This window comes from Nonomuraea fuscirosea (assembly GCF_003001935.1).
Lineage (GTDB): Bacteria > Actinomycetota > Actinomycetes > Streptosporangiales > Streptosporangiaceae > Nonomuraea > Nonomuraea fuscirosea.
Map to the genome: position 1 here is coordinate 173,015 of NZ_PVNG01000004.1, position 114,968 is coordinate 287,982.

95 protein-coding genes and 1 pseudogene (2 of these 96 running past the window's edge) are annotated in these 114,968 nt (G+C 72.9%); 52 read left to right on the plus strand and 44 right to left on the minus strand.

Annotated features, from left to right (window positions below):
• The 5 genes from B0I32_RS10920 to def all read right to left on the minus strand — a co-directional run.
• A protein-coding gene (locus B0I32_RS10920; RefSeq protein ID WP_106237397.1) for an MmcQ/YjbR family DNA-binding protein crosses the window boundary here: on the minus strand, positions 1 to 25 show its start. 332 nt of this gene lie to the left of the window's left edge; only the first 25 of its 357 coding nucleotides appear in the window; the start codon lies at positions 23 to 25; its stop codon lies beyond the left edge, outside the window.
• A gap of 69 nt (positions 26 to 94) precedes the next feature.
• Positions 95 to 511, minus strand: coding sequence for a CBS domain-containing protein (locus tag B0I32_RS10925; protein ID WP_106237399.1), 417 nt, complete (start codon positions 509 to 511; stop codon positions 95 to 97).
• Positions 512 to 631: 120 nt separating this feature from the next.
• Positions 632 to 2,035: a pyridoxal phosphate-dependent decarboxylase family protein gene (locus B0I32_RS10930; RefSeq protein ID WP_106237401.1), complete on the minus strand. Its 1,404-nt coding sequence runs from the start codon at positions 2,033 to 2,035 to the stop codon at positions 632 to 634.
• On the minus strand, positions 2,028 to 2,666 hold the full coding sequence (locus tag B0I32_RS10935) for a helix-turn-helix domain-containing protein (RefSeq protein WP_106237403.1): 639 nt from the start codon (positions 2,664 to 2,666) through the stop codon (positions 2,028 to 2,030). The genes B0I32_RS10930 and B0I32_RS10935 overlap by 8 nt, the downstream gene beginning before the upstream one ends.
• 7 nt (positions 2,667 to 2,673) lie before the next feature.
• Complete coding sequence (gene def, locus B0I32_RS10940; RefSeq protein ID WP_425438089.1) at positions 2,674 to 3,207, minus strand: peptide deformylase; 534 nt, start codon at positions 3,205 to 3,207, stop codon at positions 2,674 to 2,676.
• A gap of 144 nt (positions 3,208 to 3,351) precedes the next feature.
• On the opposite strand from def, the gene B0I32_RS10945 reads away from it, so the two are divergent.
• Entirely contained in the window at positions 3,352 to 4,158 is an 807-nt protein-coding gene (locus B0I32_RS10945) for a methyltransferase domain-containing protein (RefSeq protein WP_106237408.1), read from the plus strand.
• A 143-nt stretch (positions 4,159 to 4,301) separates the two neighbouring features.
• Here the strand turns inward: B0I32_RS10945 and B0I32_RS10950 are convergent, their stop codons facing one another.
• Both B0I32_RS10950 and B0I32_RS10955 read right to left on the minus strand, forming a co-directional pair.
• Positions 4,302 to 4,817 carry a hypothetical protein gene (locus B0I32_RS10950; protein ID WP_106237410.1) on the minus strand — a complete coding sequence of 172 codons (516 nt, stop codon included), beginning with the start codon at positions 4,815 to 4,817 and terminating at the stop codon, positions 4,302 to 4,304.
• A 92-nt stretch (positions 4,818 to 4,909) separates the two neighbouring features.
• On the minus strand, positions 4,910 to 5,839 hold the full coding sequence (locus B0I32_RS10955; protein ID WP_106237412.1) for a hypothetical protein: 930 nt from the start codon (positions 5,837 to 5,839) through the stop codon (positions 4,910 to 4,912).
• Positions 5,840 to 5,968: 129 nt separating this feature from the next.
• Here B0I32_RS10955 and B0I32_RS10960 point away from each other — a divergent pair, with 129 nt between their 5' ends.
• A complete protein-coding gene (locus B0I32_RS10960; protein WP_106237414.1) occupies positions 5,969 to 6,907 on the plus strand; it encodes a GNAT family N-acetyltransferase in 939 nt (312 codons plus the stop codon).
• 141 nt (positions 6,908 to 7,048) lie between these two features.
• On the opposite strand, the gene B0I32_RS10965 is transcribed toward B0I32_RS10960, so the two are convergent.
• The gene (locus tag B0I32_RS10965; protein ID WP_106237416.1) at positions 7,049 to 7,711 is read right to left on the minus strand and encodes a nucleotidyltransferase domain-containing protein; all 663 of its coding nucleotides are present in this window, start codon (positions 7,709 to 7,711) and stop codon (positions 7,049 to 7,051) included.
• A gap of 106 nt (positions 7,712 to 7,817) precedes the next feature.
• On the opposite strand from B0I32_RS10965, the gene B0I32_RS10970 reads away from it, so the two are divergent.
• The 3 genes from B0I32_RS10970 to B0I32_RS10980 all read left to right on the plus strand — a co-directional run bounded on the left by B0I32_RS10970 (position 7,818) and on the right by B0I32_RS10980 (position 13,915).
• The gene (locus B0I32_RS10970; RefSeq protein ID WP_219911730.1) at positions 7,818 to 8,987 is read left to right on the plus strand and encodes an RNA-guided endonuclease InsQ/TnpB family protein; all 1,170 of its coding nucleotides are present in this window, start codon (positions 7,818 to 7,820) and stop codon (positions 8,985 to 8,987) included.
• A gap of 106 nt (positions 8,988 to 9,093) precedes the next feature.
• The gene (locus B0I32_RS10975) at positions 9,094 to 10,968 is read left to right on the plus strand and encodes a propionyl-CoA synthetase (RefSeq protein WP_106237418.1); all 1,875 of its coding nucleotides are present in this window, start codon (positions 9,094 to 9,096) and stop codon (positions 10,966 to 10,968) included.
• 115 nt (positions 10,969 to 11,083) lie between these two features.
• The gene (locus B0I32_RS10980; protein ID WP_106237420.1) at positions 11,084 to 13,915 is read left to right on the plus strand and encodes an NACHT domain-containing protein; all 2,832 of its coding nucleotides are present in this window, start codon (positions 11,084 to 11,086) and stop codon (positions 13,913 to 13,915) included.
• Positions 13,916 to 14,029: 114 nt separating this feature from the next.
• Here the strand turns inward: B0I32_RS10980 and B0I32_RS10985 are convergent, their stop codons facing one another.
• The 4 genes from B0I32_RS10985 to B0I32_RS11000 are packed head-to-tail and all read right to left on the minus strand — an operon-like array spanning position 14,030 to position 17,593.
• The gene (locus tag B0I32_RS10985; RefSeq protein WP_106237423.1) at positions 14,030 to 14,623 is read right to left on the minus strand and encodes a response regulator transcription factor; all 594 of its coding nucleotides are present in this window, start codon (positions 14,621 to 14,623) and stop codon (positions 14,030 to 14,032) included.
• The gene (locus B0I32_RS10990) at positions 14,620 to 15,984 is read right to left on the minus strand and encodes a sensor histidine kinase (RefSeq protein WP_146178124.1); all 1,365 of its coding nucleotides are present in this window, start codon (positions 15,982 to 15,984) and stop codon (positions 14,620 to 14,622) included. The genes B0I32_RS10985 and B0I32_RS10990 overlap by 4 nt, the downstream gene beginning before the upstream one ends.
• Positions 15,981 to 16,703, minus strand: a complete 723-nt coding sequence (locus B0I32_RS10995; protein ID WP_106237428.1) for an ABC transporter permease — start codon at positions 16,701 to 16,703, stop codon at positions 15,981 to 15,983. Before B0I32_RS10995 ends, B0I32_RS10990 begins: the two co-directional genes overlap by 4 nt.
• Positions 16,700 to 17,593 carry an ABC transporter ATP-binding protein gene (locus B0I32_RS11000; RefSeq protein WP_106237431.1) on the minus strand — a complete coding sequence of 298 codons (894 nt, stop codon included), beginning with the start codon at positions 17,591 to 17,593 and terminating at the stop codon, positions 16,700 to 16,702. The genes B0I32_RS10995 and B0I32_RS11000 overlap by 4 nt, the downstream gene beginning before the upstream one ends.
• A 217-nt stretch (positions 17,594 to 17,810) precedes the next feature.
• Here B0I32_RS11000 and B0I32_RS11005 point away from each other — a divergent pair, with 217 nt between their 5' ends.
• The 3 genes from B0I32_RS11005 to B0I32_RS11015 are packed head-to-tail and all read left to right on the plus strand — an operon-like array spanning position 17,811 to position 20,576.
• A complete protein-coding gene (locus B0I32_RS11005) occupies positions 17,811 to 18,698 on the plus strand; it encodes a hypothetical protein (protein WP_245955750.1) in 888 nt (295 codons plus the stop codon).
• A gap of 33 nt (positions 18,699 to 18,731) precedes the next feature.
• Positions 18,732 to 19,664, plus strand: coding sequence for a hypothetical protein (locus B0I32_RS11010; RefSeq protein ID WP_245955751.1), 933 nt, complete (start codon positions 18,732 to 18,734; stop codon positions 19,662 to 19,664).
• Between the two features lie 21 nt (positions 19,665 to 19,685).
• Entirely contained in the window at positions 19,686 to 20,576 is an 891-nt protein-coding gene (locus B0I32_RS11015; RefSeq protein WP_245955752.1) for a hypothetical protein, read from the plus strand.
• Here the strand turns inward: B0I32_RS11015 and B0I32_RS11020 are convergent.
• Together B0I32_RS11020 and B0I32_RS11025 are read right to left on the minus strand one after the other, a co-directional pair.
• Positions 20,561 to 21,718, minus strand: a complete 1,158-nt coding sequence (locus tag B0I32_RS11020; protein WP_106237440.1) for a UDP-N-acetylglucosamine--N-acetylmuramyl-(pentapeptide) pyrophosphoryl-undecaprenol N-acetylglucosamine transferase — start codon at positions 21,716 to 21,718, stop codon at positions 20,561 to 20,563. The genes B0I32_RS11015 and B0I32_RS11020 overlap by 16 nt on opposite strands.
• 4 nt (positions 21,719 to 21,722) lie before the next feature.
• Positions 21,723 to 22,538, minus strand: a complete 816-nt coding sequence (locus B0I32_RS11025) for a formylglycine-generating enzyme family protein (protein ID WP_106238215.1) — start codon at positions 22,536 to 22,538, stop codon at positions 21,723 to 21,725.
• 141 nt (positions 22,539 to 22,679) lie between these two features.
• Between B0I32_RS11025 and B0I32_RS11030 the strand changes: the two genes are divergently transcribed.
• The 3 genes from B0I32_RS11030 to B0I32_RS11040 are packed head-to-tail and all read left to right on the plus strand — an operon-like array spanning position 22,680 to position 25,339.
• Complete coding sequence (locus B0I32_RS11030; RefSeq protein ID WP_106237442.1) at positions 22,680 to 23,954, plus strand: cytochrome P450 family protein; 1,275 nt, start codon at positions 22,680 to 22,682, stop codon at positions 23,952 to 23,954.
• A gap of 10 nt (positions 23,955 to 23,964) precedes the next feature.
• Entirely contained in the window at positions 23,965 to 24,924 is a 960-nt protein-coding gene (locus B0I32_RS11035; RefSeq protein WP_106237444.1) for a Ppx/GppA family phosphatase, read from the plus strand.
• Between the two features lie 58 nt (positions 24,925 to 24,982).
• A complete protein-coding gene (locus B0I32_RS11040) occupies positions 24,983 to 25,339 on the plus strand; it encodes a hypothetical protein (RefSeq protein ID WP_106237447.1) in 357 nt (118 codons plus the stop codon).
• A 186-nt stretch (positions 25,340 to 25,525) separates the two neighbouring features.
• Here the strand turns inward: B0I32_RS11040 and B0I32_RS11045 are convergent, their stop codons facing one another.
• Both B0I32_RS11045 and B0I32_RS11050 read right to left on the minus strand, forming a co-directional pair.
• Complete coding sequence (locus B0I32_RS11045) at positions 25,526 to 25,945, minus strand: ATP-binding protein (RefSeq protein WP_245955753.1); 420 nt, start codon at positions 25,943 to 25,945, stop codon at positions 25,526 to 25,528.
• 75 nt (positions 25,946 to 26,020) lie between these two features.
• On the minus strand, positions 26,021 to 26,590 hold the full coding sequence (locus B0I32_RS11050; RefSeq protein WP_106237452.1) for a TetR/AcrR family transcriptional regulator: 570 nt from the start codon (positions 26,588 to 26,590) through the stop codon (positions 26,021 to 26,023).
• 92 nt (positions 26,591 to 26,682) lie between these two features.
• On the opposite strand from B0I32_RS11050, the gene B0I32_RS11055 reads away from it, so the two are divergent.
• A complete protein-coding gene (locus B0I32_RS11055; protein WP_245955754.1) occupies positions 26,683 to 28,257 on the plus strand; it encodes an MDR family MFS transporter in 1,575 nt (524 codons plus the stop codon).
• Between the two features lie 110 nt (positions 28,258 to 28,367).
• Positions 28,368 to 29,297 carry a GNAT family N-acetyltransferase gene (locus B0I32_RS11060; RefSeq protein WP_106237456.1) on the plus strand — a complete coding sequence of 310 codons (930 nt, stop codon included), beginning with the start codon at positions 28,368 to 28,370 and terminating at the stop codon, positions 29,295 to 29,297.
• A 26-nt stretch (positions 29,298 to 29,323) separates the two neighbouring features.
• Here the strand turns inward: B0I32_RS11060 and B0I32_RS11065 are convergent, their stop codons facing one another.
• From B0I32_RS11065 to B0I32_RS11085, 5 genes are all read right to left on the minus strand, one after another.
• Positions 29,324 to 30,613, minus strand: coding sequence for an AAA family ATPase (locus B0I32_RS11065; protein ID WP_245955755.1), 1,290 nt, complete (start codon positions 30,611 to 30,613; stop codon positions 29,324 to 29,326).
• The gene (locus B0I32_RS11070; protein ID WP_106237458.1) at positions 30,610 to 32,037 is read right to left on the minus strand and encodes a hypothetical protein; all 1,428 of its coding nucleotides are present in this window, start codon (positions 32,035 to 32,037) and stop codon (positions 30,610 to 30,612) included. Before B0I32_RS11070 ends, B0I32_RS11065 begins: the two co-directional genes overlap by 4 nt.
• On the minus strand, positions 32,034 to 33,164 hold the full coding sequence (locus tag B0I32_RS11075) for a hypothetical protein (RefSeq protein ID WP_106237460.1): 1,131 nt from the start codon (positions 33,162 to 33,164) through the stop codon (positions 32,034 to 32,036). Before B0I32_RS11075 ends, B0I32_RS11070 begins: the two co-directional genes overlap by 4 nt.
• Complete coding sequence (locus B0I32_RS11080; RefSeq protein ID WP_106237462.1) at positions 33,161 to 33,943, minus strand: hypothetical protein; 783 nt, start codon at positions 33,941 to 33,943, stop codon at positions 33,161 to 33,163. The genes B0I32_RS11075 and B0I32_RS11080 overlap by 4 nt, the downstream gene beginning before the upstream one ends.
• 67 nt (positions 33,944 to 34,010) lie before the next feature.
• Entirely contained in the window at positions 34,011 to 34,469 is a 459-nt protein-coding gene (locus B0I32_RS11085; protein WP_106237464.1) for an ATP-binding protein, read from the minus strand.
• A 180-nt stretch (positions 34,470 to 34,649) separates the two neighbouring features.
• Here B0I32_RS11085 and B0I32_RS11090 point away from each other — a divergent pair, with 180 nt between their 5' ends.
• The gene (locus B0I32_RS11090) at positions 34,650 to 36,458 is read left to right on the plus strand and encodes a glycoside hydrolase family 15 protein (RefSeq protein WP_106237467.1); all 1,809 of its coding nucleotides are present in this window, start codon (positions 34,650 to 34,652) and stop codon (positions 36,456 to 36,458) included.
• Positions 36,459 to 36,530: 72 nt separating this feature from the next.
• Entirely contained in the window at positions 36,531 to 38,585 is a 2,055-nt protein-coding gene (locus tag B0I32_RS11095) for a SpoIIE family protein phosphatase (RefSeq protein WP_106237469.1), read from the plus strand.
• A gap of 56 nt (positions 38,586 to 38,641) precedes the next feature.
• Here B0I32_RS11095 and B0I32_RS11100 read toward each other — a convergent pair whose 3' ends face one another.
• Genes B0I32_RS11100 through B0I32_RS11110 form a run of 3 tightly spaced genes read right to left on the minus strand, consistent with a single transcriptional unit; the run spans position 38,642 to position 42,595 of the window.
• Positions 38,642 to 39,421 (minus strand): alpha/beta fold hydrolase, encoded by a 780-nt coding sequence (locus B0I32_RS11100; protein ID WP_181307262.1) that lies wholly within the window; start codon positions 39,419 to 39,421, stop codon positions 38,642 to 38,644.
• A gap of 34 nt (positions 39,422 to 39,455) precedes the next feature.
• Positions 39,456 to 41,387 (minus strand): cellulase family glycosylhydrolase, encoded by a 1,932-nt coding sequence (locus tag B0I32_RS11105; RefSeq protein ID WP_106237473.1) that lies wholly within the window; start codon positions 41,385 to 41,387, stop codon positions 39,456 to 39,458.
• A gap of 23 nt (positions 41,388 to 41,410) precedes the next feature.
• Positions 41,411 to 42,595 carry an ROK family transcriptional regulator gene (locus B0I32_RS11110; protein WP_106237476.1) on the minus strand — a complete coding sequence of 395 codons (1,185 nt, stop codon included), beginning with the start codon at positions 42,593 to 42,595 and terminating at the stop codon, positions 41,411 to 41,413.
• 197 nt (positions 42,596 to 42,792) lie between these two features.
• Between B0I32_RS11110 and B0I32_RS11115 the strand changes: the two genes are divergently transcribed.
• The 10 genes from B0I32_RS11115 to B0I32_RS11160 all read left to right on the plus strand — a co-directional run bounded on the left by B0I32_RS11115 (position 42,793) and on the right by B0I32_RS11160 (position 53,921).
• A complete protein-coding gene (locus B0I32_RS11115) occupies positions 42,793 to 44,112 on the plus strand; it encodes an ABC transporter substrate-binding protein (RefSeq protein ID WP_106237479.1) in 1,320 nt (439 codons plus the stop codon).
• Positions 44,109 to 45,023 carry a carbohydrate ABC transporter permease gene (locus tag B0I32_RS11120; RefSeq protein ID WP_106237481.1) on the plus strand — a complete coding sequence of 305 codons (915 nt, stop codon included), beginning with the start codon at positions 44,109 to 44,111 and terminating at the stop codon, positions 45,021 to 45,023. Before B0I32_RS11115 ends, B0I32_RS11120 begins: the two co-directional genes overlap by 4 nt.
• Complete coding sequence (locus B0I32_RS11125) at positions 45,020 to 45,871, plus strand: carbohydrate ABC transporter permease (RefSeq protein ID WP_106237482.1); 852 nt, start codon at positions 45,020 to 45,022, stop codon at positions 45,869 to 45,871. Before B0I32_RS11120 ends, B0I32_RS11125 begins: the two co-directional genes overlap by 4 nt.
• A 174-nt stretch (positions 45,872 to 46,045) precedes the next feature.
• Complete coding sequence (locus B0I32_RS11130; protein WP_106237485.1) at positions 46,046 to 47,194, plus strand: inositol-3-phosphate synthase; 1,149 nt, start codon at positions 46,046 to 46,048, stop codon at positions 47,192 to 47,194.
• A 654-nt stretch (positions 47,195 to 47,848) separates the two neighbouring features.
• Positions 47,849 to 49,000: an SCO3242 family prenyltransferase gene (locus tag B0I32_RS61380; protein ID WP_106237486.1), complete on the plus strand. Its 1,152-nt coding sequence runs from the start codon at positions 47,849 to 47,851 to the stop codon at positions 48,998 to 49,000.
• The gene (locus tag B0I32_RS11140; RefSeq protein ID WP_245955756.1) at positions 48,997 to 49,878 is read left to right on the plus strand and encodes a sugar phosphate isomerase/epimerase family protein; all 882 of its coding nucleotides are present in this window, start codon (positions 48,997 to 48,999) and stop codon (positions 49,876 to 49,878) included. Before B0I32_RS61380 ends, B0I32_RS11140 begins: the two co-directional genes overlap by 4 nt.
• Positions 49,875 to 50,552: an EboA domain-containing protein gene (locus tag B0I32_RS11145; RefSeq protein WP_245955757.1), complete on the plus strand. Its 678-nt coding sequence runs from the start codon at positions 49,875 to 49,877 to the stop codon at positions 50,550 to 50,552. Before B0I32_RS11140 ends, B0I32_RS11145 begins: the two co-directional genes overlap by 4 nt.
• Positions 50,552 to 51,418 (plus strand): TatD family hydrolase, encoded by an 867-nt coding sequence (locus B0I32_RS11150; protein WP_106237492.1) that lies wholly within the window; start codon positions 50,552 to 50,554, stop codon positions 51,416 to 51,418. Before B0I32_RS11145 ends, B0I32_RS11150 begins: the two co-directional genes overlap by 1 nt.
• Positions 51,418 to 52,545 carry a metabolite traffic protein EboE gene (gene eboE / locus B0I32_RS11155; protein ID WP_106237494.1) on the plus strand — a complete coding sequence of 376 codons (1,128 nt, stop codon included), beginning with the start codon at positions 51,418 to 51,420 and terminating at the stop codon, positions 52,543 to 52,545. The genes B0I32_RS11150 and eboE overlap by 1 nt, the downstream gene beginning before the upstream one ends.
• On the plus strand, positions 52,542 to 53,921 hold the full coding sequence (locus B0I32_RS11160; protein ID WP_106237496.1) for an alkaline phosphatase family protein: 1,380 nt from the start codon (positions 52,542 to 52,544) through the stop codon (positions 53,919 to 53,921). The genes eboE and B0I32_RS11160 overlap by 4 nt, the downstream gene beginning before the upstream one ends.
• Here the strand turns inward: B0I32_RS11160 and B0I32_RS11165 are convergent.
• Complete coding sequence (locus tag B0I32_RS11165; protein WP_181307263.1) at positions 53,916 to 55,958, minus strand: serine/threonine protein kinase; 2,043 nt, start codon at positions 55,956 to 55,958, stop codon at positions 53,916 to 53,918. The genes B0I32_RS11160 and B0I32_RS11165 overlap by 6 nt on opposite strands.
• Positions 55,959 to 56,178: 220 nt before the next feature.
• Between B0I32_RS11165 and B0I32_RS11170 the strand changes: the two genes are divergently transcribed.
• Positions 56,179 to 58,230 (plus strand): SpoIIE family protein phosphatase, encoded by a 2,052-nt coding sequence (locus B0I32_RS11170; protein ID WP_106237501.1) that lies wholly within the window; start codon positions 56,179 to 56,181, stop codon positions 58,228 to 58,230.
• 5 nt (positions 58,231 to 58,235) lie between these two features.
• Here the strand turns inward: B0I32_RS11170 and B0I32_RS11175 are convergent, their stop codons facing one another.
• Together B0I32_RS11175 and B0I32_RS11180 are read right to left on the minus strand one after the other, a co-directional pair.
• Positions 58,236 to 58,901, minus strand: coding sequence for a response regulator (locus B0I32_RS11175; protein ID WP_106238222.1), 666 nt, complete (start codon positions 58,899 to 58,901; stop codon positions 58,236 to 58,238).
• Positions 58,898 to 60,163 (minus strand): sensor histidine kinase, encoded by a 1,266-nt coding sequence (locus tag B0I32_RS11180; protein ID WP_245955758.1) that lies wholly within the window; start codon positions 60,161 to 60,163, stop codon positions 58,898 to 58,900. The genes B0I32_RS11175 and B0I32_RS11180 overlap by 4 nt, the downstream gene beginning before the upstream one ends.
• A 215-nt stretch (positions 60,164 to 60,378) precedes the next feature.
• Here B0I32_RS11180 and B0I32_RS11185 point away from each other — a divergent pair, with 215 nt between their 5' ends.
• The 7 genes and pseudogenes from B0I32_RS11185 (at position 60,379) to B0I32_RS60895 (ending at position 66,676) form a co-directional block, all read left to right on the plus strand.
• Positions 60,379 to 60,864, plus strand: a complete 486-nt coding sequence (locus B0I32_RS11185) for a hypothetical protein (protein ID WP_106237505.1) — start codon at positions 60,379 to 60,381, stop codon at positions 60,862 to 60,864.
• Positions 60,865 to 60,877: 13 nt separating this feature from the next.
• Positions 60,878 to 61,858: pseudogene (locus tag B0I32_RS62060) on the plus strand (DUF2804 domain-containing protein).
• A 36-nt stretch (positions 61,859 to 61,894) separates the two neighbouring features.
• Entirely contained in the window at positions 61,895 to 62,470 is a 576-nt protein-coding gene (locus tag B0I32_RS11195) for a GNAT family N-acetyltransferase (RefSeq protein WP_106237507.1), read from the plus strand.
• 176 nt (positions 62,471 to 62,646) lie between these two features.
• Positions 62,647 to 62,967: a hypothetical protein gene (locus B0I32_RS11200; protein WP_106237509.1), complete on the plus strand. Its 321-nt coding sequence runs from the start codon at positions 62,647 to 62,649 to the stop codon at positions 62,965 to 62,967.
• A 176-nt stretch (positions 62,968 to 63,143) separates the two neighbouring features.
• The gene (locus tag B0I32_RS11205; RefSeq protein ID WP_106237512.1) at positions 63,144 to 63,359 is read left to right on the plus strand and encodes a hypothetical protein; all 216 of its coding nucleotides are present in this window, start codon (positions 63,144 to 63,146) and stop codon (positions 63,357 to 63,359) included.
• Positions 63,360 to 63,465: 106 nt separating this feature from the next.
• Complete coding sequence (locus B0I32_RS11210) at positions 63,466 to 65,124, plus strand: AMP-binding protein (protein WP_106238225.1); 1,659 nt, start codon at positions 63,466 to 63,468, stop codon at positions 65,122 to 65,124.
• Between the two features lie 316 nt (positions 65,125 to 65,440).
• Complete coding sequence (locus B0I32_RS60895; protein ID WP_106237514.1) at positions 65,441 to 66,676, plus strand: substrate-binding domain-containing protein; 1,236 nt, start codon at positions 65,441 to 65,443, stop codon at positions 66,674 to 66,676.
• Between the two features lie 164 nt (positions 66,677 to 66,840).
• Here the strand turns inward: B0I32_RS60895 and B0I32_RS11220 are convergent, their stop codons facing one another.
• Positions 66,841 to 68,814, minus strand: coding sequence for a DUF2264 domain-containing protein (locus B0I32_RS11220; RefSeq protein ID WP_106237516.1), 1,974 nt, complete (start codon positions 68,812 to 68,814; stop codon positions 66,841 to 66,843).
• 341 nt (positions 68,815 to 69,155) lie between these two features.
• Between B0I32_RS11220 and B0I32_RS11225 the strand changes: the two genes are divergently transcribed.
• The 5 genes from B0I32_RS11225 (at position 69,156) to B0I32_RS11245 (ending at position 74,136) form a co-directional block, all read left to right on the plus strand.
• Positions 69,156 to 70,166 carry a hydroxyacid dehydrogenase gene (locus B0I32_RS11225; protein ID WP_245955759.1) on the plus strand — a complete coding sequence of 337 codons (1,011 nt, stop codon included), beginning with the start codon at positions 69,156 to 69,158 and terminating at the stop codon, positions 70,164 to 70,166.
• 36 nt (positions 70,167 to 70,202) lie between these two features.
• Positions 70,203 to 71,498 carry an ABC transporter substrate-binding protein gene (locus B0I32_RS11230; RefSeq protein WP_106237519.1) on the plus strand — a complete coding sequence of 432 codons (1,296 nt, stop codon included), beginning with the start codon at positions 70,203 to 70,205 and terminating at the stop codon, positions 71,496 to 71,498.
• A 63-nt stretch (positions 71,499 to 71,561) separates the two neighbouring features.
• Positions 71,562 to 72,479, plus strand: a complete 918-nt coding sequence (locus B0I32_RS11235) for a carbohydrate ABC transporter permease (protein ID WP_106237522.1) — start codon at positions 71,562 to 71,564, stop codon at positions 72,477 to 72,479.
• Complete coding sequence (locus B0I32_RS11240) at positions 72,476 to 73,372, plus strand: carbohydrate ABC transporter permease (protein ID WP_106237524.1); 897 nt, start codon at positions 72,476 to 72,478, stop codon at positions 73,370 to 73,372. The genes B0I32_RS11235 and B0I32_RS11240 overlap by 4 nt, the downstream gene beginning before the upstream one ends.
• On the plus strand, positions 73,372 to 74,136 hold the full coding sequence (locus B0I32_RS11245; protein WP_106237526.1) for a ferredoxin-NADPH reductase: 765 nt from the start codon (positions 73,372 to 73,374) through the stop codon (positions 74,134 to 74,136). The genes B0I32_RS11240 and B0I32_RS11245 overlap by 1 nt, the downstream gene beginning before the upstream one ends.
• Here the strand turns inward: B0I32_RS11245 and B0I32_RS11250 are convergent.
• Positions 74,117 to 75,469 carry a cytochrome P450 gene (locus B0I32_RS11250; RefSeq protein WP_106237528.1) on the minus strand — a complete coding sequence of 451 codons (1,353 nt, stop codon included), beginning with the start codon at positions 75,467 to 75,469 and terminating at the stop codon, positions 74,117 to 74,119. The two genes, B0I32_RS11245 and B0I32_RS11250, sit on opposite strands and share 20 nt — an antisense overlap.
• 246 nt (positions 75,470 to 75,715) lie before the next feature.
• On the opposite strand from B0I32_RS11250, the gene B0I32_RS11255 reads away from it, so the two are divergent.
• Positions 75,716 to 76,735 (plus strand): NAD-dependent epimerase/dehydratase family protein, encoded by a 1,020-nt coding sequence (locus B0I32_RS11255; protein WP_106238229.1) that lies wholly within the window; start codon positions 75,716 to 75,718, stop codon positions 76,733 to 76,735.
• Here the strand turns inward: B0I32_RS11255 and B0I32_RS11260 are convergent.
• From B0I32_RS11260 to B0I32_RS11275, 4 genes are all read right to left on the minus strand, one after another.
• On the minus strand, positions 76,716 to 78,233 hold the full coding sequence (locus tag B0I32_RS11260; RefSeq protein WP_245955760.1) for an L-fucose/L-arabinose isomerase family protein: 1,518 nt from the start codon (positions 78,231 to 78,233) through the stop codon (positions 76,716 to 76,718). The two genes, B0I32_RS11255 and B0I32_RS11260, sit on opposite strands and share 20 nt — an antisense overlap.
• A 46-nt stretch (positions 78,234 to 78,279) precedes the next feature.
• On the minus strand, positions 78,280 to 79,176 hold the full coding sequence (locus tag B0I32_RS11265; protein ID WP_106237530.1) for a discoidin domain-containing protein: 897 nt from the start codon (positions 79,174 to 79,176) through the stop codon (positions 78,280 to 78,282).
• Positions 79,177 to 79,189: 13 nt separating this feature from the next.
• Complete coding sequence (locus B0I32_RS11270; protein WP_106237533.1) at positions 79,190 to 80,761, minus strand: alkaline phosphatase D family protein; 1,572 nt, start codon at positions 80,759 to 80,761, stop codon at positions 79,190 to 79,192.
• 94 nt (positions 80,762 to 80,855) lie between these two features.
• Complete coding sequence (locus B0I32_RS11275) at positions 80,856 to 81,641, minus strand: DeoR/GlpR family DNA-binding transcription regulator (RefSeq protein ID WP_245955761.1); 786 nt, start codon at positions 81,639 to 81,641, stop codon at positions 80,856 to 80,858.
• Between the two features lie 194 nt (positions 81,642 to 81,835).
• On the opposite strand from B0I32_RS11275, the gene B0I32_RS11280 reads away from it, so the two are divergent.
• The 7 genes from B0I32_RS11280 to B0I32_RS59780 all read left to right on the plus strand — a co-directional run bounded on the left by B0I32_RS11280 (position 81,836) and on the right by B0I32_RS59780 (position 91,287).
• Positions 81,836 to 83,137, plus strand: a complete 1,302-nt coding sequence (locus B0I32_RS11280) for an extracellular solute-binding protein (RefSeq protein ID WP_106237536.1) — start codon at positions 81,836 to 81,838, stop codon at positions 83,135 to 83,137.
• The gene (locus B0I32_RS11285) at positions 83,134 to 84,045 is read left to right on the plus strand and encodes a carbohydrate ABC transporter permease (RefSeq protein WP_106237538.1); all 912 of its coding nucleotides are present in this window, start codon (positions 83,134 to 83,136) and stop codon (positions 84,043 to 84,045) included. The genes B0I32_RS11280 and B0I32_RS11285 overlap by 4 nt, the downstream gene beginning before the upstream one ends.
• A complete protein-coding gene (locus B0I32_RS11290) occupies positions 84,042 to 84,854 on the plus strand; it encodes a carbohydrate ABC transporter permease (RefSeq protein WP_245955762.1) in 813 nt (270 codons plus the stop codon). Before B0I32_RS11285 ends, B0I32_RS11290 begins: the two co-directional genes overlap by 4 nt.
• A complete protein-coding gene (locus tag B0I32_RS58780) occupies positions 84,851 to 88,873 on the plus strand; it encodes a hypothetical protein (protein WP_219911731.1) in 4,023 nt (1,340 codons plus the stop codon). Before B0I32_RS11290 ends, B0I32_RS58780 begins: the two co-directional genes overlap by 4 nt.
• A gap of 58 nt (positions 88,874 to 88,931) precedes the next feature.
• A complete protein-coding gene (locus B0I32_RS11300; RefSeq protein ID WP_245955763.1) occupies positions 88,932 to 90,044 on the plus strand; it encodes an FAD-dependent oxidoreductase in 1,113 nt (370 codons plus the stop codon).
• Between the two features lie 167 nt (positions 90,045 to 90,211).
• Positions 90,212 to 90,682, plus strand: a complete 471-nt coding sequence (locus B0I32_RS59775; protein ID WP_181307264.1) for a hypothetical protein — start codon at positions 90,212 to 90,214, stop codon at positions 90,680 to 90,682.
• Positions 90,679 to 91,287 (plus strand): TetR/AcrR family transcriptional regulator, encoded by a 609-nt coding sequence (locus B0I32_RS59780; RefSeq protein WP_181307265.1) that lies wholly within the window; start codon positions 90,679 to 90,681, stop codon positions 91,285 to 91,287. Before B0I32_RS59775 ends, B0I32_RS59780 begins: the two co-directional genes overlap by 4 nt.
• On the opposite strand, the gene B0I32_RS11310 is transcribed toward B0I32_RS59780, so the two are convergent.
• From B0I32_RS11310 to B0I32_RS11325, 4 genes are all read right to left on the minus strand, one after another.
• Entirely contained in the window at positions 91,271 to 92,242 is a 972-nt protein-coding gene (locus B0I32_RS11310) for a phosphotransferase family protein (RefSeq protein ID WP_106237546.1), read from the minus strand. The genes B0I32_RS59780 and B0I32_RS11310 overlap by 17 nt on opposite strands.
• Positions 92,239 to 93,435 carry an acyl-CoA dehydrogenase family protein gene (locus B0I32_RS11315; RefSeq protein WP_106237549.1) on the minus strand — a complete coding sequence of 399 codons (1,197 nt, stop codon included), beginning with the start codon at positions 93,433 to 93,435 and terminating at the stop codon, positions 92,239 to 92,241. Before B0I32_RS11315 ends, B0I32_RS11310 begins: the two co-directional genes overlap by 4 nt.
• A gap of 40 nt (positions 93,436 to 93,475) precedes the next feature.
• A complete protein-coding gene (locus B0I32_RS11320; protein ID WP_106237551.1) occupies positions 93,476 to 94,258 on the minus strand; it encodes a CPBP family intramembrane glutamic endopeptidase in 783 nt (260 codons plus the stop codon).
• A gap of 159 nt (positions 94,259 to 94,417) precedes the next feature.
• Positions 94,418 to 96,388: an alpha/beta fold hydrolase gene (locus B0I32_RS11325; protein ID WP_106237554.1), complete on the minus strand. Its 1,971-nt coding sequence runs from the start codon at positions 96,386 to 96,388 to the stop codon at positions 94,418 to 94,420.
• 93 nt (positions 96,389 to 96,481) lie between these two features.
• On the opposite strand from B0I32_RS11325, the gene B0I32_RS11330 reads away from it, so the two are divergent.
• Complete coding sequence (locus tag B0I32_RS11330; RefSeq protein ID WP_106237556.1) at positions 96,482 to 96,829, plus strand: DUF6285 domain-containing protein; 348 nt, start codon at positions 96,482 to 96,484, stop codon at positions 96,827 to 96,829.
• A 58-nt stretch (positions 96,830 to 96,887) separates the two neighbouring features.
• On the opposite strand, the gene mctP is transcribed toward B0I32_RS11330, so the two are convergent.
• From mctP to B0I32_RS11345, 3 genes are all read right to left on the minus strand, one after another.
• Positions 96,888 to 98,495: a monocarboxylate uptake permease MctP gene (gene mctP / locus B0I32_RS11335; protein ID WP_106237559.1), complete on the minus strand. Its 1,608-nt coding sequence runs from the start codon at positions 98,493 to 98,495 to the stop codon at positions 96,888 to 96,890.
• Positions 98,492 to 98,701, minus strand: a complete 210-nt coding sequence (locus tag B0I32_RS11340; protein WP_106237561.1) for a DUF3311 domain-containing protein — start codon at positions 98,699 to 98,701, stop codon at positions 98,492 to 98,494. Before B0I32_RS11340 ends, mctP begins: the two co-directional genes overlap by 4 nt.
• A gap of 246 nt (positions 98,702 to 98,947) precedes the next feature.
• On the minus strand, positions 98,948 to 99,496 hold the full coding sequence (locus B0I32_RS11345; protein WP_106237563.1) for a VOC family protein: 549 nt from the start codon (positions 99,494 to 99,496) through the stop codon (positions 98,948 to 98,950).
• A 78-nt stretch (positions 99,497 to 99,574) separates the two neighbouring features.
• Between B0I32_RS11345 and B0I32_RS11350 the strand changes: the two genes are divergently transcribed.
• Positions 99,575 to 100,486, plus strand: coding sequence for an SDR family oxidoreductase (locus tag B0I32_RS11350; RefSeq protein WP_106238239.1), 912 nt, complete (start codon positions 99,575 to 99,577; stop codon positions 100,484 to 100,486).
• On the opposite strand, the gene B0I32_RS11355 is transcribed toward B0I32_RS11350, so the two are convergent.
• The 4 genes from B0I32_RS11355 to B0I32_RS11370 all read right to left on the minus strand — a co-directional run bounded on the left by B0I32_RS11355 (position 100,477) and on the right by B0I32_RS11370 (position 107,412).
• On the minus strand, positions 100,477 to 101,418 hold the full coding sequence (locus tag B0I32_RS11355) for a helix-turn-helix transcriptional regulator (RefSeq protein ID WP_106237566.1): 942 nt from the start codon (positions 101,416 to 101,418) through the stop codon (positions 100,477 to 100,479). The two genes, B0I32_RS11350 and B0I32_RS11355, sit on opposite strands and share 10 nt — an antisense overlap.
• The gene (locus B0I32_RS11360) at positions 101,400 to 102,980 is read right to left on the minus strand and encodes a CocE/NonD family hydrolase (protein WP_181307266.1); all 1,581 of its coding nucleotides are present in this window, start codon (positions 102,978 to 102,980) and stop codon (positions 101,400 to 101,402) included. Before B0I32_RS11360 ends, B0I32_RS11355 begins: the two co-directional genes overlap by 19 nt.
• A gap of 111 nt (positions 102,981 to 103,091) precedes the next feature.
• A complete protein-coding gene (locus B0I32_RS11365) occupies positions 103,092 to 106,613 on the minus strand; it encodes a S8 family serine peptidase (protein ID WP_106237568.1) in 3,522 nt (1,173 codons plus the stop codon).
• 193 nt (positions 106,614 to 106,806) lie between these two features.
• On the minus strand, positions 106,807 to 107,412 hold the full coding sequence (locus tag B0I32_RS11370) for a TetR/AcrR family transcriptional regulator (RefSeq protein ID WP_106237571.1): 606 nt from the start codon (positions 107,410 to 107,412) through the stop codon (positions 106,807 to 106,809).
• Between the two features lie 278 nt (positions 107,413 to 107,690).
• Here B0I32_RS11370 and B0I32_RS11375 point away from each other — a divergent pair, with 278 nt between their 5' ends.
• The 4 genes from B0I32_RS11375 to thyX all read left to right on the plus strand — a co-directional run.
• Entirely contained in the window at positions 107,691 to 109,817 is a 2,127-nt protein-coding gene (locus tag B0I32_RS11375; RefSeq protein ID WP_106237574.1) for an anthranilate synthase component I, read from the plus strand.
• Positions 109,818 to 109,862: 45 nt separating this feature from the next.
• Positions 109,863 to 111,254: an amidohydrolase gene (locus B0I32_RS11380; RefSeq protein ID WP_106237575.1), complete on the plus strand. Its 1,392-nt coding sequence runs from the start codon at positions 109,863 to 109,865 to the stop codon at positions 111,252 to 111,254.
• Between the two features lie 350 nt (positions 111,255 to 111,604).
• Complete coding sequence (locus B0I32_RS11385; protein WP_181307267.1) at positions 111,605 to 114,253, plus strand: M4 family metallopeptidase; 2,649 nt, start codon at positions 111,605 to 111,607, stop codon at positions 114,251 to 114,253.
• Positions 114,254 to 114,412: 159 nt separating this feature from the next.
• Positions 114,413 to 114,968, plus strand: partial view of an FAD-dependent thymidylate synthase gene (gene thyX / locus B0I32_RS11390; RefSeq protein WP_106237579.1) — the 5' portion only. Its footprint extends 179 nt past the window's final position; 556 of the gene's 735 nt are visible here — the first part of the coding sequence; it begins with the start codon at positions 114,413 to 114,415; the stop codon falls past the right edge of the window.

Sequence of the window (114,968 nt, forward strand, 5' to 3'; positions counted from 1 at the left end):
GGCGTACGTCGTCGACTGTGATCACGGCCGCAACGCTACCGCCGGGGTCCGACATTTTCCGCGCTCGCCCGCGCTCGCCTTCAGGGGACCGCCCTCAGCGGTTGCCCTCGGCGGCGGAGATGTCGGCCAGGGCGGAGCTCGGGTCGCGCTCGACCGCCAGGTCGCCCAGGCTCACCACGCCGACCGCGCGCCCGTCCTCGACCACCGGCAGCCGGCGTACGGCATGCGTGCGCATGAGCCGGACGGCCTGCTCGATGCTGGTGTCGGGCCCGATCGCCTCGACGGAGGCGCTGCACGCCTCGCGTACCGGCGTGTCCGGGCCGCGCTCGTCGGCGACCACGCGCACGGTGATGTCGCGGTCGGTGACGATGCCCTTCATCCGGCCCTTGTCGTTGACGATGAGCGCCCCCGTGTCGTGGTCGCGCATGAGCGAGGCCGCGACGGACACTGGCTGGTCCGCCTCGACCGTCGCCGGGTGGGACGTCATCACATCTGCCACGGTCTTCGCCATGGGATCCTCCGCGTGAACGGGTACGGGACGGCCCTCTACCCGGGCGACCGGGCCCATCACGACACTTTGTCGCTTCTCTGCGAATTCCAGGTGATGTGCGGAGGGGGTTTTCCGGGTGCGCTACAGGGACTTGGCCGCCACGCGGATCTCGTCGAGCAGCACCTCCAGGTCCGCCCGCGTCGTCTCCGGGTGCAGGAAGCAGGCGCGCAGCGCGTCCCGCCCGCCGAGCCGGGTGCCGGTGAGGAAGGCGTTGCCGCGGGACTGGACCGCGCCGGGGATCGCCCGGTTGAGCGCGTCCAGCCCGCCGGCCCGGGGGAGGTGGCGGAAGGCCGTGATCGAGGTGGTGACCGGCGCGAGCAGCTCGAAGTCGGGCGCCCGCTCGACCATGGCGCCGAGCTCGCGGGCCAGCGCGGCCGTGTGCTCCACCAGTTCCTTGACCCCGGCCCGGCCCAGGTGGGACAGGGTGGCCCAGGTCTTCAGCGCGCGGAAGGGACGGGTCTGCTCGGGGCCGTACTCGGCGAACCAGCCGAGCTCGCCGGCGTTCTCGTCCACCAGGTACGACGGCACCAGGCTGAACGCCGCCCGCGCCGCGCCAGGATCGCGCAGCAGCGCGCAGCCGCAGCCCACCGGCACCCCGAGCCACTTGTGCGGATCGAGCGCCAGGGAGTCGGCCCGCTCCATCCCCGCGTAGTGCGGCGCGGCCCCGTCCGCCAGGACGCCGAGCGCGCCGTAGGCGCCGTCCACGTGAAACCACAGGCCGTGCGCGGCGGCCACGTCCGCGATCTCGTCGAGGGGGTCCACCGCGCCGGAGTTGACGGTCCCGGCGCTGCCCGCCACGCAGAACGGCCGCAGCCCCGCCGCCACGTCCTCGCCGATCATGGTGCGCAGCGCGCCCACGTCCATCCGGTACGCCGCGTCCACCGGCACCGTACGCACGTACCGCGCCCCGAGACCGAGCAGCTGGGCGGCCTTGTGCAGGCAGCTGTGCCCCTCTCCGGTGACGTACATGACCAGGGGCGCCCGCCCGGACAGCCCCTCCTCGCGCACGTCCCAGCCGTCGGCCAGCGCCGCCCGCTGCCGGGCGGCGGCCAGGCAGATCACCGTGGCCATGGACGCGCCGCTGGTCAGCAGGCCGCCGCCGGGCGGGTGCGGGAAGCCGACGAGCCCGGCCAGCCAGCGCACCACCGTGCGCTCCAGGTGCGGCCCGGCGTGGTCGCCTCCGGCGCAGCTCGGGTTCAGCGCCGCGGCCAGCGGCTCGACGAGGACGCCGGCCGGGTTCGGCGGTGAGTTGACCCAGCCGAAGAAGCGCGGATGCCCGTTGCCCATCGGGTACGGCAGCAAGTGCGCCCGCGTGTCCTCCAGCAGGTCGTCCAGCGCCCGCCCGGTCTCCGGCAGCTCCTGCCCCGTGAGCCAGGCCAGCTCGCCGTCCGGCACCGGCCGCCAGACCGGCCGCTCGGCGACGCCGCCGAGGTGGTCGGCCCAGATCCCGGCCGCCTTCGCTCCCGCCAGGCGCAGCTCATCCATGGGGCGTGTCCTTCCGTGTTCCGTGGTGCCCGGCCGCTCCCTCCCGCGCCCGCGGGCCCAGCTCCATGGCCAGGTAGAAGACGCAGTCGGCGGGGCCGTCGTTGGCGAAGGCGTGGCGGCGGTCGCCCGGGTAGTAGGCCGAGTCGCCGGGCCCCAGCTCGTACGGCCGCCCGTCGATCGTCAGCCGCAGGCTGCCGTGCTCGACGGCGAGGTACTCCCGCGAGCCGGGTGCGTGCGGCACGAACTCGCCCGCGTCCACCCCCGGCCCGATCGTGGTCCGCATGAACTCGAACTCGACCTCGCCCAGCACGGGCGACAGCACCCGCCGCTCCCACCCCGACGGGTCGCGCAGCACGCGCTGCTCGTCGTGGCGCAGCACCCGCATCGTCCCGTGGGCGGGCTCGTCGAGCAGCCGGGAGATCGACGTGCCCAGCGCGGTGGCCAGCCGGTCGAGCACCAGCACGCTGGGCGTCTTCGCGCCCCGCTCGACCTCGGAGACCATGCTCCTGCTGATGCCGCTCAGCTCGGCCAGCCGCTCGATGGACAGCCCGCGCGCCCGCCGTTCACTCCGGATCCGCTGCCCCAGCTCGGCCATGGACAGCCCGCTGGACAGGACCCCTTCGCCTGTCATTCCTCCACTATAGCGGTGCTTTGTCCGCTTTAGTGGATTCCTCGTACGCCGCCAGCACCTGCTTGCGGCGCTTGGCCGGGAGCCGGTCGATGTAGAGATGACCGTCGAGGTGATCGGTCTCGTGCTGCAGGCAGCGCGCCAGCAGCCCGGTGCCCTCGACCACGACCGGCTCGCCTTCGGCGTCGAAGCCGCGCACGGTGGCGCGGTCGGCGCGGGGGAGGGGCGCGTACTGGCCGGGGACCGACAGGCAGCCCTCGTCGCCGGCGTCGAGCCGGCGCTCGCCGAGGCCGGGCAGCTCCAGCGCCGGGTTGACGACGACGCCCTTGTGCGGCCGCCCATCGGCGTCCTGGCAGTCGTAGACGAAGACGCGCAGCGGCACGCCGATCTGGTTGGCGGCCAGGCCCACGCCCTCCGCCGCGTACATGCTCGCGAACATGTCCGCCACCAGCGCCGCCAGCTCGCCGTCGAAGCCGGTCACCGGCTCGCACGGCCGGTGCAGCACCGGATCGCCCACGCGCACGATCGGCCGAACCTCTCCCACGATCCCCGCCTCTCCTGATATGTCGCCATATGTAAGCCCAAGTGTACGAGCGCCGGAGCGTGTCTCGAATATCAAGACAAAGTTTCTTGGATAGTGAGATGTAGTTAGAGTGGCGAGCGACGCCGAAACGCAGGGAGTTCGCCGATGAACGCCGTCTACACCCATGGTCACCACGAGTCCGTGCTGCGCTCGCACCGCTGGCGCACCGCCGCGAACTCGGCCGCGTACCTGCTGCCCCACCTCAAAACGCACATGAGACTGCTCGACATCGGCAGCGGCCCCGGCACGATCACCGCCGACCTGGCCGGCCTGGTCGGGCACGTGACGGCGTCCGAGGTGGACGAGGAGACGCTCGGCCTGGCCAGGACCGAGGTGGCCGCCCGAGGGCTGACGAACGTGGACTTCGCCGTCGCCGACGTGCACGCGCTCGAATTCCCCGACGACACCTTCTGCGTCGTGCACGCGCACCAGGTGCTCCAGCACGTCGGCGATCCGGTGCGGGCGCTACGGGAGATGGGCCGGGTGACCAAGCCGCGCGGCTACGTGGCGGCCCGCGACAGCGACTACACGGCGTTCACCTGGTGGCCGCGGGTGCCGGCGCTGGACGAGTGGATGGCCCTCTACCAGCGGATCGCCCGCGGCAACGGCGGAGAGCCCGACGCGGGGCGGCGACTGCTGTCGTGGGCCCGGCAGGCGGGTTTCGAGGACGTCACCGCCACCTCCTCCACCTGGTGCTTCGCCGACCAGGAAGACCGCGGCTGGTGGGCCGGGATGTGGGCGGAGCGCGTCCTGAACTCGGCGATGGCCGAACGCGCCCTGGCCACCGGCGCCGCCACGCAGGCCGACCTGCGGCGCATGTCGGAGGGATGGCTGGAGTGGGCACGGGCGCGGGACGGCTGGCTGTCGATCCTGCACGGCGAGATCATCTGCCGCGTCCCCGCCCGGGACTGACCCGACTCGAGCCGCCAGGGGCACGGCGACCGGCGCTGGGGGCGCTGCGCTCAGGGCGCTGGGCCCGGGACGCTGGGGCCAAGGCGGTGCGGGCGGGGCCGGTGTGCCTGGGGCGGTGGGCCTGGGGCGGTGCGGGCGGGCGGTCAGAGGCCGAGGGTGCGGGCGCGCTGCCACTGCGGGTCGCGGTAGAGCACCATGTCGGTGCCCACCATCTCGTCGGGCGCCGACAACATGGTGATCTCGCCCGCCGCCTGCAACTGCAGCAGCAGGTCACGCACCCGGGGCCCCACCGGCAGCCGCCCGGTGGGCAGCCCCAGCCCGCTCCTGACCGTGTCGGCGATCTCCGACAGGCGGAACGGGCCGTCGAACCCGGCGACCACGCCGCGGACGACGGTCATCGTGATCAGATGCTCGGCCTCGGCGTACGCGAGCTGCCAGTGCACCTGCTCCTTGCGCCGGCCGCTGCCGGCGCACGACGTGCACGGGCGGGTCAGGCCGGGGGCCGGCTCCTCCCTGGTGGTGCCGAGGCAGGCCGAGCAGAGCCCGTTGTCGGCGGCGTGCAGCTCGGCGACCATCCGGCCGCCCAGGATCACGCCGCAGTCGCAGGCGAACGCGTCACCCAGGATGCCGGTCTGAGGAGAGATCGCATGCTCGTTCACCGATCCGACTCTACCGGCGCCCCGCCGCCCCACGCGCACCACTCTTCACACGGGTCCCACCCCGGCCCGGGGCCGCCCGGTGCCCGCGGGCCTCAGCCTCGTACGTCGGCCAGGCCGCGCAGGCGGCGCAGGGCCTTGCGGGCCGCGGCCGAGACGCGCTCGTCCGGATGATGCTCGATGAAGACGCGCAGCACCTGCCCGGTCCACGGATGGTCCCCGAACGCGAGGATCGCGATCGTCCCCGCCTGCTCCTCGGCGTCCATCCCCAGCGCGATCGACTCGATCACCTCGCCGGTCTCGCCGCCGAACTCCAGCAGCGCCGCCGCCATGTCCACCAGCACCCAGGCGATCTCCTCCGGCGACGGCTGCCGCTCGTCCCGCCCGGTCCTGGCCGCGATCACCGCGCCCAGCTTCGGCTCCTCCAGCCGCCTGGCCAGCGCCCGCCGACCCTCGTCGCCGAGGTTCGCCGACAGCACCTCGACGCCGACCGCCCTGCTCAGCGGGCTCACCGCGCCCAGCACCGAGCCGATCTCGGCCGCCGCCTCCGCCGGGTCCCTGTCCTTCAGCCAGCCGGCCAGCTCCTCGCCGCGCTCGGACTCCGGATACGCCCGCAGCCCGTGCAGCAGCGCCGTCGCGTCGGCGTCCGCGAGTGACCCCATGACCGGGATGTCCTGCCCAGTCGTCTCGGCGATGATCTGCCGCGCCACCCACAGCCCGAGCCAGCTCAGCGTGTACGGCTCCGCATGCCGGACCAGCCCGAGGCCCGTCAGCGTCTCGGGAGCCTCGCCCTTGAGCGGCTCCCTGGACAGGAACATCCTGATCAGCTCCAGCAGCAGCCCCTCGTCCTCGGCCAGCCGCTCGCGGCAGTGCCCGGACCAGGCGGCCAGCACCTCCGCGTCGTCGCCTTCCGGCTTCAGCTCGGCCGCCAGCGGAGCGGCGCGCACGGCGGCCGCGAGCGTGGACTCACCGGGCAGCCGGATCGGGGGCTGCAGGGGCAGCGTGTCGTCGTCGTAGGAGCTCACTAGCCCATCCTGTCGCGATATTTCGGTAGAGTGCCAGCCGACGTCCGAAAAGTCGGAAGAAAGGAGGCGCTCAGTGTTCCGCACCGTTATGGGCGCTCGCCGCCCCCGCTTCCGATTCTCGGAGGAATCATGCTTTTCCGCACCGCCGTCGAGGACGACCTAGACCGCCTGCTCGGTTGCGTCGTCGACGAGTCCATCAGCTGGTCCCATCCCGACCGGCTGCTGTCGTTCCTGGAGAGCGGCGCCTACCGCTTCGATCGCATCTGGCTGGCCGAGGACGAGCCCGGCGGCGAGATCGCGGCCCGCGCCGTGTGGTGGGGCTTCCCCGGTCAGGACCGGCCGCTCGCGCTCGACTGCCTGTACGCCGCCCCCTCGGTCCCCGACCGCGTCGGCCTGACCGCCGAGCTGCTGCGCCGGGCCCACGCCGCGTACGGGACGGCGCCCGCGTACCACGTGTTCGTCACCAACGGCTGGCGCGAGGCGCCGAGGACCGCTGACGCCCTGGCCTGGCGATGGGAGGCCGCCGGGCGCGCCGGCCTGACCGAGGAGCTGGAACGCCTGCGGTACGAGTGGGCGGACGGGCCCGTCCCCGAGCCGTCGCCGCGGCTCGTCTTCCGCGGGGACGACGACGACGAGGTGTTCGCCGCGGCCTTCGCCAGGGTGGCGCGGGGCACCCTCGACGCGCACACCCGCCAGGCGCTGGCCGTCATGGACCCGATGGAGCAGGCGCGCGAGGACGTGCGCGACTACCGGTCCATGGAGGGGGAGCGGGAGTGGTGGCGGCTCGCCTACGACCTGGACGGCGAGCTCGTCGGGGTCGCCCTGCCGTCGGCCAACGCCGCCGGGCCCGTGGTGGGCTACCTCGGGGTGGTGCCGGAACGGCGCGGCCAGGGCTACGTGGACGACCTCCTCGCCGAGATCACCCGCGGTCACGCCCTGCGTGGCGTACGCCGGATCGTCGCCGACACGGACGCCGGCAACCTGCCGATGGCCAGAGCCTTCGAACGGGCCGGCTACCGCAACTTCGCCGTGCGCCTGGTCCTCTCGGCCGACTCCGCGAACACGTGAGGCACGGGTGATTCGGTGACCGCGTGAGGCACAGGTGATCCCGTGACCACGTGAAGTGGGGGTGGTCCCACGACCACGTGAGGTAGGCGCGATCCCGTGCCACCTCGGCGGCCCGCGACGCGTCGCGCCTTCCCGCGCGGCTCACGTCGCGGGCCGTCCGCACGCCGGCAGATTCTCCTGGCGCACCCCCACCAGGAACTCCTCCACCCGCTCGCGGTCCGGCCGTTCGGGCAGGACGCTCGGCGTCGCGGCCAGCTCCGCCGCGAGCGCGGCCCGCCAGGCGTCCACCTCCGGCCAGGGCACCCGCCCGTTCCTGATCGCCAGCAACCGCTCCCGGTGGGCCTCCACACGGACCAGGGGCTCCCCGTGCCGCACCAGGTGCAGGCCGCTGAGCAGCAGCCGCACCATGTGCATGGCCTGCTTCCAGTTGGGCCGGCCGGGGTCGAGGCGGCGGAACTGCGCCTCGGCGTACCCGGCGAACGACCGGTGCGCCCGCTGCGACAGGAACGCCTCGCGCAGCTCGCGCAGCCGCCGCCCGGCGGGCGTGGCCACCTCCACCAGCGGCGACCACAGGCATTCGAGCACCGTCGGGTTGGCGTCGAGGGCCAGGCCGCAGAAGCGCTCGACCTCCCAGGAGAACTGCTCGGGCAGCGGCCCGTCCCGGTGGGTTGGTGGTTTGTCCAGCCGCCAGAACGCCGAGGTCGGCGCCACGAACACGCCGCGGCGGTCGGTGTCGGAAGCGTCGGTCTCCAGCCCGTACGCCCTCGACCCCACCACGACGGTAAGGATCACGTCATCGCTCATCGGATACCTCCGAGGAGACCCCGCCTTTAGGCGATTCGCCGCCAGGAGAACCGACATATCGAACAAGCGCGCGAGTTTTTCTTGATCTTTCGGTAGGATTCGAGGCGTGGCGCAGACCGTGAAGCGGGCTTTCAAGTACCGCTTCTACCCGACCCCCGAGCAGGCCGAAGAGCTTGCCCGGACGCTCGGCTGCGTCCGCCTCGTCTACAACAAAGCCCTGGAAGAACGGACCCGCGCCTACACACGGGAAGGCAAGCGCGTCTCCTACGTGGAGTCGTCGGCGATGCTCACGCGGTGGAAGCGCAGCGGCGAGTTCGGCTTCCTGTCCGAGGTGTCGTCGGTTCCTCTTCAGCAGGCGCTTCGCCATCTTCAGGCCGCGTTCGCGAACTTCTTCGCCAAGCGGGCCAACTACCCGGCCTTGAAGTCCCGTAAGAAGTCGCGGGCGTCGGCCGAGTACACCCGGTCGGCGTTCCGCTGGTGGGACGGCCAACTGACCCTGGCGAAGATGAACGCGCCTTTGGCGATCGTGTGGTCGCGTCCGCTGCCCGAGGGGGCGCAGCCGTCCACGATCACTGTCTCCAAAGACGCGGCCGGGCGTTGGTTCGTGTCCATCCTGGTAGAAGAGTTGATCAGCCCGCTTCCTGCCATCGCATCGAAGGTGGGGGTCGACGCCGGGATCACCGCGCTGGCCACCCTGTCCAGCGGCGAGAAGATCGTCAGTCCTTGTCACGAGCGCCGCGATCGGCGCAGACTCGCCAAGGCTCAGCGGGCGCTGGCCCGCAAGGAGAAGGGGTCGAACAACCGGGCCAAGGCCCGCCTGAAGGTGGCCCGCGCTCACGCCCGGATAGCCGACCGCAGAAGGGATCACCTGCACAAGGTCACCACACGGCTTGTTCGCGAGAACCAAGTGATCGCCGTGGAAGACCTGACCGTCCGTAACCTGGTCAAGAACCGCCGCCTGGCCCGCGCCATCTCCGACGCCGCATGGCGGGAACTCCGCTTCATGCTGGAGTACAAAGCGCGCTGGAACGGGCGGACGCTGGTGGCGGTGGACCGCTGGTTTCCCTCCAGCAAGCTGTGCTCGGCGTGCGGGGCCGTGCAGGAGAAGATGCCGCTGAACGTCCGGGAATGGAGCTGCGCGTGCGGCGCGATCCACGACCGGGACGTCAACGCGGCCATGAACGTGCTCGCCGCCGGGCTGGCGGAGAGCCGAAACGCCTGTGGAGCTGGTGTAAGACCTCAACGAGAGTCCTCTCGGGCGGGCAAGCGGCGATGAAGCAGGAACCCTCACGGGCGACCGTGGGAATCCCTTTCCTGTGGGAAGGGGAGGATGTCAACCGTCCTATCTTGCGCCATGGGCCGACGGCTGTTCTGATCGACAAGTGAGCGCTTATGACGAGGCATACCGGCGGAGCATCGAGCGGCCCGAGGAGTTCTGGGGCGAGGCCGCGCTCGGGATCCAGTGGGATCTCGCGCCCGCCACCGTCCACGCCGGCGGCCGCTGGTTCCCCGACGGCCGGCTCAACACCTGCCACAACGCCGTCGACCGGCACGTCGCGGCCGGTCGCGGCGCGCAGGCGGCGCTGATCTACGACAGCCCCGTCACCGGCACCACGCGCTCCTACACCTACCTGGAGCTGCTGGACGAGGTGAGCAAGGCCGCGGGCATGCTGCGCGACCTGGGCGTGGCGGCCGGCGACACCGTGGTGATCTACATGCCCATGGTGCCGGAGGCGGTGGTCGCGATGCTGGCCTGCGCCCGGCTCGGGGCGGTGCACTCGGTGGTGTTCGGCGGGTTCGCGGCCCGTGAGCTGGCCGTGCGGATCGACCACGCCAGGCCCAAGGTGGTGCTGTCGGCCTCCTGCGGGATCGAGCCGGCCCGCGTGGTGGCGTACAAACCGCTGCTGGACGCCGCGCTGGAGCAGGCCGGGCACCGGCCGGACCACTGCGTGATCCTGCAGCGGCCCGAGAGCCCGGCCGAGCTGACGCCGGGCCGCGACCTGGACTGGGTGGCGGCCGTGGGCGGCGCCGAGCCGGCCGGGTGCGTGAGCGTGGCCGCGACCGACCCGCTGTACATCCTCTACACCTCCGGCACCACCGGCACGCCGAAGGGCGTCGTGCGCGACAACGGCGGCCACGCGGTGGCGCTGCAGTGGAGCATGTCCCACGTGTACGGCGCCGCCCCCGGCGAGGTCTTCTGGGCCGCCTCCGACGTCGGCTGGGTGGTCGGCCACTCCTACATCGTCTACGCGCCGCTGCTGGCGGGCTGCACGACCGTCCTGTACGAGGGCAAACCCGTCGGCACCCCCGACCCGGGCGCGTTCTGGCGGGTGGTGTCCACGTACGGGGTGCGCACGCTGTTCACCGCCCCGACCGCCTTCCGCGCCATCAAAAAAGAGGACCCATCCGGCAATTTCGCGAAAAAGTATGACCTGTCGGCGCTGCGGTACCTCTTCCTGGCCGGCGAACGGCTCGACCCCGACACCTACCACTGGGCCTCCGACCTGCTCGGCGTCCCCGTCATCGACCACTGGTGGCAGACCGAGACCGGCTGGCCCATCGCCGCCAACAGCGTCGGCATCGAACGGCTGCCGATCAAGCCGGGCTCGCCGACCAAGGCCGTGCCCGGCTGGGACGTGCACATCCTCGACGCCGACGGCAACGACTGCCCGCCCGGCGCGGAGGGCGCGGTCACCGTCAAGCTGCCGCTCCCGCCCGGCGCGCTGCCCACCCTCTACCGCGACGACGACCGCTTCGCCCGCTCCTACCTCGACCGCTACCCGGGCCACTACCTGACGGGCGACGGCGGCCACCTGGACGACGACGGCTACCTGTACGTCATGGGCCGCATCGACGACGTGATCAACGTGGCCGGCCACCGCCTGTCCACCGGCTCGATGGAGGAGGTCATCGCCGCCCACCCCGACGTGGCCGAATGCGCCGTGATCGGCGTCGCCGACGAGGTGAAGGGCCAGCTCCCGATGGGGTTCGTGGTGCTGAAGGCCGGGTCGGAGCGCGGTCAGGAGGAGATGGAACGGGAGCTGGCCGCCCTCGTCCGCGAGCGCATCGGCCCCGTCGCCGCCTTCCGCCGCGCCGTCGTGGTGAGCAGGCTGCCGAAGACGCGCTCGGGCAAGATCCTGCGCGCCACGATGCGCGACATCGCCGACGGCAATCCGTACACCACGCCCTCCACCATCGAGGATCCCGCGGCCCTGCCCGAGATCGCCCGGGTACTGAGCGACACGGGCGGGCACTGACAAGGCACTGAAGGAACATGACAGGCAGGTAACGTTCGGATCGTCCTGGTTCAAGATCCTGCGCTGATCGGGGCGTTCAGCGCATGATGGGACATCCCCCTCCCCGGGAGAAGGCATGATCGAGACCCCGAGCTACGCCGACGCCCTGCGGATCCTCGGGTGCAAGGACGGCAGGCTCGTCAAGGTGATCGGACTGGCCTCGGCCGCCGAGCGCACCGGCTGGGCCCTGGCGGGCGGACCACGGCTGACGATGAACCTGCGCGACCTGCGCGACGGCGTCATCGCGTACGGCGAGGACGTCGTCCGCCGCATGCCGGAGCTCAAGACCGGCGTCGACCGCTTCACCCGCACCCAGCGGCTGGCCGCGGCGCACGCCGCGGTCGTCGTGGCGGCCTACTTCGAGGCGCTCGGCGAGGCGCAGCTGCCGTTCACCCTCGACCAGCTCGACCGCGGCGAGCGGATCTCCCACGGCGTGCCGACGGCCGAGCGCTTCGCCGGGCTGGTCGCCGCGCTGCTGCTGGAGCGGCTGCCCACGCCCGAGCCGCACGTGCCCTACGCCGAGACCCGTCAGGCCGTGGAACGTGCCTACCTGCGTATGTCGGACGCCTTGGGCGCTTACGTGCGCGGACTCGCCGTCTGGGATGAGTTGTCCACCGACGACCGGCTGCTGCTGCCCCGTCTGCTCGAAGAGGGGCCGCCCGCGCACGCGCTGCGCATCTACGACGAGGACTACCGGTCGCTGGCGCTCGAGAGCCACGAGTTCGGGGTGCGCAGCCTGGTCACCGAGACGCCGCCGCCCGCCACGGCGCTGTCGAGGGTGGCCTGGCTGCTGGCCGAGCTGGCGCCGCCCCGGGTGGGCGACCGTCCCCTGATCCACCAGGTGCGGATGGCCGCCAACGCGCTCGACCGGCCGCTCCTGCTGGCCGGCAAACATCCGGAGGACGTCTCGCTGCCGCTGCTCGGCGAGGGTTACCTGAGCCCGCGCTGCCGGGTGGCCGAGCTGACCCGCGACTCCCTGCCCGCCCTGCGGAGCTGGTGGGACGACCAGCGGCTGCTCGCCGACACCGAGGCGTTCCTGGCCGGGCACCTCACCTCGCTGCGCGCCACCCAGGCGCCGCTGCTCGTGCTCGGGGAGCCGGGCTCGGGCAAGACCAAGCTGGCCGAGGTGCTCGGCGCGCGGCTGGCCAGGTCGGAGTTCCTGCCGATCAGGGTGGAGCTGCGCGCCGTACGGGCCCGCGCCGGCGTGGTCGAGCAGGTCGAGCAGGCCGTCGCGGAGGTGCTGGGGGAGGAGGTCTCCTACGCCGACCTGGTCGCGGCCGGGGACGGCGCGATGCCGGTGATCCTGCTGGACGGGTTCGACGAGCTGGTGCAGGGCGAGCTCAGCCGCTACGACTACCTGGAGCGCCTGCGCGAGTTCCAGGCCAGGGAGGCGGCGCAGGGCAGGCCCGTCGCGGTCATCGTGACCGGCCGCACGGTGGTGGCCGACAGGGTCCGCTTCCCCGCCGGGCTGCTCGCGCTGCAGCTGCAGCCGTTCGGCGACGATCAGGTACGCCAGTGGCTCGACATCTGGGACCAGGCCAACCGCGCTCTGCTCGCCCGGCGCGACCTGAAGCCGCTGCCCGCAGAGGCGGCGCTCGCGCACGGCGAGATGGCCCGCCACCCGCTGCTCCTGCTGCTGCTCGCCCTCTACGACGCCGGCGGCAACGCGCTCCAGCGCGAGCACGGGCCGCTCCAGCGGGCCCGGCTGTACGAGGTCCTGCTGCGCGACTACACCGAACGCGAGACCGGCGGCGCCCACCGCGTCGAGATCGACCAGGAGCTGGTCCTGCTCGGCGCCGCCGCCCTGTCCATGCTGGCCAGAGGCAGCCAGGTCATCACCGACGAGGCGCTCCAGCGCGACCTGCCCGCCCTGTGCCACGGCGGCGAGGAGGAGCCGGGCGAGGAGGAGGAGCGGATCGACTGGGCCCGCAAGGCCACCGAGCGCTTCTTCTTCGTCCGCAGGAAGGGTCACGCGTTCCTGCACTCCACGTTCGGCGAGTTCCTGGTGGCCTGGCTGACCATGTACGCGCTGCGCGACCTCGACCGGCGCAGCCGCCTGGCCGGGGACGAGCCGCTGGTCCTGGCCCAGGCCGTGGACGACGACCTGCTGTACGCCGTCACCTCCCACTCGTGCCTGGCCGAACGGGGGCCGACGGTCGGCTTCATCCTGGAGCTGCTGGACCAGGTGCCCTCGGAGGTGCGGGCCCGCTGCGTGGACCTGCTGGCCGGGTTGCTGCGCCGCTCCCTGTACGAACGGCCCAGGCGGCACTTCACCGGGTTCCGCCCGGTACGCCACACGATGACCCGGCGGCTGGCCGCGTACTCGGCGAACCTCACCCTGCTCGTCGTCGCCGCCTCTGAGGAGCCCGTCCGGGTCTCCGCGATCCTGCCGGGACCCGACCCCATGGAGCGCTGGTCCTCGCTCACCCACCTGTGGAAGGGCCAGCTAGGGCAGGAGGGCTGGACCGGGCTGGTCGCCGCCCTGTCGGCGCACCGGGTGTGGGAGGGCGGGCAGGAGGACGTCGTGCTCGGCGGCGGCACCGAGCCGACCGGCATGGGGGACGTCGTCGTCGCGGTCGCCACCGGGCACGCGCCCCGCCACCGCCGGCTGCTCGACCTGCTGCTGCGGGCGCTGGGGGAGGGGCGGGCGCTGCCGTACGCCGACCGGGTCGGCATCCTGGAGGAGCTGCTGCGTACGGTCGCGGTCCGGTCGCCGGCCATGCACCAGGCCCTGGGCGCCATGTGGAACGAGGAGGGCGCCGACCGCGCCGGGCTGCGGCCCCTGCTCCAGGCCCTGCTCGCCGATCCGGCCGGGCGGATGGAGACGTGGGAGCAGCTGGTCAAGGCCGGCATCCCGGAGACGGCCCTGTGGGAGATCCACCAGAACGCCCTCATGCCCGGCGACTGACGGGTCCCTCCCGGCCCGCCCCTAAACGGCCTGCCCCGAAACGGCCCGCCCCGAGCCGGCCCGCCTCGTCGCGGCGGGTCTCCCGTGACGATCACATCAGCGCGCCCCGGCGGGTCAGAGCCAGCCGCGTGACTCCGCCACCCGTACCGCCTCGGCGCGGTTGCGGGCGCCCGTCTTGCCGATCGCCGCGGACAGGTAGTTGCGCACGGTGCCCTCCGTGAGGAACAGCCGCCTGGCGATGTCCGCCACGGTGGCCTCGCCCGCCGCCACCCGCAGCACCTCCGCCTCCCGCTGGGTGAGCGGGCTGGGGCCGGTGGTGAGCGCGGTCACGGCCAGCCGGGGATCGATGACCCGCTCGCCGGCCAGCACCCGCCGCACGGTGGCCGCCAGCTCGGCGGCCGGGGCGTCCTTGACCACGTAACCGGCCACGCCGGCGTCGAGCGCCCTGCTGAGGTAGCCGGGGCGGCCGAATGTGGTGACGATGACCACGCGGTGGCCGCGGAGCTGCTCGGCGACCGCCAGGCCGGACATCCCGGGCATCTCGATGTCGAGGAGGATCACGTCGGGCGCGTGCTCCCGCGTCGCGGCCGCCACCTCGTCGCCCCGGCCGACCTCGGCCACGACCTCGATGTCGTCCTCCAGCGAGAGGAGCGCGGCCAGGCCGCCCCTGACGAGGTCCTGGTCGTCGGCGATCAGCACCCGGATCACGGCCCACCCGCCCGCGTCGCGTTCGCCTGCGTCGCGTTCGCCTGCGTCGCGTTCGCCTGCGCCGCGTTCGCCTGCGCCGCATTCGTGGGCGTCGGGTTCGCCTGCGTCGTATCCACCCGCGCCACATCCGCCTGGTGTGCCTCCAGCGGGACGCGCACCCGCAGCAGATAGCCGCCCTCGGGCCGCGGCCCCGCCTCCAGCCGCCCGCCGGCGGCCCCGACCCGCTCGGCCAGCCCGGCCAGCCCGCTCCCCGCCCGCGCACCCCTCCGGGCGGGCACGCCGTCGCCGTCTCCGACCGCGGTGGCGAGGTCGTCGTCGCCGGGCGGGGTGCGTGCGGCGGCGGTCTGGTGGCCGTGGTCTCCGGGCGCGGTGGCCGGGGCGGGGTGGCCGTCGTCGACCACCTCCAGGGCGGCCGAGGTCTCGTCCAGGCGCAGGGCGATGCGGCAGTGGCGGGCGCGGCTGTGGCGCAGGACGTTCGTGGCGGCCTCCCGTACGGACCAGGCGAGCAGGGCTTCGGCGGCGGCGGGAATGGGCCCGTCGGCGGGGGACACCGTCACCTCGATCCCGGCCACCCCCAGATTACGGCTCGCCCCCTCCAGCTCCTCCGACAACGACGGCGCCCGGTACCCCGTGATCGTCCGCCGCACCTCGTCGAGCGCCCGCCGGGCGGCCCCTTCCACCTCGGTCATCTCGGCGGCGGCCCGCCCGGGGTCGGCGGGCGCCAGCCGGGCGGCGAGCTGGCTCCTGATCGTGATCGAGGTGAGCGTGTGCCCCAGGGTGTCGTGCAGGTCCCTGGCGAAGCGCAGCCGCTCGTTCTCCACGGCCAGCCGGGCGACCTCCGCCCTGGCCGCGTCCAGCCGGGCCACCAGCAGGCCCATGTGCCGCAGGCTGTGCACGGCGCCGGCCTGCGCGGCGATGACGAGCGGCACCCACCAGACCTGGGCCGGCGGCGCCCCCGAGACCAGCAGCGCGGTCACCTCCACGGCGGCGGTGGCGGCCGTCGCCGCGGCGAAGGCCCCGGTGGGCAGGGTGGCGGCGAAGGCGCTGACCGCGTACACGAACGACGTGTACGCCCACGGCGGCCCGAACAGCGGCAGCAGCGCCAGCCCCGACCCCGCCAGCCCGGCCACCGCCCACGGGTTCGACGTCGTGGCCCGGGAGCTCAGCATCCGCCACATGATCGCCACCCAGCAGGCCGCGAACACCGCGACCCCGCCCAGCGCCGCGATCACCGCGAGCGGTTCCGGCCCCCGTTCCATGAAGGCCCACAGCGGCCAGCCGATCAGCAGCAGCCAGGCGCACGCCCCGGCCCTGGCCGCCGTCCGTCCCTTGGCGAAGTCGAACTCCCGCACCGGCGTCACAACGCCCGACGGTAACGCCAGACGGCCAGCGCGCAGAAGAGCAGCGTCCAGGCGGCCAGCACGGTGAGCGAGGTCCCCGTGGGCGGCAGGCCGTCCAGCGCCCGCCAGCCGAGCGACCCAGCCTGGTAGGCCGGGCTGAGCTCGGCCAGCGCCCGCATCCCGGCCGGCATGGCCTGGACCGGCAGCCACAGCCCGCCGAGCACCGACATGGCGAAGTAGACGATCATCATGGCCAGGTTCGCGACCTGCCCCTTCAGCGTGTAGCCGAAGGCGACGCCGAGCGCCGCGAACGGCAGCACGCCGGCCCAGATCAGCACCACCAGGACGGGCCAGGTGCCGGCCGGCAGCCGGACGCCGGACAGCAGCGCCCCCGCGCCGAGCACCACGACGATGCTCGGCAGCACCGTCACCGCGCCGCTGACCAGCTTGGCCGTCACGTAGCCGTGCGCGGGCAGCGGCGTCACCGCGAGCTGGCCGAGCCAGCCCTTGCTCCGCTCCATCGCGATGGCGCCCCCGATGAACAGCGCGCCGCCCATCGCGCCGTACGTGGCCATCGACACCATGGAGTAGGCCGCGAAGTCGTCCATCTGCCCGCGCGGCACCACGTCGAGCACCTTCGTCCACAGCAGGTAGAGCCCCAGCGGGAAGAACGTCAGCATGACCAGCCCCACCGGATTGCGTAACCCGCGCACCAGCTCCAGCCTCAGATACGACCTCATCGGCTCCGCCGTCCCGTCAGGCTCACGAACGCGCTCTCCAGGTCCACGCCCTCGATCCGCACGTCCTTGACGTCGTCGTAGCCGCGGAAGAGCGCGCGCAGCGTCGCGTCCGGGTCACCGGTCCGCAGCCGCACCGCCCGGCCCTCCACGCTCACGTGCCGCACGCCCGGCAGGAGCTCCAGCTCCGCGGGGTCGGCGTGCTCCAGCACGCAGCGCACCTCGTCGCCGCCGACCAGGGACTTCAGCTCGGCCACCGAGCCGTCCGCGACAACCCGCCCGCCGGCGAGCAGCACGATCCGGTCGGCGTAGTCGTCGGCCTCGGTCAGGTAGTGGGTGGCGAAGACGGCCGTGCGGCCCTGTCCGGTCCTGGTCCTGATCTCCCGCCACAGCGCCCGGCGGCCCTCCACGTCCAGCCCGACGGTCGGCTCGTCCAGCACGAGCAGCTCCGGGTCCCCGGCCACGCACAGCGCGAACCTGACCCGCTGCCGCTGCCCGCCGGACAGCCGCCCGACGGGCCGGCGGGCCAGCTCCTCGATGCCCGCCGCCCGCAGCGCCCGCTCAGGCGGCGGCGGGTCCGGGTACATCCCGGCCACCGCGGCCACCAGCTCGCCCACCCGTACGTCCTCCAGCAGCCCCGACTCCTGCGGCAGCACCCCGACCCGGCCCGCCCGCAGCGCCTCGGCCGGCGGGCGGCCGAGGACCCTCGCGGTGCCCGAGGCGGGGGCGCGCAGGCCCAGCGCGATGGACAGCAGCGTGCTCTTGCCGGCCCCGTTCGGGCCCAGCACCGCCACCGTCTCTCCCCGGCCGACGTCCAGGTCGACGCCGCCGAGCGCGGTGATGGGGCCGTAGGTCTTGGTCACGGCCCGCAGTTCCAGCGCGTTTCCCTTCATGCGCCCAAGCCTGACCGGGCAGGTGGGGGCGGGTGTAGTGCCGTATGTCAGCCGGGCCCGTATGACGGACGTCATGCGCTCGCCCGCGCGGCGGGGCCCCCGCCGCGCCGGCCGCGGTTTCATCGGACTGTCCTTTCGGAGGCTGACACTCCGCCGAAATGGCACGTAATATCCACACATCACGAGCGTTGGGGGCGCCAGGGTGCCAGGACAGAACGTGGGTGTGGTCGTCGATCCGGGTGTGCCGCCGGAGATCGCCGGGCTGTTGCGGTCCAACGTCTCCTTACTGTCCAGGATCAGGGCCGGATGGGTGCCGCCCGCCGTGGCGGCGCCGCAGCGGCGCCGTGGTCCCTCCAGCGCGCTGCTGCTGGCCGCCACTCCCGTCGTGATCGCCCTCATGGCCGTCCTGCTCGCCTCGCCGGTCGCGCCCGCCGGGTTCGTGCTGCTCGGCACGTACGTCTTCATCGTCCTGGTGAAGATCGCCTCCATGAGCGAGGTGCCCGAGGACGACCGCCCGCACGAGCGCGGCGTCTACGAGCAGGCCCGCTGGTACGACGGCCGCTACCTGCTGCCGGAGGACTTCGACCACGACGCCAGGATGGTCCTGACCAGGGCCCAGCGCGCCATCGGATCGGTCCTGCGCTCCCACGTCAACGCCGAGGGCATGCTCGACGACGCCCGCAACGCCGTCATGCTGCCCGCCCAGGAGTGGGAGATCGCCCGCCTGCTGGCCAAGCTGTCGGCGCTGCGCCTGGAGCACAGGGAGCTGCTGGCCAGGGGCATCGCCCCCGAGGTGGCCGCGGTGATCGAGCCGCTCGAACGCGCCCTGGTCAACAGCGAGGCCGCCGTGGTCGCCCGGGTCGAGGCGCTGGAACGCTACGCCGGGCACGTCGCGGAGGCCGAGCGCGCCTACCACGCCCGCGGCCAGATCGAGGAGCTGCGCGCCCGGCTGCCCCGCTACGAGGAACTGCTCGCCGAGTCCGGCGCGGACAAGCTGGCCGTGCCGGAGATCGAACGGCTGGCGGAGGACGCCGACGTCCTGGAACGCACGTTGCGGCGCAGCGTCGACTCCGCGCACGAGGCGTTCCGCTACCTGGAGAGCTGACACCCGGACAGAAGGGCACATAGGATCGGTAACGTGGCCGGACGTCCTGCGAAGGTGATCGTCGATCCGGCGGTGCCCGACGACGCCGCGGGCCTTCTCCGCGACAATCGCAAGATCCTGCTGCGGGTCCACGCCGGCTGGGAGCCCGCGCACAAGCGCCACCTGCCCGTGGCGGGGCCCATGTCCAGCCGCACGTTCCGGCTCGCGATCACCCTGGCGGCCGTCGTGACGGCGCTCGGCGCGGCCGTGTACGGGCTCGTGCTCTTCGTCGCCGAGCGCTACACCCCCTTTGCGGTGATCATGACGGGGGCGGCGCTGCTGTTCGTCAGCGTGCTGCTGCGGCCCAGGACGGACGTCGAGGCGGAGCGGCGGCGGGCGCGCGAGCACGAGGTCTACGAGGCCGCCCGCCGGCACGAGGGCCGCTACGTGCTGCGCGAGCGGCTCGACGACCCCGCCAGGGCGCTCATGTCCCGCGCCCAGGCCGCCATCGACCAGGTCATGGCGTCCCACGTGAACGCCGAGGGCCTGCTCGACGACGTACGCAACGGCGTGATGCTGCCCGCGCAGGAGTGGGAGATCGCCCGGCTGCTGGCCAAGCTGTCGGAGCTGCGCGCCGAGCACCAGGAGGTCGTCTCCGAGGGCGTCACCCCCGAGGTGGCCGCCGTGGCCGAGCCGCTCGCCCACGCGCTGGACAGCAGCCAGCGGGCGGTGCTGGCCCGCGTGGAGGCCCTGGAACGCTACGCGGGCCACGTCGCCGACGCCGAGCGCGCCTACCGGGCCAGGCACCAGATCGAACGTCTCAGCTCCAAGCTGCACCAGTACGAGGAGCTGGTCGCGGAGTCGGGGGCGGACGGGTTCGCCGTGCCGGAGCTGGACCGGCTGACCGACGAAGCCGGCCGGCTCGAGCAGGCGCTGCGCGACAGCGTCAGCTCGGCACACGAAGCATTTCGACACCTCAACGACTGATTTACCTTAGGATCCGGATTCGTGGCGGATGTGGTGGTAGACCCCGGAGTGCCGCCGGAGGACGCCCGACTGCTCAGGGAGAGCCGGCGTGTACTGATCAAGATGCGCCACGGCTGGGTCCCCGAGCCGCGGCGATCGGTCTCCGGCCTGCGCGCCCGCAGGATCGCCTCGCTCGGCGGCGTGGCCTTCTTCGGCCTGCTCATGGGAGTGGGCTTCCTCGGCCGCGGCCTCGGCCTGCTGCTGCTCGTGCTGCTCGGCATCCCGCTGATGATCGTGCTGTTCATCCGCAGCGACCTGGCGGAGGAGGACGACGACGAGGAGGACTACGAGCGGGAGGTCTACGAGCAGCTGCGCTGGTACGAGGGCCGCTACGTGCTCCCCGACGACCTCGACGAGTCCTCCGCCCGCATCCTGGGCCGCGCCCAGCGCGCCATCGCCGCCGTCACCGGCTCCCGGGTCAACGCCGAAGGGCTGCTCGACGACGTGCGCAACGCGGTCATGCTGCCCGCGCAGGAGTGGGAGATCGCCCGCCTGCTGGCCAAGCTGTCGGCCCTGCGCACCAAGCACAGGGAGACCGTCTCGCAGGGGCTCACGCCCAAGGTCGAGGCCGTGGCCGCACCCCTCGCCCGGGCGCTGGACAGCAGCGAGGACGCCGTACTGGCCCGGGTCGAGGCGCTGGAACGGTACGCCGCCAACGTGGCGGACGCCGAGCGGGCGTACCTGGCCCAGCACCAGATCGAGGAGCTGCGCGGGCGGCTGCACCAGTACGAGGAACTGGTCGCCGAGACGGGGGCGGACGGGTTCGCCGTACCGGAGCTGGAACGCCTGGCCGAGGACGCCGACCGGCTGGAGCAGGCACTCCGGCGGAGCGTGAGCTCCGCCCAGGAGGCCTTCCGCTACCTCGACCCGTGAGCTCCCGCCGCGGCCGGGTGGTTGGCGGCGTCCAGCAGCACGTCGCACAGGGCGTCGGCCGCGTCCAGGCGCCCCAGCCCGGCCGCCGCCTGCCCCATCGCCTGCCGCAGCCCGGGATCGGCCAGCAGCGGCATCAGCTCGGCCAGCAGCATGTCGCCCGTGGGCCGCGGTTCGAGCAGCGCCCGCGCCGCGCCCGCCGAGGCCAGGTAGCCGGCGTTCTTGCGCTGCTCGTCACCCCCGGTCGGGATGAGCGGCACCAGCACGGAGGGCTTGCCGATCGCGGTCAGCTCCGACACCGTGCCGGCCCCGCTGCGCGAGATCACCACGTCGGCCGCGGCGAACAGGTCGGCCAGCTCCTCGCCCACGTAGGGCACCGGATGGTAGCGGTCGGCCAGGTCAGGCGGCAGCGGCACCGCCCGCATCTCGTCGATCAGCGCGGGCCCGCACTGGTGCACGATCTGCGCGTGCTGCAGCAGCCGGGGCAGGATCTCCGCGATCAGCGTGTTGATCTGCCTGCTGCCCTGCGCGCCGCCCGTCACGTAGATCAGCGGCACCTCGAACGTCAGCCCGAACAGGTCGTAGGCCGCCGCCCGGTTGCCCTGCAGCAGCGCGGGCCTGATCGGGTTTCCGGTCACCACGGCCTTCGGCCGGGCCGAGGCGGGCAGGTAGTCGAGCGACGACTCGTGGGACAGCGCGATCCTGGTCGCCAGCCTGGCCAGGATGCGGTTGGCCAGCCCCACCACCGTGGTCTGCTCGTGCATCACCAGCGGCCGGCGGATCAGCTTGGCCGCCACCCCGATGGGGACCGCCACGTAGCCCCCCGTCGACAGCACCACGTCGGGCAGGTAGCGGGCGGCGTGCCCGACCGCCTGGAACACCCCCACCGGGATGCGGAAGACGTCGGCGATGTTGGTGCCCAGCTCTTTCAGGTTGGGGCGGCGGCGCAGCTTTCCCGTGGTGATCGCCTTGAACGGGATGCCGTGCTCGGCGGTGATCCGCGCCTCCAGGCCGCTGGCCGTGCCCACCCAGAGCACGTCGTGCGGCACCTGACGTCGCTGGACGGCCGACAGGGTCGTCAGGGCCGGATAGGTGTGACCACCGGTGCCGCCGCCGGTGATCAGCAGTCGCAGGGTTCGTGACATGCGATCAGAGTATGGCCGCACAGCGGAACCCCGTGTGCCCGGTCGAGGAGTCCGGCGTGTTCGAGGTGCGCGCGGCCACCCGGTAGCGGTTGCAGTAGGAGTCGTGGCACATGTACGAGCCGCCGCGGATCACCTTCCCCGGCCCCTGCCCGGGCCCCGTGGGATTGTCGGCGTACGGCTCCCACTCCGTGCCCCACCAGTCGGCGGTCCACTCCCAGACGTTGCCCGAGACGTTGTAGAGCCCGTAGCCGTTCGGCTGGAACGACTTGACCGGCATCGTCCCCTTGCTCGGCGCGGACGGGAAGGGGCCCTCCCAGATGTTGCAGCGGCGGCGGCCCTTCGGCGCCAGCTCGTCGCCCCACGGGTAACGCCTGCGTTCGAGCCCGCCCCTGGCCGCCGCCTCCCACTCGGCCTCGGTCGGCAGCCGCTTGCCCGCCCAGGTGGCGTACGCGGTGGCGTCGTTCCAGGAGACGTGGACGACCGGATGGTTCTGGCGGTCGCCGTTGGAGGAGCCGGGGCCCTCCGGCGTCCGCCAGGTGGCCCCCTCCACGCCCGCCCACCAGGGCGCGCCCGGCACGGTCGCGTCGATCACGCCCGCCCTGGCGAACTGGCGGAACACGAACGACCAGCCGATCCGCTCGGCCTCGGTGACGTAACCGGTGTCCTTCACGAACGTGGCGAACTGCGCGTTCGTCACGCACGCCGGATCGATCATGAAGGGGTCGAGCCTGACCTGCCGCACCGGCCCCTCGCCGTCCTCGGGCCGCCCGTCAGGATCGTCCCCGCCCACGAGGTACGTCCCGCCGGGAACGCGCACCATCCCGCGCGGCGCGGCCCGCCGCGCGGTGATCGTCACGGTCTCCTCGTACGGCCCGCCGGAGTCCTCCCTGCTCGGGCCACAACAAGCGCTCACCCAACCCCCCAACGTGTCACGACACCAAGGAAGGGTAGTCCCTGTACCATGCCCACGATCACACGGCCGGCGCGGGTGACGGCGGCCGAGTCGCTGGCCGTGGCCGCCACGCTGGTTCTGCCGGCCCTGGCGCAGGGGGCCGTGGTGCGGCGGCCCTCCATGGTGCGCCTGGCCGCCCTGAGCCGCGCCGAGGACCGCGCGATCAGGCTCCTGCGCCGGCTGCGCGCCGCGCACGGCGACGACCCGCTGCTGGTGCCCGTGCCGGGGCGCGGGTGGGCGATGCTGCCGCTGTCCTCGCGCGACGTGCGCGCGGTGCTGGAAGACCGGGCGTTCAGCCCGGCGAGCGTGGACAAACGGGGCGCGCTCGCGCACTTCCAGCCCGACGGCGTGCTGATCACCACCGAACGCGACCTGCGCGACCGCCGCCGCGCCCTGAACGAACAGGTCCTGCACACCGGCGGGGTCCCCGTCGCCGGGATCGCCGCCGAGGAGGCCGCCACGCTGCCCCGGCAGGGGACGCTGACCTGGCCGCTCTTCCACGCCGCCCACTGGCGGCTGGCGCGGCGGGTGGTGCTCGGCGACGGGGCCCGCCGCGACGTGACCCTCACCAGGCAGCTCGACCGGCTGCGCCGCGACGCCAACTGGGCCTGGCTGCGCGGGCAGCGCACCGACGTGCGCAACGCGTTCCAGCGGCGGCTGGCCGCCCACCTCGCCAGGGCCGAGCCCGGCAGCCTGGCCGGGGAGCTGGCCCGTACGGAGGCGGCGGCGGACGTGCACGCCGAGGGGCAGGTGCCGCACTGGCTGTTCGCCTACGACGCCGGCGCCATGGCCGCCTACCGCGCCCTTGCCCTCCTGACCACGCCCACGGGCCGCCGGGATCAGGGCTCCCATGATCGCGGCGCGGAGGGGGAGGCGGGGGTGCCGGGGCCCGATCTGCTGCGGGCGGCCGTGCTGGAGTCCGTGCGGCTCTGGCCCACCACGCTCGCCATCCTGCGCGAGGTCACCGGCCCCAACCCCTGGGACCTCCCGGCGGGCACGACGGTGGTGATCCACAGCCCGTACGTCAACAGGGAGGAGCCCGGCGGCTCCTACCGGCCCGAGCTGTGGCTCGGCGGCGGCCGGGACACCTGGGCGGGGGTGCCCTTCAGCGGCGGGTTCGCCCGCTGCCCGGGGGAGGACCTGGTGGTGTCCACCTCGGCCGCGCTGCTGGGCGCGTTCCTGCGCGAGCGCGAGGTCAGGCCGTCGGTCACCCTGGAGAACCCGATGCCCGTCACGTTCGATCACTTCCGACTGCGTTTCACGATAAAAGCCGCAAAACGGTAGCGTTTTCCGCATGCGACTCGGCGTGCTGGACATCGGCTCGAACACCGTCCACTTACTGGTGGTCGACGCCCACCGGGGCGCCCGGCCCATGCCCGCCTACTCCCACAAGGTGGACCTGCGCCTGACCGAGCACCTCGACGAGGAGCACCGGCTGGGCGAGCAGGGCGTCGAACGGCTCGGCCGCTTCGTCGAGGAGGCCGTGCACCTCGCCGAGGACAAGGGCGTGGAGGAGCTGCTGGCCTTCGCCACCTCAGCCGTGCGCGAGGCGGCCAACGGCGAGCAGGTCCTCGCCCGGATCGACGAGCGCTGCGGCGTGCACATCGAGGTGCTGTCCGGGCGCGACGAGGCCCGGCTGACGTTCCTGGCCGTGCGGCGCTGGTTCGGCTGGTCGTCGGGGCGGCTGCTCGCCTTCGACATCGGCGGCGGCTCGCTGGAGATCGCCGCCGGCGTGGACGAGGAGCCCGACGCGGCGGTGTCGCTGCCGCTGGGCGCGGGACGCCTCACCCGCGACTGGTTCACCGGCGACCCGCCGCCCGCGGACGAGGTGCGCAAGCTGCGCAGGCACGTACGCGCCGAGATCGCCCGCAACGTCGGCGACATCGCGAGATACGGCGTGCCCGACCGCGCGGTCGCCACCTCCAAGACCTTCAAGCAGCTGGCCAGGATCGCCGGCGCGGCGCCCTCCAGCGACGGCCCGTACGTCTCCCGCTCGCTGTCCCGCCAGGACATGGCCGACTGGGCCGGCAAGCTCACCACGATGGGCTCCGCCGAGCGGGCCCGGCTGTCGGGCGTGTCGGAGGGGCGGGCGGCGCAACTGGCCGCGGGGGCGCTGGTCGCGGACGCGGCCATGGACCTGTTCGAGGTGGACCGGCTGGAGGTGTGCCCGTGGGCGCTGCGCGAGGGAGTCATCCTGCGCCGGCTCGACGTGCTGCCCGGCCGGCTCGACCAGCGCGACGGCGGGACGGAGTAAGCCCGATCTATCCCTCTTCGCTGGCATGAACTACTGGTGAGTGGGCATTTCACGCCGAATGATGACACTGCTCGGCGCGCTCGGGACCCTGGCGGTCGTCCTCCTCCTCATCGTCCTCGCGGTGCTGCTCATCGCGGGCGTCTCGATGGTCGTCCTGCTGGTGATGGCGGCCTCGCTGACCCGCTGGAAGGGGTGGTGGAACCGGCTGACCCGGCGCGACCCGGCCACAGGGGAGGCGGAGCCGGAGCCCGAGACGGCCGCCGGGGAGGCGGAGCCCGAGACGGCCGCCGGGGAGGAGGAGCCCGAGACGGCCGCCGGGGAGGCGGAGCGGGAGCCCGGAACGAGGCCCGGCGAGGAGACGGCACCCACAGGGCTGCGGATGGAGCTGAGCGGAGCCCGGAACTCCCGGTCATGAGGCGGTCATGAGGGTGGTGCGGGTCTCCGCACCACCACGGGGCGGTGCGGCGTCCCGGGGCCGGCACGGCCGTGGGGGCGCGGGCCGGCGGGGCTTACGCAGTCCGGGCGCCGGACGCTCGTGCGGCCTGAGCCCGGATGCCGCCCGCCAAGGGCCTGAAGTGGTCGCCTGATGCCTAGGAGGCGCCTAGGTGGTCATCAGCTGCTGCCCGGCCGCCCCCGGCGCGTACCGCAGGCGTTTCTCCAGGCAGACCACCGCTCCGTGTTCTCTTCTGTTGGTGAATCGGATGTCGTCGGCGAGCGCGCGCATGATCTGCAGCCCGCGTCCGTGCTCGGAGCCGGGCTCGGGCGCGGACACCTTCTCGGCGTCGAACCCGTCGCCGGTGTCGACCACCCTGATCACGCACAGGTGGTCGTGCACCGACGCGCTGACCGTGTAGTCGTCGCTCGGCGCCGCGTGCTTGATCACGTTCGAGCACGCCTCGGTGAGCATGAGTTCGATGTCGTCGCGGACCTGTGGCTCGACGCCGAGCGACCGCAGCGTGCCGTCCAGCATCTGCCTGATGAGCGGGACGCTCGCCGCATCCCTGGGCAGTCGGAGCGCCATCGTAGCCTCCACCGCACCTCCTTACGTCCGGATGCGTGCGGTGCTCCTGCCCTCAAACCCCTGCGGCAATCGTCCTCAGCGATCGGGGGCCCCGGAGCCGGCGGGCTCCAGCAGGCGGAAGGCCACCTCCAGGCAGGCTTTGTGGATCTCGTCCTCGGACAGCTCGCCCTCCTTCAGCAGCCACTTGCCCGCGTGCATGGCGAACAGCGCCAGCGAGTGGCTGACCCGCTCGGCGGGGGTGGCGTCCGGCTCGCTGATCTGCGAGGTCAGCTCGATCATCCGCTCGCGGATCCTGATCAGCGTGGGATGGTCGCGCAGCGCGGTCTGGTTGCGCTCCATGAATCTGGAGATCCCGAGGTGCCGCTCGCTCCTGACGCTCTCCGCGTAGCGCGTGACCAGCTCACGGCGCATCTCCGGCGTCCGCGGCCGGCTCCTGACCCACTCGAGCAGCTCCTCCAGCTCCTCCAGGCGCTTGTCGACCAGGCTCGCCACGATGTCGTCCTTGGTCTTGAAGTGGTAGTAGAGCGCGGCCTTCGTCACCCCGAGCTCCTCGGCGATCTCCCGCAGCGAGGTCGCCTCGTATCCCTGCTCGGTGAAGAGCCTCAGTGCGATCTCCTGGATCCGGGTTCGCGTGTCTTCCCGCACTTCGCACCTTTTCGACTTGACGGCCGGCAAGTAAGTATCTACATTCTACGCTTGCCGGTCGGCAAGTAAGTACAGGGACACGGGGGTGTGTGGTGGCGGAAACAGTCGGACGACGCCGCGAGGTCATGGTCGTCCTGCCCGGCTTAATGCTGGCGATGGTCCTGGCCATGCTGGACAACATGATCGTGGGCACGGCCATGCCGCGCATCGTGGGCGAGCTCGGCGGGCTGACCCACCTGTCCTGGGTCGTGACCGCGTACGTGCTCGGCACCACCGTCTCGACCCCGATCTGGGGCAAGATCGGCGACCTGTACGGGCGCAAGAACATCTTCATCATCTCGGTCGTCATCTTCATGGCCGGCTCCGCCCTCTGCGGCATGGCCGGCTCGGACCTGCTCGGCGGCCCCGACGGCGGCATGGCCGAGCTCATCGCCTTCCGCGCCGTGCAGGGCCTGGGCGCCGGCGGCCTGATGGTCAACGTCATGGCCATCATCGGCGACCTCGTCCCGCCCCGCGAGCGCGGCCAGTACCAGGGCATCATGGCCGGCGTCATGTCGCTGGCGATGTTCGCCGGCCCCCTGGTCGGCGGCTTCATCACCGACCACCTCGACTGGCGCTGGGCCTTCTACGTGAACCTCCCGGTCGGCGCGGTCGCGCTCGTCCTGCTGGTGCTGACGCTGCGCCTGCCGCGGGTGGAGCGCGGCGACGTGCGCATCGACTGGGCGGGCGCGGGCCTGCTCTCGGTGAGCATCACCGCGATGGTGCTCATCACCACCTGGGGCGGCAACGAGTACGCCTGGAGCTCCTGGCAGATCCTCGGCCTGGCGGCGCTCGCGGTCCTCACACTCGTGCTCTTCATCATGGTCGAGCGCAAGGTCGCCGAGCCGATCATGCCGCTGCAGCTGTTCCGCAACCGCAACTTCACCCTCATCTCGGCCATCGGCTTCCTGCTCGGCTTCGCCATGTTCGGCGCGATCAACTTCCTGCCGCTGTTCCAGCAGATGGTGCAGGGCGCCACGGCCACCAACTCCGGCCTGCTGCTGCTGCCCATGATGGGCGCGGCCATGGTCGTGTCGCTCTTCGTGGGCAGGGCCATCACCAGCACGGGGAAGTACAAGATCTACCCGGTGATCGGCGGCGTGGGCATGGCCGCAGGCATGGGGCTGCTGTCCACCATGGGCGTCACCACCCCGTCCTGGACGACCGGCGTGTTCATCGCGGTGCTCGGGATCGGCATGGGCTTCCTCATGCAGACCACGATGCTCATCGCGCAGAACAGCGTCGAGCAGCGGGACCTGGGCGTCGCCAGCAGCGCCTCCACGTTCTTCCGGTCGATCGGCGGCTCGTTCGGCGTCTCGCTGTTCGGGGCGATCTTCAACAACCACCTGCTGTCGGAGCTGACCGGGCGGTTCGGCCCCGAGGCGGCGGAGCGCATGGCGACGGCGGGCGCCCGGATGGACCCGGCGGCCGTCGCGCAGATGCCGGCCCAGACGCGCACGGGGCTGCTGGAGTCGCTGGCCGCCTCGATCTCCGGGGTGTTCTGGTGGGCCATCGCGTTCGCGGTCGTCGTGCCGGTGCTGGCGGCGTTCATCAAGGAGATCCCGCTGCGCGGCGCCGTCCCGGTGGACGCCTCGGAGGACAGGACGGTCGCCCCCGCGGCGGGCTGACGGCGGTCGGACGGCCCGTCGGGCAGGCGGGCTGACCTCGCCCCGTACAGGAGGAAAGGCCGGCGGAAAACGGGAGGCGCGCGGCGGCGGGGGCGGGGACAATCCCTCCCATGCACACCATCAGCCGGCCGCGGCCCGACGACGCCGGGGCCATCCACGAGCTCGTCGCCGCCAGCGACACCGCGGTGATCGGGGCATCGGACTCGACGCTCGAGGACATCGCGGACGACCTCGTCGAGCCCGGCTTCGACCTCGACCGGGACGCCTGGCTGGCCCGCGACCCCGGCGGCCGGCTCGACGGCTGGGCCTGGGTGGTCCGCAACGGCGAGAGCGACCTGGTCGACGTCGAGGTGATCGTCCGGCCCGGCGTGAGCGGGCTGGAGGAGCGGCTGTGGGAGGCCGTGCTGGCCCGCGCGGCCGAGCACCGGACGGACGGCGGTCTCGACGCCGTCACCCTGCACGTCGGCGTCTACCGCGCCGACGAGGCCAAGCGGGCGCGGATGCGGGAGCGGGGCTTCGAGCCGGGCACCAGCTACCACCGCATGCGCATCGACCATGACGGGCCGCTGGAGCCGCCCGCCGCGCCGCCCGGGCTGACGCTGCACTCGGGGCTGGACGAGCAGGTGCGCCGCGAAGGGCACCGCGTCTACCAGGAGGGCTTCGCCGAGCACTTCGGCTTCGTGGCGACGCCCTACGAGCGGTGGCACGAGCGCAGGGAGGCCATGAGCGTCACCGACTGGAGCCGGCTGGCGCTCGCCCGGATCGACGGCCGCCCGGCCGGGGTGGTGATCGGCAACGACGCGTTCCTGAGCGACGAGGGCTGCGGCTACGTGGCCACGCTGGCCGTCCTGCCCGAGTTCAGGGGCAGGGGCCTCGGCAGGTTCCTGCTGCGGCACGCCTTCGCCGCCGACGCCGCCGCCGGCCGCAAGGGCACGATCCTGCACGTCGACTCCAACAACACCACCCCGGCGCTGGGTCTGTACGAGTCGGCGGGCATGCGCCGGATCATGGCCATCGACGTCTGGCGCCGCCGCCTGTGACCTGGCCCCGATGCCGGGCCCGGAGATCAGACCCGGTGCCGGGACAGGTGGTCCAGCACCGACTGGTTGGCCTCCCACCCGTCGGGGAACTTCACCGGCACCCCGAGTTGCACCGGCTCCGCCGACGGGTGCGCGTCCAGCAGTTCGGCGATGCCCGCCCTGGCCACCACCACGCACGCGTGCCGGTGCCGTGAGGCCAGCACGCACAGCCGCCCGGACTCCAGGTGGAAGGCGGTGGCGTCCCTGCGCCCCGACAGCGGGTGCAGCACGATCGTGACGTCGTACTCGCGGCCCTGCAGCCGGTTCGCGGTGTCCACGGTGATCTCGGCCGGCAGGCCCGCGGCGCGGATCGCGGCCACCTGGTCGCGGTGGGCGGCGCCGACGGCGATCCGGTCCGCCGTCACCGGCCGCTCGCCCTGCTCCGAGCCCGACACCGCGCCCCGCTGCAGCAGCCGCTCGGCCAGCAGCGCCACCGCCCGCACGGCCTCGCCGTCGGTGCGCACGGTGTGCCGGTTCGGCAGCTCCAGCAGCGCCCAGCCGGACCTGGCCGCCTCCTCCAGCGCCCGGTCGTGCACGGTGCCCATGCCGCCGGTCGACAGCTCCAGCCACCGGTCCCCGTGCTCGGTCCCGGACCTGAACCCGGTGAACGGGTAGAACGCCCGCGACACCACGGGCGCCGCCGACGCCGGCAGCCGCCACGAGACCGGCAGCCGGTGCACGGGCAGATCGGGATTGTGCCGCAGCAGCACCGAGACGGCGCTCTGCAGCGGGTCCCACGACAGCCCCGACCACCGGTCGCCGTCCACGATCGAGAACGGGTCGAGCTGCCCCGGGTCGCCGACGAACAGCGCCCGCTCGAACAGCCCCGCGATGCGCAGCAGCTTGTCCGAGCGCATCTGGTACGCCTCGTCCACGATCGCCCACGGCCACACCCGGTCGCCGATCCAGGCCCACTTGTCCGCCGTGGCGATGACGATGTCGGGGTCGCCCAGGTCCTGGATCCGGGTGCCGACGCGGACGCCGGGCAGCTCCAGCAGGCGCAGCGGCGGGACGTAGCCGCCGGCCGACAGCCGGCCCACGGTCAGGTGCGGATGCTTGTCACTGATCCTGGACACCAGGTCGTCGACCTGCTCGTTGGTCTGGGCCACGATCATCAGCGGCTCGCCGGTGGCCGCGATGTGGGCGGCGGCGCGCACCACGAGGGTGGACTTGCCCGCCCCGGGCGGGGAGTCGACCACCACGCCGCGGTGCCGGGGCAGGTCGGCGAGCACGTTCCTGATGACCTGCTCGGGGCCGATCGTCGGCTCGGCGGTCACGACCACTCCTCCTGCGCGTCCTCGTCGTCGGGCACGTACTCCTGCGGCGGGCCTCCGTGCGTCCACGGCGTGGCCTCGGCGTCGGGCAGGGCGGGCGAGCCCTGGAAGTCGTCGGTCAGCGAGGTGTAGCAGACCCGCTCGCCGACCTCGGGGACCGCGCCGGGCGCGGGCGTCTTGCCCCGGCCCATCCCCTTGGTGATCTTGATGGTGACCAGGCCCTGGCCCGCGTCCACCAGTTCGGCGCCCTGGCCGCGGCGCTGCGGGGTGCCGAGCGAGGCGCCGGGCGGCAGGCGTACCGGATCGTCGGTCTTGATCACCACGAGCGGGCGCAGCTTGCGCGAGCGGCCCTCGCCCTCGGTGTTGTCGGGCACCGTCTCGGCCACCTCGCCCGCGAACGCCTCGCCGGTCAGCCGGTATTCGGCCATGACCAGGGGATCGTCATAGGCGCGCTGCACGTCGTAGGCGGCCTGGGCGCGCTCCATCCGGGCCAGCTTCGCGGCGGCGGTGATCGCGCCGTCGCGGCGGGGCTGCGGCGGCGCGCCCTCGGCGATGTGCACGGCCATGGCGCTGAACGAGCCGCGGTCGTGCTCCCACCGCTGTGCCACGCTCGGCCCCTCCGGCAGGGCGGCGAGCAGGTCGATCGCCTGCCACATCAGCCGCCAGGTGGGCTCCAGCTGGGTGCGCAGCGCCTCGGTGATGCGCTCGGGCTTCTCGCTCTCGATGGCGGGGGCGAGCACCTCGGCGTCGAAGCCGGGGTCGGTCGCGGGCCCGGCGGGCGGCCAGACGAGCGGGTCCTCGGCCTCGTCGCTCGGCCCGGTCGTGATCCAGGCGGTCAGCGCGGCCAGGTTGGCGTCCTCCAGCCCGCTCTGCCCGCTGGCCCAGTGGCGGCCCAGCTCCTCGGTGGCGGCCGTCATCAGCGACGAGCCCGGATAGGCGGCCCGCTCCCCGAAGTACGTCAGCCACCGCCCGAGCAGCGGCACCACGTCCGGCACCGGATAGGGCCCGTCGGGGCGGCGGAAGCGGGTCGAGCGCCCGAGCAGCCGGGTGAAGGCGACACCGGCCAGGTTGGGGACGATCAGCTGCGGCGCGTCGAGCGCCCGCTCGTAGGGATCGGCGTTCCTGCGCTCCACCGTCTCGGTGTCGTTGAGAAAGCTCTCCACGTACGGCAGCAGCACGCCGGCCAGCTCGGCCGCCCAGGCGAAGCGCAGGTCACGGTTGCGCGGCTGGGTCACCACGAGCAGCCGCGGCGCATCGCGGTCGGTGCCGAGCATGGCCGCGAGCGGCGCGGCGGCCTCTCCCGACAGCTTGAGCGGGATGAACACCATCGGCCGCTCCGACAGGTGGCAGTGCCGGACGGTCGCGACGGGCTGGGCGATGCCCTCGTCGAGGGCGCGCAGCCGGGCGAGCGAGGTCAGCAGGCTCAAGTCAGGCACTCCCGGCGCAGGCGTTCGGCGTTGCGGAGCAGCCGGGCGATCTCCTCCTGGCCCTCGGCGGGGTCGCGGGTGCCGTCGGCCAGGCCCAGCGCCTCGGCCACCGAGGCGACACCGCCGAGCTCGTCGCGCACCTGCCGGCCGAGCAGGTCGGAGGCGCCCTCCTGGCGGGCCTCGTCGCGGCAGAAGAAGCACAGGTCGCAGGCGGACAGGCAGTCGGGCGCGTAGCGGGCGGTGGTCCTGCGCAGCGCGTCGGCCAGCTCGGCCACCGGCCTGGTGGGCCGGCCGTCCTCGCCGGGCAGCAGGTCGAAGTTGAGGCCGTCGGGCAGCGCTTCGAGCAGCCGGTCGAGGGTGGTCATCCGGGTGAGCTGGCGGCGCAGCACGGCGAGCTGCTTGCGGACGTCGACCAGGGTCGCGGCCGGCCGGTTGGCGAAGTTCTCCGGGCAGACCAGCACCACGTCGTGGGAGACCTTCAGCGGGTCGTGGCCCAGCTCCTCCAGCAGAGTGCGCAGCGCCAGCACGTACACCGCCGCCTGCCGCGCGGCCGCGGCCACCGCCGCCGGGTCGGCCTGCCCGTCGATCACCGCGAACGACTTGATCTCCACGATGTGGAAGCGCCCGCCGAGCTGGAAGGCCACCACGTCCGGCTCCAGGTAGGCGGTGTGGCCGGCGATCTCCAGGCTGAGCAGGGGATGGTCGTAGAGCGTGCCCGCGTCGTGGCCCTCGGCCGCGGCCCGGTCGATCAGCGACCTGGTGTGGGCGTGGCGCAGGTGGGCGCCGACGTTCTCCACGTCGTGGTAGGCCACCTCGGCGACGGGCAGATCCAGCAGCTCGCGCAGCATGCGCAGCAGCTCCGCGCACCCGTCGGCCTTCACCAGCGCCTCGAACATGTTGCCGCGCGTGATCGCGAACGGCGACTGCCCGAACGGCGCGGGGAAGCCGAGATGCCGGGCCGCGGCGTCCTTGTCGATGCCGGCCCCGTCCATCAGGGCCCGGCGGGTGCAGCCGGGGTTCGCCGCCAGGGCCGCGATCGCGCGGGCGTCATGCGGCTGCTGCGGCGTGGTGCCCCGCAGGGCCTCCAGCCGGTGCACGGGGTCGCCTTCGCGCTTCAAGCCGCTCACTTGGCCTTCTCCTTCTTGATCGTGCTCAGCGTAGCGGCGCCGAACAGGCGAGTGACGTCATCCAGCTGCGCGGCGGCGCGTTCCGCCAGCTCGGCGCGGTCCCGCGTGTCGCGATCCGCGTGCACGCGCAGCTCCGCGCGGGCCGCCTCGATCACCCGTACGGGGTCCGGCGGGCCCAGCACGGACTCGCCGGCGCCGGGGATGTTCCTGGCCATCCGCGCCAATAACCGCTCGGCCCGTTCACCGTCGGCGGGCGGCTCCATCGACTGCCCGGCCACCGCGATGGCCGCGGTCAGGAAGTCCACCCGGGGGCTCAGCGGGCCGACCACCCGCCGCTCCAGCGGCCAGGCGCTGAGCGCGAGCAGGCCGCGGGCGGGGGAGAGGCGGTCGGTGAGCGCGGCGCACAGGTAGTAGGGGCGGCCGAAGGGCGAGGACCTGAACGAGCGCTCCTCGTCCCTGCGCAGGCTGGTGAGCTGGCCGCTGCGGATCGTGCCGCCGAAGAACGCCTCGCTGACGGCCACGACCAGCCGGGGCTGAGCGGAGGCCCCGAGCAGGCGCAGCCCCTGGTGCACCTGCTCGCGCACGGTGACCAGGCCGGGCGGACGCTCCTTGGTCTTCGGCGGCTCGCCGGTGACCAGGGCGTCCCAGGCGCGCTCGGCGCTGCGCAGCTCAGCGCGCAGAGCCCGGGCGCCGCCGCCGTCCCTGGCCCGCATCGCCGTGCGCACGGCGGCTCGCAGCTCGTCGATCCGCCGTTCGAGATCGTCCAGCCGGTCACTCATGGCGCGAGCGTACCAACAGTCCCAGTATTTTCCAGTAATTCAGGGACATCTGACGCCATGATGAGATCTACAGCGTAAAGGCGAGCTCACTGCGCGGGCGAACGAAAGGGCCGGGCTCGTTCCGGCGCGGCGCGGGCGCGCGGTGGCGCACGAACAGGGTCAGCAGCGAGCCTCGCTCGGTCTGCCGCAGCGTGACCTCGTCACACAGGTGCTGGATCACCCACAGCCCGTACCCCCGGGCCGCGGTGGGATCGACGGTGGCGCGGGCCAGGTGGTCGGGGGTGAGCCCGCCCGCGAGGTCGAGGACCTCCACCATGATCAGGTCGCCGGCCTGCCGCGCGGTCACGGTGCCGGCCCCGCCGCCGTGGTCGAGCACGTTGGTGACCGCCTCGTTGACGGCCAGCACCAGGTCCTCCAGCCGGTGCCCGGGCAGCCCGCAGTGGCGTGCGTGCATGCCGACCAGGTCCCGGATCAGGGCCAGGTCGGCCGTGATGGGACACCGAAGTTCGAACTCGTCAATCATCATCGCCTCGCCCGACGGGGGCCGGGAGGTTCCGCGGGGCCCTTCCGAGCTTTCCCCGCTGGAGATCGTCAAACAGGGTGATTCGTTCCGGTGGCGGACGATGGGTGAGACGAGCCGGGAAGATTGCGGGCTCTTGACGGCCGACGGGTGCTCTGCAGGCGGCTTTCTGCGTACTTTGGGGATATGCGGGGAGACACCAGATACCTGCCGATCGGTGAGCACGGCCTGATCGGTGACCTGCGGACCGTCGCCCTCGTGGGCACCGACGGCACCATCGACTGGTACTGCTGCCCGCGGTTCGACGCCCCCAGCGTCTTCGCCTCGATCCTGGACGCCGGCCGGGGCGGCTCGTTCGAGCTGTGCGCCGACGTCCCCGCGACGACCAAGCAGTTCTACTTCCCCGACACCAATGTGCTGATCACCCGCTTCTTCGCCGAGGACGGCGTGGGCGAGATCCAGGACTTCATGCCGCTCACGGACGACGGCCGCGAGGCCGACCGGCACCGGGTGATCCGCCGGGTCACCTGCGTGCGCGGCACGCTCCCGTTCCGCGCCAGGGTGGCGCCGCGCTTCGACTACGCCAGGCAGCCCCACACGGTCCGCACGGAAGGCGGCCGCACGCTGTTCGAGTCGGAGGCCCTGTCCCTCGCGCTGTCGGCGAGCGTGCCCGTCGAGAACGACGGCAGGGACGCCTGGAGCGCCTTCGAGCTGAAGGAGGGTGAGCAGGCCGTGCTCGCCCTCGACCGGATCGACGACCGGATCGCCCCGGCCGACTGCCCGATCGAGGAGGCGGAGCGGGAGTTCGACGCCACCGTGCGGTACTGGCGCCGCTGGCTGTCCGCCTCCCGCTACCGGGGCAGGTGGCGGGAGGTCGTGCACCGCTCCGCCCTGACGCTGAAGCTGCTCACCTTCGCCCCGACGGGCGGGATCGTCGCCGCCCCCACGACCAGCCTGCCCGAGCAGCTCGGCGGCGGCCGCAACTGGGACTACCGGTACGTGTGGGTGCGCGACGCCGCGTTCTGCGTCTACGCCCTGCTCAGGCTCGGCTTCACCGAGGAGGCCGAGGCGTTCATGGGCTTCCTGTCCAAGCACGTCGCCCGCGACGGCGGGAGCGCCGCCGGCCCCATGCAGATCATGTACGGCATCGACGGCCGCGCCGACCTGCCGGAGGAGGAGCTCACCCACCTGGAGGGGCACAGGGGATCGGCTCCCGTGCGGATCGGCAACGCCGCCGCCGAACAGCTCCAGCTCGACATCTACGGGGCGCTCATCGACTCCATCTACCTCTACAACAAGTGGGGCGACCCGATCTCCAGCGAACGCTGGGACGAGGTGTGCACGCTGGTCGACTGGGTCGCCGACAACTGGGACCAGCCCGACGAGGGCATCTGGGAGACCCGCGGCGGGCGCAAGAACTTCGTCTACTCGCGGCTGATGTGCTGGGTGGCGATCGAGCGCGCCATGCGCATGGCCGGCCAGCGCGGCCTGCCCGCCGACATCCCCCGCTGGCGGCGGGCGCGCGACACGATCTACCGCGACATCATGCGGCGCGGCTGGTCGGAGCAGCTGAACGCGTTCGTCCAGCACTACGACGAGGACGTGCTGGACGCCTCGATCCTGATGATGCCGCTGGCCAAGTTCGTCTCGCCGACCGATCCCCGGTGGCTGTCCACCCTCGACGCGCTGGGCGACGGGCTGGTCTCCGACTCGCTGGTCTACCGCTACGACCCCGAGGTCAGCCCCGACGGCCTGGAGGGGCCCGAGGGCACGTTCTCGATCTGCTCGTTCTGGTACGTCGAGGCGCTGGCCCGCGCAGGCCGCGTCGACGAGGCCCGCCTGGCCTTCGAGAAGATGCTCACCTACGCCAACCACCTCGGCCTGTACGCCGAGGAGATCGGGCACACCGGCGAGCAACTGGGCAACTTCCCGCAGGCCATCACGCACCTCGCGCTCATCAGCGCCGCGTTCAACCTGGACCAGGCACTGGGCTGAAGATGTGCATATAGCACCACAAGCCTTGGTCAAGGGAGAATCATCCCAGGTCAGGGTCAATATCCTGGGTTGATGAGACCGTTCGAGCCCAGGTTGAACGACGGCATGACGGCGGCCGAGCTGGTCCCGGCGTTCCTCGTGGTCAACACGGCGGGCACGATCATCGGATGGACCGCGGCCACCGAACGGCTGACCGGCTACACCGCCGACGAGGTGCTCGGCCGCCCGGGCACGCGCCTCCTCCCGCCGGCCGACCGGAGCGGCTGGCTCAGACGGCTGAAGGAGGAGGAGCGGCTGTCCGGTCTGAGCGAGATCCTGTGCCGCGACGGGCACTCCGTCCTGGTCCGCGCCGAGGGCGCCAAGATGCTGACCGCGCTGGCGGGCGACGCCTGGCTCGTGTCGCTGGTCCCGGCGATCGGCGATCTGTTCGGCGGCGCGGGTTCGCTGCTGGAGCGGCTGCTCACCCACTTCCCCGTGGCCATGGCCTTCTGGGATCGCGATCTGCGCTGCGTGTGGCGCAACGCGGCGGCCGAGAGCCTGGAGCCGGCCTTCCCGCACTACCGGATCGGGGCCTCGCTGCACGACCCCATCGCCGGGTACGACACCACGACCATACGGGAGACGATGCGCGGCGTGCTGGAGACCGGCAAGCCCGCGGTCGACCGCGAGGCACGGGCTTTCCCGGCCGACGGACGGGGGGAGCTCACCCTGTCCATCTCGCTGTTCCGGCTGGACGGCGTGGAGGGGCAGCCGCTCGGCATCTGCTCGCTGGCGCTCGACATCAGCAGGAGCCAGGCCCGCGACCGCCTGACGCTGCTGCGTGAGGCCGGCATCAGGATCGGCAGCACGCTCGACGTGAAACGGACCGCGCAGGAGCTGGCGGACCTGGCGGTGCCGATCCTGGCCGACTACGTCACGGTCGATCTGGGCGAAGAGGTCATGCCCGGCTCCGAGCCCCTGCAACGGCTGACCGCCACGTCGTCGGGCATCCCCGTCTTCCGCCGGGCGGGGGTGGCCTCGGTCCACGACGACGCCCCCGAATCGCTCTGGCCGCGCGGGCACGCGGTCTTCGTCCCGCCGTCGTCACCCTTCACCAAGGTGCTCGACAGCGGGGAGAGTTATTTCGAGCCCGTGATGAACACCCGCCCCGGCAGTTGGCTCGACGAGGATCCGGACCGGGCACGGATGATCCACCACACCGGCATGCACTCACTGATCATCGTGCCGCTGAAGGCCCGCGGCGAGCTCCTGGGCGTCGCCGTGTTCGTCCGGCACGAGAACGCGCAGCCGTTCACCACCGACGACCTGCTTCTCGCCGAGGAACTGGTCGCCCGCGCCGCGCTGAGCCTGGACAACGCCCGCCGGTACACCCGCGAGCGCAACGCCGCCCTGGCCCTGCAGCGCAACCTGCTGCCGAGCAATCTGGACGGCGGCGGCACGCTGGAGGTGGCCTCCCACTACCTGCCCTCCGACATGCACGAAGGCGTCGGCGGCGACTGGTTCGACGCGATCAGGCTGGACGACTCCCGGCTGGCCCTGGTCGTCGGCGACGTGACCGGCCACGGCATCGACGCCGCGGCGACGATGGGCCGCCTGCGCACCGCCGTGCGCACCCTGGCCTATCTGGGCCTGCGACCGCACGAGCTGCTCGCCCGCCTCGACGACCTGGTCGCGCGCCTGTCCGACGAGGAGGCCGCCGACGGCGAGCCCCGTGACGCCACGGGCGCCACCTGCCTGTACGCGGTCTACGACCCCGCCACCCGGCGCTGCACCATGGCCACGGCCGGGCATCCGCCGCCGGCCGTGATGGCGCCGTCGGGGGAGGTGCACTTCCCGAACCTGCCCAGCGGCACCCCGATCGGCCTGGGCGTGGGCTCCTTCGAATCGCTCGAACTGGAGCTGGCCCCCGGGACCGTGCTCGCCCTCTACACCGACGGCCTGATCGAGACCCGGCAGGCCGACCTGGACGCGGGCATGGACCGGCTGGGCACCGCCCTGGCCGGGGCCGCGCTGCCGCTGAACGACCTGTGCGCCCACGTGATCGACACCATCGTGGGCGACACCCCGGCCGAGGACGACATCGCCCTGCTCATGGCCCGGGTGCCGCACAAGGACCCGCCGTCCTGAACCCGCCTGAACCCGCCTGGGCCCGCCGTCGTGGGCCCGCGCGGGCCGCGGCGCCGTCAGCCGAGGGGCCGCAGCTCCTCCGGCAGGGGACCGCCGGACACCCGCGCCCTGATCATGGCCGTGAACAGCTCCGGCTTCTCGCCGCTCCACCCGTGGCCCACGCCCGGCACCAGGCGGGCCTCGCCGTGCGGGAACACGGCGGCGATCTCGGCCAGCGAGCCCCTGGTCAGCTCGTGCTCCTCGCCGCCGGCCACGGCCAGGACCGGGCACGGGGACGTCCCGGCCGCGCCGGGCAGCCGGAACCCCACCGCCTCGTCGCTGACCCGGCGGAACGACTGCCGGGTGGTGGCCCGCGCGGCCTCCTCGTAGCCGGCGACGTCCTCCTCGGGAACCCTGAGCGCGCGGGCGTTGGCCCGCAGCACCGGCCCCCACTTCATCACCGGCGCGATGAGCGCGCCCATGAGCCGCAACCGGCCGGGGTGCGGGAACGGCAGCACGTTGATGCCGCTCACGATCGCGCCGCCGACGGCTTCGGGAGAGGTCGCGGCGAGGTGCGCGGCCACGTACCCGCCCATGGACAGCCCCACGACGTGCGCCGCGCCCCCGGGCGCCCGCCCGGCGATCACCTCGGCGACCAGGCGGGCGGTGTCGGCGAACGAGACCCACTCACGGGTGTTGCTGCGCCCGTGCCCGGGCAGGTCGGGCACCAGGACGCGCAGATCCGCGGAGAGGGCGGCCACCTGCTTCTCCCACATCCAGCCGCTGGTGCCCGCGGCATGCAGCAGCACCACCGCGGGCGCGCCTGCCGGTCCTGCCTCATGGACAAAGATCGTCATACCGGCCATGCTGGCACATCCGCCGCCCCGGCGATCACGCGAGTTCGAGCACGCTCACGCCGTACGGGGGCAACTCCACCACGCTCACCGGAGAGCCGTCCGCGTTCCTGAGGCTTCCGCCGCGGACGACGGGCGCCGCCTTGATATCCGCGTCCGACTGGCTGACGCACCACACGAAGACGCGGCCGTCCTCATGCCGCATCAGGGCGGCGCTCACGAGGGGCGTGTCGAACGAGACCGCCGGCTCCACGCCCGCCTGCGCGGCCAGCGCGCGGTAGAGCCGCCAGGTGTCCTCCGGGTTGGCGTGCGGCGTGATCGCCGCCATGTACTCCAGCGGGTAGGTGGCCAGCACCATCCAGCCGTCGCCCACCGTGTGCCGCAGCAGCGCCGGCCGTCCTTCCGCGTCACGGGCCAGCACCTGCGCCCCGTCGGGCTCGACCGGCAGGTACGAGCGCGAGTTCGCCGTCCCCGCCACCGGGAAGACCAGCTCGTCCCCGGCCTTGAGATCGCCCAGATCCGCGGTCATGGTCAACGTCAGCCGATCGCCGTGGATCGGCTCGACCAGGCCGTACCTGGACCGCTTGCGCACCCCGAACATGCCGTCCAGGTCCGGCCACCAGGAGCCGCGCTGGTTGGTGTGCTCGCCGGCGAAGTAGGAGGCGTACACGGTGGCGCCCGCGCGGGCCCGCTCCAGCAGCGCGCGCCAGCCGGGCGCGGTGAGCTGCTTGGCCGACGGCAGCAGGTACAGCCTGCAGTCGCCGGGCACGCCGTCCCGCTCCCTGGCCACGCCGACCGCCAGGTCCGCCTCGCGGGCCGCCACGTACGCCTGCCGGCACACGTCGAAGACGATCGTCGCGTCGCCCGGCTGGGTGAACGGGTAACGGCTCTCCAGGTAGGAGGAGACGACCAGCGCCGCCTCGGCGTCCGGGCGGGAGCAGCGCGCCAGGTCCACGCGGTCGAGCACGCGGGCGAAGTCGCGCACCTCGCGGGCCTGGGCCTTGGGCCGCCCGGCCGCGTCCACCAGCCCGAAGTGCATCTCGAACGGGTGGTGGCTGTACGGCTCCTGCCGCCACAGGTCGTCGTAGTCGGTGTTGTTCCAGGCCAGCCAGCCGGTCGCGCCGGCCAGCAGGGTGTTGTGCAGGACCTGGCGGTAGTAGTGGGCGGCGTGCTCCTCACCGGCGTAGTCGCTGGTGAGGCCGAACTCCTCCATGATCACCGGCTTGCCGCCGAGGTCGAGCAGCTCGCAGACGAAGGCCGCGCCCAGGTGCTGGCGCACCGGGTCGGTCTCCATCCGGTAGACGTGCGGGCCGAGGAAGTCGACCAGCCCGGCCAGCTCCCGTACGCGGAAGCCGTTGTCGGCGCCGGTGACCTCCACGCCCCAGGCGCCGTCGCCGACGGAGACCGGCTGGGTGCCGCCGCCGGCCCTGACGGCGTCGATGAGGATCTGGGCCCAGCTCGTCACCTGCTCGTGGTCGAGGGTGCCGATGCCGCGTGAGCGCCAGTCGCCGTAGATGGGGATCTCGTTGGTCAGCAGCCAGGCGGCGACGGCGGGGTGGTCCTTGAAGCGGGCCGTCAGCTCGCGGACGTACCAGGCCTGGCGGGCCACGAACCACACGTCGCCGAACAGGTCGCGGCCCTGCCGCCAGGCGGGGTCCCAGTTCTGGCCGGACATGTGGCCGACGATGAAGGTCGGGATCGTGCGCATGCCGAGCTCCTGATGCCGGTCGAGGAAGTCGGCGTAGCGGGACACCAGCTCCTCGTCCAGCGCGTCCGGGGCCGGCATGAAGTCGGGCCAGTAGAAGAAACTCCTGGTGACGGTCATGCCGTGCTCGCGCATGACCGCCAGCTCCGCCGAGACGATCTCCGGCTCGTACGAGCGCCACATGAGCGGCCCGCCCGCCCGCGACCAGAAGTTGACCCCCACCCAGATGCCGGCGTCCGAGAGCTTGGCCGATTGCCGTTTCACGCGCGTCCGTCCTCCTGATCGTGCTAGTCGCTGCCGGTGACGAAACTCTGGATGGCGACGACCGCGCCGCCGCGGGCCCACTCGCGGAAGTCGTCGGCCTCGACGACCACGTCGACCGAGCCGGGCACGCCGCGCCGGTCGGCGGTCAGGGCCCGGTCGAGGTCGGCCGCGGCCAGGCGGGCCAGCTCCACGCCCTCGCCCGCGAGGACGACGGTCTTGACCATGGAGACGGTGGCGACGTGGGCGATGAGCCGGCCCAGGGCGCCCGCCGCCTCACGGACGACGCTGCGGCAGACCCGGTCGCCGGCCGCGGCCAGCCGCAGGACCTCGTCGTACGTGACCGCCCGGCGCAGCCCCTGCCCCGCGGTGGCCTCGACGGACCAGCTCGACAGGTACGCCGCCGCGCAGCCGCGATGACCTTCCGGGCACATGGGGCCGCTGGCGTCGAGCACCAGGTGGCCGAACATGCCGAGGTCCGCCTCGGTGGCGGCGACCAGGTGGTCGTGCACGATGAGCGCGTACCCGATGCCGGCGCCGATCGTGATCAGCGCGAAGTCGCGCAGGCCGCGTCCCGGCCCGAACCAGTGGTGCTGGTGGGCCAGGGCCGCCACGTCGTTCTTGACCACGCACGGTACGCCCAGCGCCCGCTCCATGAGCGGCGCCAGCTCCACCTGCGACCAGCCCAGGAAGGGGGCGTCGACCAGGGGCTCGCCGCCGACCTGCGCGGAGGCGCGGGCGTTGCCGCCGACCGTGACCCCGGCGCCGACGGTCGCCCCCGCGCGACCCCCGTCAGACCGCCCGTCTTTTCGCCCGTCCGGTCGCTCGCCCGACAGGTCGTCGAGCAGGCGCTTGGCCTGCCGGCACACGGCCTCGGGGTCGTGGTCGGCGATCGGCTCGTCACGGGCGGCGATGACCTCCGCGCGCAGGTCGGTGACGACGGCGTGCACCCGGTCGGACGTCAGCTTGATCCCGAAAAAGCGGTGCTCGGCGGCGGCCACGTCGAGGGGACGGGTGGGCCGGCCGTTCACCGGGTCGTGCACCACCTCGCCCTCGACGAGCAGCCCGGCGTCCACCATCGGCTTGGTCAGCCGGGTCAGGCTGCCGGTCGACAGATGCAGGGTCTTGGCCAGCGCGGTCCTGGACTGCGGACCGTGAATGATCAGCTCCTTGACGATGGAGCGCGCGGCGTCGGGTAGGGCGTCCCACATGCCGCCCCATCTTCGGGGCCTGACCGCCATCAACGCCAGCCTCCCTCGCTTTGGCTTTGTGGCAAAGCTAACATGACGGCCGGGTGAAGACGTCCTCACATAGCCGTCCTGAAATATCTGCACAAGTAGTGACACGAAGCACATCTGTTCCCTAGGTTGGCTTTTCTGCAAAGCCAACTCTCGGGAGGAGACGCGGGATGCGTATCAGAGGGGCCTCCGGCTCGATCGCGGCGCTCGGCATGGCGGCTCTCCTGGCCGCCTGCTCGTCGGGCGCAGGCGGCGGCGACTCGGCCGCCACCACGCCGGCCGCCGAGTCGGGGCCGGTCACGCTGCAGTTCTGGTGCTGGGGCTCGGGGCAGAAGGACAAGGTCGCGGCGTTCAACAAGGCGCACCCGGACATCCAGGTCCAGCACACCGACGTCGGCGGCGGCACCGACACGGCGGCCAAGCTGCTCACCGCCGGCCGCGCGGGCAACGGCCCCGACGCCGCCTGCCTGGAGTACGAGTCGCTGCCCGCCATGATCGTGGCCGGCGCGCTGGCCGACATCTCCGCCCACACCGGCCCGATCAAGGACGCGTTCAGCCCCGACGTGTGGACCCTCACCAGCTTCGACGGCGCCGTCTACGGCGTACCGCAGGACCTCGGCCCGATGGTCTTCGTCTACAACAGGAAGCGCTTCGACGAGCTGAAGATCGAGGTCCCCGTCACCTGGCAGGACTTCGCCGACGTGGCCGCCCAGGTGCGGAAGAAGGACCCCGAGGCCTACCTGGCCACGTTCGCCCCCGCCGAGTTCGGCAACTTCGCCGGTCTCGCCCAGCAGGCCGGCGCGTCCTGGTGGAAGGTCCAGGGCACCACGTGGAGCGTGGGCATCGCCGACGCGCCCTCCCTGGAGGTGGCCGGCTTCTGGCAGGGACTCATCGACAAGGACCTGATCAAGGCCCAGCCGCTGCTCACCCCCGAGTGGAACAACCAGCTGAACAAGGGCAAGATCCTCAGCTGGCCGAGCGCCCTGTGGGCCCCCGGCGTGCTGTACGGCATCGCCGAGAAGCAGGCCGGCGACTGGGCCATCGCGCCGCTGCCGCAGTGGACCGCCGGCGACGCCCGCGTCGCCTTCCAGGGCGGCAGCGCCCTCGCCGTCACCAAGAACTCGAAGCACGTCCAGGCCGCCGCCACGTTCGCCGCCTGGATGAACACCGACAAGACGGCCAACGACCTCCAGATCGCCGCCGGCGAGTACCCGGCCTCGCTGGCCGGCCAGCGGGCCACCAGCACCAGCGAGCCGCCCAAGCTGGTCGGCGGGCAGAAGGATTACTGGCAGGTCGCCGCCAAGGCGGCCCAGAACACCATTCCGCACATCAGCTGGGGCCCGAACGTCGGCACCGCCTCCAGCGCCTACCAGGACGCCGTGGCCGCCGCCGTCCGCGACAAGACCCCGCTGGCCGACGCGCTGAAGAAGACCCAGCAGGTTGTGGTCGACGACATGAAGGCCACGGGCTTCCAGGTCGCCGGCTCATGACCGCTCCCGCCGGCGCCCGCCGCGGGTCGCGGGCGCCGTACCTGTTCGTCGCGCCCGCGGTGGTGCTGTTCGTGGCCTTCCTGGCCGTGCCGATCGGCTACGCCGTCTACCTCAGCGTCCGCGGCCTGCGGCTGACCGGCACGGGCATCTTCGGCACCCGCCAGGAGGTCTTCGTCGGGCTGGACAACTACGCCAGGACGCTGACCGACCCCGAGTTCTGGGCCGGTTTCGGGCGGCTCGCCCTCTACGGGCTGATCAGCGTGCCGCTGACGCTCGGGCTGGCGCTGCTGTTCGCGCTGCTGCTCGACTACGCCGGCTCGCGCGGCCGCCGGTTCTCGCGTACGGCGATCTTCCTGCCGTACGCGATCCCCGGCGTGACCGCCTCGCTCCTGTGGGGCTTCATGTACCTGCCCTCGACCAGCCCCTTCAGCTTCCTCACCCGGGAGCTGGGGCTGGGCGAGATCCCGTTCCTCGGCGCGGGCGGCATCTACCCGTCGCTGGCCAACGTCGCGATCTGGGGCGGCGTCGGCTTCAACATGATCATCATCTACACGTCGCTGCGCGGCATCCCCGCCGAGCTGTCGGACGCCGCCCGCATCGACGGCGCCTCAGAGTGGCGGATCGCCTGGCACGTCAAGATCCCCCTGGTCGCGCCCGCGCTCGTGCTCACCGGCCTGTTCGCGCTCATCGGCACGCTGCAGGTGTACGGCGAGCCGACCACGCTCAAACCGATGACCACCGAGATCTCCCAGACCTGGGTGCCCCTGATGCTGATCTACCGCAACGCCTTCCTCCGCGACGACCTGCCGCTGGCCTCGGCCGCCTCCGTCGTCCTGGCCGCCGGCACCCTCGCCGTCTCCGTCGTGCTGCTCAAGCTCACCCAGCGGCGGGCGTTGGGGGGCATGCGATGAAGGCGCAGCTCCTGCCGCACCAGCGGGCCAAGATCCTGCCCACCGTCGTCCTGCTCGTCGGCGCGCTCTACTGCCTGGTGCCGGTCGCCTGGGTGATCGTGGCCTCGACCAAGTCCGGCGCCGAGCTCTTCTCCACCTTCACCTTCGCCCCCGGCACGGGCCTGCTGGACAACCTGCGCGACCTGTTCGCCTACGGCGACGGCCAGTTCGTGCGCTGGGCGGCCAACAGCGCCCTGTACGCCGGCGCCGGCTCCGCCGCCTCCACCCTCATCTCGACGCTGGCCGGCTACGGCATGGCCAAGTACGAGTTCAGGGGCCGCGGCGTGCTGTTCTACGCCATCCTGGCCGGCGTGCTCGTGCCCGGCATGACCCTGGCCATCCCGCAGTACCTGATCATGTCGGAGCTGAACCTGGTCGGCGGCTACTGGTCGGTCCTGCTGCCCAGCCTCATCTCGCCGTTCGGCATCTACCTGGCCCGCGTGTACGCGCTGTCCTCGGTGCCGGACGCCACCCTGGAGGCGGCCAGGATCGACGGGGCGAGCGAATATCGCATCCTCGGCTCCATCGGGCTGCCCATGATGGTCCCCGGCATGGTGACGATCTTCATGCTGCACTTCGTGGGCACGTGGAACAACTTCCTGCTGCCGTACATCATGCTGTCGGACCAGTCCAAGTTCCCGATCACCGTGGGCCTCTACACGCTGCTGTCCCAGGGATCGTCGGAGCCCGCACTCTACGGCATCGCCATCGTGGGCGCCGCCGTGTCGGTCGTCCCGCTCATCGCGTTGCTGCTGTTCCTGCAGCGCTTCTGGCGGCTGGACCTGCTCAGCGGCGGCCTGAAGGGCTGACCGGCGCGCGGCACCAGACACGAACAAGATTCGTGTCCTCCTTGAACGACGGCCGTTTCGGGCGGATCCTGGTCACTAGTCCGATCATTCCTTCGTCTCCGTACCTACCTACGACCGCCACGGGAGCAGCGCCCGCGGGGGCGGCCAGCACCGCCCGCGCGCGAAGGAGACTGTATGAGAACGGGAGCATGGCTGATCGGAGCCCGAGGCTCGGTCGCCGTCACGAGCATGATCGGGGCGCTGGCCGTCCGGGCGGGCCTGACCGGGCCCACCGGCTGCGTCCTGGAGTCACCCGCCCTGCGCGACCGCGTCCGGCCCGGCATCGGCGACCTCGTCTTCGGAGGCCACGACGTCACCTCCGTCCCCCTGGAGAAGAAGGCCGCCCAGCTCGCCGAGGCCGGGGTGGTGCCGGCCGCCCTGGCCCGGGCCGTCCAGGGCGATCTGGCCGTCATCGAACGGGACCTGCGGCCGGTGCCCGCCGCCCCGACCCAGGCGGCGACCGCCGCCGCCGTCGCCGCCGACCTGGACCGCTTCCGCCGCGAACACGGCCTGGACCGCGTCGTCGTCGTCAACGTCTCGTCCACCGAACCCGTCCCGCCCCCGCATCCCGCCCACGCCACCCTCACCGCGCTGCGGGCCGCCCTCGACGGGCCCGGCCCGGTGCTGCCACCCAGCGCCCTCACGGCCTTCGCCGCCTTCGAATCCGGCTGCCCGTACGTCGACTTCACCCCCTCGACCGGCGCCCGCCTCCCAGCCCTCGCCGAACTGGCCCTCCAGCGGGGGCTGCCGTACGCCGGGAACGACGGCAAGACGGGCGAGACGCTGGTCAAGTCGGTGCTCGCGCCGATGTTCGCCCAGCGCAACCTCAGGGTGCGCACCTGGTCCGGCGTCAACCTGCTCGGCGGGGGCGACGGCGCCAACCTGGCCGAGCCCGGCGCCAACGCGGCCAAGGCCGCCAGCAAGCAGCGGGTGCTGGCCGAGACCCTCGGGTACGCGCCGCAGGGTGACACCCGCATCGACTACCTGGAGGACCTCGGCGACTTCAAGACCGCCTGGGACCTCGTCACGTTCGAGGGCTTCCTCGGGACGGCGATGCGCATGGAGTTCACCTGGCACGGCTGCGACTCGGCGCTGGCCGCACCCCTCATCCTCGACCTGACCCGCCTGACCGCCGCCGCCGCCCGCACGGGCCGCTCGGGACCCCTCACCGACCTGGCCTTCTTCTTCAAGGACCCCCTGGGCGAAACCTCCCACGGCCTGGCCGAACAGTGGCGCGCCCTGTGCGACCTGATCGACACCCTCGCCCCCCAGGCAGAGGGGTGACCCGCCCACGGCTCGCCGATCCCCGGCCGCGCGACGCCGGCGGGAGTGTGACGCCGGCGACGCCCGGCCAGATCCGGCTACAGCCGGGTTATGGCGACGGCGACGTCCGGCGACGGCGGGGTTCGTCCCGGCGGGGTACGGGAGAGGCTCGGCGACGGCCGAAGGCGCGGCGACAGCGCCGTGCGGCGGCGGGGTATGCCGATGACGTCGGCGGGGTGTGGCGGTGGCCGGGCGTGGCGATGGCGGGGTGTGGCAACGGCCGGGTGTGCCGATGGTGCGTTTGGCGTGGGTCAGGCGTGGCGTCGGCAGGGTGTGGGCGAGGACCGGCGACAGCCGAGGGTGCGGCGACGGTGGCGTGCGACGACGGCCGGGTGCGGCAACGGCGGCGTGCGCTCGCGGTCGGGTGTGGCGTTGGCGTCGGCCGCGTGGGGCGGCGGGGCGTGGCGATGGCGGGATGTCGTGTCTGCGGCGTGTGGCGAGGTTCGGCCACCGCCGGGGATGTGGCGACAGCGATGTGCCGCGACGGCTTGGCGAGGTGTGGCGATGGCGTTGGCGGGGGCCGGGTTGGCCAGAGGTCGGCCGGGGGTTGGTGGCTGTGTCCGTGACGGGAGCACGAGCCGGGGGATGACCGGCCGGCGGTGAAGGAGGGTGACCATGGCGGGGCTGCGGGACCTGCTGGAACTCGTTCGGGCGCCGGCCGCGCTGTCGGTTCCCGGCGACGTGCTCGCCGGCGCCGCCGCCGGGCGGGCGCTCGGTGGCCGGACGGCCGGGCTGGCCTGCTCCTCGGTCTGCCTGTACTGGGCCGGCATGGCCGCCAACGACTGGGCCGACCGCCACCTCGACGCCGTCGAACGGCCGGAGCGCCCCATCCCCTCGGGGCGGGTCGCGCCGGGCACGGCTCTGGGGGTGGCCACCGGGCTCACCGTCGCGGGGCTCGCCCTCGCGGGTCTCACCGGGGGCCGCCGGGCCCTGGCCGTGGCCGTACCCCTGGCGGGCGCCGTCTGGGCGTACGACCTCGCCGCCAAGAACACCCGTGCGGGACCGGCCGCGATGGCGCTCTGCCGGGGCCTGGACGTGCTGCTGGGCGCCGCCCCCGGCCGCGCGCCCGCCGCCGCGCTGCCCGCCGCACTCTCCGTCGCCGCCCACACCTACCTGCTCACCGCCCTGTCCCGTGGCGAGACCGCCGGCACCACCCGCCGCACCCCCGCCACCACCCTGACGGCCACCCTCGCCCTGACCGCCACCGTCGCGGGCCGCCCGACGAACTCCGCCGTCGCCGGCCGTCCTCCGAGCGTTGCGGTCGCAGGCCGCCCCACGCCCGTGGCGGTCGGGGGCCGCGCGGCGAACTCCGTCGTCGGCCGGCTTACGAGCACCGCGGTCGCCGGCCGCCCCGCACCCGCGGGCGTCGCGGGTGACGCCGCAACCGCCGCCCTCCCGCACGCTTCAGAGGCCGCCGTGCCCTGTGGCCCTGAGCCCGTCATCCCGTACGGGCCCGGACCCGCCGGGATGCCCGGCCCCGCCTCGAACGCCGACCTCGTCCGGCGGGCCCTGGGCGAGTCCTTTCCCGCCGTCGTCCGGGCCGGGCTGGCGCTCTGGTACGCGGGGCAGTTCGGGTCGGCGCAGACCCGTGCCGTCGCCGAGCCCACGGCCGCCCGCGTCAGGGACGCCGTCACGGCCGGGATCGTCGGCCTGCCCGCCCTCCAGGGCGCGCTGGCCGCACAGGCCGGCGCGCCGCGCCTCGGTCTCGCCATCGCCGCGGCGGTCCCCGTGGCCCGCCGCCTGGCCAGAAAGCTGTCCCCGACATGATGCGATTCGGTTACGGCACCAACGGCTTCGCCAACCACCGCCTCAACGACGCCCTCGACGTCATCGCCGGCCTCGGCTACACCGGGGTGGCCCTCACCCTCGATCACCACCACCTCGACCCCTACGCCCCCGGCCTGGCCGGCCGGGTGGCCGCGGCCGCCGACCGCCTGCGCACGCTCGGGCTGGCCGTCGTCGTCGAGACCGGCGCCCGCTACCTGCTCGACCCCCGCCGCAAGCACGCCCCGACGCTGCTCGACGACGACCACGACAGGCGGGTGGACTTCCTGTGCCGCGCCGCCCGCATCGGCGCCGACCTGGGGGCGGAGGCGGTGTCGTTCTGGTCGGGGGTACGCCCGCCGCACGTGCCGCCGCACCGGGCCTGGGACCGGCTCGTACGCGGCTGCGCCCGGCTGCTGGAGTCCGCGCACGGCGTGCCGCTGGGCTTCGAGCCCGAGCCCGGGATGCTGGTCGAGACGATCGGCGGCTGGCACGCGCTGCGCCGGGCGCTCGGCGAGCCGGACGGGTTCGGGCTCACCCTGGACATCGGCCACTGCCGCTGCAACGAGCCCGACCCGGTGCCCGCCTGCGTCGAGGCCGTCGCGCCGTACCTGGTGAACGTGCAGATCGACGACATGCGCAGGGGGACGCACGAGCACCTGGAGTTCGGCGAGGGCGAGATCGACTTCCCGCCGGTCCTGGGCGCGCTGGCCGGCTGCGGCTACCGCGGCCTGGTCGCCGTCGAGCTGCCACGCCACTCCCACGCGGCCCCCGTCGTGGCCGCCCGCTCCCTGTCCTTCCTCCGCCAAGCCGAAGCAGCGTCCGTACGCCGCGCCGGGCAGGCGGCGTCCCTGCCCGCGCCCGAAGGAGCCCGCCCGTGAACCGGCCCGTCGAGCCGTCCGTGAAGCCGCCGATGCGATCGTCCGGGACGCCGCCCGTACAGGCGTCCGATGAATCCATCGAGCGGTTGCGGGACGCGTTCCAGGGCGCGCCGCAGGAAGCCTGGCTGGACGGTGCGGTCGAGGCCGTCGCTGGCCGGCCCGGCAGCATCGCGCGTTCGTTCGCCGCCGCAGGACGGCGGGCCGGGCGGGCGCCGCTGGCCGGCGTGCCCGGGTGGAGCGCCGACGAGGCCGCCCGCGCGTTGCTGCTGGCCGCGCTCCCGCACGACCGTCTCACCCCCGAGACGCTCGACCTCTATCGGTACGGCGACGCCGACGAGAAGCGGGCCGTGCTGAAGGCGCTGCCCCTGCTGCCGATCGGCACGGCCGCCGTCCCCCTCCTGCTGGACGCCCTGCGCACGAACGACGCCCGCCTGCTCGCCGCCGCCCTCGGCCCCTACGCCCGCCACCTCGACCAGGCGGCCTGGCGGCAGGCGGTGCTCAAGTGCGTGTTCACCGGCGTCCCGCTGAACGCCGTGGACCGGCTGGACGAGCGGGCCGACGCGGAGCTGGCCGCGATGCTGGCCGCCTTCGCCGAGGAACGCGAGGCCGCCGGCCGCCCCATGCCCCAGGACGCCGAGGCCCTGCTCCGCCGGCTCACCAGCGAGGAGACCTGATGCGCATCTTCGACCCGCACATCCACATGACGTCGCGCACCACCGACGACTACGCGCGCATGGCCGCCGCCGGGGTGCTGGCCGTGGTGGAGCCGTCCTTCTGGCTCGGCCAGCCCAGGACGAACCCGGGCTCGTTCACCGACTACTTCGACTCGCTGCTCGGCTGGGAGCCGTACCGGGCGGCGCAGTTCGGCGTCGTGCACCACGCCACGATCGCGCTCAACCCGAAGGAGGCCGGCGACCCCCGCTGCGTCCCCGTGCTGGATCTGCTGCCCCGCTACCTGGACAAGGACCGCGTGGTCGCGGTCGGCGAGATCGGCTACGACTCCATGACCCCCGAGGAGGACGACGCCTTCGAACGCCAGCTCGCCCTGGCCGTCGAGCACGACCTGCCGGCGCTCGTGCACACCCCGCACCGCGACAAGGCCCGCGGCACCCGGCGCACGCTGGAGCTGGTGGCCGCCTCCGGCATCGACCCAGGACGGGTGGCGGTCGACCACCTCAACGAGGTCACCGTCGGGCTCGTCAGCGGCACCGGCTGCTGGATGGGCTTCTCGATCTACCCCGAGACGAAGATGTCGCCGCCGCGCATGGTGGAGATCCTGCGCCGGCACGGCACCGAACGCGTGCTGGTCAACTCGGCCGCCGACTGGGGCGTCTCCGACCCGCTGCTGACGCTGGAGACCGCGAACGCGATGCTGGCGGCCGGGTTCGACGAGGACGACGTGGACCGGGTGATGTGGCGCAACCCCGTCGAGTTCTACGCCCAGTCGGGCCGGCTCGACCTGACCGGGCTCACCGCCGCGGAGCCGTCGTTCGCCGAGCCCACGTTCGCGGGCAGCTCGATCAAGCGCGGCGGCGAGTGATGCGCCTGCGCCACCCCTCGGGGACGCCGCTGCACCTCGGCTACTGCACCAACGTGCACCCCGCCGAGGACTTCGACGGCATCATCGCCCAGCTGGACGCCTACGCCGTCCCGATCAGGGCCGCGCTCGGCTCCGGCGTGCTGGGCCTCGGCCTGTGGCTGGCCGCGCCGGTCGCCGCCGAGCTGGCCGCGGACCCCGTGCGGCTACGGAAGCTCCGCCGCGAGCTCGACGTCCGCGGCATGGAGGTCGTGACGCTGAACGGCTTCCCGTACCGCTCCTTCCACGACCCCGTCGTCAAGCAGGCCGTCTACCACCCCGACTGGACCACCCCCGACCGGCTCGCCTACACCCTCGACCTGGCCCGCGTGCTGGCCGGTCTGCTGCCCGGCGACGCCGCCCGCGGCTCGGTCTCCACCCTGCCGCTCGCCTGGCGCGAGCCGTGGAACACCGCCATGGCGGACGCGGCCGCCCGCCACCTGGACGAGCTGGCCGCCGGCCTGGCCGCGATCGAGTCCGCCACCGGCAGGACCGTACGCGTCGGCTTCGAGCCCGAGCCCGGCTGTGTCGTCGAGACCACCGCCCAGGCCGTCACCCACCTGGCGGGCGCCGACACGGAACGGCTCGGCCTCTGCCTCGACCTGGCCCACCTGGCCTGCGCCTGGGAGCAGCCGTCCGCCGCGCTCAAGGCGCTGCGCGCGGCCGGCCTGCCCATCGTCAAGGTGCAGCTCTCCGCCGCCCTGGAGAGCGCCGACCCGGCGGCCCTGCGCGAGTACGCCGAGCCGCGCTTCCTGCACCAGACCCGCACCCCGGCCGGGGACGCGGCCGACGACCTCGACGAGGCCCTGGACCGCGGCCTGCCCGCGCCGTGGCGGGTCCACTACCACGTGCCGCTGCACGCCGACCCCGCCCCGCCGCTGACCACCACCATCCCCGTGCTGCGCGAGGCGCTCGGCGAGCTGGCCGGCGGGCCCGAGCCGCTGTGCGACCACTACGACGTCGAGACCTACACCTGGAGCGTGCTGCCGCCCGCGCTGCGCCCGGCGACCGCCGCCGGCCTCGCCGCCGGCCTCGCCGCCGAACTGGACTTCGCCCGTACCGAGCTGCGCGAGCTGGGAGTGACCGGATGACGAAGCTGCTGGTCCTGGACGTGGTCGGGCTCACCCCTCGGCTGATGGCCCACATGCCCCACCTGCGCGCCGTCGCCGGCCGGGGCTTCCAGGCGGAGCTCGGCACCGTCCTGCCCGCCGTCACCTGCTCGGTCCAGTCCACGTTCCTCACCGGGCTGCCCCCGTCCGGTCACGGGATCGTCGGCAACGGCTGGTACTTCCGCGACCTCGGCGAGGTGCTGCTCTGGCGCCAGCACAACGCCCTGGTCGGCGGCGAGAAGCTGTGGCAGGCCGCCGGGCCCGGGTACACGGTCGCCAACGTGTGCTGGTGGTACGCCATGGGCGCCGACGTCGGCTGGACCGTCACCCCGAGGCCCATCTACCGCGCCGACGGCCGCAAGGACCCCGACTGCTACACCGACCCGCCCGAGCTGCACGACGAGCTCACCGCCGAGCTCGGCACGTTCCCGCTGTTCAGCTACTGGGGGCCGGGCGCCGGGCTGCCCTCCTCGCGGTGGATCGCCGACGCCGCCCGGCACATCATGACCACCCGCGACCCCGACCTCACCCTCGCCTACCTGCCGCACCTCGACTACGACCTGCAGCGCTACGGCCCCGGCGACCCGCGCTGCGCCGCCGCGGCCGCCGAGCTGGACGGCGTGCTGGCGCCGCTGCTGGACGCCGCGGGGGAGCGGACCGTGGTGGTGCTGTCGGAGTACGGCATCACCGACGTCTCCCGTCCCGTCGACGTCAACCGCGCCCTGCGCGCCGAGGGCCTGCTGCGCGTGCACACCCAGGACGGCATGGAGTACCTCGACCCGTGGACGTCGCGGGCGTTCGCCGTCGCCGACCACCAGATCGCGCACGTCTACGTCCGCGACCCCGCCGACGTGCCGGCCGTCGCCAAGCTGTGCGGCTCGATCGGCGGCGTCGCCACCGTGCTCGACGCCGGCGGCAAGGCCGCGCACGACCTGGACCATCCGCGCTCCGGCGAGCTGGTCCTGCTCGCCGAGCGGGACGCCTGGTTCACCTACTACTACTGGCTGGACGACGCCCGCGCCCCCGACTTCGCCCGCCTGGTCGAGATCCACCGCAAACCGGGCTACGACCCCGCCGAGCTGTTCTTCGACCCGGCCGCCCCGGCGGCGGCCAAACGGCGCGCGGGCGTCGCGTTGCTGCGCAAGAAGCTCGGCCTGCGCTACCTGATGAACGTCGTCGGTCTCGACGCCGGCGCCGCGGCCGTGCGCGGCTCCCACGGGCTGTTGCCCGCCGACGCCGCCGACGCGCCCGTCCTGCTCTGCTCCGATCCGGCCGAGGCGCGGGAACGGTACGAGGCCACGCAGGTCAAGGACCTGCTGCTGCGGCTGGGCGGCCGGGCGGCTGAACGGGCGTCATGAACCGGCGGGCCTGACGGTGAACAGCGGGGTGACGTCGAGCTTCTCCGGCACCTGGAGCAGCGTACGGACCAGCTTGCCGTCGAAGTCCACCACCCGCACCTCGTCGAACGAGGCGTTGTCGTCCTGCTCCCAGCAGAACAGATGCGACTCGTCGTACCAGCCGAGCACCTTGTCGCAGTCGGAGGTGAACGCGCGCACCTGCTCGCCGGTACGGGTGTCCCACAGGCAGTGGTCGCCGCCGTCGCTCTCGGGACAGTCGGTGACGAACCTGGCGCCGGACGGGGAGAACAGGTCCGTGGTGCCCGAGGCGGGCGAGCCGACCTCCGGCAGGTCGCGCACGCGCCTGCCGGAGGGGTCGAAGAGGCGCAGCCCGTCGTCGTCGCCGTACTCGATGACCACGCCCGTGCCGGTGGCGTCCCAGCCGAAGTCGGAGGCGCGGATCGACTCGTCGGCCACCTCGACCACGTCCGCCTTCGCCTTCGCCACGTCCACCACGACGAAACCGAGGGAGATCCACTCGTCCTTGCCGTCGTCGCCCTCGACCTTCTTGTCGACGTTGAGCAGCAGCCGCGAGCTGTCCGCCGACCAGGAGCGGATGGTGCTGATCAGCGGCTTGCGCACGGTCATGACCCGGAAGCTCGACCCCATCGTCCTGTCGTTGAACAGCACCGAGTCGTAACCCCGCGAGGTGTAGTCCTTCTGCCGCCCCGCCAGATAGCGGCCGTCGGGGGAGACCAGCGACTCCCAGTTGTCCGCGTACCTGTCGAAGGAGGCGCCGCGCAGCGACCGCCTGGCGTAGTCGACGTCGTCGTCGGCCTTCTTGTCGAAGACCTCGTACGCGGTCAGCGCGATCGGGTCCGACGGGTGCTCGTACAAAGTGATCGCGCCACCCGGCAGCGTGGTCTTCACCGGCGTCCCGGCCGCCGGCGACCGGGTGACCTGGGGCGTCGCCGCAGCTGGGCGGGTGGCCGCGACCTGCTTCGCGCCCCGGCCCGCCCACGGCGGCGCGACCGCGGCCCACACCCCCAGCGCCACCAGGACCGCCGTGACGCCCGCGGCGACCGGCCACGCCCGCGATCTCCACCACCCCCGCTCGGAGCCGCCCGCCGCCGGCTCCCCGCGCTCCGGGCCGGGGTCGCCTCCAGCGGCAGGCCCCGGGCTGCCCGGCTGCTGTTCGGGGCCGGACGGCGCGGCCAGCATCGCGCCCGACGCGAGCAAGCCGGAGTCGGCCACCGGACGCCCCAGCAGCCCCTTGATCACCTGCTCGGCCGTCGGCCGCTCGGCCGGGTTCTTCGACAGGCAGCGCAGCGCCACCTCGCGCAGCGGCCCCGACAGCCGCCCCAGGTCGGGCGGGGCGGACAGCACCTGGCTGATCACCTGCTCCATGGCGTGGTTGCCGAAGGGCCCCCGCCCGCAGGAGGCGTAGACCATCGTGCCGGCCCACGAGAACATGTCCGCCGCCGGCCCGGTCACGTCACCGGCGATCTGCTCGGGCGACATGTACGCCGGCGTGCCCATGGGCGTGGCGCTGATCGTCGAGGTGGCGGCGACCGCGCGGGCGATGCCGAAGTCGATCACGCGCGGCCCGTCCGGGCCGAGGATGACGTTGGCCGGCTTGAAGTCGCGGTGCACGATGCCGGCCCGGTGGATCGCCGCCAGGGCGGTCGCGGTGCCGATGGCCAGCCGGTCGAGCGCCGCGCCCGAGCGCGGCCCCTCCCGCAGCACCATCTGCTGCAGCGAGGGACCGGCGACGTACTCGCTCACGATGTACGGCCGCCCCTGCTCGACCCCCGTGTCCAGCACGGCCGCGGTGCAGAACGGCGCCACCCGCCTGGCCACCTCCGCCTCCCGCAGGAACCGCGCCACGCTGACCGAGTCGTCCGACTGCTCGCCGCGCAGCCACTTGACCGCCACGCGCGTGTCGCCCGCCACGGCCAGGTACACCACGCCCTGCCCGCCCTCGCCGAGCCGGCCGAGGAGCTCCCGGCCTCCGAGGCGTGGCGGGTCACCGGTGACGAGCGGAGAGTGAGGGGTCATGGGGACGATTCTGGCGTCGGGAAGGGGGCTCGCCAAACTCGCCGGCAGGTTTTCCATTCCGTCTCCCTCGCAGCGCCTCGGTCCCGCCCGTCCCTCCGGCGGCACCGTACCGGCCGGGTTCCGGGACCGGTCCCGGCCGTGGGAGCGGTCCTGACGTGTTGTCTTCCTCCCGCACGCGGGTAGGCCCACCTTGGGGAAGTGGCCCTCGGGGGAGGTCACGATGGGAGATGCCCGCGACTGCGGGGGCAGCGGCCTGGCGTTCGAAGTGCTCGACCCGGCGCCGGTCGGCGTGGCGGTGACACGCGGCCCCGCCCACCGGCTCGTCTACATGAACGCGACCTACCGGGCCCAGTACGGCGACCCGCCGCTCGGCGCCACGCTCGCGGAGGCCTTCCCCGGCGCCGCCCAGACCCGCTTCGACCACGTCCTCGCCACCGGCGAGCAGATGGTCCTGACCGCCGCGCCCTCCAGCATGGCGCCCGCGGACCGGGACGGCGAGGAGCGGTTCTTCACCTCCAGCCTGTCGCGCATCTCCTTCGGGCCCGGCGACCACGGCGTGCTCGTGGTCGCCATGGAGGTCACCGAGCAGATCGCCACCTCCCGGCAGATCCAGGCCATCGCCGACGAACGCAGCCGGATCCTGCGGCGCTACCAGAGCCTCATGCGGATCAGCGCCCAGATCATCTGGGTGACCGGCCCCGAGGGCGACGTGATCGAGGCGAGCCCCAGCTGGGAGCGGGTGACCGGGCAGCCGTGGGAGGAGTTCCGCGGCCAAGGCTGGCTGGCCATGATCCATCCCGCCGACCGCGCCGCCACGCTCGACTCGTGGTGGCGCGCCGTCGACTCCGTGGCGGACGTGTGGGAGCACTCCTACCTGCTGCGCATGGCCGACGGCGGCTACCGGCACTTCCAGGTGCGCGCCGTGCCGATCCGCGAGAACGGCGAAGTGGTGGAGTGGGTGGGCGCCTGCAGCGACGTCGAGGACGCGTGGCGGGAGGGACGCCGCCAGCGGCTGCTCGACCGGGCCGCCGCGGCGACGGCCGACCTGACGAGCCTGGAGGACATGCTCGGCGCGCTGACCGGCGTGATCGTGCCCGCCCTGGCCGACGGCTGCGGCGTGCACCTCGTCACCGACCTCACCGGCAACGTGCGCGGCGGCACTCCCTTCGTCGCCGAACGGATCGCGAGCGCGGCACGCGACGGCCTCAACGCGCTGCCCACCTACAGCGAGGAGTACCTGGGCTCCACCAACGCCTTCGTCACGGCCGTACGACGGCGGCGGCCGATACTGAAGCGGTTCCCGCCCGGGCAGCCGCCGCCCGACCTCGCCCCCTCGGGAACGCAGGCGTGGCTGGCCGCCAACGGCGTCAACAGCCTGCTCATCCTGCCCGTCGTCGTCGACGGCGCGGTCCCGGCCGTGGTCACCGCCGTGGCCTGCGGCGACCGCTCACCCATCAGCCAGGCCGACATCGCGCTGCTCAGCCAGATGTTCGACCACGCGCACGACGCGCTGAGCAGCGCCATCCGCTTCCAGCGGGCCCAGCAGATCGCGCTGGCCCTGCAGCACAGCCTGCTCGCCGAGCCGCCCCTCCTGCCCGACCTGCGCATCGCGGCCCGTTACCGGGCCAGCCCGGCCGCCGCCGAGGTGGGCGGCGACTGGTACGACTCCTTCGTCCTGCCCGACGGCGCCACCATGATCGCCATCGGCGACGTCGCCGGCCACGACCTCGCCGCCGCCGTCGTCATGAGCCAGCTGCGCAACATGCTGCGCGCGCTCGCCATGGACCGCCGCGAGCCGCCGGGCGAGATCCTCACCCGGCTCAACATCGCGATGGAGTCCCTGGCCGACGGCATCACCGCCACCTGCGCGCTGGCCCGCGTCGAGCCGTGCCACGGCGGCTACCGCCTCAACTACGCCATCGCCGGCCACCTGCCGCCGCTGCTGGTCACCCCCGACGGCACGGGCTGCTTCCTGCTGGGCGCGGCCAGCCCGCTGCTCGGCTTCCGCCACGACCAGACGTGCGCCTCCGCCCTGCGGCCGCTGCCGCCGCGCAGCACGCTGCTCCTCTACACCGACGGCCTGGTCGAACATCCCGGCGAACACCTCGACGTAGGGCTGGAACGGCTGCGTCAGCTGGCGGAGACCCTGGCCCGCGAGCCCGTGGAGAAGTTCTGCGACAAGCTGCTCAGCGGGCTGCCCACCACGGGCCTGGACGACATCGCCGTGATCGCGCTGCGGCTGCCCACCCACATCCCGCCCGCGAACGGATAGACGCGTCAGTTCCCGGCGCCGGGGACGACGAGGCCGGCCTCGTAGGCGTACACGACGAGCTGGGCCCGGTCACGTGCCCCCAGCTTGGTCATCGCGCGGCTGACGTGGGTCTTGGCGGTCAGATGGCTGATCGTCAGGTGGCGCGCGATCTCCTCGTTCGACAGGCCCGTGGCCACCAGCACCAGCACCTCCAGTTCCCTGGCGGTCAGCGCGGACAGCGAGGGCGGCGCGGACGGGCGCGGCGGGGTGGCGACGAACTGCTCGATGAGGCCGCGCGTCACGGCCGGGGCGAGCAGCGCGTCTCCGCGCGCCGCCACGTGGACGGCCCGCAGCAGCTCGACCGGCTCGATGTCCTTGACCAGGAAACCGGCGGCGCCGGCGCGCAGGGCGGCGAAGACGTACTCGTCGAGCGCGTAGTTGGTGAGGATCACCACGTGCACGCCGGTCAGGGCGGGGTCGGCGGCGATGCGGCGGGTGGCCTCGATGCCGTCCATCAGCGGCATCCTGACGTCGATCAGCGCGACATCGGGCCGCAGCTCCCCGGCCAGCTCCAGCGCCCGCGCCCCGTCCCCGGCCTCGCCTGCCACGGTGATGCCGGGGTCGGATTCGAGCAGCGCCCGGAATCCGCCCCTGATCAGCGGCTGATCGTCCGCCAGCAACACCCGGATCACCACGCCCCCGCCCCGCCCCCACGCCCTTCAGCGCCCGGCCTCGCCCCGGTCGCATGCCCTTCAGCGTCCGGTCCCGTCGTGTCCGGGCCCGTCACGCCCGGTCCCGTCGCGTCCGTCAGGGGGAGCACGGCCTCCACCAGGAAGCCGCCGCCGTCGCGGGGGCCGGCTGTCAGGCGGCCGCCGGCCGCGACCGCGCGTTCCCGCATGCCGATCAGCCCCATCCCGCCGCCCGTCGCCTGACCGCCCGCCGTGCCGTCGTCCTCGACACGCAGCGTCAGCGTGTCGCGGTCGTAGCGGCACAGCACGCCGACCCCGGCCGCGCCCGCGTGCCGCAGCACGTTGGTCAGCGCCTCCTGCGCGATCCGGTACGCGGCCCGCCCCACCTCGGCCGGCACCGGCCGGACCCGCCCGCGCACCTCGTACGACACCCGCAGCCCGGCCGCGCCCGCCCGGTCGGCCAGCCGCGGCAGCCGGTCGAGGCCCGGCTCACCTTCGTCGCCGCCGGCCTGCCGCAGCACCCCGAGGGTCGCGCGCAGCTCCCGCATCGCCTCCTGCCCCGCCTCCTTGATCGCGGCGAGCGCCGGCACCACCCGCGCCGGATCCCTGTCGGCCAGATGCGCGGCCACGCCGGCCTGCACGTTGATGACCGAGATGGTGTGCGTGAGCGTGTCGTGCAGCTCCTGGGCGATCCAGAGCCGCTCCTCGCCGGCCCGGCGCAGCGCGGCCTCCTCGCGGGTCCGTTCCGCCTCGGCCGCCCGCAGCTCCGCCTCGCGCAGGTACCTGCGATGGGCGGCCACCGTCTCCCGCAGATACGCGCGATGCGTGGCGACCATGTGCCCGATCACCAGCACGGCGATCAGGAACCCGGCCTGCCACAGCACGCCGTCGTGCACCGCGAAGTCCCCGCGCGCCCCGGCGACGGTCAGGTAGAACGCCGCCACGTACCCGGCGGCCAGGGCCACCGCCGCCACCCGCCGCCCGAGACTCATCACCGTGTAGACCGCGAGCAGCACGGGCGCCGCCGCGAAGATCCCCGGATACATCAGCGCGTAGTAGGCCGCGCACGCCCCCGCCGCCGCCAGCGCCACCGGCACAGGACGCGCCCGCCGCCGGGCCAGCGGCGCGCAGGCGGCCACCAGCAGCGCGCCCCCCAGCAGGTCGAGCGGGCGCCGCCCGGCCGCGTCGGCGGTCACCAGGCTGCCCGCGACGACCCCCGAGGCCAGCGCGACCGCCACGACGGCGTCCACCTTCCCTCTGCCCACGGACCTCACGCTAGCCACCCCCCGCCACCTGGGCCAACCCGCCGGAGGAGATCGGGCGTACTTCCTCCGCGGTACGCGGCACCCGCGCGGGCGCCGGCTGCTGCCGCGGCGGTACCCGGGATCGCCATCGCCGGCCGGACGATTCCGCCGGCCGCGACGCTCAGCATGGACGCCGTACGACAACGACGCCGTACGACAACGAGGAAGGCACCCCATTGACCAGGCCCCCGCGCGTCCCGACCGTCTGGACGCGCCGACTGCAGCTCACCACCGCCGCCGCGTCGGCGGTGTTCACGCTCGGCACGGCCGCGCAGAACTTCGTCGTCATCGACCTCGGCATGATCGAGCACAGCATGCGGCTGGCCGGTCTCGCCCCGGCTCAGGCGGCGGCCCAGGCGCCCGGCCTGCTGCTGTTCCTGCGGGCGGTGGGCGTCCTGTTCATCGCGGGCAACGCGATCGGCCTGCTCGCGCCGCGCGGCCGGGCGTGGGTGTTCTGGATGGTCCTCGCGGTCAACGTCGGGCAGGCGTCGGGACCGTTCGGCATGATCCCCGCGGAGGTCTACCGTGCCTCGATCGACCTGTACGGCCCGGCCGGCCTGCTGCCCACCGCGATCACCGACGGCGGCGCCGTTCTCCTGGCCCTGGCCCTGCTGGCGAGCCTGATCCGCTACCGCGCCCCCTGGGCCAGGGCCACCGTTTAGTACCTTTCATCCCATGCCGACCCATGAGCGGGAGATCACCGAACCCGTCGACCTCTGCCTGCCCGGCGGCCGGCTCAACCCGGAGGCCGTCGGATGGACCCGGCGCCCGCTGCACCGCGCCAACCTGCGCGGCTGGGGCCGGGCCAAGCGCTGGGAATACTGGGGCGTCGTCACCCCGTCCCACGTCATCGCGCTGGTGGCGTCCTCGCTCGACTACGCCGGCGTGCACGGCGTCTACGTCCTCGACCGGGCGACCGGCGCCGAGGTGAGCCACGACGCCGTGGTGCCGCTGGCCCGCGGCGCCGCCTTCCCCGAGCGCAGCGGCCGGGGCACGGCCAGGGTCGAGGGCGGCGGCGTGCGCATCGTCATCGAGCAGACGGCCGGCGGGACGTCGCTGCGCGCGCACGCGCCACGGGTGACGGCGGAGCTGCAGGTGCCGCTGCCGGACGGGCACGAGTCGCTCGGCGTGGTGATCCCGTGAGGGCCGCGCCGCTTCCAGTACACGGTCAAGGACGTCGGCCGCCCCGTGCGCGGGCGGCTCGTGCTGGACGGGCGGGAGCACGAGGTCGGCGAGGGGGCGTTCGCCGTGCTCGACCACGGGCGGGGCAAGTGGCCGTACTCCGTATCCTGGAACTGGGCCGCCGGCAGCGCCCCCGGGCGGGCCGTGCAGCTCGGCGGCAAGTGGACCGACGGCACGGGGCTGACCGAGAACGCGCTCATCCTGGACGGCCGGCTGCACAAGATCGGTGCGCGGCTGGAGTGGGTCTACGACCGAAGCGACTGGATGCGCCCCTGGCGCGTCGAGGGGGACGGGGTCGAGGTCGAGTTCACCCCGTTCCACGAGAAGGTCTCGCGTACGGAGCTCGGCGTCGTCGGCTCGGAGACCCACCAGTGCTTCGGGCACTTCGGCGGCCGGGTGCGGGCCGATGACGGCGGCTGGGTCGGCCTCGACGGCCTGACCGGCTGGGCGGAGGAGGCCCGCAACCGCTGGTGACCACGGCCGCGAACCACAAGAGACGAGGAGTCATCCATGACGATCGCGCCGGAGATCGAGATCCGGCCGCTGCCGGAGGGCGCCGCCGCCGACGGCGGGCTCATGTCCGAGCTGGCCGGGCTGGTCAACGAGGTGTACGCGGACGCGGAGGCGGGGCTGTGGGCCGGCGGCGCCGCCCGTACGTCCGCGGCGGAGATCGCCGGGTACGTCGGCGCGGGCGAGATCGTCGTGGCGCTGGTGGACGGGCGGATCGCCGGCTGCGTCCGGGTACGGGAGCTCGACGCCGGCACCGGCGAGTTCGGCATGCTGGCCGCCTCACCCCGCCACCGGGGCATCGGCCTCGGCCGCGAGCTCGTCCGCTTCGCCGAGCGGCGCGGCAGGTCGCGCGGGCACGCCGAGATGCAGCTGGAGCTGCTGGTGCCGCGCGAGTGGCGGCACCCGTCGAAGGAGTTCCTGGCCGGCTGGTACGGCCGCATCGGCTACCGGCCGGTCGGCACCGGCGCGGTGGAGCGGGACTACCCGCACCTGTCACCCCACCTGGCCACCCCCTGCGACTTCGTCATCTACCGCAAGAACCTCGGACCGGCCCTGGAACCCGCCGACCGCACCTGAGACCCGGACACCGCACACCCATCCGGCCGCGACCGGCGGACGCCGCAGGCCCATCCGGCCCGTCCGGCGGGCGGCGAATGCCCGCAAGACGCCCTCCTCACGCCCTGTCTCCAGGCCGCGCACAGCGATGAGCATGAAGTGTGCAAGCCGATCCGTAAGAAGACAGAGGAGGCACGATGCGCAGATTCTCATGGGTCCTGGCCGCGGCGGCGGGCGGCGCGATAGCCCTCGCCGGGGTCGCCACGCCCGCGAACGCCGAAGTGTGGGCCTGCAGCAGCTTCGTCAACACGACGACGAACGTGGCGGGGGCGGTGTGCAACGGCGGATTCGGCACGTACCGGGTGGCCGCCACGTGCAACTCGGCTCACTACCCCTACACGAGGACGGTCGTCGGCCCGTGGAAGACCAAGACCTCCGGCCATCCGGGACCGTACTCCCTCGTCTCCGGCGAGCCGCAGGGCTGCCACGTCGTCAAGGCCTGGTGGCAGGTCCGCTGAACCGGTGACGCCACCCCGGCGGGGACGGCGCCGGACCGGACGCCGCCGTCCTCGACCGGCCGCTGCCGGTTCGGCGCGATGCAACCGGTTTCGGCGGGCTCTTCCTGGAAAGACGCATGGCCGTCGACTCACCTTGAGAAGCCGCCCCCGGCTTCGCCGCACGCCTTGGAGACGCCATGCTTACGCCCGCCGCGCCCGTCCCCGCCGAGCCGCTCCCCGTTCCCCCGGCGCAGGTGACCCCGGTGGGAGCCGGGATCGGCCGGCTGCGGAAGCTGTGCTCCGGCGATCCGTACGACCTGTCCGGTGACGCCCATCTCTGGAGTGAGTTCGGCGAGGACGAACGCGGCACCCACTACCGATGCGACATCTGCGGCGTGACCGACGTGAGCTGACCCCGGGAGGCATGCCGGCCCCTTTCGCGGGTGCGTACCGAGCTTTTCCCAGGTCGCCCCTCCACGGGGGTGGCGCGACGGCCGATCCTGTCGGATGCTGCCAATCATGGCTGACTCACTGCTCTCCTACGCCTCCGGCGTCTCCGCCGCTCCGCTGCTGGGCGAGACGATCGGGGAGAACCTGGAGCGCTCCGCGGCCCGGTACGCCGGCCGCGAGGCGCTGGTCGAGGTGGCCACCGGCCGGCGGTGGACGTACGCGGAGTTCGACGCCGCCGTCGACGAGGTCGCGCTCGGGCTGCTGGCCCGCGGGATCGCCAAGGGCGACCGGGTCGGCATCTGGGCGCCGAACTGCGCCGAATGGGTGCTCACGCAGTACGCCACCGCCAAGATCGGCGCCATCCTGGTCAACGTCAACCCCGCCTACCGCGGCCACGAGCTGGACTACGTGGTCCGCCAGTCCGGCATGCGCCTGCTGGTCAGCGCCGTCGAGCACAAGACCAGCGACTACCGGGCGATGCTGGCCGAGATCGGCTTCGAACCGGTGATCTTCATCGGCGAGCCGGGCTGGGACGAGCTCGTCCGGCAGGGCCGCGCCGCCGACCCCGCCGCGCTGCGCGAGCGCGCCGCCACGCTGGCCTTCGACGACCCGATCAACATCCAGTACACCTCGGGCACCACCGGCTTCCCCAAGGGCGCCACACTGTCGCACCACAACATCCTCAACAACGGCTACTTCGTCGGCGAGGGCGTCGGCTACACCGAGAACGACCGCGTCTGCCTGCCCGTGCCGCTCTACCACTGCTTCGGCATGGTCATGGGCAACCTCGGCGCCACCTCCCACGGCGCCTGCGTCGTGCTGCCCGCGCCCGGCTTCGACCCCGAGGCCACGCTGCGCGCCGTCGAGACCGAGCGGTGCACCTCCCTGTACGGCGTGCCGACCATGTTCATCGCCGAACTCGGCCATCCGCGCTTCGCCGAGTTCGACCTGACGTCGCTGCGCACCGGCATCATGGCCGGCTCGCCCTGCCCCGTCGAGGTGATGAAGCGGGTGGCCGGCGAGATGCACATGAGCGAGGTGGCGATCTGCTACGGCATGACCGAGACCTCCCCGGTGTCCACGATGACCCGCCGGGACGACGGCCTGGCCCGGCGCACCGAGACCGTCGGCCGGGTGATGCCGCACCTGGAGGTGAAGATCGTCCATCCGGACACCGGCCTGGAGACCCGCCGCGGCGAGCCGGGCGAGCTGTGCACCCGCGGCTACTCGGTGATGCTCGGCTACTGGGACGAACCGGCCAAGACCGCCGAGGCGATCGACGCGGCCCGCTGGATGCACACCGGCGACCTGGCCACCATGGACGCCGACGGCTACGTCAACATCGTCGGCCGGATCAAGGACATGGTCATCCGGGGCGGCGAGAACGTCTACCCGCGCGAGATCGAGGAGTACCTCTACACCCACCCCGACATCGCCGACGTCCAGGTGATCGGCGTCCCCGACGCGAAGTACGGCGAGGAGCTGATGGCCTGGATCGTCATGCGCCCGGACGCGGAGCCGCTCACCGCCGAGTCGGTCCGGGCGTTCTGCGCCGGCCGCCTGGCCCACTTCAAGATCCCCCGGTACGTGCACCTCGTCGACAGCTTCCCGATGACGGTCACCGGCAAGATCCGCAAGGTCGAGATGCGCGCGGAGGCCGTCGGCCTGCTCGGCCTGGAGGACGCCGCACCCGGAGCCGGCGGCGCGTCGCGGCCCGACGGCGCCTAGCGGTCCGTTCGCCCCGGCCCGACGGCGCGTAGCGGTCCGTTCGTCCCGGCCCGGCAGCGCCTGGGTCGTCTCAGATCTCACAGGCGACCCGCCCGCTGACGACCCCGGCACGGGGCGCCCGTCGGCGGGCGGGCCGCGCGCGTCCAGGATGTGTGATCATTGCATCACGTGTGTGCCGGAATTTTTCACCTTCGATCACTTTCGATCGGTACTATGGGCCGTCGCGAGGAGGAGTATGACCAACGTTGCCATCGGCGCGTCACCTGCCGGAGACAGCACTGGGCCCGTTCGAGACGATCAAGGCGGAGGCGTGCCCATGGCCGGCCCGGAGACCCAGGGACAGTTGCCCGATGAGCGGCGCTCACGGCTGGTCGAGCTGCTGCGGCGGCGCGGGCTCATGCGGGTGCACGATCTGGCCTCAGAGCTGGCGGTCTCCGCGATCACCATCCGGCGCGACATCACGCTGCTGGCCGAGGAGGGAGCCGTACGCCGGGTCCGCGGCGGCGCCGCCCCGGCCGAACGTCCCCTTATGGAGCGGCACCAGGACCCGGTGGGGGCCGGCGGTTTCGGCGGGGCGGGCGCGTTCACGGGAACGGGCGGCTTCGCCGGCCCGGACGCAGGCGGGCAGGCGGGCGGTTTCGGGCAGGCGGGCGGGGCGCGGGCCGGCGGGTTCGCCCGCGACGTCGCCGCCGAGACGGGGGACGCGCCTGAGCTGACCGTGGGCATGGTCGTGCCCTCGCTCGACTACTACTATCCCGACGTCATCCGCGGCGTGCGCGAGGCGGCCGCGGCGGCCGGGGTCCGGGTCGTGCTGCGCGGGGCCACGTACCAGGTGGCCGACGAACGGCGGCAGCTGTCCTCGCTGGTGGAGTCCGTGGGGGTGGACGGGCTGCTGGTCGCGCCCACGACGGAGAGCGACGAGGGCGAGGAACTGGTCCGCTGGCTGCAGGCGGCCGGCGTGCCGGTGGTGCTGATCGAACGGGCCGCGACCGTGGGCCCGTACCGGGAGGCGATGGAGTCGGTCGTCAGCGACCACGCCCTGGGCGCGGCGATGGCCGTACGGCACCTGGCGGTGCTGGGGCACCGGCGGGTGGGCATCATGACCACGATCACCAGCCCGACGGCGCCGCACGTGCGGGCCGGCTGGCGGCTGGCCTGCGAGGAGCTGGGGCTGGAGACCGGGGCGACCCCCGACGCGCGCACGGTCGACCGGCGCGACCCCGGCTGGGGGCGGGCGCTGGACGAGGTGCTCGACGCCTGCGTGGCCACGGACACGCGCGCCCTGCTCGTGCACTCGGACCCGGAGGCGATCTCGCTGGTCGAACGCTGCCAGGACCGCGGCATCCGGGTGCCCGCCGACCTGGCCGTGGTCACCTACGACGACGAGGTGGCCGAGCTGTGCGACCCGCCGCTGACCGCGATCCGCCCGCCCAAGGCCGACATCGGACGGGCCGCGTTCACGCTGCTCCTCGAACGGCTCCGCGACCCGCGGCGGCCCGCCCACCGCGTGGTGGTGGGACCGCAGCTGATCGTGCGCGGCTCCTCCGCCTGACCGCCACGTGACGACCTGACCGCCACGTGACGACCTGACCGCCACGTGACGACCTGACCGCCACGTGACGACCTGACCGTCACGTGACGGCGCCGCCTCACCGGACCCCCGATACCGGTGAGGCGGCGCCGGTCACGCCCGGCGGGTGGCTCAGTGGGGAGCGCTCAGCGGAGCAGACGCGAGACGTCGAAGTCGTCCACGGCACCGTCCGGCCAGACGACCCGGACGCCCGATGGCGCCCACGTGACGGCGGGCCGTTCGGCCGGTTCCCCGGCGCCGAGGTGGAGCACCGCCTCGTGCCAGACCTCCGCACGCGCGGGGCCGCTGGTCGCGCGCCACGGCACCACCGTCCACGGCGCCAGCGGCGAGGCGTCGTCGGCCGAGGTCACCCCGCCGACGTCCAGAGACGCGCCGCCGAACACGCACGACCACACCCGCTCGTTGACCACCACGGCAGTTTCACCTGCGACCGGGTCGGCGCCCGCACGGGCCGCCGTACCCGCATGCGGTATGTCCGAAGGGAGGGGCCAGCCGCCGACGCGTAGCCGGCCTCCCGCCTCCTCGACCTGATCGTCCGGCGCGCCCACCCGCACCAGACGCACCTCCCACGGCCCGCGTACCAGGGAGAGCACGTGCAGCCACGGCCCGAGCCGGACCCGCCCCGAGCGGCCGGAGCCGTGGTCGGGGCCGCAGGAGTCGGGCTTGACCCAGTGCGCCCGCCAGCGCGACGCCCCCGCCGCCGTCCCCGTCGGGAGCGATTGCGCGAGCAGGGTGTCGAAGCCGGTCCGGTGACTGGGCTCGCCGCCGGCGTCGAGCAGCGTCACCGACTGGTCCAGCGGCTGCCCGGCGTACGGCCCCGCGAGCACGGGGGAGGTGGCGGTGGAGTACCCCAGCCGCGCGTACAGCGGCGAGTCGGCCAGGTCGGACCCCGGATGAGAGTGGTCGGTGCCGTGGTTGACCACGCGCACCACCCCGTCCGCCCGCGTGCCGCTGACCAGCCACCCCGGCGACGGCACGACGACCTGGTAGTCGTCCCGCTCCACCGGCAGCGGCTCCTCGACCGCCGTCCACACCGGATGCCCGGCCGGCAGGGTCAGCCCGAAGAGCCCCTTGGCCGCCCAGTACGGAGATCCGGGCCCGGAGTAGGACTGCGCGATCGGCCGCCACGGCCCGTGCCAGCCCAGCGACAGCAGCCCTTTGCCGTCGGGGGCCCCGCGGTCGGCGAAGTGCCGGGCGATGCCGGAGGCGGCGCGGCGCAGCAGCCCTGGTGACGGCGTGTCCAGGTCGTAACGGGCCCCCAGCCAGAACGGCACGGCGGCGGCGAACCGGTAGGTCAGGCTGCGGCCCTGCAGCAGCGGCGAGCCGTCGGCGCCCACCAGGCGGACCGCGTCGTGCAGGTAGCGTTCCAGCCGCCGCAGGTAGACCGGCCGCCGCTCGTCGGCCGCGGGCTCACCGGCGGCCATCTCGGTCCAGAGCAGCGGGTAGAACTGCAGCGCCCATCCGGCGTAGTGGTCGTAGGAGCGCTCGGCCCCGTCGGCGTACCAGCCGTTCTCCCTGGCGAAACCGTCGGTCAGCGCCAGCCCGGCCTCGATGTCGCCCGGCTCGTACGGCCCCCCGACCGAGGCCAGGAACTGCTCCACCACGATCTGGAACCAGACCCAGTTGATCGGCGGATACTCGCCGCCCACCGCCGGCGCCAGGTAGGCGATGACGCGTTCCCTCACGCCGTCGTCGAGCCGGTCCCACAGCCACGGCCTGGTCAGGTGCAGCACCAGGGCGATCGAGGCGGCCTCCACCTTGGCCTGGCCGTGCTCGTCCAGCCGGACCCAGCGCTCGGGCGAGGCGGGGTCGGTGCCCGTCGCCAGCCCCTCGGCGTACCACTCCATGAGGCCGAGCGGGTCGTCGCCGCCCTCGCCGGCCACCCGGAACCCGGCCGCGAGGAACGTCCTGGCGAAGCCCTCGAGCCCGTCCACGTCGGCGCCGTAGCCCCCGGCCCGGCCGGGGAAGGAGACACGCGCGTGGCCCGGCGACGCGAAGGGGCGGGCCGACAGCAGCAGCCGCTCGGCCAGCTCCGCCCAATGAGCCCGGGTCCACCCGGTGTACGGCGACAGTGCCGGATCGTCGGGTACGCGCGGCATCCACAGATCCCTTCAGCCTTGCATGTTTACGTAACCACGGCTTCACGGGATGGTTACAGCGCCACGGGAGCACGTCAAGCGGTCACCGGACCGGCGGCGCCTTTCGTTGACCAGTTGTGATCTAAGGCGAGCAATGCTGATCAAAGCGATCCGATTGCCTCTTGACGGACGGCGAGCGGCCACGCTTAACTCCGGTGCAATGCCATCCGATCACAGATGAGCGAAAGTGATCGTGCGCCGTCCGAAACGCCGGCCGGACACACCGTCATCAGCCCCCGCACCCCGAGGAGAGCCAGCTTGAACACCAGATCACGAGTCGCGAGCCGACCGGGAGCGCTCCGGTGAGCGAGGCTCCCCGGGCCCTGCTGGTCATGGACCAGGCCACGCTCGACGTGCAGTTCGGGCAGCGGCAGTTGCGCCGCCTGCGCGAGCTCACCGAACTCGCCGACCCGATCTGGACCCCCGAGCTGGACACCCCCTCCGCGCGGCGGCGGCTGCGCGAGAGCGAGGTGCTGGTCACGTCGTGGGGCTGCCCGCCCCTGACCGCCGAACGGCTGGCCGACGCGCCCCGGCTGCGCGCCGTCTTCCACTGCGCCGGCACCGTGCGCCCGTTCGTCACCGACGAGGTCTGGCGCAGGGGCATCGTGGTGACCAGCGCCGCCGACGCCAACGCCATCCCGGTCGCCGAGTTCACCCTCGCCGCGATCATCTTCGCCGGCAAGAAGGCGCCCTTCCTGGCCCAGGACGCCCGCACCCACCGCGACGACTGGTCCTACGTGACCCGGCGCGGCGAGCTGTCCAACCGGGGCCGCACGGTCGGCGTCGTCGGCTTCTCCCGGGTCGGCCGCCGGGTCGTGGAGCGGCTGCGCGACCTGGAGATGGACGTGCTGGTCTCCGACCCGTACGCCGCCGCGGCGGAGGTGAGCGCGGCGGGCGGCCGCCTGGTCCCGCTGGCGGAGCTGCTGCGCGGCTGCGACGTGCTCACCCTGCACGTCCCCTCGCTGCCCGAGACCCGCCACCTCATCGGCGCGGCCGAGCTGGCCCTGCTGCGCGACGGCACCACCGTCATCAACACCGCCCGCGGCGCCGTCCTGGACACCGCCGCGATCGAGCGCGAGTGCGCCTCCGGCCGCCTCGACGCCATCCTCGACGTCACCGACCCCGAGCCCCTCCCGGCCGGCTCGGTGCTGTACGAGCTGCCCAACGTCATGATCACCCCCCACATCGCCGGCTCGCTCGGCAGCGAGACCTGGCGGATGAGCGACAGCGCCCTCGACGAACTGGAACGCCACCTGTCCGGCCGGCCCCTCCTCACGGCCGTCACCCCGGACGAGTTCACCGTCAGCGCCTGACCCAACCCCCTGTGACGGAGAAGGAGACCGGATCCCATGATCACGTCAGTGAAGCCCCGGGCACGGCGGCAGGTGGTGAAGGGCCTGAGCATCGTGGCCGCGCTCACGCTCACCCTGGCCGCCTGCGGCTCCGGCGACCCCGAGCCCGCCGACCCCAACGGCAAGATCACCCTGAGCGTCACCGTCTGGAACCTGGCCAAGACGCCCGAGTTCAAGGCGCTCTTCGACGCCTTCCAGCAGGCCAACCCGAACATCACCGTCAAGCCGGTGGACATCCTCGCCGACGACTACCCCGAGAAGGTCACCACGATGCTGGCGGGCGGTGACAAGACCGACGTGATCACGATGAAGAACGTCACCGACTACTCCCGCTACTCCAGCCGGGGCCAGCTGGCCGACCTCACCGACCTGGCCAAGTCTCCCGGCAACGCCAAACTCGCCGGGCTCGACGCCTTCAACGTCGGCAACGCCTACTACGCCCTGCCGTACCGGCAGGACTTCTGGCTGCTCTACTACAACAAGACGCTGCTCGACAAGGCGGGCGTCGAGCTGCCCGACCCGCTGACCTGGGACGAGTACGCCAAACTGGCCAAGCGGCTCACCCAGGGCGAGGGCGGCGATAAGGTGTACGGCGCCTACCACCACACCTGGCGCTCGGTCGTGCAGGCCATCGCCGCCGCGCAGACCGGCGGCGACCAGCTCGGCGGCGACTACACCTTCTTCACCGACCAGTACAACATCGCCAAGGGCCTCCAGGACGCCGGCGCCGTCCTCGACTTCGGCACCGCCAAGTCCCAGCAGGCCGACTACCGCACCCAGTTCGAGAGCGGCAAGACCGCGCTGATGCCGATGGGCACCTGGTACATCTCCGGCATCCTGGAGGCCAAGGCCAAGGGCGCCAGCGACGTCGACTGGGGGCTCGCCCCCATGCCGCAGGTCGCCGGCGCGACCGGCACGACGACGTTCGGCTCGCCGACCGCGTTCGCCGTCAACAAGCGCGCCGAGCACGCCGACGCGGCCAAGAAGTTCGTCGAGTTCGCCGCCGGCCAGGCGGGCGCGGAGGCGATCACCAAGGTCGGCGTGGTGCCGGCGCTGCAGAGCCCCGAGATCACCGCGGCGTACTTCGGGCTCAAGGGCATGCCGGCCGACGAGCGCTCCAAGAAGGCGTTCGAGCCCGACAAGGTGACGCTGGAGATGCCGGTCAGCGAGAACACCTCCGACATCGACACCATACTGAACGAGGAACACGAACTGATCATGGTGGGCGACAAGTCCGTCGCCGACGGCATCCGCTCGATGAACGAGCGGGTGAAGAACGAGGTACTCAACTAGCCCGGCAGCGGACCCGGGAGCGATCCCGGGTCCCGCGCTCGACGGAGCGTCCCGAAGGACACCATGACTCAGGCATTGACGCAACCGACGCCGGCCCCGCCCCGCCGGGCACGCGCCTGGCGCGACATCCTCGTCGGGTGGAGCTTCATCCTCCCGAACTTCGTCGGCTTCGCCCTGTTCACGCTCGTGCCGATGCTGGCCGCGTTCGCGCTGGCGTTCCTGGAGTGGGACTCCTACAGCAGCCCCGAATGGGTCGGCCTGGACAACTTCCGGCAGATGTTCGGCGACGAGAACTTCCACGTCGCGCTCAGGAACACGCTCTTCTACGCGGCCGGCCACATCCCGCTGACGCTGGTGGCGGCGCTCGGGCTGGCCATGGCGCTCAACCGCAGGATCCGCGGCGTGCAGTTCTTCCGCACCGCCGCCTTCTTCCCGTACATCACCTCGCTCGTCGCCGTCGCGGTCGTGTGGAACATGCTGTTCAACCCCACCGCGGGCCCGATCAACCAGCTCCTGGAGGCGATCGGCGTCGCCGAGCCGCCGCGATGGGTGGCCAGCACCGACTGGGCGATGCCCGCCGTGATCATCACCAGCGTGTGGCGGGACATGGGCTACTACATGGTGCTGTACCTGGCCGGCCTGCAGACGATCCCGCGCGAGTACTACGAGGCCGCCACCGTCGACGGGGCCGGGCCGTGGCAGCGGTTCTGGAGCGTCACGCTGCCCTGCCTGCGGCCCACCACGTTCTTCGTGCTGGTCATGCTGACGATCCAGAGCTTCAAGGTGCTGGACCTGATCGTCGTCATGACCGACGGCGGGCCCGGCCGCAGCACGCTGGTGCTGGCCCAGCTCGTCTACCGCGAGGGCATCAGGGAGGGGCAGTTCGGCTGCTCCTCGGCCGTCGCGCTGGTGCTGTTCGTCATCGTGCTGACCGTCACCGTCGTCCAGTTCCGCATCAACGAGCGCAGGAGCGCCACATGACCGCGCTGCCCGACACCGCCGCCCGTCCCGGCGCCGCGCCCGCCCCCGGGGCCGGCGGCGCGGCGCCCCGCCGCGGCCGGTCCACACTGCGCAGGGCGCTCGCCTACGCGGGGCTGAGCGTGGTGACGGTGCTGGTGCTGGTGCCGTTCGCGTGGATGCTGTCCTCCTCGCTGAAGCGCGACAACCAGGTCTTCACCGTGCCGATCCAGTGGATCCCGCAGGAGCTGCGCTGGTCCAACTTCATCGAGATCTGGGAACGCATCCCGCTGCTGACCTACCTGGGCAACTCCGCGTTCCTGTCCGTGGTGATCACGCTGCTGCAGGTGCTGACCGGCAGCTTCGCCGCGTACGGGTTCTCCAAGGTGCGCTTCCCCGGCCGGGACGCGCTGTTCCTGGCCTACATCGCCACCATCGCGGTGCCGTGGCAGGCGTACATGGTGCCGCAGTACATCATGATGCAGCAGGCCGAGCTGACGGACACGTACTGGTCGATCATCCTGCTGCAGGCGTTCGGCGCGTTCGGCGTGTTCCTCATGCGGCAGTACTACATGTCGATCCCCGACGACCTGTGCGAGGCCGCGCGCATCGACGGGCTCAGCGAGTACGGCATCTACTGGCGCATCATGCTGCCGCTGTCCAAACCGGCGCTGGCCAGCCTGGCCCTGCTCACCTTCGTCAACACGTGGAACGACTACATGGGGCCCTTCATCTACCTGACCAGCAACGAGCTGTGGACCATCCAGCTCGGGCTGCGCTCCTTCGTCGGCCAGTACGACGCCGAATACGCGATGATCATGACGGGCGCGGTGCTGTCGGTGCTGCCGATCATGGTCATCTTCCTGTTCGGGCAGCGGTACTTCATCCGCGGCATCGCCACCAGCGGGCTGAAGTGATGAGCGGGTACGGAACCGCCCGGCGGCTGCTGCGCCCCGCCCGCCAGCGCACCTACGAGCGGATCTTCGACACCGTCTACGCCGGACTCGTGACGAACGTGCTGCTCGCCGTCGCCTGCCTGCCCCTGCTGGCGGCGCTGGCGATCGTCCGCGACCCCCTCGCGTCGTGGCCGTTCTTCGCCCTGCTCTCCCTGCCCTGCGGTCCGGCGCTGGCCGGGGCGTTCGGCTGCTTCGACGCCCTGGGCAGCGGGTCCACGAGCATGGCGCGGGCGTTCTGGAGCTCCTACCGCCGGGCGGCTCCGCGCGCCCTGGCCGTCTGGGCGGCCGGCGCCGCGGCCGTCGGCGTGTTCGCCGTGGACGCCGTGGCCGTCGCCGGCACCGCGTGGGGGCCGGCGCTCGTGCCCTTCTTCTGCACCGCCGCCGCGCTCGTCATGTCCCTGACGTTCGCCCTGCTGACCCTGGCCGCCGAGCCCGGCACCCGGCTGCGCTCCCTGCTGCGGCCGTGCCTGTTCCTGGTGGCCCGCCGCTGGTACCTGTCCGCGGCCACCCTCGTCGTCCTCGCCCTGGCCCTGCTGGTCGTCCTCGCCAAGCCGGCGCTCGGCGTGCTGCTCCTGGCCGCACCTCTGCTGTACGCGGCCTGGGCCACCACCAGATACGTCCTCACCCCGATCCTGGAGCCGCCGTCCGGCGAGGGTCGCCGGCGGGCGGCCTCCGCCGGCCGGCCGGCTGACCCGGTAGCCCCCATCAGCGGCGGCGGGCGATGACGCGGCAGTCGGAGCCGGGGGTGTTGGAGACGGCCTTCCACCTGATCTGCTCGTCGGCCGGTTCGGCGGGGGACAGCTCCAGCGAACGGGTGAACACCCGCAGGAACGCCTTCATCTGCATGACCGCCAGCCGATCCCCCAGGCACGTGTGCGAGCCGCCGCCGAACGGCATCCAGCCGTAGCCGCCCGGTCGCCGGCCGAGCCAGCGTTCGGGGCGGAAGGCGGCCGGATCGGGATAGAGGCCCGGATCGTGGTGCAGCGACCGCAGATGCACGATGATCGTGGTGCCCGGCTCCAGCACCCGCCCGCCCAGCTCGAACGGCAGCCGCACCACCCGGCCGAAGAACGCGACCGGCGGCCGCACCCGCAGCGCCTCGTACGCCACCGCCGTCGCGTACACGTCGGACGTGCCCTCGTCGCTCTCCGCCGACAGGCGCCGCAGCGCCCCCGGATGACGTACCACCCGCTCGAACGCCCAGGCCAGCCCGGTCGCCGTGGTCGTGCGGGCCCCGGCGATCATGCTCATCACCTGGTCGCGCAGCACCTGGTCGGTCAGCCGCGCCCCGTGCTCGTCGCGTGCGCGCATGAGCACGCCGAGCAGGTCGTCGCCCTCGCCCTCGCGCCGCCGCCGGCTGATCTCGTCGTAGATGAGCCGGTCACAGGCCTCCTTCGCGCGGCGGTACGACGGCCACAGGGCCATCCCGCCCGCGTGCCGCAGCGCGTACCGTACGGTGATCTCGTAGGAGTCGGCCCGGCGGAACAGCTCCCGCAACGGCTCCCGCCAGGCGTGCCCGCGGGCCGGATCGACGCTCAGGGTGACGTCCAGGATCGCGTCCATGAGCGCCGCGTGCAGCCGGGGCCGCAGGGCGAACGGCGTGCCGGCGGGGCACCGGTCGGCGACGCTCTGGGCGAGCTCTTCCGTCGCGGCGCGCAGGCGGGCGGAGACGCGATGCCGGATGGCGGGCGCCATGATCTCGCGCAGCCGCCGATGCCCCTGGCCGTCCAGCCTGCCCAGCCCCTGCGGGCCGATGACCGGCTCCTGCACGCGGTTGGCCTCCGCGGAGTCGATGACGCCGCCGGGAGCGCGGAAGACGTCTCTGACCAGGCCGGGGTCGGCCAGCATCACCGCCTTGCCGATGCCGGGGAACCACAGGCCGAACATGCCGTCCGTACGGCCGAACATGCGGTCGACCACGCCGTCCCCCATGATCAGGGCGGCCGGCAGCACCACGCTGCCCAGCCACGGCTCCAGGGGGTGGCGGCGGCCGTGCGCACCGGCGGGCCGGCCTCCGGGATCCGGTGCACCTGGGCATGCGCCGAGCGCGTCGATCATGAAGTCCTAATCCGATTCGGGTCACTCGTTCTCGTGACACTCAACCATAGCGAAGCGTGACCATCCGTGATGTTACTGTGACGACCCAGGGTGGCGCCCCAGCCCCGCGCGACCCTCCCCACTCGGCCGGCGAGGCCCGGCACACCCTGAGGAGCCACCAGTGATCGACGCCCCCGCACCCGCCCGGCACCGCCTTCCACCGGGTCACGCCGCCTCGCGCGGGCCGGGGGCCGGGGGGCGGTGGTGATGCGGTATCTGGTCACCGGGGCCACCGGCTTCGTGGGTGCGCATCTGACGCGGGCGATCCTGGCCCGTGGCGGCAGGGTGACCGCGCTCGTCCGCCGTCCCGGGCGCGCCGGGACGCTGCGTGAGCTGGGTGTGCGTGTGGTCGAAGGGGATCTTGCCACGGGCCGGGGCCTGGGCGAGGCACTGCGGGGGGCCGACCGGGTGATCCACCTGGCGGCGGTGGTCAAGGCGCGGACCGGCGCGGAGTTCTGGGCGGTCAACCGTGACGGCACCGCCCGCCTCGTCCGCGCCATGGCCGCCATGCCCGAGCCGCCGCGCCTGGTGGTGTGCTCCTCGCTGGCCGCCGCCGGACCCGCGCGGGGCAGCGGGCCCGTCTCCGTGTACGGCGCCAGCAAACGGGCGGCGGAACAGGTCGTGCGCGAGTACGCGGATCGGGTGCCGGCGGTCATCCTGCGGCCCGGCATCGTGTACGGCCCCGGAGAGCCCGCCCTGGTTCCGGCGCTGCTGCGCATGATCCGCCTCGGGCTGGTGGCCAAGCCCGGCTTCGGGCCGCGCCGCTACGGCCTGATCTACGTGGACGACCTGTGCGCGGCCCTGCTCGCCGCCGCCGAGCGCGGCACGACAGTCCGGGCCGGCGACCCCGCCGCGGGCGTCCACCCGCTGAGCGACGGCGTCGCCTACCGGTGGCAGGACATCTGCGCCGCCGTCGCCGCGGCGGCGGGCCTGCGCGCCCCGGTCGTGCTGCCCGTCCCCGTGCCCCTGCTGGCCGCCGTGACCGCGCTGGCCGGCCTCGCCGCGCGGCTGCCCGGCCTGGGCGGCGACGTGCCCGCGCTGAACAGGGACAAGGTACGCGAGCTGCGCCACGCCGACTGGACCTGCACCCCGGCGAGCGCCCAGCACGACCTGGGCTTCACCCCTGCCACCTCGCTCCTGGACGGCCTCAGAACCGCCCTGTCCGCCGCGGCCGGCCAGTCGCCGGGCGGTGAGCCGGACGCCGGGGTCAGGGCTGGACGTGGGTGATGTCCGCGCCGATCAGGTCGGCCACCGCCCGCAGGTCGGCCAGGCGGTGGCCCGTGCCCAGGGCCCAGTGGTGCGAGATGCCGCCGGCGCTCCACGCGTCCGTCCACTCGCCGGGGTCGCAGCCGAAGTCCACCCGGGACGTCGTGTTGCCGATCCGCAGCAGCGGCCCCTCCACGACCTCGCCCTCGGACACGACGAAGCCGTAACTCCCGTCCCTGGCCTGCCGCAGCCCGAACGCGGTCACCGGACCCCGCGTCACGTCGAACTCGACCGACACGCCCCACCCGCGCTTGCCGTGATAGACGCCGAGCCCGCGCAGCAGCGGGCGGCGGGAGCTGATGGCCAGGTGGGCGGGGCCGTCGTGGCCCATCTCCACGTGACCGCGGGCGAAGTCGAGCGCCTGGAACTCGGTGAAGGAGCCGCCGCCGCCCAGCCGGTCCATGATGAGCATGGCCAGGGACGTACGCAGCTCGTACTCGCCGGCGGCCGGCACCCCGCGCGCCGTGAGGAGGGACGCCCCGAGGATCATGCCCGCCCCGAGCCGCTCGTGGATCTCGCCGTCCAGGCCGCGGTGGTAGTAGGCCAGGCTGTCCAGGGCGAAGTCCTCGACCAGGCGGTCCAGGCCGACCGACACGCGGGCCGCCCAGGCCAGGTCCTCCTCGTTCACCGAGTCGGCCAGCTCGAACACCTCACGCGCCAGGTTCACCCGCCCCGCCGCCTCGGCGTCGGTGACCTTCTCCGTGCGCACCCGCAGATCGTCGAACTCCAGCACCTCCACGTGCCCGCCGAAGTTCGCGCTGACCAGCGTCAGATCGGTGGCCACGTCCATCATGCCCGGATACAGGTGCCCCATGAGGCCGTGCCGCCCGTGCCGCAGCGCGGCCCGTACACCCGCCGCCCTGACCCAGCGCCCGATCCGCTGCCACGCCCGCTCGTCCTCCAGATAGCCCGAGACGGAACGGAACGGGATGCCGCAGCGGGTGAAGGCGTTGGCCATCTCCGGCAGGGGACAGGCGCCGCAGTAGGCCAGCCACTGGCCGGTGTCGAACGTCGCGTGCTCCATCGACTCCGTCGGCTGCAGGTTGATCAGCAGCACGGGGGCGCCGCTGCGCTGGGCGATCGGCACGAGCATGGTGGCCGTCATGTACGTCGTCAGGAAGCCGACGATCAGGTCGCAGCCGGCCGCCCGCAGCCGCTCCGCCGCCGCGGCCCCCTCCTCGGCGTCGGAGATGAAACCGACGTCCACCACCTCCGCGTCCAGCTCGCGCATCCGCTCGGAGACGCGCGCGGCCGAGCGCTGGAGCTGGGGGAGGAGGTCGGGGAACTGCGGCCAGTAGGCCCCCAGGCCGCCCGCGACCAGGCCCACCTTGACGCGGCGCGGGGTGATCCTGGGCAGAGCGCCGCCGCCGTTCTCCGGGCCGGCGTTCTGGCTGGTCGCGCTACCGGTCGTGCTGCTGATCCCGCTGCTGATCCTGTTGCTGGTTCCGCTGCTGGTCACCGTGCTCTCCCTTGCTGCTCTCAAGGCCCGCTGCCCCGGTGGTCACTCAGCGGGCTTCGACCTCGATGATGCGTGTGTAGTCGTTCGCGCCGTTCGACGCCAGGGCGACGATGCGGACGTCCTCGGCGGTGACGGGCGCGAAGTCGGATCGAGCCGTCCCCGCGGTGTTGCCGCGCACCTGCGCGACCGTCTGCCACGCCCCGCCGCCGGCCCGCACCTGGACGTCCCAGTCACGCAGCCCGTACCTGGACGCCGGATACCGCTCGGTGTCCAGCGTGTAGAGGTCCACCCTGGACACCTGCCGGGCGCCGCCCAGCGCCACGGCCACGGTGTCCGGCCAGGACCTGGCGGTGGCGTCGTTCCAGCCGTTGCCGCCGGCCCAGCCGTTGGACGAGCGGTCGCCGTCGGCCACGCTGCAGGGCGGGTAGTTGGCGTTGACGTGCTGGGAGGAGGCGGTGACGGGCCGGCGCAGCGCCAGGTTGCCGCCGTTGTCGAGCCCGTCCACCGGCACGACCTCGACGGGGACCTTCAGCGTGCTCGACGGCGTGCGCAGCCGCAGTCCGTACGTGCCCTCGCCGGTGCCGGGCGGCACGGCCACCAGCAGCTTCGCGCGCACCTCGTAGCCGGGCGGGAGATAGCTGGTCAGCATCGTGCGGGAGGCGGTCAGCGGCGGGTCCACCTCGACCCGCATGGTGGCGTACGCGGCCTTCTTCGCCTCGCTGCGCATGCCGATCCGCAGCGTGGCGGGGCAGGCCGGGTCCACGCCGAGCGGCGCGATCAGCTTGGCCGCCCCGGCGGTGGGGGTGAGTTCGCCCGTGCCCTTGGAGACGCCCGGTTCGACCTGGACGGAGACCGCCTGCGGGGGAGTCTCGGGCTCGGGGGTGGCCGGTGGAGTGCCGAGCATCGGGACGAGGGCGAGGGCCCCGGCGGTGAGGATGCGCATGATCTGTCCCTTCCTAGAGCACGTGCAGGCCGGGGGCGCCGTCGAGGGTGACCAGGCTGGCGCGGGTGGAGACGGGGGCGCCGGGGCGGTCCACGTACGGGACGACCTTGAAGTCCGAGCGCCACTGGCCGCGGGTGACCTCGCAGGACACGTAGCCGCGCTGGTAGCTGGAGAAACGCAGATGCGGGTTGGCCGGGTCGGTGCCGCCGGGCGGCACGCCCTGGGTGGGATTTCCGTTGCCGCCGCTGCTGACCGAGGTGCAGACGAACTCCACGCCGACGGCCGGCGCGGCGGGATCGTCGAAGTCGCGTCTGAGGTCGCCGGCCAGGTTGTAGTGGATGTCGCCGGTCAGCACCACGGGGTTGCCGACCTCGCGCTCGGCGATGCCGCCGAGCAGGCGGTCCTTGGCCGCCTTGTAGCCGTCCCACAGGTCCATGCTGAGCCGCTGCGCCGGGCCCGGGTCGTAGTCGAGCTGCATCATGGCGACCTGCTGGGCGAGCACGTTCCACCTGGCGCGGGAGGCGCCGAGGCCGTCGAGCAGCCAGCGCTCCTGCGCGGCGCCGATCATCTGCCGCGCCGGGTCCAGCCGGTCGGCGCAGTCCACCTGCTGGCCGTCGCCGCAGACCTGGTCGTCGCGGTACTGGCGGGTGTCGAGCACGTTGAACTCGGCCAGGTCGCCGAAGGTGAACCGGCGGTAGATGCGGGCGTCGGGGCCCTCGGCGGAGGGCAGGCGGACGGGCATGTTCTCCCAGAAGGCGCGGAAGGCGTTGGCCCTGATCACCAGGTAGTCCTGCTCGCTCACCTCGCCGCCGGGGCCGTACCGGCCGGCCCAGTTGTCCAGCACCTCGTGGTCGTCCCAGGTGACGATCCAGGGCGCGCGGTGGTGGGCGGCCTGCAGGTCGGGGTCGCTCTTGTAGAGGCCGTACTGGACGCGGAAGCGGTCGAGGGTGTCGCACTGCACCCGGAACTGCTCGGGCACCGGCGTGTTGCGGTTGCCGCCCGTCGGCACGATGCCGAACTCGTAGATGTAGTCGCCGAGGTGGAAGACCACGTCGGGGTTCTCGTCGGCGAGGTGGCGGTAGGCGGTGTAGTAGCCGTCCTGCCACGACGCGCAGGAGGCGAAGGCCAGGCGCAGCGACTCGGGGCTGCTGCGCGGGGCGGGGGCGGTCCTGGTCCGGCCGACGGGGCTGAGCTCGGAGCCGGTGCGGAAGCGGTAGAAGTACTCGCGGCCGGGGCGCAGGCCCTTGGCGTCCACGTGCACGGAGTGGCCGTACTCCGGCGTGGCCCAGGCGGAGCCGTGACGGACGCGGCGGGCGAACGCCTCGTCCTCGGCGACCTCCCAGTCGACCTTGATCTTGTTGTACGGCAGCCCGCCGAGCGGCTCCAGCGGCTCGGGCGCCAGGCGGGTCCACAGCACGACCCGGTCGGGCAGCGGATCACCGGAGGCGACGCCGAGCTTGAAGGGATAGTCCGCGGTTCTGGCCGTGGCCGGCGCGGTCCAGGGGTCGGCCAGGTCGGAGGTGAAGGCGAGAGCGAAGGCGGCGCCGCCTAAGCCCAGAAAGCCCCGGCGTGAGGGATGAGGCATGTCGCTTCCTAGTCTGGGGGGACGAAAGCCCTCACTTTCTAGCAAGCAGGCCCGTTCTTAACAAGACACGAGTTAAAAATAACGACTTCGAGCGTTACAGCTCCGCCACCAGGACGTTCCCGTGGTGGTCGCGCAGCCGCTGGAGCAGGTCGGCCGGGGCGTTGGCGTCGACCACCACCACGTCGAAGTCGGCCAGCGGCGCCACCCGGTGCAGCGCCACCCGGGCCAGCTTGGAGCCGTCCACGGCCAGCACCCGCCGCGACGCCGAGCGCAGCATCGCCCGCTTGACCAGCACGATCTCCTGCTCCTGGTGGTAGGCGTACTCCTCGGAGACGGCCGAGGTGGAGACCACGGCCAGATCGGTGTTCACCGCCTCGACCGCGTCCACGCAGCCGAGGCCGAGAAACGAATCATGTGTGGCGTGATATTCACCGCCGAGCGCGATGAGCCGGAGGTCGGGGCGGCCGGCCAGCAGCCTGATCGCCTCCAGGAAGTTCGTCACGACGGTCAGCGGGAGCAGCTCGTCCAGGTGGCGGGCCACGGCCAGCGCGGTCGTGGAGTCGTCGAGCATCACCGAGCCGCCCGGCTCGATCAGCCCCGCCACCACCCGGGCGATGGCGTCCTTCTCGGCCGTGTGCGCCTTGAGCCGGTAGGCGATGTTGCTCTCCCACACGTTGCTGGCCTGGGCGGTCGCGCCGCCCCTGACCTTGCGCACCATGCCCTGGCGGGCCAGCTCGTCGAGGTCGCGGTGGACGGTCATCAGGCTGACCCCGAAGCTCTCGGCGAGCTCCGTGACGGAGGCGGAGCCCCGGCGCACGATGTGCTCGGCCATGCCCTGCCATCGCACCGACCTGCTGGAGGTGTGCTGACGCGTGTTCACCTGGGTCCTCTCCGGTGTCGGACGGCAGCGAATCCTACTCTTGACACCCCGCTCGGGCGACTCGTACCCTCCAGCCACCGCCGCTTTTAACATCATTGTTTGTGAAGTTAACAACGGTGGTACACGATTAAAACGTTCGCATCCAGCGGCTCTCGGGGATTCACCGCACGTCGTACGACCGAGGAGACAGCGACATGACCGACCTGCTGCACCAGGCCAGGCTGAGCCGAGGGCAGTTCCTGCGCGTGATGGGCGGTCTGGCCGCGGCCACGCTGGCCACGGCCTGCTCCACCAGGCCCGAGACCACCGCCACCACCGGCGGCGCGGCTGCCACCGAGCTCAAGTTCATCGGCGTCGCCGACCAGAAGACGCCCATGGACGAGCTCGCCGCCGCCTACCAGAAGGCCAAGCCCACCGTCCGGCTCACCACCTCCTATGCCCCCACCGACCAGGTGCAGACCTCGCTGCGCACCCAGCTCGGCGCCGGCAACGCCCCCGACCTGCACGTGGTCTACCCCGGCAACGGCAGCGCGATGTCGATGACCCAGATCGCCCAGGCGGGGCTGCTGGCCGACCTGTCCGCGCAGAGCTGGACGCAGACCATCCCCACCGGGTTCAAGCCCGCCTTCCAGCTCGACGGCAAGACCTACCTGTACTCGGCCGGCTCCTCCGTGATCGGCGCCGTCTACAACAAGAAGGTCTTCGAACGGGCCGGCATCGACGCGCCGCCGACGACGTGGACCGAGTTCCTGGCCGTCTGCGACAAGCTGAAGAAGGCCGGCGTGGTGCCGATCGCGCTCGGCGCGCAGACACCGTGGGTCACCCAGCTCATCACGTACGCGCTGGTGCCCTCCACCGTCTATGCCAAGGACCCCGCGTTCGACGACAAACAGCTCGCCGGCCAGGCCACCTTCGCCGGCTCCGGCTGGCGCCAGGCCATGGAGATGTACCTGGAGCTGCAGAAACGCGGTTACTTCAACGACAAGCCGAACGGCACCACGTTCGAGCAGCAGACGTCCATGGTCGCCACCGGCAAGGCGGGCATGGCCGTGCAGGTGTCGGCCGTCCTGCCCGACTTCCGCAAGGCCGCCGCCTCGCCCGACGACCTGTCGATGTTCCCCGTCCCCGGCGCCGACGACGCGAACTCCGTGTGGATCCCGGCCGGCGTCGTCGTCGGCCTGGGCGCCGGCGCCAAGGGCAAGAACGCCGAGGAGGCCAAGGCGTTCATCGACTTCCTCGGCAGGCAGGAGAACATCAACGCCTGGGCCAAGGCCATCGCCGCCATCCCGCTCACCCAGGACGCCTCCTCCAGCATCGATCCCGCCGTCCAGTCGTTCCTGCCGTTCACCAAGGACCGGGCGGTGCCGTTCATGGACCAGCGCTGGCCCAACGCCGAGGTGCAGCCCGTGCACTTCGCCGTCGTCCAGGAGCTGCTCGGCGGCGACAGCACGATCGACGAGGCGCTGAAGAAGATGGACGAGGCCTACCGCAAGTGACCTCATTGACCGCCTTCCGCAGCAGGCCCGCCCGCGCCGCCCGGCGGCGCGGCAGCGCCGTCACCCCGCCCTGGCTGTTCGCCGCCCCCGCCCTCGTCGTGTACGCGATCGTCGTGCTCTACCCGGCCGTCAGCGGCGTCGTGTACGCGTTCACCGACTGGAGCGGCATCGGCGCGGACGGCTCGTTCGTCGGCCTGGCCAACTTCGCCACCCTGTTCGGCGACGAGCAGGCCATGGGCTCGATCGGCAACACGCTGCTGCTCACCCTGGCCATCGTGGTCGTGCAGAACGGCATCGGCCTGCTGCTCGCGCTCGGCGTCAACGTCAAGCTCAGGAGCCGGGCCCTGCTCCGCGTGATCTTCTTCGCGCCCGTCGTGGTCAGCCCGGTCATGGTGGCCTTCCTGTGGAAGTACATCTACAACCCCGACCCGTCCGCCGGCCTGAACGGCCTGCTCGGCCTGCACGTGGACTGGCTCGGCGACCCGTCGGTGGCCCTGTGGTCCATCGCCGGCATGGTCGTGTGGCAGAACGCCGGCTACTCCATGGTCATCTTCCTGGCCGGGCTGGAGGGCGTGCCGCGCGAGCTGCACGAGGCCGCCATGATCGACGGGGCGGGCACCTGGCAGCGCTTCCGCTACGTCACCTGGCCGCTGCTCGCCCCCGCGCTCACGATCAACCTGATGCTCTCCACGATCGGCGGGCTCAAGCTCTTCGACCAGGTCTTCGCCGCCACCAACGGCGGCCCCGGCTACGCCACCGAGACGCTCTCGACCGTCCTGTACAAGCAGGCGTTCGTGTTCGGCAAGTACGGCTACAGCACCGCCATCGCGCTCGTCCTGGCGCTGTTCGTGGCCGCCGTGTCGCTCGTGCAGATCTACTACACCCGCCGCAGGGAGGTCACCGCGTGAGAAGGACCTTCCCGCTGGAGCTCGTCATGATCGCCGTGGCGGTGGCGTTCCTGTTCCCCGTCTACACGCTGGTCTCGCTGGCGCTGAAGGACCCCGGGCAGATCGCGAGCTCGCCGATGGCGCTGCCCAGCCCGCCCACGCTGGACAACTTCGCCGACGCCTGGACGGCGGCGGCGCTCGGCCCCTCGCTGGTCAACAGCACCGTGATCACCGTGGTCAGCCTGGTGGCGCTCATCGCGCTCGGCTCGTTCGCGTCGTACTTCCTGGCCCGGGTCCAGAGCCGGCTCGGCTACGGCCTCTACATCCTCTTCCTGCTCGGCATCGTGCTGCCGTTCCAGCTCGGCATGATCCCGCTCTACCGGCTCGTCACCGACCTCGGCCTGATCGGCACGCACGCCGGCATGATCCTCTTCTACACCGGCATCCAGCTCCCGTTCACCGTCTTCCTCTACACCGGCTTCATCCGCGCCCTGCCCGGCGACTACGCCGCCGCCGCCCAGATCGACGGCGCCTCGCACCTGGTGGCCTTCACCCGCGTGGTCTTCCCGCTGCTGCGGCCGATCACCGGCACCGTGCTCATCCTCAACGCCGTCTTCATCTGGAACGACTTCTTCACCCCGCTGGTCTACCTCGGCGGCTCCGGCTTCGAGACCGTCCCGGTCAGCGTCTTCGCCTACGTCGGCCAGTACGTCTCCCAGCACGGCCTGGTCTTCGCCGGGCTCGTGCTCGGCGCGCTGCCCATCGTCGTGGTCTTCCTCGCGCTGCAGCGCTACGTCATCAAGGGCTTCTCCAGCGGGCTCAAGGGATGAACGTCTTCGACGCCTTCCGTGAGCCGCCGCGCGCCTTCTCCCCGGCGGCCATCTGGTGGTGGAGCGGCGAGCCGCTGCGCCGCGACCGGCTGCGCTGGCAGCTCGAACGCCTGGTCGCCGGCGGCGTGCACAACCTCGTCATCCTCAACCTCGCCCCCTCGGGGCCGATGTTCGGCTCCCGCGCCGACGACCCGCCGTTCCTGTCCGACGCATGGTGGGAGCTGCTGGACGGGGTCTGCCAGGACGCGCACGACCTGGGCGCCTTCCTGTGGTTCTACGACCAGCTCGGCTTCTCCGGCGCCGACCTCCAGGCGCGGCTGGTGCAGGAACGCCCCGATTTCGCCGGCCAGTGGCTGGCCCCCGGCGGGACGGTCACCACGCGCGGCTTCGACTACCTGTCGCGCGAGGCGTGCGCGGTGCTGCTGGACCGGGTGCACGGCGAGTTCGAACGGCGCCTCGGGCACTGGTTCGGCCGGGTGATCGCCGGGTCGTTCCAGGACGAGCTGCCGACCCTGCCCACCTGGTCCGCCCGCTTCGCCGAAGAACACCTCGCCCGGCGCGGGCGGCCGTTCGACCCTCTTTCGCCTGCGCCGGACTGGCGGGCGTACCAGACGACCAGGGCCGAGCTGGCCGAGGAGGCGTTCTTCCGGCCGCTGGCCGAGTGGCACGAACGCCACGGCCTCGTGCACGGCTGCGACCAGCAGGACCCCGCCCGCGCCGGGCATCCGGTCGACGGCGTGCGGCTGTACGCCGACTACGCGCGCACCCACCGCTGGTTCGGCGCCCCCGGCTCCGACCACCACGGCGACGCCCGCCTGCACTCCTCCCTGGCCCACCTGTACGGGCGGCCGCGCACCTGGATCGAGGCGTTCCACTCCAGCGGGTGGGGCGGCACCCTGGAGGAGACGTTCGACTGGCTGCTGCCGTGGCTGCGGGCCGGGGCGACGCTGTACAACCCGCACGCCGTCTACTACACGACCCGGCGCGGCTGGTGGGAGTGGGCGCCGCCGGCCACCGACTGGCGGCAGCCGTACTGGCGTCACCACCGGGTCTTCGCCGAGGCGCTCACCCGGCTCTGCGCGGCCCTGTCCCTGGGCCGCCACGCCTGCGACGTCGCCGTCCTCCTCCCCACCGCCACCGCCCAGACCGGCACCGGCGCGGGGACGACCGGCCCGGAGACAGGTGGCCCGGGAGCGGTTGCTCTGGAGGCAGTTGGTCGGGAGGCGGCGGTCCCCGAGGCGACCGGTCCCCAGACGGCGGGTCCTCAGACGGCGGGTCCTCGGACGGCGGGTCCTCAGACGGCGGGTCCTCAGACGGCGGGTCCTCAGACAGCCGGTCCGAGGGCGGGCGATCACGAGGCGGCCGGTTCGGGGGCGGAGGATCACGAGCCGGCCGGTTCGAGGGCGAGCGAGCCCGAGCCGGACGGGCGTGGGGCCGCGAGCGCTGCGGCGGACGCGGTCAGGGCGCAGGAGGTGTACCGCGAGCTGGTGGGCGACATGGCCTGGTTCGCCACCAAGCCGGGCGTGCTGGACCGGCTCGGACTCGACGCCGACGTCATCGACGAGGACTCGGTGCGGCGCGCGGTCGTCAAGGACGGGCGGCTGACCGTCTCCACCGAGGCGTACCGCGCCGTCATCCTGCCCGCCGTCACGGTGCTGGACGAGGACGTCGCCACCCGGCTCACGGAGTTCGCCGCAGGCGGCGGCCTCCTCATCGCGGTCGGCGCCCCAGCCGAACCCTCCCCAGAAGGGCCGACCGGACGTTCCCCAGAGGGGCCGGCCGGATGCTCCTCGGTTAGGCCGGTCGGACGTTCCTCGGAGGGGGTGGCCGGACGCTCCCCAGAGGGGGCGGCCGGATGCTTCCTGGAAGGGGCGGCTGGACGTTCTTCGGAGGGGGCGGCTGGGCGTTTCTCGGAGGGGACGGACCCCTCGCACCTCGCCGCCCGGCTCGGGGCTCGCTTCGTGGCGTCCGCCGACCGGCTGGGGGAGGCACTGACGGATCTGGAACGGCGGGTCGAGGCGCCCGTGCCCGCGCTGGTCCGGGAGGACGGCGGGACGACGCTCGTCTTCCTGCCCGCCGCCTTCCCCATGGCCAGCCGCATCGGCGTCGGACGGCCCGAGGAACGCGGGGTCGACCTGGGCTGGCTGGACGCCGTCATCGACTTCGACCCCGGCCGGTACGCCCGCGAACTGCCGGTCACCGTCCACGGCGTTCAGGGCGCCCCGCTGCTGCTGCGGCCCTTCGCCGGGGGCGAGCCGGTGGCGCTGCCGTACACGAGGGACGGCGACGCCGTACGGGTGCGCGTCCCGTTCGACGACGGCCCCGCGGCGCTGCTGGTGTTCGACGGCACCCGGCCGGAGCCCGCGCCACGGCCCGCGTACACCGTGGCGGCGGAGCTGGAAGACGCGGAGTGGGACGTCGAGCTGGTGCCCACCCTCGACGACACCTGGTCCGACTTCGGCGGCGGCGGCGCGGGCGTCGAAGGCTGGACGTTGCGCACCCCGGACGGGGAGCCGGTGGACGTCACGTTCGGGCCGCACGGCGAGCAGCGCGTCGGCGGCGGAGCGTGGACGCCGTCGGTCTGGTCGTCCTCACGCGGACTGCGCAAGGACCCCGTGCACCGGGAGACGCTGGGGCCGAAGGGACGGGTTCCGGTCGAGTTCCTCGCGTTCGGCCGTACCGGCGCGGGCGTCGAGGCCGCCTTCCGCACCCTCATCACCGTCCCGGACACCGCCGACACCCGCTCCAGCCCGCCCCTCGCCGATGGCTCCATCATCGGCTCCGGGCCGCTCATCTCGGACGGCTCCGAGTCCCGTGCCGTCGCTCAGGGCGGCGCGTGGGTGGCGATCGGGGCAGGGGCGGCGAAGGCGCTGCGGATCGACGGTGCGGACTGGCCGCTGGACGACCGCGGCTACGCGGCCGTGTCCCGCGCCCCCGTCCCGCCCGGCGAGCACCTCCTGGAGTTGCTGCTCGTCCCCGACGAGGAACTCGACCTGCGCGCGTACGTCTGCCTGCTGGCCGACCCCGCCGACGCCGCCCGCCCCGAGTGGATCGCGGGCGCGCCCCTGGAGACCGTGGTGACCGCGCCCGAGCACGGGGGAGCGGTGCTGCAGGTGGCCGCCACGGCGTTCTGCCGGGTCCTGGTCAACGGGACGGAGGCGGGCAGACAGGGCGGCTTCGACCCCTACGCCGAGTCGGACGTCCCGCGCGTGCGCCGCTACGACGTGACGGGCCTGCTGCGCCCGGGCGCCAACACGGTCCGCGTCGAGTCGGACGGCTGGGTGCTGGTGGACGGCCTGGCCGTCTCCGGGCCGCACTGGACGCCGGAGCCGCGCGTACGCCGCCGCCAGTACGGCGACCCCGCCGCCCTCTGGCTGCTCCCACGCCCCCACCCTCTGTCGGAGGCGACCTGGCTGGACCCCACCCCGACCGCGCTGCCGGCCGTCTTCGCCGTCCCGGACGCCCGGCCGCGGTCCGAACGGTTCCTGCTGGACGCGCCCCCCGGCGCCACCGGCGTCGAGGTGAACGCCCTCGGCCGGATCGAACTGCGCGCCCCGTTCGGCGGACCGGGACCGGGCGAGGCCGAGATCGTCGTTCAGACCACCCCGGGCGCGAGCGGCGGGGCCGCCTTCACCGGCCCCGTCCGGTTCACCTGCGGCCCGGGACGGATGCGGCTGGGCGACTGGGAGGAGCTCGGCCTGGCCGGCTACAGCGGCGGCGTCCGCTACCGCACCACGCTCACCGCCGGCTCCGGACCGGGCGTGCTCGACCTGGGCCGGGTCAGGGGCACGGCCGAGGTGACGGTGAACGGCCGGCCCCGCGGCGTGCGCGTGTGCTCCCCGTACCGGTTCGACGTCGATCTCGACGAGGGCGAGAACGTCGTCGAGATCCTCGTCCTCGGCACCCTGGCCGCCTACCTGGACGAGGTCAGCCCCACCCACTTCGTCTTCCCCGGCCAGCGCACCACGGGCCTGTTCGGACCCGTGCGCCTGCACCGCCCGGCCGCCGACCTAGGATGAGCCGGCGAGGACACCACCGGGCCCGCCGGGCCCGGATTCCGTGGAAGGAGGGCGCCGGTTGGCACACCACCGGAGCCGGCCCGTGATCGCCGTCATCGGCGCGGGCCTGATGGGCGCGGCCACCGCGTGGCAGCTCGCCCGCCGCGGCGCCCAGGTCACCCTGATCGAGGCGTACGAGATCGGCCACCGCCGCGGCAGCTCCCACGGCACGTCCCGGATCTTCCGCCGCGTCTACGACGACCCCTTCTACGTCGACCTGACCGGCCGGGCGGCGGAGTGCTGGCGCGACCTGGAGTCCGACTCGGGCACCACCCTGCTCCGTACGACCGGCGGCCTCGACGTCGGCGCGGACCGGGACCTGGAGGGCCTGGCCGCGATGGTGTCGGCCGCCGGAGTGGCCTGCGAGCTGCTGCCCGAGGGGGCGGCGCGGGAGCGCTGGCCGTTCGCCCGCTTCGACGGGCCGGTGCTGTTCCATCCGCAGGCCGGGGTGGTGGACGCCGACGCCACCGTGGCGGCGTGCGTCCGGCGGGCCGCCGAGCTCGGGGCGAAGATCCGTACCGGAACGCGCGTGCGGGAGGTGCGCACCGGCGGGGACTCGGCGCTGGTGCGCATGGACGACGGCTCGGAGCTGGCGGCGGACACCGTCGTCGTGGCGGCGGGAGCGTGGCTGCCCGAGCTCGCGGACGCCATCGGGACGCCGCTGCGCCTGCCGCCGCTGCGTGTCACCCAGCAGCAGGTCTTCCACTTCCGCCAGCGTGACCCCGGCCAGGCCTGGCCCACCCTCGTGGCCACGGACGAACTGCTGCTCTACGGCCTCCCGTCGGGACCCGACGGAGGAGCCGCGCCCGCCGTCAAGGTCGCCGAGCACGACCGGGGCACGCCCACGACCGCGAGCACCCGCGACGGGGTCGTGAACCCCGCCTCCAGGGACGCCGTCTCCGGCTGGGTGGCCCGCCGCCTGCCCGGCCTCGACCCCGAGCCGGTCGCCGAGGCCGTCTGCCTCTACACGACCACCCCCGACGAGGATTTCATCCTGGACCGGGCCGGTCCCGTCGTGGTCGTCTCGCCCTGCTCGGGTCATGGCGCCAAGTTCACCCCGCTGATCGGCCACCTGGCCGCCGACCTCGCCCTCGGCACCGCCGGCCCGCTCCCACGCTTCGCCCTGCGCTGACCACGGTACGGCGTCCGCCTTCGCCCCCGCGATGACAGAGCGTCACCGGCTGTGCGGATTCCGCACCTGCCGCTGCCGTCCCATGGATAAGGTGGGCGACCGGAACTCCCGCCCGGCCGGCCGCGCCGTACGCGATCAAGGGAGCAGCAGGCGAAGCGAGGGGGAGCATGCGGGTGAAACGCGACCGGCACACCCGCCGCCTCCTGGGCGCCGTCGCCGGCCTGGCCGCGCTCGTCCCCGTCTACTACCTCACCGAGGCCGCCGCCAGAGCCCTGCGCGCGGGCAACGCCGCGTTCGCCCCCGCGCCCGCCGCGCTGGGCTACCTCGCGGCGGTGGCCGCCATCGTCGTGCTCCTCACCGCCTGGCCGGCCGCCGCGCTCGCGTGCGGCGTGCCGCTGGCCGCGGCTGGCACGCTGTTCGCCCTGGACCTCGACGCCGCCGTGGGCGTGGCGGGCACGCTGCCCTACGCCCGCTCCGGCGGGCTGCCCTGGTCGGCGCCGCAGGCCGCGCCGTGGGCCGAGCTGGGCGAGCCGCCGGGAACCCTGGCCGGCCTGACCGGCCTGTACGCGCTCCTCGGCGCCCTCCTCGTGCTCTCGGCGCTGCTCCCCGCCCGGCTGCGATCTATCCTGGACAGGTGAGCGGGCGGGATCCGGATCGGCGCAGGGCGCTGCTCGACGCGGCCGACCGGGTCATCATGAAGGAGGGCCCCGAGGTCTCGATGGCGGCCATCGCCGCGGAGGCGGGCGTCACCAAGCCCATCCTCTACCGCCACTTCGGCGACAAACGCGGCCTCTACCAGGCGCTGGCCGACCGTCATGTGGGCACGGTCATCGGCCGGCTGCGGCCGGAGTTCGGCCGGACCGGGGCCGACCTGCGCGGCCGGGCCACGGCGGCCATCGGCGTCTACCTCGACCTCGTCTCGGCCAACCTCAACCTCTACCGGTTCCTGCTCCACCGGGCCAGCGCCGAGGACACCAGGGTCCGCTCCCACATGACCTCGCTGGTCCGCGGCCTGGGGGAGGAGCTCGGCGCGGCGCTGGCCGCCGAGCGGGTGGTGCCCGACCCGGTCCGGGCGCAGGTGCTCGGCCACGCGTTCGTCGGCATGGTGCAGGCCACGGGGGACTGGTGGCTGGAGCATCCGGAGGTCGAACGCGCCCAGGTGGTGGAGGGCCTGGTGGACGTGATCGCCGCCACCATCGTCCCCGTCACCATGCCTCGCAAGGCAGTCAGGGTCGATCGGTAGACGTGGGGTCGGCGGAGGGCTCGTCCAGCAGCCGCAGCAGGTCCCATTCGGTCTCGCACACGCGCCGCCCGATCGCCGCCAGCTCCACCGACCGCGCCCCGCCGCGCAGGTGCCGCATGGTCTGCATCACGCAGATGACACCCCACTTGAGCACGCCGAACGTCTCCCACCAGCGCAGCGCGTCCCGGTCCACCGGCTGGCCGCCCGCCTCCTCGTACGCCCCGACGAGCTCGTCATAGGAGCCGAACCCGCCCACGGGCAGCGGCGAGCCGAACCGCCACGCCTTCACGCACAACCACCCCAGATCCTCCAGGGGGTCGCCGACGTGGGCGAGCTCCCAGTCGAGCACCGCCCTGACGCCCTCAGGCCCGACGATGAGGTTGCCGTTGCGGAAGTCGCCGTGCACGACCGTGTGCCGCCGGCCGCGCGGCCGGGTGCCGGCCAGCCGCCGCAGCGCCAGCTCGAACACCGGGTGCGGCTCGCCGAGCTGATCGAGCACGTCGCGCCAGCGCAGCAGCGGGTCCTGCTCCTCCGACGGGGGTGCGGACGACAGCGGCATCCGGTGCACGGCGGCCAGCGCCTGCCCGCACTGGCGGGCCAGCCGGGGCCTGGCGGGGGCGTAGGCGTCGTCCCGCAGGATCTTGCGCGGGATCGTCTCGCCCGGCACGCGGGTCATCAGGATGTACGACTCCCCGCAGGCGACGATCCGCGGCACCGGCACCCCCGCTCCCGCCGCGGCGCGCATCAGCCTCGCCTCGGCGGCGAGCCCGGCACCGGCCTCCGCGGGGGCGCCGGGCGAGTCGAGCCGCAGGATCAGCTCGTGCCGGCCCTCGTCCGGGCCGACCACGTCGAGGGCCCAGGTCTCACGGGACGCCCCGCCGGGCAGCCGGGCGCTGGACGCGACCACCGCCCCCGTTCCGAACGCCGCGCGGACGATCGCCTGCGGATCGCTCATCGCAGGCCGAACTCCCACGAGCCGCCCGCCGCGTACGTGCCCAGGATCCGCCGCCCCACCGAGTCGACGTGCACCTCGTCCGGCCCGTCGTAGATCCGCCCGGCCCGCGCGTGCCGGTACATCCGGTCCAGCGGCGTGTCCGGGGTCAGCCCGGCGGCCCCGTACACCTGGATGGCCCGGTCGATCACGTTGTGCAGCATCCGCGCGCCCACCACCTTGATCGCCCCGATCTCCACCCGCGCCTGCGCGCCGGGGGCCGAGTCGACGACGCCGGCGGCGTGCAGCGTGAGCAGCCGGGCGGACTGGATCTCGGTGTAGGAGTCGAACACGTGCTGCCGCATGAGCTGCTTGGCGGCCAGCGGCTCGCCGAACGCGGCGCGCTCGTGCAGCCTGCGGCACATCAGGTCGAAGGCCCGCTGCGCCTGGCCGAGCCAGCGCATGCAGTGGAAGATCCGGCCGGGGCCGAGCCGTTTCTGCGCGATGACGAACCCCTGCCCGCGCGGCCCGAGCAGGTTGGCGGCGGGGACGCGCACGTCCTCGTACCGCACCTCGCAGTGCGCCCCGTCGAGCCCCAGCACCGGCGTCTCGCGCACGATGGTGTAGCCCGGCGTGTCCGTCGGCACCAGGATCATGGAGAAGGCCCGATGCGGCGGCGCGTCCGGCTCGGTCCTGCACATCACGGTCGTGTACGCCGCCCGCGACGCCCCCGTGGTGAACCACTTGTGCCCGTTGATCACCCATTCGTCCCCGTCGAGCACGGCGGAGGTGGTGATCTGCGTGGGGTCGCTGCTGGAGACGGACGGCTCGGTCATCGCGAAGCTCGGCGAGATGTCGCCGCGCACCAGCGGTTCCAGATAGCGTTCGCGCTGCCCGGGCGAGGCGTGCTCGTGCAGCATCAGCGAGTCCTGCAGCGTGTACGTACCGAGCGCGAGCTGTCCGTACTCGCTGCGCCCCTGCACCTCGTTGACGTAGACGTAGTCGAGGAACGGCAGCCCGCCCCCGCCCAGCTCACGCGGATGACCGAGCGCCCACAGACCCTCCTTCTTGGCCTGGGCCCGCAGCTCGTCCAGGACCGCCGCCGCCTCGGGGCCGCCCGCGTGCAGCACGGGCTCGGCGGGCTCCACCCGCTCGGTCATGAACGCGTACACGGCGTCACGCACCGGGCGGACGCTGTCGGGGACCGCGAAGCTCATGATTCACCCAATCCCGGATCCCCGGCGAAGGTCAACCGTCTCAGGGCAGCCAGCTGACCTTGCCGTGCAGGAAGGCGTACCCGACGAAGGCCACGGCGTCGATCAGCGTGTGCGCCACCACCAGCGGCATCGCCCGGCCCCACCGCTGGTACATCTTCCCGAACACCAGCCCCATCACCACGTTCCCGACGAACCCCCCGAAACCCTGATACAGGTGGTACGACCCGCGCAGCAGCGCCGACACGGCCAGCGCCTTCCACGGCGTCCATCCGGCCTGGCCCAGGCGGTGCAGCAGGTAACCGGCGACCAGCACCTCCTCCAGCAGCCCGTTCTGCGCCGCGGCCAGCAGCAGCACCGGCACCTGCCACCACTCCTGGGGCAACTGCCCGGGGACGACGGTCAGGTTCACCCCCGCCGCCCACACCACCAGGTAGAACGCCAGCCCCGAGCCGCCGATCGCGGCCGCGAGCACCGCCCCGCGCGCCAGGTCGCCGCCGGGCCGGCGGAAGTCGGCGCCGATCGTCCGCAGCGACTCGCCCGAACGCACCAGCAGGTACGCCACCAGCCCCACCGGCGCCACCGCGATCGCGATCTGGACCAGCTGCAACGTGAGGTCCAGCCAGGGCCGTCCCGGCGCCATCGACCCGACGAGCACCGCGTGCTGGCCCTTGAGCTCCCTCGGCGCCGTGAGCGCCCCGATCAGCCGCACGAACGCCACCACGGCGCTGGCGCCGAGCGAGACCGACATCACGACGAAGATCTCGGCCCGGATGAGCCTGGGACCGAGCACGGGACCAGGGTCGAGGGAGGACTGTGTGTGCATGTGCGCAGACTAGCTGGTACATGATCGGACGCTGATAAAGGCGACATGTCCCCCGCTTTGCCGGGGGACATGTCAGACGGCGGGCTCGCGCCGCTGTCCGGAGGCATGGTTCGCGTCTTCGCCGGGGGACACGTGGACGCTGCGCCTTGCCGGGCGTGGTCAGGGTCGCCCGGGGACCTCGACCGGCGTTCCGTCGAAGGATCCGGACAGCGCGGGCCGCTCCTGAGCGGTGAACGCCTCCCAGACCAGCTCCACCCGATGCACCCGCCCCTCAGCCCCGCCGTTCGAGGCGCCGGGGGAGACGGTGAGCGCGGCCACCGCCTTCCCGTCGGGCCGGAGCGTGATCCGGCCGGTCACCGCCACCCCGGGCACGAACGCGGCCCCGTCCAGGTCGATGGTGCCGGACCCGAAGGTCACCTTCCCGCCGCGCAGCCCGGCCTGCTCGGTCAGCCTCCCGTGCACCAGGTTGTACGGGTTGCGGCGGGCGACGGCGTCGGCGGCGGTGGCGTACCCGGCCGCCAGCACCCGCCGCCGCTCCACGTCCAGCCCGGGCGCGGGCACCGGCGCGACCTCGGCGAGCGAGCGGGGGAACGCTCCCGAGGCCCGGTAGTTCTCCGCGGCGCACCGCGTCCGCGGCACCCGATGGTCGAGCGCGAACGAGCGCAGCATCGCCCGCACGCACTCCCCGGCCGCCCCCGGCCCCCAGGCGAGGCTGTGCGTGCCGAACGGCACCCGTACGAACGTCGCCCGCGGGAAGACGCGCATCGCGCGGGCCACCTCGGCGGGCGTGTGCGTGTCGAAGTCCCCGCCGGCGACCAGCACCGGCACGGCGGGCAGGTCCGCGTGCGGCGGCAGCACGGGAGCGGGGCGCGGCGTCGGCCAGTTCACGCAGAACTCCAGCCCGGAGCCCGCGTCGAGCCCGAGGTCGGCGGGCGTGAACGGCGCCAGCGGCCGCTCCCGCTCGAAGTACCGCTCCAGCTGGGCCAGCCGCTCGGCCGGGCCCGCGTCCCGGTCGAACGGGAAGGACCCGTCGCCGCACCGGTAGGCCAGGTACCCGGCCCACTCGGCGCCCTCGATCGGCTGGCTCGGGACGCCCTTCAGCACACCCGTCAGCCGGCGCAGCGGCGCGGGATCGCCGGCCAGGTACGCCGTCGCGGCGGCGTTCGCCTCCCGGCCGAAGACCGGCTCCGTCATCCGCCCCACGCCGTTGAGCGCGGGCAGGGGCACCTCGGGGTCGGGGTGCGCGCGCAGGTGCGCCACCAGGCGGGCGAAGGTGCGCTCCGGGTCGCCCGGCAGCTCACGGCAGGCGCGCGAGCGGCCGCAGACGAAGCTCATGAGCTCGGGCCTGGACCGCATCGGCCACAGGACGTGCCCGTCAGGACCGGTGATCGTCGTGCTGTCGAGGAACGCCGCCGCCAGGCCCTCGGGGCGTTGGGCGGCGTACGCCTGGGCGTAGGCGGTGCCGTAGGAGTTGCCGTAGAAGGTGACCGGGCCGGCGCCGAGCGCGCGGCGTACCGCGTCCATGTCCCTTACGGCCTGGTCGGCGGTGAAGAAGCGGATGCGCGGTCCCAGGTGCGCGGCGCAGGCCGCGACGCTGTCCGGGTCGGTCAGCTTCAGGCCCGGGCACAGCAGCGGAGAGGACGCGCCCAGACCGCGAGGATCGACGACCAGCAGGTTCCGCTGGTCGAGCACCGGTCCGAGCGTCTGCGTCAGTCGCGGCACGTCGGGCAGCGCGGGGAGCGGGCCGCCGGGATTGGCGAGAATCGTCCCGGTCGCCCGCTTCGCGGCGGGGATCCAGGCGAACGCGACCTCGATCCGCTCGGACGCCGGATCGTGCCAGTCCAACGGCACGCCGATCGTCCCATCACACCGAACGACGGCCCCGGCACACTCATGCAGCGCCCCAGGCCCGGCCTCGGAGGCGGCACGCCGGACCGCCGTGACGGCGGGCGCGGTGGAGGGGAGCTGGGCCGTGGTGACGGCGGGCATGGTGGTGGGAAGGCGGGCCGTGGTGACGGCGGGCGCGGGGGTGGCGTGTGCTGTGGCGGCGGCGGGGAGGGTCGCCGACACCACCAGGCCCGCGGCCGCGATGACCGTCAAGGGGGCTGTCACGAGGGCTTCGAGGCGCATGTTTCCACCATCGCCCGCCATCTCCGGCGAATCCTCCGCCGCCAGGACGAATCGCTCTTGGGAGCAGGCTCCTACTCTGCTAGGGAGGACGGTGTGACCCGTACCGAACCGCACGACGTGCCCAGCGCGGCCGAGCTGGTGGCCGCCGTACGCGACTTCCTGGAGACCGACGTCCTGCCGGCCGTGGACGGCAGGACCCGCTACCACACCCGCGTCGCCATCAACGTGCTCGGCATGGTCGAGCGGGAGATCGAGCTCGGCCCCGCCCAGGCCGAGCGGCACGCCGCGGGCCTGGCCGCGCTGGGCGTGGCGGACGACGCCGAGCTGGCCGCGGCCGTCCGCGAGGGCCGCGTCCCCGACGACTCCGCCCTCGTCGCCGTCCTGGAGCAGGCCGTGCGCGCGAAACTGGAGGTGGCCAACCCCGGCTACCTCACCCCGTGAACAACGCACGCGGCCCGCTCCCCGTGCGGGAGAGCGGGCCGTGCGCGGTGGAAAGGGGTCAGTGGGAGCCGGTCAGGTCCAGGTCCTTGACCTTGGGGTCGCCCTCGTCGGCGAAGTAGTCGTCCCGCGCCGTCGCGTCCTTGCCGTCCGCGACCTTGGCGGCCCGGAAGATCAGCGTGCCCAGGGCCGCCACCACCAGGTTGACGCCCAGCGCCAGGAACCCGGCGTAGACCGTCATCTTGGTGTCGAAGCCCAGGTTCGCCAGCCCGAACGCCGAGCCGCCGAAGTGCTGCTTGCCGTTGGCCGGGTTGGGGATGAGGTAGAGCATCCACATGCCCGCCGCCAGACCGGCCGCCCAGCCGGCGATCAGCCCGCCCTTGTGGAACCAGCGCGTGTACAGACCCAGCGCCACCGACGGCAGCGTCTGCAGGATGACCACGCCGCCGATGAGCTGCAGGTCGATCGAGAACTGCGGGTCGAGGAGCAGGATGCACAGCACCGCGCCCACCTTGACCAGCAGCGACGCGATCTTGGAGACGTTGGCCTCCTGCGCGTCGGTGGCGTCCTTGTTGATGTACTCGCGGTAGATGTTGCGGGTGAACAGGTTCGCCGCCGCGATCGACATGATCGCCGCGGGGACGAGCGCGCCGATGCCGATGGCGGCGTAGGCCACGCCGGTGAACCAGTCGGGGAACATCTGGTCGAACAGCACCGGCACGATCGTGTTCGTGTCGGCCTTGCCGCCGGCGGTGACGGGCTTGACGCCGGCCGCGATGGCCATGAAGCCGAGCAGCGCGATCAGGCCCAGCACGAGGCTGTAGGCGGGCAGCGCCGACATGTTCCGCTTGATCACGTTGCGGTTCTTGGAGGCGAGCACGCCGGTGAGGCTGTGCGGGTAGAGGAACAGCGCCAGCGCCGAGCCGAAGGCCAGGGTGATGTACTGGAGCTGGTTGTTCGCGTTCAGCAGGATGCCGTCACCGGGCGCCGCCGAGGCGTCGAACTTGGCCTTGGCCGCGTCGAAGATCGAGTCCCAGCCGCCCAGCTGCGCCGGGATGTAGATGACCGCGGCCAGGATCACGATGTAGATCAGCGAGTCCTTGACGAACGCGATGAGCGCGGGCGCGCGCAGGCCGGACTGGTAGGTGTACGCGGCCAGGATCGCGAACGCGATGATGATCGGCAGGTGCCCGGTGATGCCCATCGCCTTGAGCACCGCCTCGATGCCGACGAGCTGCAGCGCGATGTACGGCATCGTGGCCACCAGGCCGGTGATCGCGACGGCCAGCGCCAGCGTCGGCGACCCGAACCGGGCCCGGACGAAGTCGGCCGGCGTGACGAACCCGTGCACGTGCGAGACCGACCACATCCGCGCCAGCACCAGGAACACCAGCGGATAGACCACCACGGTGTACGGCAGCGCGTAGAAGCCGAGGGCGCCGGCACTGAACACCAGCGCGGGCACCGCCACGAACGTGTAGGCGGTGTAGAGGTCGCCGCCGATGAGGAACCAGGTGACCCAGGAGCCGAAGCTGCGACCGCCGAGTCCCCACTCGTTCAGGCTGGCCAGGTCGCTCGGCCGCCGCCAGCGCGCGGCCACGAAGCCCATGCCGCTGACGATGAGGAACAGCACGATGAAGACGACCAGCTCGGTCGTGTGCGCGCTCATTTGGTCATCCGGTAGACGATGGTCGTGGACACGACGCCCACCACGATGAAGGCGATCTGCAGCCAGTAGAAGAGCGGGAAGCCGAACAGGCGGGGCTCGTCGGCGTTGAACAGGAACGTCAGCAACGGCAGCACGATCGGCAGGACCAGCAGCCAGTTCCATGGGCTGCGGTCAGTTCGCGGCTGCCCGGGTTCCCCGGTAGTCATCGACCCTCCGATGAATGGATCAGGAGCCGTCGATGACCGGCTCCTGACAACTCGTCAATGGAGGGAGAGTAACTTTACAGCGGTATTAAACCCAATGTCTGCTGTATTACGGTTTGGCCTAAATGCCGGGATGAAATCTTGACTTCCGAGACCCCGGCACACGACCACACCGCTGAAACCTTAGGCACGCGCGCGCCGCGATCGTCAGTCCCGATCGACGAGTGGTCGCCCGCGTGCGGCGAACGGTCACACCGTCCGGTCGTCGGCGGTCCTCGGCTCGTGCCTGACGTCGCCGGGCCCGCCGACCTTCCGGGTCCAGGCGGCGAACTCGACCAGCACGCCGTCCGGGTCCTTGAAGTAGATGGACCGGACGAAGACGCCGTCGTGCATCTTCGGCGCCACGCCGAACTCGCTGTCGTCGTGGTTGAGCAGCACGCCGACGTCGATGCCCTTGGCGACGAGCCGGTCGCGGTACTCCTCGATCCGCTCCGGCGGCACGTCGAAGGCGATGTGGTTCATCGAGCCGACGGCCGACAGCAGCTCGCCGCGGTCGGGCAGGTTCTTCGGCGCGGACACGCCCGGCACGCCGTCGGGCGCGTCGGGGAACCAGAAGAAGGCCAGCGCGTTGCCGCCCCCGCAGTCGAAGAAGAAGTGCTGCCCCCAGCCCATGGGCAGCTCGATGGTCTTGATCAGCGGCATGCCCAGCACGCCCGAGTAGAAGTCGACGGTCCGCTTCATGTCCGAGCAGACCAGCGCGACGTGGTTGACCCCGCGGAGCTCGAATTCGCCGTTCATGGTAACTCCCTGCTTATCACAGGGTCCCGCGGGAAAACATGACATGAGATGTCGGCTTTCAGCGGCACGATCGTGCGCATGATCGCTTTGGTGGCGGGCGCGACCCGCGGAACGGGACGAGGCATCGCGGTGGCCCTGGGGGCGGCCGGCGCGACGGTGTACTGCGCGGGCAGGAGCACGCGCGAGCAGCGCTCGGAGATGAACAGGCCGGAGACCATCGAGGAGACGGCCGAGCTGGTCACGGCGGCCGGCGGCGCCGGCGTTCCCGTACGGTGCGACTTCCTGGAGCAGGACCAGGCGCGGGAGCTGGCCGCGCGCGTCGAGCGGGAGCAGGGAAGGCTCGACGTGCTGGTCAACGACGTGTGGGGCGGCGACGGCCTCTGGGAGTGGGACACCCCGGTCTGGAAGCACGACCTGGACAACGGCCTGCGGCTGCTCAGGCTGGCCGTCGAGACCCACATCATCAGCGCCAGGCACCTGCTGCCGCTGCTGATCAAGGAGCCGGGCGGCCTGGCCGTGGAGGTCACCGACGGCACCTGGTCGTTCAACGAGACCCGCTACCGCGAGAACGTCTACTACGACCTGGCCAAGATGTCGGTGAACCGGCTGGGCTTCGCCTGGTCGAACGAGCTGCGCCCGTATGGGGGCACGGGGCTGGCCGTGACACCCGGCTTCCTGCGCTCCGAGGCCATGCTCGAAGGCTTCGGCGTCACCGAGGACAACTGGCGCGAGGCCGAGGTGGACAGCGCCTGGATGGTCTCCGAGACCCCCGCCTACGTCGGCAGGGGCGTGGCCGCCGTGGCCCAGGACCCGGACCGGCAGCGCTGGTCGGGCCGGTCGGTCAGCAGCGAGGAGCTGGCCGTCGCGTACGGGCTGACGGACGTGGACGGCAGCCGGCCACGCGTCTGGAGCTACATCACCGAGGCACGGGAACGTCAGGCGAAGGAGCCGGGCGCGGACCGGAATGACGACTGGAAGGCTTATCGGTAGAGCTCTGCCATGCGGGCGGCGGCCTCGGCGAGCATCGCCCGCAACCGCGGCGGATCGAGCACCTCCGCCTCCGCCCCGAACCGCAGCACCTGCGCGAACGCCACCGGCAGCGACTCCACCGCCAGCCGCACGGTCCCGTCGGGCTCCAGCGAGGCCAGCGCGTCCGCCAGCGCGGCGGGGTCGGCGACGTGGCGCAGCATCCGTACGCCGTGCTCGCTGAGCCGCAGCGTGATCACCTCGCGCAGCAGGGACCGGGTGAACTCGGCCGACTGCTCGGCCCAGAACGCGGCCAGGTCGAAGTCGGGATCGCGGTCGAACGTCTCGTCCAGCACCGTGATCTCGCCGAACCGGTGCACCCGGAAGATCAGCGTCCGCGCCTTGAGGCGGGCGGCCAGGTACCAGGCCCCGGCCTTGAGGACGAGGCCGTACGGTTCGAGCACGCGCGGGCGTTCCCGGTAGAGCGCCGAGACGCGCCGGTCGCTCCACACCGCCCTGGCCAGCGGCGCCAGGGCGGCAGGCGGCGGATCGCCGCCGGCGAACCAGCCGGGCGCGTCCAGGTGGAAGCGCTGGGCCGCGGTCGCGGGCGCGTCACGCAGCGCGGGGGAGAGCGCGGCGGCGGCCTTCAGCCGGGCGGTGGCCGCCACCTCCTGCAGCCCCATCTCGCGCAGCGCGGCCGGCACCCCCGACAGGAACAGCGCCTCCGCCTCGGCCCGGTCGAGCCCGGTCAGCCGGGTGCGGTAGCCGTCCAGCAGCCGGTAGCCGCCGCCCCGCCCCCGGTCGGCGTAGACCGGCACGCCCGCCTCCGACAGCGCCAGCACGTCGCGGTGGACGGTGCGCTCGGAGACCTCCAGCTCCCTGGCCAGCTCGGCCGCCGTCATCCCGCCCCGGCCCTGCAGCAGCAGGACCAGCGACATCAGCCTTGAGGCGCGCACAACGGCAGCACCACGGCGGAGGGACGGTCGGGGGAGTGGAACACCTCGACGTCGGCGGGCACCATCGCCCCGCCCGCGCCGAGCGGATCGCCGGTGCCGGGATTGCGGGCGATCGTCGGGTACGCTCCCGCCGCGACGTGCACCCTGATCCGGTGGCCGCGCCGGAACCGGTGCCCGATCGGCCACAGATCCACCTCAACCCGGCGCACGTCCTCACCATAGCCGGGCCCGAGCCGCCGCACGCCCTCGCACACGTTGTACGAGCGCCCGCCCGGATGGACGTCGCACACCCGCACCACCACGTCCACGTAGGGCGTGCTGGAGCGCAGGAACAGCTCGGCGCGCACCGGGCCGATCATCTCGGTGTCGGCGTCCAGCCCGGCCGAGCTGTAGACCAGCACGTCGCGGCGCCGCTCCAGCCGCCGCTGGTCACGCGGCCTGGAGTCGCCCAGCAGCACCGGCCCGCCGATCACCGGCGTCGGATGCGACGGGTGGTAGCGGAAACGGTCGGGCCCCGACTCGGCCGGCCCCTCGGGCCCGAGCCCGAACCCGGGCTGGAGGTGCCAGCGCTGCTCCCGCATGCCGGGCACCGGCCAGTCGGGGTAGTCGCGCCACTCCCCGGCGCCCGTCACGTAGAGGCGCACCGGATCGGCGCGCAGCCCCGACCGGTCGCCGAGCAGGTGCGCGCGGAACCAGGCCGACGCCTCCGCCATGGTGGGCCGGCCGTGCCGGCTGTCGATGTGGTACCAGGGGCCGATCGTCAGGTACGGCCGCCGGCCCGCCGCGCGCAGCGCCGCGTAGTCCTTCAGCTGCCACGGCAGGAACACGTCGTACCAGCCGCCGAGCATGGTGACGGCGGCGTCCACCTCGCCCACCTTCGGGGAGAAGTCGCGCTTGTCCCAGTAGGGGACGGCCGGGTCGGCGTGGTGCGCGAGCAGGTCCTGGAAGAACGGCAGCGTCCGCCCGGCCGAGACCAGGTCGAGCTCCGCCACGGGACGGTTCGACAGGACCGCCCTGCGGGTGAGCCGGGGCGCGGTCAGCGCGGCGGTCCCGCCGAAGCGGCGGGACATGCCGTCGGTGAGCGTGGTCCAGCTCAGCGCCGACTCCAGCGCGAACGCCCCGCCCACGTACGCCGCGTCCCTGAACTGGGAAGCGGTGATCTGCACGGCCATGGCCTTGAGCTCGGGCCCGGCGTAGGGGGCCACGGCCCACTGTGTGTAGCCCAGGTAGGACGGGCCGAACATGGCGAACGAGCCGCCGTACCAGGGCTGCTCGCGCAGCCAGGCCACGGTGGCCAGCCCGTCGTCGTGCTCGTCGCCGAGGGGGTCGAGCAGGCCGCCCGAGCCGAAGCCGCCCCGGCAGCTCTGGATGACGACGTGGAAGCCCTGCCGGGCGAAGCCGCGCCCGTAGTAGAGGCCGAACAGGCCGCGCCGGCCGTACGGCGAGCGCATCAGGATGACGGGAGCCCGCCCGTCACCAGGGGGAACGTAGTGATCGGCCAGCAGCGTCACGCCGTCGCGCATCGGCACCGGAAGATCGCGCTGGATCCGCACGCGTCTCATGTACCAACCAGTAACATATGCCGGCCGGTGCGCGGTATACCGGGTGCCCCCGTATGACGCGGGCCCGCCCCGCCACGTGGCGGAGCGGGCCCTGTCAAGTGACGAACCCTGCTACGGAGCGGTCCGGTCCGGACGCTCGGAGACGCGCAGCCCGTTCACGATCGTCGCGCCCTGCCGGGTCGCGAAGCGCACGTTGAGCTGGCCGTCGGTCACCCTGACCGTGTACTGCCTGCTCACCGCCGTGTACGTGCCCGCCTCCAGCGCCAGGTCCAGCGCCGGGATCGCCAGCTCTCCCTCGACCAGCACGTCGAAGACCCGCTTGCCCATCTTCGTGTTCTTGACGTCGGCGAAGTCCAGCTCGACGGTGTACGTCCCGTTGGGGACGTCGTCGAAGCGGTATTCCAGCATCGACTCCCTGGCCGTCCGGAACAGCGCCTGGTCGGGCGTGCCGGCGATGCTCCTGGACGTGCTCGCCGTGCGGTTCTCGTTGGTCACGTAGCCGTAGCCGCCCCGGGCGTACTTCCGGTCCGGCGTCCAGGTGTCACCGGCCGCGTCCACGAAGTTCCTCGTGGCACCGACGTCGATGGCGACCTGGTGCTTCGGCACCACGACCGTGACCTTGACCTCGATCTCGGGCTGCCGTCCGCTGGTGGACTTGACGACCAGCTTGCCCTCGCGGAGCGTGCCCGGCGTCACGCCGGCGCTCGACACCGTCACCTTCAGGCTCACCTTCTTGCCCTTGGCCAGCTCACCGGCCGCCGGCGTCACCGTGAACCAGGACTCGCCGGTAACCGTGTACGGCGTCGGCGAGCCCAGGTTCGTCAGCTCCAGCGTGCGATCGCGGGTCGCCCCGGCCGGCATCACCACGGTCAGCTCCGCCACCGACGCGCTCACCCGCCCGGTGACCAGCGCCGTGTCGATCCGCGTGATGGCCGTCGGCGCGACCGTGACGGCCTGCGTGAACGTGCCGTAGTTCTCCTTCGACACCACGACCTCGTAGTCGCCGGCCAGCACCTGCCCGCTGAACGTGCCGTCCGCGCCGGACGTGAACTCGGCCACGTCGCCCACCTTCACCGTCGCCCCGGAGATCGGGTCGCCGTCGTTGGCGTCGGTGACCTTGCCCGCGACCAGGCCGTGCCGGCTCGCGGTGAACGTCAGGCCCTGCGCCGTCGACAGGACGGCCTCGTTGAAGGAGTACATCAGGCCGTCGGTGCCGGTCGCGTTCTCGATGCCGATCGTGCCCGAGCCGCCCTGGTCACGGCCGGTGTCGATGTCCTTGTAGCGGAACGCTACGGAGCCGTCCTCACCCAGCAGCGCCGAGAACGACACCCGCGTCGTGAGTGCGCCGAAGAAGGCGACGTCGCGCCACTCGACCACGAACGTGCGGCGCGGCGCCGTGCCCGTCACCGCCGTGTAGACGCCGCCCTGGTCGTCCACCACGAAGTCGTCCCAGAACGGATAGATCCCGTTGTTCGGCGCGTTCGTCGCCGGGAGCTGGCTGTTGCTGGAGGCCGTGGCCCCGCCGGTCCCGAACGTGATGAAGCCGTTCGCGCTGATCGACGCGCTGCTCTGGCCCGCCCCGTAGAACGGCACCTGGAACGGCAGCGTCACCTGCTGGGAGACGTCGTCGCCGGTCAGCGCCAGCTTCTCCGTGCCCGCCACGTACGGCTGCGCGCCGCTCGCGCAGGTGTAGCCGAAGTTGTCGCCGCGCAGCGGCAGCTCGATGTCCTCGACCACGTCGCCGTCCACCGTGACGGACGCGGTCGCGCCGCTGGAGCAGCGCGAGGCGGGCGTGACGACCAGCTCGTACGAGCCCTGCGGCAGCGTCAGCCGGTAGTGCCCGCTCGCGTCGGTCGTCGCGCGCTCCGGCGTGCCCGAGGCCGCCACCGTCGCGCCGGCCTCGGGGGCGCCGGCCGTGGTCACCGTGCCGGACACGCTGCCGGCCGGCAGCACGGGCATGGTCACATCGGCGACCGCGGCCTGCTCGGCCGCGATCGTGACGTCCACCTCGGTCCGGCCGTAGCCGAACTTCTCCGCGGTCAGCCGGTAGTCGCCGGGCAGCAGGCGGGGGATGGTGTACGTGCCGTCCGCGCCCGTGCTCACCGTGCGGGTCAGCGGGCCGGTGACGACGATCGACACGCCGGGCACGGCCTGGCCGTTCGCGGCGACCGTGCCGGACAGGCTGCCCAGACCCTCGTCCGGCGCGGCCTTCACCGCGGCGTAGGTGTCGAGCCTGCCCTCGCCCCAGACGTTGTTGTCGGCCGCGGTGCCGCCGCAGCTGGTGTCGGAGACGTCCAAGGCGGAGCCGTCCAGCAGCGCCCGGGTGGCCGGGATGTCGCCCGTCAGCCCTGGAGCCGCCGACCAGATCAGCGCCACCGTGGCCGCCACGTGCGGCGAGGCCATCGAGGTGCCGGTGAAGCTGGCGTAGGCGTCGCCGGGCGTCGAGGAGCGCACGTTGACGCCGGGGGCGGCGATGTTCGGCTTGATCTCGCCGTTCTCGCCCTCGCCCTTGCTGCTCCTGGCGTACAGGTTGTTGTCGATGTCGAAGCCGCCGGCGCTGTACGAGGTCACGTACTGGCCGGGCGAGCCGCTGCTGCGGCAGGACGGGCCCTCGTTGCCGTTGGAGAAGGCCGGGAAGATGCCGGCCGCCAGCCAGGAGTCGACGACCTCCTTGTACCACGGGTCGAAGCCGTCGCCGCCCCAGGAGTTGTTGACGATGTCCGGCGCCAGGTCGGGACGCGGGTTCTGGCCGTTGAGGTCGGTGGGCCGCACGATCCACTGGCCGGCCGCCAGCAGCGAGGCGTCGGAGCAGGTGTTGACCTCACAGCCCTTCGCGGCGATCCACTTCGCGCCGGGGGCCACGCCGATGCCGTTCTTGCCGACCATGGTGCCCATGGTGTGCGTGCCGTGGCCGTTGTTGTCGCACGGCGCCGCGCTCGGGCAGACCTCGCCCGGGTCGAACCAGTTGTAGTCGTGGCTGTACGTGCCGTCCTGGTTCCTGCCCCGGTAGCTCTCCAGCAGCTCGGGGTGGTCGAACTGGGCGCCGGTGTCGATGTGGGCGATCACGATGCCCTCACCGCGGTCGCCCAGCTCGTCCCAGACGCGCGGGGCGTTCACCCGGTCGATGTTCCACTCGACCGCCTGCACGCCCTTGCCCGCCGTCGTGGCGCGTACCTGGGGCTCCGCCTTGCCGGTGATCGGCTTGGGCAGGGAGACCGTACGGGTCGGGGCGATCCGGTCGACCTCGGGCAGGCTCGCGATCTCGGCGGCCAGCTTCTCGCTCGCGGTCACCTTGACCGCGTTGACGATCCAGAAGGGGGTGTACTCGGCGTGGTGCGAGTCCAGCAGCTCGCGCAGGCCCGTCTGGGAGGCCTTCGCGCGGGCGCTCTTGGCATCGAAGACCAGCTCGGCCTTGGCCTCCTTGGTGACGGCCCGGCGGGCGCCGCTCAGGTCGGCGGCCCCCTTCATCCGGACCCAGAAGGTGGCCTTGTCGTTCCGCTCGAGCTCGGCCTGGACGGCCGGGTCGATCTTTCCCGGGTCAGGCGCGGCGTTCGCCGCGGCCTGCGGGGCTAAGAGACCAGCGGCGGTGACGATCCCGATCAGGACCGTCCGCCAACGGGGGGTGTGGGGCACTGTCTCTCCTTCATGACAAGGCGAGAGGTGATCTTCACGCCTCTGTCGAGAAGGGTGAAGAGATCGTGTTCGGAAAGCAAGAGGTGACGTGAAACGTTATTTTGCTGACGGAAATGTAATCTGGTCAGCTCGCGTTCCGTCAGACCGGACACGGCCCCGACCAGGGCTTATCCGCCGCTCCCCGCCGGCGCGGTCAGGACCGGAGGCCGACCTGTTTCATGATCGTCATGAAGTACGCCAGGATCTGGCCCGGCTCCTGGTCGTCGGGCCTGGTGCCCACGTGGTACAGCACCGCCGCGCTCAGCAGCTCCCGCACCACGTCCACGTCCACCTGCGCGGGCAGGCGTCCCGCCGCCCGCGCCCCGGCCAGCGCCGCCCGCACCGCCGCCTCCCGCCGGCCGCCGCTGACCAGCCGGTAGGCCGCCATCAGCTCGGGGTGGTCGTCGCGGCTGCCGTAGAGGCGGCGCAGCAGCAGCCGGTTGCGCGGCTGCGCCAGGTAGGCCGCCCAGTCCCCGAACATGTGCTCGAGGTCGCGCCAGCCGGTGAAGCCGGGGTCGTCGTCGTGGTTGGCCCACTCCAGCGTCCGTACCAGCAGCTCCGTCTTGCCGGCGAACCTGCGGTAGACCGTCGCCCGCGTCACCCCGGCCCGCCTGGCCACCTGCTCGATGCTGGTCTGCTGGGCGCCCTGCTCGATCAGCAGGTCGAGCGCGGCGGACAGGATGGCCACGTCGGCCTCCTGGCTGCGCGGCCGGCCGGCCGGGCGCGGGGCGCCCGACGTACCGGGCTCGGTGCTCTTCATGCGTCGCGGGTCACCATCGTGTCGTGCGTCGGGTTGGAAGATACGTCGGGGCCGGAAGGGCAGTCTAATGAGCGGCGGGCGGGTTCGCGGGTCGCGTTGCGCGATCATGGTCGGGCGGTTACCCTTGACGGCATGCGAAATCACGCTCAGCTCCAGTGGTGGCGCCGCTCCTAGGCGGCGCGTGTTTCGCATTCCTCAACGGACGGCCGCCCCGGTTTGGCGGCCTTTCTCGTGTCCGCCCCCGGGGCTCGATCATTGACGTGGTAAAGGGGCAGCAAGTGGATACGAGCGGATATACCACCGCCGGGGGCATCGGTGTCGAGCGCGAGACACGCCAGGTGGACGAGGCCGCCCTCGAAGAGATCGTGACAGCCCTCTCGGAGCGGCGCGGGGGTGCCTTCTCCTCGGGTATGGACTACCCGGGCCGCTACAGCCGATGGGCCTTCGGCTACGTCGACCCGTGCCTGGAGCTGGTGGCCAAGGGCCGGACGATCTCGGCCACCGCGCTCAACGAGCGCGGCCGGGTCGTGCTGCCCGCCGTCGCCTCCTGCCTGCTGGCCGCGGGCAAGCCGGTCACCGAGCCCACGGCCGACCGCGTCGAGGTGTACGTGGCCGAGTCCGAGGACCTCCTGCCGGAGGAGATGCGCAGCCGCCGGCCCACCGTCTTCACCGCCATCCGCGAGGTCATCGCCGCCTTCAAGGGCGACGACCCGCACCTCGGCCTCTACGGCGCCTTCGGCTACGACCTGGCCTTCCAGTTCGAGCCGATCAGGCAGGAGCTCGTCCGCCCCGACGACCAGCGCGACCTCGTGCTGCACCTGCCCGACCGCCTCGTCGTGATCGACCGGCAGCGCGAGACCAGCGTCGAGCACCGCTACGAGTTCACCGTCGACGGCACGAGCACCCGCGGCCTGGAGCGCACCGGCGAGACCGCGCCCCCGGTCACCCCCGGCGTGCCGGGCAAGGACCCGGAGAAGGGCGAATACGCCAAGGTCGTGGCCGCCGCCAAGGAGAAGTTCAAGCGCGGCGACCTGTTCGAGGTCGTGCCCGGCCAGGTCTTCCACGCCACCTGCGCCGACCCGTCCGGCTTCTACCGCGGCCTGTGCACCAGCAACCCCGCCCCGTACGAGTTCATCATCAGTCTCGGCGAGGGCGAGCACCTGGTCGGCGCCTCGCCCGAGATGTACGTCCGGGTGAGCGGCGACCGGGTCGAGACCTGCCCGATCTCCGGCACCATCGCCCGCGGCAGCAACCCCGTCGAGGACGCCGAGGCCATCCGCACGCTGCTGTCCAGCGTGAAGGAGGAGTCGGAGCTGACCATGTGCACCGACGTCGACCGCAACGACAAGTCGCGCATCTGCGTCCCCGGCACCGTCAAGGTCATCGGCCGCCGCCAGATCGAGCTCTACTCCCGCCTGATCCACACCGTCGACCACATCGAGGGCCGGCTGCGCCCCGAGTTCGACGCGCTCGACGCCTTCCTCACCCACATGTGGGCCGTCACGGTCACCGGTGCGCCCAAGACGTGGGCCATGCAGTTCATCGAGGACCACGAGGCCACCACCCGCCGCTGGTACGGCGGCGCCATCGGCTTCATCGGCTTCGACGGCTCCATGAACACCGGCCTCACCCTGCGTACCGCGCAGATCAAGCACGGCGTGGCGACCGTCAGGGCCGGAGCCACGCTGCTGTTCGACTCCGACCCCGAGGCGGAGGAGCGCGAGACCGAGCTCAAGGCCAGCGCCCTGCTCGGAGCCCTGGCCGCGGTCAACCAGCCCGGCGCGGCGCCGGTGGCCGAGCCCAGGGAGCAGCCGGGGCTGGGCATGAAGGTGCTGCTCGTCGACCACGAGGACTCCTTCGTCAACACCCTGGCCGACTACTTCCGCCAGGAGGGCGCGGACGTGGTGACGCTGCGCCACGGCTTCCCCGTCCAGATGATCGACGACATCGCGCCCGACCTGGTGGTGCTCTCGCCCGGCCCCGGCTGGCCGACCGACTTCGGCATGGCCGCCCTGCTCGACCAGGTCTACGCCCGCGACCTGCCCGTCTTCGGCGTCTGCCTCGGCCTGCAGGCCATGGTCGAGCAGGCCGGCGGCAGCCTGGAGCTGCTCGACTACCCCGAGCACGGTAAGCGCGGCCAGGTGACCAGGCTGGGCGGCAGCGCGCTGCTCGACGGGCTGCCCGCGGAGTTCACCGCGGCCCGCTACCACTCGCTGCACGCCAAGCGCCCCGGCGTGGTCGGCTTCACCCCGACCGCGCTCACGCCCGACGGCAACGTCATGGCGATCGAGGACACCGCGCGCCGGCGCTTCGCCGTGCAGTTCCACCCCGAGTCGATCCTCACCCAGGAGGGCTCGGCCGGCGCGAAGATCATCGCGAACGTGCTGCGTCTTGCCCGCAGGTAGGTAAAACGCGCGCGGGAGCGTGCGGAGCTCCCCTAGAGTCTCCGCATGCTCCCCGTAGACCTGCCCGGCACGGTGCGTGACGCGCTGCTCGCCCCGCTCGTCGACCACCACTGCCACGGGGTGCGCCGCGACGACCTCAGCCGGGCCGGATTCGAGCTGCTCATCAGCGCGGGCGGCGTTCCGGCGCCGCCCGGCACCACCCACTTCGACACCCCGTCCGGCGCGGCCGTGCGCCGCTGGTGCGCGCCGCTGCTCGACCTGGAACCGCACGCCCCGCCCGCCGTCTACCTGGCCCGCCGGGCCGAGCTGGGCGCGGGCGAGGTCAACCGGCGGCTGCTCGCCGGAGCCGGGGTCGTGGCGTTCCTGGTGGACTCCGCGCGCGAGGACGCCGACCTGCTCAGCGCCGCCGAGACGGGCCGGCACGGCGGGGCCGCCGCCGACGAGCTCGTCCGGATCGAGGAGATCGAGCGCGACGTCGCCTCAACGGCGCAGCTCGCCGTCGACTACCTCGACTCCCTGGGGGAGGAGCTGGCCGGCCGCGCCGCCAGGGCGGTCGGCGTCAAGACTGTCATCGGCCCTCTGTGCGGCCTCGACCTCGACCCGGCCAGGCCCGCCAGGGGAGCGGTCATCGCCGCGGCCAACCGGCGCCTGGCCGACCCCAAGGAGCCGCTGACGGATCCCGTCCTGCTCAGCTACCTGCTCTGGAGCGGGATCGACGTCGCCAGGGAGCGCGGCCTGCCGGTCCAGTTCCACACCGGCTTCGGCGCCCCGGGCACCCTACGCGCCGACCACCCGGCCGATCCCTCGGTCGGCCACGGGCTCGGCCACGGACTCGGCCACGGACTCGGGCTCGGGCTCGGGCACGGGACTGGGGTCGGGCACGAAGCCGGCGCCGGGCACGCGGCTGGGACCGGATATGGAGCTGGGACCGGATACGGAGCTGGACTCGGGCACGGGGCTGGGATCGGGCACGGGGCTGGGATCGGGCACGCGGCCGGGATCGGGCACGGGCTCGCGCGGGCGGCCGAGCCGGACCGGGCCGACCCCGCCGGGCTCGGCCGCTTCGCCGCCGCGCTGCAGCCCCTCGGGGTGCCGATGATCCTGCTGCACCCCTACCCGTTCCACCGCCAGGCCGCCCACCTGGCCGGGGCGTTCCCGCACGTGTACGTGGACGCCGGCCTCGCCCTGCCGCACCTCGGCGCCGGCGCCCGGGTCATGGACGAGCTGCTGGAGCTGGCGCCGTTCCACAAGCAGCTGTTCAGCTCCGGCTGCCACGGCCTGGCCGAGAGCGCCTACCTCGGCGCCCTGACCTTCCGGCGCGCCCTCGCGGCGGCCCTCGCCGCCCGGCTCGGCTCGGGGGAGTGGAGCATCGCCGACGCGGCCCGGGTCGCCCACATGATCGGCTCAGGCAACGCCCGGCGCATCTACCGCTTGTGAGCCCGCCCCCTTTCGGTCGCCCGCCCCGCCCAGGTCGCTGAGCCGCGGCGGCCGGGTGGGCGGCGGGATAGGCGGGTGGGCGGCGCGCCTCCGGCACACGGACGGCCCACGGGGCCACCCTCCGCCGTGAGGCTGCCCTCCGCCGTCAGGCCGGTCTGCGCCGTCAGGTCGGTCTGCGCCGCGAGGTCACCCTCTGCCGTTGGGTCGCACAACGGGAAGTGATCAGTATCGCGTTAATCGAGAAATGCATATTTCCCAATAGATGACATCAAATCGTGATTTGTCTATTAGTCAATGACGCAGTCATGATCGAGGGCGCCAGTGTCCCTACAACACCACCTGGAGGTGTCGTGTCCTGGCGCCCCATCACTCTCATCGCCGCCTTATGCCTGACGCTTTCCGTACCGGGAGTAGCCGCCGCCGACGACCCGCCGCCCGAGGTCGAGCAGCGGGCGGGCACCCAAGCGCCCGCCGAGGTCAGCGGCCTGTCCGAGCCCGCGCGGGCCGCCGACCCCGTCGCCGCGGCCAAGGCGCACCTGACCGACCCCCGTTACCACCTCGACCCCGCCGACCTGCAGCCGGTCCGCACCGTCGTGGACGGCCAGGACGAGACGGTCAGGTTCGCCCAGCGCCATCGCGGCGTGCCGGTCTTCGGCGCCCACTACCTCGTCCACCTCCGCAAGGACGGCGCCCAGCGCGAGATCGTCGGCGCGGGCGGCCGCTTCCTGACCGAGCTGACCGTGGACACCACCCCGACGGTGACCAAGGAGACCGCCGAGAAGATCGCCATTGGCCTGCGGCCGCGCGGCTACACCGGCCGCGAGCGGCCGGCGGCCACGGCCCGCGAGCTCGTCGTGCTGCCGCGCGGCACCGGTGTGCTCGCCTGGCACGTCGTCCTGAACTCGCGCTCGGAGCGCGGGAGCACCGGGCCGGCGAGTCCGCCGATGCTGCTCGACACGTACGTGGACGCCCACTCGGGCCGCCCCCTGTTCACCGTGGACCGGCTCAGGAGAGAGGGCCCCGTCCAGGGCACCGGGCGCACCGCGCACGGCAGCGACGTCACCCTGAACGCCTACGAACGCGCCGACGGCGCCGTCGAGCTGCGCGACCGCGCCCGCCCGATGTGGAACGGCAGCACCGGCGAGATCCTCACCTACGACGCCGCCGGCGCCGACGTCCAGGGCTTCCTCGAGCCGGGCATCCCGCCGGGCACCGAGCTCGCCGAGTCGCCGTCGCCCGTCTTCGGCCCCGAGCACACCGCCACCGGCGCCGTGGACGCCCACCACGGCGCGGGCCTGGTGTACGAGTTCTACCGCGGGCTGGGCCGCGACGGCCTCGACGGCCAGGGCGGCACCATGCTCTCCGTGGTCAACGTCACCGCCGGCGGGCAGCCGTTCACCAACGCCTTCTGGGACGGCACCAAGATGGTCTACGGCGGCGGCGGGACCGACTACCACTCCTTCGCCGCCAGCCTCGACGTGGTCGGCCACGAGATGACCCACGGCGTCATCACCCACAGCGCCGACCTGGTCTACCTGGGCCAGTCGGGCGCGATCAACGAGGGCCTGGCCGACTACTTCGGCAACGCCGTCCAGGTGGACGCGCTCGGCATCCCGATGAGCGACCCCGACGCGAGCCTGCTCGGAGAGGGGCTGTGCAAGAACCTGCCGCCCGCCGAGTGCGCGGGCCGCGACCTCGACGACGCCCGCGTGGCCGCCGAGGACTATCTCGGGCTCACCATCGCCCTCGACAACGGCGGGGTGCACGTCAACTCCACCATCTTCTCCGGCGCCCTCTGGGACGTCAGGGAGCAGCTCGGCGGGCGCAGGGCCGACAGGCTCGCCTACAAGGCGCTGACCGAGTACATGACGCCGCTGGACGACTTCGTGGACGGCCGGCGCGCCGTCGAGTCGGCCGCACGCGCGCTCGGCTGGCCGGCCCGTGACCGGCTCACCGTCGCGCGGGCCTTCGACCGGCACGGCATCAAGCCCGGCTGGGAGCGCCACCTGCGCACCGACAGCCGGCTGCTCATCGACGGCGTCACCGACTTCAACGCCGTGCCCGACGTGGCCGGCGACCGGTATGTGATCTCCGACTCCTCACCCGACGCCACCGCGCCCAGCCGGATCCTCACCGGGCGCCTGCGGGGCGGCAAGCCGGTGGTCCTGGCCGCCGACGACCGGTGGAACTACTACCCCAAGACCGACGGCGCCCAGGTCGTCTGGGCCTCCTTCGACGACGCCAGGACCAGCTTCAGGGTCAGCGCCCGCCCGATCGACGGGAGCGCGCCCGCTCGCGTCGTGCAGGACACGCCGGACGTGGTGACCGGGCTGGCGGTCGCCGGTGACGTCATCGCCTGGGAGGCCTTCGATCCGGCGAGCGGCGAGGTCGAGGTCTGGGCCAAGCGGGGTGCCGCCGCCCCCGTGCGGCTCAGCGCCGAGGCGGGCGTCTCCGGGTATTCGCCCTCGATCAGGGGCGGCAAGGTCGCCTACACGCGCGAGTGGGAGGAGGGCGGCTTCTTCCACAGCACGCCCGCCGTCTACGACCTGGCCACCGGCACGCAGGTCGTCGTCCCCGAGGTGCCCGGCACCGTGGGCCCGTCGTACACCGTGATGCCGATCCTGCTGGAGCGGTACGTCGTCTGGACCGCCGACACCAACTTCGACGGGCGCTTCGCCGTCATGCGGGCCGCCCACGACGGCACCGGCTCGACCGCCGTCGTGCCCGACGGGCCGGCCGCGCCCACCCTCAACTGGTTCGACGCCAACGACAGCACGATCTCCATGGGCTTGTGGCCCGACGGCGACACGCTGGGCAACGCCACCCTGCCCAAGGTGTTCCAGGTCCCGCTCACCGGCGGCACGCCGCGGCGCGTGTCCTGCAACGCCGGGGCGCAGGACTACTTCTCCGCGGGGACGGGCGCCAGGCTCGCCTGGCTCGACGGCACCGACGGGAACACCGACCTGGTGACCCGCGACCGGCCCGTCGTCCGCTGCTGAGCCGGGTCCGGCCAGGTCGGCGGCCCCGTCGGCGGCCGGGCCGGGCCCAAGGCGGCGCCCGCCGTACCACGCGAGGGGGCGGCGGGCGCCGACTCGCGTCCGGGGCCGTGACCTGGTTTGCTTGAGCCGGCACATCGTCAAGCAGAACGGGGGGCGCGGATGGGCGCAATGGAGCCGCAGGCCGAGGTCAAGTTCCGGAGCGACATGGACGTGGAGCTGGTCAAGTCGGCCGCTTCCGACGCCGACGTGTTGTGGGCGGCACGCGTCTCCACTAAGGGCGAGAGCTCGCTGGCCGAGATCGAGGCGGACCCCCAGCGCTCCAAGGGCCTGATCAACTTCCTGATGCGCGACCGGCACGGCACGCCGTTCGAACACTCGTCCATGACGTTCTACGTCAGCGCGCCGATCTTCGTCTTCCGCGAGTTCATGCGGCACCGCACGTTCTCCTACAACGAGGAGTCCGGCCGGTACCGGCAGCTCGAACCGGTCTTCTACGTGCCCGGCCCCGACCGCAAGCTGGTCCAGGAGGGCAAGCCCGGCAAATACGTGTTCACCGACGGCACGCCCGAGCAGCAGGAGCTGGTCGCCGAGACGACGCGGGAGAGCTACCGGCAGTCCTACCGGGCCTACCTGGAGATGATCGAGGCGGGGGTGGCCCGCGAGGTGGCCCGCACGGTGCTTCCCGTCGGCCTCTACTCCTCGATGTACGCCACCT

Excerpts from the sequence above, each read along its gene's own strand:
- B0I32_RS10925 (WP_106237399.1), bottom strand. The coding sequence starts at position 511 with ATGGCGAAGACCGTGGCAGATGTGATGACGTCCCACCCGGCGACGGTC.
- B0I32_RS10930 (WP_106237401.1), bottom strand. The coding sequence starts at position 2,035 with ATGGATGAGCTGCGCCTGGCGGGAGCGAAGGCGGCCGGGATCTGGGCC.
- B0I32_RS10935 (WP_106237403.1), bottom strand. The coding sequence starts at position 2,666 with ATGACAGGCGAAGGGGTCCTGTCCAGCGGGCTGTCCATGGCCGAGCTG.
- B0I32_RS10945 (WP_106237408.1), top strand. The coding sequence starts at position 3,352 with ATGAACGCCGTCTACACCCATGGTCACCACGAGTCCGTGCTGCGCTCG.
- B0I32_RS10960 (WP_106237414.1), top strand. The coding sequence starts at position 5,969 with ATGCTTTTCCGCACCGCCGTCGAGGACGACCTAGACCGCCTGCTCGGT.
- B0I32_RS10965 (WP_106237416.1), bottom strand. The coding sequence starts at position 7,711 with ATGAGCGATGACGTGATCCTTACCGTCGTGGTGGGGTCGAGGGCGTAC.
- B0I32_RS10980 (WP_106237420.1), top strand. The coding sequence starts at position 11,084 with ATGATCGAGACCCCGAGCTACGCCGACGCCCTGCGGATCCTCGGGTGC.
- B0I32_RS10995 (WP_106237428.1), bottom strand. The coding sequence starts at position 16,703 with ATGAGGTCGTATCTGAGGCTGGAGCTGGTGCGCGGGTTACGCAATCCG.
- B0I32_RS11000 (WP_106237431.1), bottom strand. The coding sequence starts at position 17,593 with ATGAAGGGAAACGCGCTGGAACTGCGGGCCGTGACCAAGACCTACGGC.
- B0I32_RS11020 (WP_106237440.1), bottom strand. The coding sequence starts at position 21,718 with ATGTCACGAACCCTGCGACTGCTGATCACCGGCGGCGGCACCGGTGGT.
- B0I32_RS11025 (WP_106238215.1), bottom strand. The coding sequence starts at position 22,538 with ATGGTGCGCGTTCCCGGCGGGACGTACCTCGTGGGCGGGGACGATCCT.
- B0I32_RS11030 (WP_106237442.1), top strand. The coding sequence starts at position 22,680 with ATGCCCACGATCACACGGCCGGCGCGGGTGACGGCGGCCGAGTCGCTG.
- B0I32_RS11035 (WP_106237444.1), top strand. The coding sequence starts at position 23,965 with ATGCGACTCGGCGTGCTGGACATCGGCTCGAACACCGTCCACTTACTG.
- B0I32_RS11040 (WP_106237447.1), top strand. The coding sequence starts at position 24,983 with ATGATGACACTGCTCGGCGCGCTCGGGACCCTGGCGGTCGTCCTCCTC.
- B0I32_RS11045 (WP_245955753.1), bottom strand. The coding sequence starts at position 25,945 with ATGGCGCTCCGACTGCCCAGGGATGCGGCGAGCGTCCCGCTCATCAGG.
- B0I32_RS11060 (WP_106237456.1), top strand. The coding sequence starts at position 28,368 with ATGCACACCATCAGCCGGCCGCGGCCCGACGACGCCGGGGCCATCCAC.
- B0I32_RS11080 (WP_106237462.1), bottom strand. The coding sequence starts at position 33,943 with ATGAGTGACCGGCTGGACGATCTCGAACGGCGGATCGACGAGCTGCGA.
- B0I32_RS11085 (WP_106237464.1), bottom strand. The coding sequence starts at position 34,469 with ATGATGATTGACGAGTTCGAACTTCGGTGTCCCATCACGGCCGACCTG.
- B0I32_RS11090 (WP_106237467.1), top strand. The coding sequence starts at position 34,650 with ATGCGGGGAGACACCAGATACCTGCCGATCGGTGAGCACGGCCTGATC.
- B0I32_RS11095 (WP_106237469.1), top strand. The coding sequence starts at position 36,531 with ATGAGACCGTTCGAGCCCAGGTTGAACGACGGCATGACGGCGGCCGAG.
- B0I32_RS11100 (WP_181307262.1), bottom strand. The coding sequence starts at position 39,421 with ATGACGATCTTTGTCCATGAGGCAGGACCGGCAGGCGCGCCCGCGGTG.
- B0I32_RS11110 (WP_106237476.1), bottom strand. The coding sequence starts at position 42,595 with ATGTGGGACGCCCTACCCGACGCCGCGCGCTCCATCGTCAAGGAGCTG.
- B0I32_RS11115 (WP_106237479.1), top strand. The coding sequence starts at position 42,793 with ATGCGTATCAGAGGGGCCTCCGGCTCGATCGCGGCGCTCGGCATGGCG.
- B0I32_RS11120 (WP_106237481.1), top strand. The coding sequence starts at position 44,109 with ATGACCGCTCCCGCCGGCGCCCGCCGCGGGTCGCGGGCGCCGTACCTG.
- B0I32_RS11125 (WP_106237482.1), top strand. The coding sequence starts at position 45,020 with ATGAAGGCGCAGCTCCTGCCGCACCAGCGGGCCAAGATCCTGCCCACC.
- B0I32_RS11130 (WP_106237485.1), top strand. The coding sequence starts at position 46,046 with ATGAGAACGGGAGCATGGCTGATCGGAGCCCGAGGCTCGGTCGCCGTC.
- B0I32_RS61380 (WP_106237486.1), top strand. The coding sequence starts at position 47,849 with ATGGCGGGGCTGCGGGACCTGCTGGAACTCGTTCGGGCGCCGGCCGCG.
- B0I32_RS11140 (WP_245955756.1), top strand. The coding sequence starts at position 48,997 with ATGATGCGATTCGGTTACGGCACCAACGGCTTCGCCAACCACCGCCTC.
- B0I32_RS11150 (WP_106237492.1), top strand. The coding sequence starts at position 50,552 with ATGCGCATCTTCGACCCGCACATCCACATGACGTCGCGCACCACCGAC.
- eboE (WP_106237494.1), top strand. The coding sequence starts at position 51,418 with ATGCGCCTGCGCCACCCCTCGGGGACGCCGCTGCACCTCGGCTACTGC.
- B0I32_RS11160 (WP_106237496.1), top strand. The coding sequence starts at position 52,542 with ATGACGAAGCTGCTGGTCCTGGACGTGGTCGGGCTCACCCCTCGGCTG.
- B0I32_RS11165 (WP_181307263.1), bottom strand. The coding sequence starts at position 55,958 with ATGACCCCTCACTCTCCGCTCGTCACCGGTGACCCGCCACGCCTCGGA.
- B0I32_RS11170 (WP_106237501.1), top strand. The coding sequence starts at position 56,179 with ATGGGAGATGCCCGCGACTGCGGGGGCAGCGGCCTGGCGTTCGAAGTG.
- B0I32_RS11195 (WP_106237507.1), top strand. The coding sequence starts at position 61,895 with ATGACGATCGCGCCGGAGATCGAGATCCGGCCGCTGCCGGAGGGCGCC.
- B0I32_RS11200 (WP_106237509.1), top strand. The coding sequence starts at position 62,647 with ATGCGCAGATTCTCATGGGTCCTGGCCGCGGCGGCGGGCGGCGCGATA.
- B0I32_RS11205 (WP_106237512.1), top strand. The coding sequence starts at position 63,144 with ATGCTTACGCCCGCCGCGCCCGTCCCCGCCGAGCCGCTCCCCGTTCCC.
- B0I32_RS11210 (WP_106238225.1), top strand. The coding sequence starts at position 63,466 with ATGGCTGACTCACTGCTCTCCTACGCCTCCGGCGTCTCCGCCGCTCCG.
- B0I32_RS60895 (WP_106237514.1), top strand. The coding sequence starts at position 65,441 with ATGGCCGGCCCGGAGACCCAGGGACAGTTGCCCGATGAGCGGCGCTCA.
- B0I32_RS11220 (WP_106237516.1), bottom strand. The coding sequence starts at position 68,814 with ATGCCGCGCGTACCCGACGATCCGGCACTGTCGCCGTACACCGGGTGG.
- B0I32_RS11230 (WP_106237519.1), top strand. The coding sequence starts at position 70,203 with ATGATCACGTCAGTGAAGCCCCGGGCACGGCGGCAGGTGGTGAAGGGC.
- B0I32_RS11235 (WP_106237522.1), top strand. The coding sequence starts at position 71,562 with ATGACTCAGGCATTGACGCAACCGACGCCGGCCCCGCCCCGCCGGGCA.
- B0I32_RS11240 (WP_106237524.1), top strand. The coding sequence starts at position 72,476 with ATGACCGCGCTGCCCGACACCGCCGCCCGTCCCGGCGCCGCGCCCGCC.
- B0I32_RS11245 (WP_106237526.1), top strand. The coding sequence starts at position 73,372 with ATGAGCGGGTACGGAACCGCCCGGCGGCTGCTGCGCCCCGCCCGCCAG.
- B0I32_RS11250 (WP_106237528.1), bottom strand. The coding sequence starts at position 75,469 with ATGATCGACGCGCTCGGCGCATGCCCAGGTGCACCGGATCCCGGAGGC.
- B0I32_RS11255 (WP_106238229.1), top strand. The coding sequence starts at position 75,716 with ATGCGGTATCTGGTCACCGGGGCCACCGGCTTCGTGGGTGCGCATCTG.
- B0I32_RS11265 (WP_106237530.1), bottom strand. The coding sequence starts at position 79,176 with ATGCGCATCCTCACCGCCGGGGCCCTCGCCCTCGTCCCGATGCTCGGC.
- B0I32_RS11270 (WP_106237533.1), bottom strand. The coding sequence starts at position 80,761 with ATGCCTCATCCCTCACGCCGGGGCTTTCTGGGCTTAGGCGGCGCCGCC.
- B0I32_RS11280 (WP_106237536.1), top strand. The coding sequence starts at position 81,836 with ATGACCGACCTGCTGCACCAGGCCAGGCTGAGCCGAGGGCAGTTCCTG.
- B0I32_RS58780 (WP_219911731.1), top strand. The coding sequence starts at position 84,851 with ATGAACGTCTTCGACGCCTTCCGTGAGCCGCCGCGCGCCTTCTCCCCG.
- B0I32_RS59775 (WP_181307264.1), top strand. The coding sequence starts at position 90,212 with ATGCGGGTGAAACGCGACCGGCACACCCGCCGCCTCCTGGGCGCCGTC.
- B0I32_RS11310 (WP_106237546.1), bottom strand. The coding sequence starts at position 92,242 with ATGAGCGATCCGCAGGCGATCGTCCGCGCGGCGTTCGGAACGGGGGCG.
- B0I32_RS11315 (WP_106237549.1), bottom strand. The coding sequence starts at position 93,435 with ATGAGCTTCGCGGTCCCCGACAGCGTCCGCCCGGTGCGTGACGCCGTG.
- B0I32_RS11320 (WP_106237551.1), bottom strand. The coding sequence starts at position 94,258 with ATGCACACACAGTCCTCCCTCGACCCTGGTCCCGTGCTCGGTCCCAGG.
- B0I32_RS11325 (WP_106237554.1), bottom strand. The coding sequence starts at position 96,388 with ATGCGCCTCGAAGCCCTCGTGACAGCCCCCTTGACGGTCATCGCGGCC.
- mctP (WP_106237559.1), bottom strand. The coding sequence starts at position 98,495 with ATGAGCGCGCACACGACCGAGCTGGTCGTCTTCATCGTGCTGTTCCTC.
- B0I32_RS11340 (WP_106237561.1), bottom strand. The coding sequence starts at position 98,701 with ATGACTACCGGGGAACCCGGGCAGCCGCGAACTGACCGCAGCCCATGG.
- B0I32_RS11345 (WP_106237563.1), bottom strand. The coding sequence starts at position 99,496 with ATGAACGGCGAATTCGAGCTCCGCGGGGTCAACCACGTCGCGCTGGTC.
- B0I32_RS11350 (WP_106238239.1), top strand. The coding sequence starts at position 99,575 with ATGATCGCTTTGGTGGCGGGCGCGACCCGCGGAACGGGACGAGGCATC.
- B0I32_RS11360 (WP_181307266.1), bottom strand. The coding sequence starts at position 102,980 with ATGAGACGCGTGCGGATCCAGCGCGATCTTCCGGTGCCGATGCGCGAC.
- B0I32_RS11370 (WP_106237571.1), bottom strand. The coding sequence starts at position 107,412 with ATGAAGAGCACCGAGCCCGGTACGTCGGGCGCCCCGCGCCCGGCCGGC.
- B0I32_RS11380 (WP_106237575.1), top strand. The coding sequence starts at position 109,863 with ATGCTCCCCGTAGACCTGCCCGGCACGGTGCGTGACGCGCTGCTCGCC.